This is a genomic window from Auritidibacter sp. NML100628, assembly GCF_003185985.1.
In the GTDB taxonomy this organism is placed as follows: Bacteria; Actinomycetota; Actinomycetes; order Actinomycetales; family Micrococcaceae; genus Auritidibacter; species Auritidibacter ignavus.
This window is the reverse complement of sequence record NZ_QHLP01000006.1, coordinates 57,672-139,719: the sequence shown is the minus strand read 5'-3', so window position 1 is coordinate 139,719 and position 82,048 is coordinate 57,672. Positions and strand designations below refer to the sequence as shown.

At 60.4% G+C, this 82,048-nt stretch carries 74 protein-coding genes, 2 pseudogenes and 1 riboswitch (1 of these 77 running past the window's edge); of the genes and pseudogenes, 46 read left to right on the top strand and 30 right to left on the bottom strand.

What is annotated here, in order from left to right; translation table 11 throughout:
• The first annotated feature begins 183 nt into the window (after positions 1 to 183).
• Positions 184 to 483, top strand: coding sequence for an acylphosphatase (locus DCC24_RS06275; protein WP_110099067.1), 300 nt, complete (start codon positions 184 to 186; stop codon positions 481 to 483).
• Here the strand turns inward: DCC24_RS06275 and DCC24_RS06270 are convergent.
• Positions 460 to 2,562, bottom strand: a complete 2,103-nt coding sequence (locus tag DCC24_RS06270) for an alpha/beta fold hydrolase (RefSeq protein ID WP_233492004.1) — start codon at positions 2,560 to 2,562, stop codon at positions 460 to 462. The genes DCC24_RS06275 and DCC24_RS06270 overlap by 24 nt on opposite strands.
• Before the next feature lie 291 nt (positions 2,563 to 2,853).
• On the opposite strand from DCC24_RS06270, the gene DCC24_RS06265 reads away from it, so the two are divergent.
• The 10 genes from DCC24_RS06265 (at position 2,854) to DCC24_RS06220 (ending at position 15,830) form a co-directional block, all read left to right on the top strand.
• Entirely contained in the window at positions 2,854 to 3,783 is a 930-nt protein-coding gene (locus tag DCC24_RS06265) for a cation diffusion facilitator family transporter (RefSeq protein ID WP_110099066.1), read from the top strand.
• A 496-nt stretch (positions 3,784 to 4,279) separates the two neighbouring features.
• The gene (locus tag DCC24_RS06260) at positions 4,280 to 6,112 is read left to right on the top strand and encodes an ABC transporter substrate-binding protein (protein WP_110099065.1); all 1,833 of its coding nucleotides are present in this window, start codon (positions 4,280 to 4,282) and stop codon (positions 6,110 to 6,112) included.
• A gap of 129 nt (positions 6,113 to 6,241) precedes the next feature.
• Positions 6,242 to 7,765 carry an ABC transporter permease gene (locus DCC24_RS06255; RefSeq protein WP_110099064.1) on the top strand — a complete coding sequence of 508 codons (1,524 nt, stop codon included), beginning with the start codon at positions 6,242 to 6,244 and terminating at the stop codon, positions 7,763 to 7,765.
• Entirely contained in the window at positions 7,762 to 8,868 is a 1,107-nt protein-coding gene (locus tag DCC24_RS06250) for an ABC transporter permease (protein WP_110099063.1), read from the top strand. The genes DCC24_RS06255 and DCC24_RS06250 overlap by 4 nt, the downstream gene beginning before the upstream one ends.
• Positions 8,865 to 10,781, top strand: a complete 1,917-nt coding sequence (locus tag DCC24_RS06245) for an ABC transporter ATP-binding protein (protein WP_110099062.1) — start codon at positions 8,865 to 8,867, stop codon at positions 10,779 to 10,781. The genes DCC24_RS06250 and DCC24_RS06245 overlap by 4 nt, the downstream gene beginning before the upstream one ends.
• A 537-nt stretch (positions 10,782 to 11,318) precedes the next feature.
• Positions 11,319 to 12,218, top strand: a complete 900-nt coding sequence (locus DCC24_RS06240) for an ABC transporter ATP-binding protein (protein ID WP_110099061.1) — start codon at positions 11,319 to 11,321, stop codon at positions 12,216 to 12,218.
• The gene (locus DCC24_RS06235; protein WP_110099060.1) at positions 12,218 to 12,937 is read left to right on the top strand and encodes an ABC transporter permease; all 720 of its coding nucleotides are present in this window, start codon (positions 12,218 to 12,220) and stop codon (positions 12,935 to 12,937) included. The genes DCC24_RS06240 and DCC24_RS06235 overlap by 1 nt, the downstream gene beginning before the upstream one ends.
• A 15-nt stretch (positions 12,938 to 12,952) precedes the next feature.
• The gene (locus DCC24_RS06230; RefSeq protein WP_110099059.1) at positions 12,953 to 14,014 is read left to right on the top strand and encodes a sensor histidine kinase; all 1,062 of its coding nucleotides are present in this window, start codon (positions 12,953 to 12,955) and stop codon (positions 14,012 to 14,014) included.
• Entirely contained in the window at positions 14,011 to 14,613 is a 603-nt protein-coding gene (locus tag DCC24_RS06225) for a response regulator transcription factor (protein WP_110099058.1), read from the top strand. Before DCC24_RS06230 ends, DCC24_RS06225 begins: the two co-directional genes overlap by 4 nt.
• A 113-nt stretch (positions 14,614 to 14,726) precedes the next feature.
• Positions 14,727 to 15,830, top strand: a complete 1,104-nt coding sequence (locus DCC24_RS06220; protein WP_110099057.1) for a serine hydrolase — start codon at positions 14,727 to 14,729, stop codon at positions 15,828 to 15,830.
• Positions 15,831 to 15,833: 3 nt separating this feature from the next.
• Here the strand turns inward: DCC24_RS06220 and DCC24_RS06215 are convergent, their stop codons facing one another.
• Positions 15,834 to 17,777, bottom strand: coding sequence for an aconitate hydratase (locus DCC24_RS06215; RefSeq protein ID WP_110099056.1), 1,944 nt, complete (start codon positions 17,775 to 17,777; stop codon positions 15,834 to 15,836).
• 405 nt (positions 17,778 to 18,182) lie between these two features.
• On the opposite strand from DCC24_RS06215, the gene DCC24_RS06210 reads away from it, so the two are divergent.
• From DCC24_RS06210 to DCC24_RS06195, 4 genes are all read left to right on the top strand, one after another.
• Complete coding sequence (locus DCC24_RS06210; RefSeq protein ID WP_110099055.1) at positions 18,183 to 19,424, top strand: Na/Pi cotransporter family protein; 1,242 nt, start codon at positions 18,183 to 18,185, stop codon at positions 19,422 to 19,424.
• Positions 19,425 to 19,457: 33 nt separating this feature from the next.
• Positions 19,458 to 19,754, top strand: coding sequence for a hypothetical protein (locus DCC24_RS06205; protein ID WP_110099054.1), 297 nt, complete (start codon positions 19,458 to 19,460; stop codon positions 19,752 to 19,754).
• Positions 19,754 to 20,734 carry a PstS family phosphate ABC transporter substrate-binding protein gene (locus DCC24_RS06200; RefSeq protein ID WP_110099053.1) on the top strand — a complete coding sequence of 327 codons (981 nt, stop codon included), beginning with the start codon at positions 19,754 to 19,756 and terminating at the stop codon, positions 20,732 to 20,734. Before DCC24_RS06205 ends, DCC24_RS06200 begins: the two co-directional genes overlap by 1 nt.
• A gap of 84 nt (positions 20,735 to 20,818) precedes the next feature.
• Positions 20,819 to 21,829 (top strand): dipeptidase, encoded by a 1,011-nt coding sequence (locus DCC24_RS06195; protein WP_110099052.1) that lies wholly within the window; start codon positions 20,819 to 20,821, stop codon positions 21,827 to 21,829.
• Between the two features lie 82 nt (positions 21,830 to 21,911).
• Here DCC24_RS06195 and DCC24_RS06190 read toward each other — a convergent pair whose 3' ends face one another.
• Complete coding sequence (locus tag DCC24_RS06190) at positions 21,912 to 22,709, bottom strand: hypothetical protein (protein ID WP_110099051.1); 798 nt, start codon at positions 22,707 to 22,709, stop codon at positions 21,912 to 21,914.
• A gap of 146 nt (positions 22,710 to 22,855) precedes the next feature.
• Between DCC24_RS06190 and DCC24_RS06185 the strand changes: the two genes are divergently transcribed.
• The 3 genes from DCC24_RS06185 to DCC24_RS06175 all read left to right on the top strand — a co-directional run bounded on the left by DCC24_RS06185 (position 22,856) and on the right by DCC24_RS06175 (position 24,425).
• Entirely contained in the window at positions 22,856 to 23,875 is a 1,020-nt protein-coding gene (locus DCC24_RS06185; RefSeq protein WP_110099050.1) for an IS481 family transposase, read from the top strand.
• Between the two features lie 62 nt (positions 23,876 to 23,937).
• Complete coding sequence (locus DCC24_RS06180) at positions 23,938 to 24,174, top strand: hypothetical protein (protein ID WP_110099049.1); 237 nt, start codon at positions 23,938 to 23,940, stop codon at positions 24,172 to 24,174.
• A gap of 5 nt (positions 24,175 to 24,179) precedes the next feature.
• Positions 24,180 to 24,425 (top strand): hypothetical protein, encoded by a 246-nt coding sequence (locus DCC24_RS06175; RefSeq protein WP_110099048.1) that lies wholly within the window; start codon positions 24,180 to 24,182, stop codon positions 24,423 to 24,425.
• Positions 24,426 to 24,532: 107 nt separating this feature from the next.
• Here the strand turns inward: DCC24_RS06175 and DCC24_RS12635 are convergent, their stop codons facing one another.
• Both DCC24_RS12635 and DCC24_RS12630 read right to left on the bottom strand, forming a co-directional pair.
• Positions 24,533 to 24,643, bottom strand: coding sequence for a helix-turn-helix domain-containing protein (locus DCC24_RS12635; protein WP_110099047.1), 111 nt, complete (start codon positions 24,641 to 24,643; stop codon positions 24,533 to 24,535).
• A 15-nt stretch (positions 24,644 to 24,658) separates the two neighbouring features.
• The gene (locus DCC24_RS12630; protein WP_110099046.1) at positions 24,659 to 24,826 is read right to left on the bottom strand and encodes a recombinase family protein; all 168 of its coding nucleotides are present in this window, start codon (positions 24,824 to 24,826) and stop codon (positions 24,659 to 24,661) included.
• A gap of 246 nt (positions 24,827 to 25,072) precedes the next feature.
• Between DCC24_RS12630 and DCC24_RS06160 the strand changes: the two genes are divergently transcribed.
• Together DCC24_RS06160 and DCC24_RS12300 are read left to right on the top strand one after the other, a co-directional pair.
• Positions 25,073 to 25,768 carry an N-acetylmuramoyl-L-alanine amidase gene (locus DCC24_RS06160; RefSeq protein ID WP_110099045.1) on the top strand — a complete coding sequence of 232 codons (696 nt, stop codon included), beginning with the start codon at positions 25,073 to 25,075 and terminating at the stop codon, positions 25,766 to 25,768.
• Between the two features lie 115 nt (positions 25,769 to 25,883).
• The gene (locus tag DCC24_RS12300; RefSeq protein ID WP_158278438.1) at positions 25,884 to 26,870 is read left to right on the top strand and encodes an ATP-binding cassette domain-containing protein; all 987 of its coding nucleotides are present in this window, start codon (positions 25,884 to 25,886) and stop codon (positions 26,868 to 26,870) included.
• A gap of 281 nt (positions 26,871 to 27,151) precedes the next feature.
• On the opposite strand, the pseudogene DCC24_RS12295 reads toward DCC24_RS12300, so the two are convergent.
• The 8 genes and pseudogenes from DCC24_RS12295 to DCC24_RS06115 all read right to left on the bottom strand — a co-directional run.
• Positions 27,152 to 27,508: pseudogene (locus DCC24_RS12295) on the bottom strand (trans-aconitate 2-methyltransferase); the annotation flags it as partial.
• Positions 27,502 to 28,155, bottom strand: a complete 654-nt coding sequence (locus DCC24_RS06145) for a type II CAAX prenyl endopeptidase Rce1 family protein (RefSeq protein WP_110099042.1) — start codon at positions 28,153 to 28,155, stop codon at positions 27,502 to 27,504. The pseudogene DCC24_RS12295 and the gene DCC24_RS06145, both read right to left, overlap by 7 nt.
• The gene (locus DCC24_RS06140) at positions 28,140 to 28,961 is read right to left on the bottom strand and encodes a SagB/ThcOx family dehydrogenase (RefSeq protein ID WP_110099041.1); all 822 of its coding nucleotides are present in this window, start codon (positions 28,959 to 28,961) and stop codon (positions 28,140 to 28,142) included. The genes DCC24_RS06145 and DCC24_RS06140 overlap by 16 nt, the downstream gene beginning before the upstream one ends.
• Before the next feature lie 14 nt (positions 28,962 to 28,975).
• Positions 28,976 to 30,322: a YcaO-like family protein gene (locus DCC24_RS06135; RefSeq protein WP_110099040.1), complete on the bottom strand. Its 1,347-nt coding sequence runs from the start codon at positions 30,320 to 30,322 to the stop codon at positions 28,976 to 28,978.
• Positions 30,319 to 31,317 (bottom strand): TOMM precursor leader peptide-binding protein, encoded by a 999-nt coding sequence (locus DCC24_RS06130; protein ID WP_110099039.1) that lies wholly within the window; start codon positions 31,315 to 31,317, stop codon positions 30,319 to 30,321. Before DCC24_RS06130 ends, DCC24_RS06135 begins: the two co-directional genes overlap by 4 nt.
• Before the next feature lie 3 nt (positions 31,318 to 31,320).
• Complete coding sequence (locus DCC24_RS06125; RefSeq protein WP_110099038.1) at positions 31,321 to 32,040, bottom strand: hypothetical protein; 720 nt, start codon at positions 32,038 to 32,040, stop codon at positions 31,321 to 31,323.
• A 10-nt stretch (positions 32,041 to 32,050) separates the two neighbouring features.
• Positions 32,051 to 32,839: an ABC transporter permease gene (locus tag DCC24_RS06120; protein ID WP_110099037.1), complete on the bottom strand. Its 789-nt coding sequence runs from the start codon at positions 32,837 to 32,839 to the stop codon at positions 32,051 to 32,053.
• Complete coding sequence (locus DCC24_RS06115) at positions 32,836 to 33,720, bottom strand: ABC transporter ATP-binding protein (protein WP_110099036.1); 885 nt, start codon at positions 33,718 to 33,720, stop codon at positions 32,836 to 32,838. The genes DCC24_RS06120 and DCC24_RS06115 overlap by 4 nt, the downstream gene beginning before the upstream one ends.
• A 227-nt stretch (positions 33,721 to 33,947) precedes the next feature.
• Here DCC24_RS06115 and DCC24_RS12625 point away from each other — a divergent pair, with 227 nt between their 5' ends.
• From DCC24_RS12625 to DCC24_RS06100, 3 genes are all read left to right on the top strand, one after another.
• The gene (locus DCC24_RS12625) at positions 33,948 to 34,082 is read left to right on the top strand and encodes a plantazolicin family TOMM peptide (RefSeq protein ID WP_110099035.1); all 135 of its coding nucleotides are present in this window, start codon (positions 33,948 to 33,950) and stop codon (positions 34,080 to 34,082) included.
• An 85-nt stretch (positions 34,083 to 34,167) separates the two neighbouring features.
• Complete coding sequence (locus DCC24_RS06105) at positions 34,168 to 34,824, top strand: hypothetical protein (protein ID WP_136089238.1); 657 nt, start codon at positions 34,168 to 34,170, stop codon at positions 34,822 to 34,824.
• Positions 34,817 to 35,167 carry a transcriptional regulator gene (locus DCC24_RS06100; protein WP_110099033.1) on the top strand — a complete coding sequence of 117 codons (351 nt, stop codon included), beginning with the start codon at positions 34,817 to 34,819 and terminating at the stop codon, positions 35,165 to 35,167. The genes DCC24_RS06105 and DCC24_RS06100 overlap by 8 nt, the downstream gene beginning before the upstream one ends.
• 356 nt (positions 35,168 to 35,523) lie before the next feature.
• On the opposite strand, the gene mobF is transcribed toward DCC24_RS06100, so the two are convergent.
• Complete coding sequence (gene mobF, locus DCC24_RS06095) at positions 35,524 to 38,991, bottom strand: MobF family relaxase (RefSeq protein WP_233492003.1); 3,468 nt, start codon at positions 38,989 to 38,991, stop codon at positions 35,524 to 35,526.
• 205 nt (positions 38,992 to 39,196) lie between these two features.
• On the opposite strand from mobF, the gene DCC24_RS06090 reads away from it, so the two are divergent.
• Entirely contained in the window at positions 39,197 to 40,186 is a 990-nt protein-coding gene (locus tag DCC24_RS06090) for an IS5 family transposase (protein WP_110099031.1), read from the top strand.
• Between the two features lie 274 nt (positions 40,187 to 40,460).
• Here DCC24_RS06090 and DCC24_RS12050 read toward each other — a convergent pair whose 3' ends face one another.
• Complete coding sequence (locus tag DCC24_RS12050; RefSeq protein ID WP_158524611.1) at positions 40,461 to 40,613, bottom strand: hypothetical protein; 153 nt, start codon at positions 40,611 to 40,613, stop codon at positions 40,461 to 40,463.
• A gap of 650 nt (positions 40,614 to 41,263) precedes the next feature.
• Between DCC24_RS12050 and DCC24_RS06080 the strand changes: the two genes are divergently transcribed.
• A complete protein-coding gene (locus DCC24_RS06080) occupies positions 41,264 to 41,464 on the top strand; it encodes a hypothetical protein (protein ID WP_136089237.1) in 201 nt (66 codons plus the stop codon).
• Here DCC24_RS06080 and DCC24_RS06075 read toward each other — a convergent pair.
• Positions 41,461 to 42,978 carry a recombinase family protein gene (locus DCC24_RS06075; protein WP_110099028.1) on the bottom strand — a complete coding sequence of 506 codons (1,518 nt, stop codon included), beginning with the start codon at positions 42,976 to 42,978 and terminating at the stop codon, positions 41,461 to 41,463. The genes DCC24_RS06080 and DCC24_RS06075 overlap by 4 nt on opposite strands.
• A 78-nt stretch (positions 42,979 to 43,056) precedes the next feature.
• Between DCC24_RS06075 and DCC24_RS06070 the strand changes: the two genes are divergently transcribed.
• A complete protein-coding gene (locus DCC24_RS06070; protein ID WP_158524610.1) occupies positions 43,057 to 44,154 on the top strand; it encodes an ATP-binding cassette domain-containing protein in 1,098 nt (365 codons plus the stop codon).
• Between the two features lie 44 nt (positions 44,155 to 44,198).
• Here the strand turns inward: DCC24_RS06070 and DCC24_RS06065 are convergent.
• A pseudogene (locus tag DCC24_RS06065) lies at positions 44,199 to 44,504 on the bottom strand (recombinase family protein); the annotation flags it as partial.
• A gap of 97 nt (positions 44,505 to 44,601) precedes the next feature.
• On the opposite strand from DCC24_RS06065, the gene DCC24_RS06060 reads away from it, so the two are divergent.
• The 7 genes from DCC24_RS06060 to thiC all read left to right on the top strand — a co-directional run bounded on the left by DCC24_RS06060 (position 44,602) and on the right by thiC (position 53,673).
• On the top strand, positions 44,602 to 45,960 hold the full coding sequence (locus DCC24_RS06060; RefSeq protein ID WP_110099026.1) for an IS256 family transposase: 1,359 nt from the start codon (positions 44,602 to 44,604) through the stop codon (positions 45,958 to 45,960).
• Positions 45,961 to 46,099: 139 nt separating this feature from the next.
• Positions 46,100 to 46,342, top strand: a complete 243-nt coding sequence (locus DCC24_RS06055; RefSeq protein WP_110099025.1) for a CopG family transcriptional regulator — start codon at positions 46,100 to 46,102, stop codon at positions 46,340 to 46,342.
• Positions 46,343 to 46,885: 543 nt separating this feature from the next.
• Positions 46,886 to 47,878 (top strand): D-2-hydroxyacid dehydrogenase, encoded by a 993-nt coding sequence (locus tag DCC24_RS06050; protein WP_110099024.1) that lies wholly within the window; start codon positions 46,886 to 46,888, stop codon positions 47,876 to 47,878.
• A 31-nt stretch (positions 47,879 to 47,909) separates the two neighbouring features.
• The gene (locus DCC24_RS06045) at positions 47,910 to 49,322 is read left to right on the top strand and encodes an amidase (protein WP_110099023.1); all 1,413 of its coding nucleotides are present in this window, start codon (positions 47,910 to 47,912) and stop codon (positions 49,320 to 49,322) included.
• A 368-nt stretch (positions 49,323 to 49,690) separates the two neighbouring features.
• Positions 49,691 to 50,698, top strand: coding sequence for a putative oxygenase MesX (locus tag DCC24_RS06040; protein ID WP_110099022.1), 1,008 nt, complete (start codon positions 49,691 to 49,693; stop codon positions 50,696 to 50,698).
• A complete protein-coding gene (locus DCC24_RS06035) occupies positions 50,695 to 51,723 on the top strand; it encodes a methionine synthase (protein ID WP_110099021.1) in 1,029 nt (342 codons plus the stop codon). Before DCC24_RS06040 ends, DCC24_RS06035 begins: the two co-directional genes overlap by 4 nt.
• An 89-nt stretch (positions 51,724 to 51,812) precedes the next feature.
• Positions 51,813 to 51,924: riboswitch (TPP riboswitch) on the top strand.
• Positions 51,922 to 53,673: a phosphomethylpyrimidine synthase ThiC gene (gene thiC, locus DCC24_RS06030; RefSeq protein WP_110099020.1), complete on the top strand. Its 1,752-nt coding sequence runs from the start codon at positions 51,922 to 51,924 to the stop codon at positions 53,671 to 53,673. (Overlaps the previous riboswitch by 3 nt.)
• A gap of 10 nt (positions 53,674 to 53,683) precedes the next feature.
• On the opposite strand, the gene DCC24_RS06025 is transcribed toward thiC, so the two are convergent.
• The 7 genes from DCC24_RS06025 to DCC24_RS05995 form a co-directional block, all read right to left on the bottom strand.
• Positions 53,684 to 54,937 carry a HAMP domain-containing sensor histidine kinase gene (locus DCC24_RS06025; RefSeq protein WP_110099019.1) on the bottom strand — a complete coding sequence of 418 codons (1,254 nt, stop codon included), beginning with the start codon at positions 54,935 to 54,937 and terminating at the stop codon, positions 53,684 to 53,686.
• A complete protein-coding gene (locus tag DCC24_RS06020; protein WP_110099018.1) occupies positions 54,930 to 55,634 on the bottom strand; it encodes a response regulator transcription factor in 705 nt (234 codons plus the stop codon). Before DCC24_RS06020 ends, DCC24_RS06025 begins: the two co-directional genes overlap by 8 nt.
• A gap of 42 nt (positions 55,635 to 55,676) precedes the next feature.
• Positions 55,677 to 56,876, bottom strand: a complete 1,200-nt coding sequence (locus tag DCC24_RS06015; RefSeq protein WP_233492002.1) for an ABC transporter permease — start codon at positions 56,874 to 56,876, stop codon at positions 55,677 to 55,679.
• A complete protein-coding gene (locus DCC24_RS06010) occupies positions 56,873 to 57,592 on the bottom strand; it encodes an ABC transporter ATP-binding protein (protein WP_110099017.1) in 720 nt (239 codons plus the stop codon). Before DCC24_RS06010 ends, DCC24_RS06015 begins: the two co-directional genes overlap by 4 nt.
• The gene (locus DCC24_RS06005; protein WP_110099016.1) at positions 57,589 to 58,647 is read right to left on the bottom strand and encodes an efflux RND transporter periplasmic adaptor subunit; all 1,059 of its coding nucleotides are present in this window, start codon (positions 58,645 to 58,647) and stop codon (positions 57,589 to 57,591) included. The genes DCC24_RS06010 and DCC24_RS06005 overlap by 4 nt, the downstream gene beginning before the upstream one ends.
• A complete protein-coding gene (locus DCC24_RS06000) occupies positions 58,644 to 59,180 on the bottom strand; it encodes a hypothetical protein (RefSeq protein ID WP_110099015.1) in 537 nt (178 codons plus the stop codon). The genes DCC24_RS06005 and DCC24_RS06000 overlap by 4 nt, the downstream gene beginning before the upstream one ends.
• Positions 59,181 to 59,388: 208 nt before the next feature.
• Positions 59,389 to 60,309, bottom strand: a complete 921-nt coding sequence (locus DCC24_RS05995) for a 3-hydroxyacyl-CoA dehydrogenase (RefSeq protein ID WP_110099014.1) — start codon at positions 60,307 to 60,309, stop codon at positions 59,389 to 59,391.
• A gap of 316 nt (positions 60,310 to 60,625) precedes the next feature.
• Here DCC24_RS05995 and DCC24_RS05990 point away from each other — a divergent pair, with 316 nt between their 5' ends.
• From DCC24_RS05990 to DCC24_RS05975, 4 genes are read left to right on the top strand one after another with little or no spacing between them, the layout of a single operon-like run.
• Entirely contained in the window at positions 60,626 to 62,104 is a 1,479-nt protein-coding gene (locus DCC24_RS05990; RefSeq protein ID WP_110099013.1) for a class I adenylate-forming enzyme family protein, read from the top strand.
• A gap of 43 nt (positions 62,105 to 62,147) precedes the next feature.
• Entirely contained in the window at positions 62,148 to 64,016 is a 1,869-nt protein-coding gene (locus tag DCC24_RS05985) for a DUF3556 domain-containing protein (RefSeq protein WP_110099012.1), read from the top strand.
• A complete protein-coding gene (locus DCC24_RS05980) occupies positions 64,013 to 65,497 on the top strand; it encodes an NAD(P)/FAD-dependent oxidoreductase (protein WP_110099011.1) in 1,485 nt (494 codons plus the stop codon). The genes DCC24_RS05985 and DCC24_RS05980 overlap by 4 nt, the downstream gene beginning before the upstream one ends.
• Positions 65,457 to 66,707: a CdaR family transcriptional regulator gene (locus DCC24_RS05975; RefSeq protein ID WP_110099010.1), complete on the top strand. Its 1,251-nt coding sequence runs from the start codon at positions 65,457 to 65,459 to the stop codon at positions 66,705 to 66,707. The genes DCC24_RS05980 and DCC24_RS05975 overlap by 41 nt, the downstream gene beginning before the upstream one ends.
• A 274-nt stretch (positions 66,708 to 66,981) precedes the next feature.
• Here the strand turns inward: DCC24_RS05975 and DCC24_RS05970 are convergent, their stop codons facing one another.
• A complete protein-coding gene (locus DCC24_RS05970; protein WP_110099009.1) occupies positions 66,982 to 67,668 on the bottom strand; it encodes a hypothetical protein in 687 nt (228 codons plus the stop codon).
• Positions 67,669 to 67,786: 118 nt separating this feature from the next.
• On the opposite strand from DCC24_RS05970, the gene DCC24_RS05965 reads away from it, so the two are divergent.
• The 5 genes from DCC24_RS05965 to DCC24_RS05950 all read left to right on the top strand — a co-directional run bounded on the left by DCC24_RS05965 (position 67,787) and on the right by DCC24_RS05950 (position 70,725).
• Positions 67,787 to 68,392, top strand: a complete 606-nt coding sequence (locus DCC24_RS05965) for a TetR/AcrR family transcriptional regulator (protein ID WP_110099008.1) — start codon at positions 67,787 to 67,789, stop codon at positions 68,390 to 68,392.
• Between the two features lie 355 nt (positions 68,393 to 68,747).
• Entirely contained in the window at positions 68,748 to 69,020 is a 273-nt protein-coding gene (locus DCC24_RS05960) for a GntR family transcriptional regulator (RefSeq protein ID WP_369859991.1), read from the top strand.
• Positions 69,021 to 69,052: 32 nt separating this feature from the next.
• A complete protein-coding gene (locus DCC24_RS12620; RefSeq protein ID WP_369859989.1) occupies positions 69,053 to 69,217 on the top strand; it encodes an ATP-binding cassette domain-containing protein in 165 nt (54 codons plus the stop codon).
• A gap of 33 nt (positions 69,218 to 69,250) precedes the next feature.
• Positions 69,251 to 69,952, top strand: a complete 702-nt coding sequence (locus DCC24_RS05955; protein WP_369859987.1) for an ABC transporter ATP-binding protein — start codon at positions 69,251 to 69,253, stop codon at positions 69,950 to 69,952.
• Positions 69,949 to 70,725: a hypothetical protein gene (locus DCC24_RS05950; protein WP_110099007.1), complete on the top strand. Its 777-nt coding sequence runs from the start codon at positions 69,949 to 69,951 to the stop codon at positions 70,723 to 70,725. Before DCC24_RS05955 ends, DCC24_RS05950 begins: the two co-directional genes overlap by 4 nt.
• A gap of 59 nt (positions 70,726 to 70,784) precedes the next feature.
• On the opposite strand, the gene DCC24_RS05945 is transcribed toward DCC24_RS05950, so the two are convergent.
• The 5 genes from DCC24_RS05945 to DCC24_RS05930 form a co-directional block, all read right to left on the bottom strand.
• Positions 70,785 to 71,621: a dicarboxylate/amino acid:cation symporter gene (locus DCC24_RS05945; RefSeq protein WP_255410802.1), complete on the bottom strand. Its 837-nt coding sequence runs from the start codon at positions 71,619 to 71,621 to the stop codon at positions 70,785 to 70,787.
• Positions 71,622 to 71,665: 44 nt separating this feature from the next.
• Positions 71,666 to 72,052, bottom strand: a complete 387-nt coding sequence (locus DCC24_RS12525; RefSeq protein ID WP_255410801.1) for a dicarboxylate/amino acid:cation symporter — start codon at positions 72,050 to 72,052, stop codon at positions 71,666 to 71,668.
• A gap of 266 nt (positions 72,053 to 72,318) precedes the next feature.
• A complete protein-coding gene (locus DCC24_RS05940; protein WP_110099006.1) occupies positions 72,319 to 73,533 on the bottom strand; it encodes an acyl-CoA dehydrogenase family protein in 1,215 nt (404 codons plus the stop codon).
• 37 nt (positions 73,534 to 73,570) lie between these two features.
• Positions 73,571 to 74,017, bottom strand: a complete 447-nt coding sequence (locus tag DCC24_RS05935) for a thioesterase family protein (RefSeq protein ID WP_110099005.1) — start codon at positions 74,015 to 74,017, stop codon at positions 73,571 to 73,573.
• Between the two features lie 5 nt (positions 74,018 to 74,022).
• A complete protein-coding gene (locus DCC24_RS05930) occupies positions 74,023 to 75,246 on the bottom strand; it encodes a CaiB/BaiF CoA-transferase family protein (protein ID WP_233492001.1) in 1,224 nt (407 codons plus the stop codon).
• 428 nt (positions 75,247 to 75,674) lie between these two features.
• On the opposite strand from DCC24_RS05930, the gene DCC24_RS05925 reads away from it, so the two are divergent.
• The 4 genes from DCC24_RS05925 to DCC24_RS05910 form a co-directional block, all read left to right on the top strand.
• Complete coding sequence (locus DCC24_RS05925; protein WP_110099004.1) at positions 75,675 to 77,243, top strand: class I SAM-dependent DNA methyltransferase; 1,569 nt, start codon at positions 75,675 to 75,677, stop codon at positions 77,241 to 77,243.
• Complete coding sequence (locus DCC24_RS05920; RefSeq protein WP_110099003.1) at positions 77,240 to 78,361, top strand: restriction endonuclease subunit S; 1,122 nt, start codon at positions 77,240 to 77,242, stop codon at positions 78,359 to 78,361. Before DCC24_RS05925 ends, DCC24_RS05920 begins: the two co-directional genes overlap by 4 nt.
• Entirely contained in the window at positions 78,358 to 81,495 is a 3,138-nt protein-coding gene (locus DCC24_RS05915) for a type I restriction endonuclease subunit R (RefSeq protein ID WP_110099002.1), read from the top strand. Before DCC24_RS05920 ends, DCC24_RS05915 begins: the two co-directional genes overlap by 4 nt.
• A gap of 363 nt (positions 81,496 to 81,858) precedes the next feature.
• Positions 81,859 to 82,048: the 5' end (the start) of an amidohydrolase gene (locus tag DCC24_RS05910; protein WP_110099001.1), read on the top strand. The gene runs 1,427 nt beyond the window's last position; only the first 190 of its 1,617 coding nucleotides appear in the window; the start codon lies at positions 81,859 to 81,861; the stop codon falls past the right edge of the window.

Below are 82,048 nucleotides of genomic sequence, written 5' to 3'. Positions count from 1 at the left end.
ATCCCTACGTAATTGCTTGGTGACTTCAATCCGAGCACTCATCGAGACAATGTCCTTATCCATGCGTTCACACTATGGCTTCGCGCTCACGATACGTGAGGCACGACCTGAGCTACGCGCTCAATATCAATAAGGTACGTCGGGGTCTTCACAGGTTCCGGCTTCTCTGGTTGACTCGGCGCTATGGCAGATTCATTCAGCACCGGACACTTTGTTCGGATCACCGGTACAGTCCAGGGCGTCAACTTTCGCAACTCCGCCAAACAACAGGCCGATCAACTGGGCTTGGTGGGCTGGGTGGCCAATACCGAGGACGGTGCGGTGGAACTTGTCGTCGGTGGCTCGGGTCCGGAGGTGGATTCTTTGCTGGCCTGGTGCCACACCGGGCCCGAGCGGGCCGAGGTCACCGAGGTGCAGGATCGAGAAGCCAGCAACCGGGAGCTGGCTGAGCTACCGGAGTCAGGATTCCACGTGCGGCGTTAGTCCCAGCTCTTTCGGGAGCGAGGTGCCCTCACCGAGAAGGTGCTTGGCCAGGAAGTTGAAAACCACTTCGTACCAGATCTTGGCGTGCTGGGGTTGGAGAATCCAGTGATTCTCATCCGGGAAGTAGAGGAACCGGTGGGCGGTGGTGCCATCGGCATCCATCGGCAGGCCCGATTTCTCCAGCAACTCGTACCAGAGGCGTAGTCCTTCGCCGATGGGGACCCGGTAATCCCGATCGCCGTGGATGACCAGCATCGGGGTGACAATGTTCTCCACATAGGCGTGCGGGGAGTGTGTGGCCTCCATTTCCGCATTGAGTTGCCGGCGCCAGAACGGGGACATATCCGTGGTGGGGCCGAACTGGTCCAGCGCCCAGAGGCTGGCGTGGGTGACGATGGCGTTGAACCGATCGGTGTGCCCGGCCACCCAGTTGGCCATATATCCCCCGAAGGAACCGCCCATGGCCGCGGTGCGGGACTCGTTGATATCGTCGCGCTCTACCGTGGCATCGGTGATGCTCATCAGGTCGGTGTAGGGCTTATCTCCCCAGGAGTTCCAGCCCCGCTGGATGAACTCCTGCCCGTAGCCGGTTGACAGGGCCGGATCCGGCAACAGCACCGCGTAACCTCGCGCCACAGCCAACCAGGGGTTCCACCGCCAGGTCCAGGCGTTCCAGGAGCTCAACGGGCCACCGTGAATCCACAGCAACAGCGGAGCCGGCGCATCCGGGCTGGCCTCCTGTGGCAGGGCCAGCCACCCGCGGATCCGTACACCGTCTTCGGCGGTGGTTTCGACCTCCTCGAGTCGCCCGGGGAGTTCGGGCCGTTGAGTGGGGTTGAGCAGTCTGGTGGTTTCTCCGGTACTCACATCGATCCGCACCACCTCGGGCGGGAAAGCGTAACTGGAGCGAACCCCATAGGCGAGGGTGCCCTCAGGGGCGGCCAGGGCTTCGCTGTAGGTGGCATCATCGTGGGTGATCTGCACGGTCTGGGCCTGTACGGTGTCCCCAGCATGGTCGAGATCCACACGGAAGACGGGGCCACGACCGTTCTGATCGGCTAGGGCGAGGAATCCGCTGCCGTCGGGAAGCCAGCTGGTCGCCGTCAGCCAGAGATCGGTGTCGTCGGTCAGGGCAGTTAATTCACCGGTGCTGATCTCCAAAAGATGCAAGACCGGGCGCATGGCACGCTCGGGAGTAGGACGATTGGCCACACTGACCACGGCGTGGCGTCCGTCAGGGCTGATGACGCCGGGAGTGTAGTTGTGATCGGGGTCGTCAAGAAGAATCTGCCATTCACCGGTGGCGAGATCGACATAACCGACGGTGACACGGGTGTCGGCGCGAGCCTCCAGGATGCGCAGACCGAAGAGAGCGAAAGAACCGTCCGGACTGAGGTGGATATCCTCGGCCACCAATCGGGCATCGAGCCCCTCCAGGAGGTTGGTCAGCGTCTTCCGGGCCGGTTCAGCTTGGCTCGTATCAGCATCAGAATCAGCCTCAGCACCGTCGTCGGCATCGAGGCGAAAGAGACTCGGTGTGGTGGGACCGAGATCGTGGTCCCAGTAACGGACCGGATAGGAGTCGTGCAGAATGGCCTGCACGGAGCCGTCCTTGCGGGCCTGGTGTAGCTTGCGGTGGGTGGTTTCATCGGTGGCTCCGGGAAGCAGGGGAGCGGTGACGGCGATGACATCGGCTTGCTCTGCTGAGAGTATGGTGCTAACGCCACCGGGGCGACGGTTGACCACGTGGGCTTCGCCACCGGTTGCCGGCAGGCGCCACAGCGCGGTGGTCTCGTCTGGATCCGTATCGTGGGCGTCGGGGCGGGTGGAGGTGAAGTACAGATCCCCCGAGGCCGCGAATACAGGGTTGGTTTCACCCTGAGAACTGTGGGTTATCCGCCGCGCCGGCTGTTCACCTCGAGGATCGAGCTCCCAGAGGGACTCTACGTAACCATTCTTTTTGTGGTTGAGCGTTTGAACAGTGGTCACCAGCCGGGTGCCGGCGGGATTCAGGCTCAGCCCGGCGATCCGCGGTTGAGCGACGTAATGGTCGAGGTCGGAGAACGTGGAATCAGTCATGCTGGGCTCGTTTCTCATCTCATGGTGTGCTGAGGCATCTGAGGTAGTCGGAGTTTCGACCACGCCTGTGACTCACGTTACAGGATAGTGGCGGATGATGCTGACTCGGATGAAAGTTCATGCAACCACTGCTCAAAATTTCTGCTCACATTTGCGAACGGACGGAGCGCTTTCTCGGATGGCGACAGGACGCCTCGGGGTGTGAGGCGTCGGAGGCCTGCTGGTTGCGAATGAATCTGAGTAGGGTTCGCACCTTATGTCTTCTGGTGGGCCCAGGCTTAGTATGGGGCTATGGGAATCGGGCACGCGCACGGACATGCGGGCGAAGATGTCGCCAGAGCTTCCTATCGAGGCAGGCTCGTGCTGGCCTGTGTCATTACCCTGAGCATTGTCGCAGCCCAAGCCCTCGGGGCGTGGATCACCGGATCACTGGCGCTGCTGACCGATGCGCTGCATTCGTTGATCGATAGTATTGGCCTGCTGGTGGCCGTGATCGCCGCTGGGCTGATGTTCAAAGCCGCGACCACACAACGGACCTGGGGATACCGTCGGGTCGAGATCCTGGCCGGCCTCGTGCAAGCAGCATTGCTGCTGGCTATCGGGATTTATGCCGTCATCGAGGGCATTCAGCGCCTCAGCACTCCGCACCAGGTGCTTCACCTGGAGTTGCTCGTCTTCGGCGCCATTGGGCTGATCGGAAACCTGCTCTCACTGTGGGTGCTGTCCTCGGGTCGACGGGCAAATTTCAACCTCCGGGCAGCATTCCTGGAAGTCCTGGCAGATGCTTTAGGATCCATCGGTGTCATGGTGGCAGCTGCGGTGATCTGGGTGACCGGGTGGCACCAGGCTGATGCCGTGGCGGCCCTGGTCATTGCAGCGGTGATCATCCCGCGCGCACTTCTGCTTCTTCGGGAAACTGGCCGGATCCTTCTGGAATTTGCTCCGCGCGGATTAGACCTCGAAGACGTCCGGGCTCACCTGTTAAACGTTGAACACGTCAAGGAGGTCCATGATCTCCACGCCTCCACGGTCGCTACCGGGCTACCTGTCCTGTCCGCCCATGTCGTGGTCGACGAAGCCTGTTTCAGCAACGGGTGCGCCCCTGAGAAGCTGGCAGAACTGCGGGCCTGTGTGGCTGAGCATTTCGATGTTCCGGTGGAACATTCCACCTTCCAACTCGAAACGGCCAGCCAAGCCCGCACTGAACAGCAGGGCCACTGAGTACCCGCGCTGAGATCCCACGGGCGGATGGTCTCGGTGGGCGTGATGTAGTGCGCAGGCCAGTGTGACGTACGTAACATAAGGTCATATTTCGCATTCTGAAACGTTTCCTGAAAGATTCAGGCGGCATTCAGCGACCATTCACGTCGCACTGTGCGGTACCCCCAATAACCCGCGAACCTTCAATGGGGCTGTCATTATTCTGAGACTTTCCTGGACGCCGATATCCTTGTGATTCCGGGCTTCCGTTGTGACTAACACCATAAAATACCGGGTTGAACGGGGTATTTTTGGGATCCGTGAGGCTGGCGGGCCGGTTTCGTCCGCACAGGTCAGGTGTGGATGACGCTCAGTGACTCGGATCGTCACGATTCGATTAAAGGCTCACAGGAGATTCACAGGAAGTCGCACATTTGTCGTAGCCTAGGGGTACCTGAAATCGATGTGAGATACACCACCTTATGTCGGTTGTTCGCACCTATAACTGAGGAGCAATATGAAAGTGCGCAAACTCTCCGCCGCCACGGCCATTCTGGCCTCCGGTGCACTGGTTCTATCAGCATGCGCCCCCGGTGACGACACCGAAAACGGAAATGGTAATGGTGGCACCAACGGTGATGCCGACCCCGGCATTGCTGAAGGCCAAGTGTTCACCGTTGAGCCCGAAGACGGGGGTCTGGCCGATCTCGGCGCCGACTTCGAAACCGCAAACGACGAAATCCGTGTGTCATTGGGTCCGCAACCGTTTAACAGCTATAACGGTCAAACACCCAGTAACTACAACGTCTACAACTCCACGATTGTCGATCGGCTCTTCTCCGGTTTCTCCTACGTTGGAACCGACCTCGAGATCTACCAGAACGAGGAGTTCGGGTCCTATGAAGTGATCAATGAAGATCCCTTCACGGTCGAATACACCATCAATGACGAAGTTGAATGGTCTGACGGCACCCCGGTGACAGTGGCCGATTACGTGCTCGACTGGGCTCACCAGCGCTACCTGGGTGAAGGCCAGTTCGATGGTCTGTCCCCCAACCTTGGTACCTACGTCCCCGACGGACCTCAGGCTGAGTCCTACGACTCCAAGACCTTCACCGTGGAGTATCCCGACGGTCCCTATGCTGACTGGGAACTGATGATCGGGGCTGCCCATCCCTCCCATGTTGTCGCTGAGGAGACCGGCATCTCGCAGGAAGAACTGGTCACGGCCATTCTTGAAGGTGACGAAGATCTGATCGAGGACATTGCCGAGACCTGGAATACCATCTGGGATACCGACCCCGGAACCCTGCCTGATGCCGAGCTTATTCCCTCCTCTGGTCCCTACATTTTGTCGGACTGGCAGGACGGAGAGTACGTCACCCTGGAAGCTAATGAGGACTACTGGGGCACCCCGCCGGGCGTTTCCACGTTGATCTTCCAGTTCGTCGACAACGCCGCCCACGTTCAGGCACTACAAAATAACGACCTTCACGCCATCGTGCCCACCGAGACCGTCGACACCCGTAATGAGTTGGAGAACCTCGTCGAGCAGGGCGAACACGCCATGCACATCGGCGATAAGGCCACCTGGGAGCACCTGGACATCCAATACGGCGAAGGCAGCCCCTTCGCCGAAACTCCGGAGCTAGCCGAGGCCTTCGCGCTGTGTGTCCCCCGCGATCAGATCTTGGAGAACCTGATCCATCCGGTGAACCCGGACGCTGAGTTGCTCAACGCCCGCGAGGTGCTGAACTTCCAGCCCGACTACGACGAGATTGTTGCCGAAACCTACGATGGACGCTACGACACCGCCGATGTTGAGGCAGCAGCTGAGATCATTCAAGAACACGACGCAGAGGGTACCGAGATCCTGATCGGGCACAACGCTCAAGAGCGTCGCCACGACACGGTCGAGTTAATCCAGGCTTCCTGCAATGAGGCTGGCTTCGAGATTGTCGATGGCGGAGACGTCGACATCGATATCGCCGCCGGTGAATGGGATGTCGCCCTGTTTGCCTGGTCTGGTTCCGGTCAGATTGCATCCGGTCTGAACATCTACGGCTGGGACCGTGAGAACGACGAGCCGCGCCCGCAGAACTGGAACAACTACAACAACGATGTCGTCTCCGATGCCTTCGAGGCCATCGCCACCAGCGATGACGAAGACGAAATCCAGGAGCACATCATCACACTCGAACAGGGACTGTGGGAGGACCTGCACGGAATCCCGCTGTATGTCCACCCGGGTATTACCGCTTGGGACTCCTCCATTGCCAACGTTCGTCCGACCCCGGCTCAAAGCCAGCTGGTCTGGAACATCGAGCAGTGGCAGCGGGTCTCCGAGTAATCACCGTGGAGTTCTGAGGCACCCCTGATGGGAAACCCTTCCCCAGACGGCGGGGTCCCGGCTGATGTAGCGTCGGTCGGGCCCCGCCGTCGTGTCCAGGGGTCGATACGGAAGGCGACCGTGTAGACCGTGCTGAAATACATCCTCAAGCGCCTGGGCAGTACCGTGCTCATTCTTTTTGGCGCGACCTTATTGTCCTTTGTCATCCTGATCAACACCGGTGACCCCTTAGCGGATCTGCGCGAAATTCAGAGTGACAATGTCGAATTCCTCATGCAGGAACGCATTGAGCGGATGGGCTTAGACCAGCCCTGGTACGTCCGATACTGGGATTGGCTGTCCGGAGTCCTCGGGTGTTTTGCCGGAAGTTGCGACTTCGGCACCACCATCACCGGCGCCCAGGTCACCCCCGTGATTGCGGCTGCAGCCGAGCAGTCACTGCGATTGGTCTTCGTGGCTACCGTGGCAGCGATCCTCATCGGTGTCCTGACCGGTATCGTCACCGCCATGCGCCAGTACTCGCTCCTGGACTACTTGGTGACGTTCTTTATTTTCCTGTTCTGGTCGCTCCCGATCTTCTGGGCGGCAGTGTTGGCCAAAGAATGGCTGGCCATCCGGTTCAACGACTGGATGCTGGACCCCCATTTCACCTGGCCCAATATTCTGATCTTGGCTACCATCCTTGCCATCGTCGTGCCGATGGTCCTGGGCGGTAGTCTTGCGCGTCGGCTGATCACCGGGGGCATGATGTTCGCCTTCGTCTGCGCGGTCTTGCCCTGGATGAACGCCGTGAACTTCATGACCCACCCCCGGCTGGGCCCGGTTATCATCCTCATCGGTTCCCTGGTGTTGGCAGCGGGCTTCACCGCGCTCTTTGCCGGTCTGCGACACCGGAGGGTTCTCTACTCTGGGCTTACCGTCGTTGCCTTGGGAATGATTGCCTACTACGCAACCTGGAACCTCTTGGAAGACCCGCCGGGAGGCTGGTTCTTCCTGGGTGCCATGTTTGTCCTGACTATCGCCATCTGTGTGGTTGTCGGTCGCAGTCTCGGCGGATACGCGAAAGGGCCAGCCACTGCGGTCTCGGTGCTGACCGGTGCGCTGATGTCGGGCATGATCTTACTGGACCACTTCATGTACCACTGGCCCGGTCTTCTCTCGGCTAAGCCCAGGCCGGTCAGCACCATTGGCTCGCACACCCCGACCCTGGACGAGAACTTCTGGGTCACCGCCTTAGACCAGCTGACCCAGCTTTGGTTGCCCTCGGTCCTGATGGCCTTGCTCTCGTTGGCCACCTATACCCGCTATACCCGGAGTTCCATGCTGGAAGTCCAGAAACAGGATTTCGTGCGTACCGCACGAGCCAAGGGCGTGGCTGAGCGGACGGTGATCCTCAAGCACGCCTTCCGTAACGCCATGATTCCACTGGTGACCATTGTGGCTTTCGACTTCGCGGCCTTGATCAGTGGCTCCATCGTGGTCGAGCAGGTCTTCGGCTGGTATGCGATGGGCAATGTTTTCATTACCGGTATGCAGACCAATGATCCGGCTCCGGTGATGGCCTTCATTCTGGTGACAGGCTCCGTCGCCGTGATGTTCAACCTGCTGGCGGATATTCTCTACGCCGTCCTCGACCCAAGGATCCGAGTATGAGCAACGACAAGATTTCACAACAAATGGTCGACCTCGCCGAGGTTGAGGACACCAAACTCCAACAAAAGAGCCGGCACTCTTACTCACAGGGGCAACTGATTCGACGCCGGTTTTTCCGCTACAAACCGGCTGTCATCTCACTGGTCGTGCTCGCTGCGGTGGTGATCCTGGCATTTTCCTCCATCGGGTTCGGCCCGGTGCCGGGCTGGTGGGACCAGCACTATCAGGCCACCGGCTCGATCATTGACGGCGGGCGACCGATGATGTTCCAGGACGGCAACATCTTGGGCGAGCATCCCTTCGGGCAAGAGAACGTTGGACGTGACTATTTCGCCATGGTGATGCGCGGGGCACAGCAGTCATTGATCGTGGCCTTTGTGACCGCGCTGGTCTCCAGCATCATCGGTATTGCCCTAGGGGCTATCGCCGGATTCTTCCGTGGCTGGGTTGAGTCCGTCATTATGCGACTGACCGACTTCGTGATCGTGGTGCCGACCCTGGTGTTTGCCGCGATGTTGGGAAATATCGCCGGTAGTAGCGTGGTGATGCTCGGTGTCCTGCTGGGTTGTGCCACCTGGACCGGGATGTGTCGTCTGGTTCGCGCCGAGGTGCTACGAATTAGAGAAATGGAGTACGTTTCGGCGGCCATCGCTATGGGTGCCGCCCCGTCCCGGATCATTATCAAACACATGATCCCGAACAGTATTGGCGTGATCATCGTCAACGCGACCTTCGCCTTCGTGGCGGCCATCCTGCTCGAGACCACACTGTCGTACTTGGGCATGGGTGTTCAGCGCCCCGAGGTATCACTGGGTCTGCTGATCGAGCAGTACCAAAATGCTTTCACAACCCGGCCCTGGCTGTTCTGGTTCCCGGGCTTGTTCATCATCATCATCGCCCTGGCCGGCAACTTCATTGGTGATGGCCTGCGGGATGCGTTCGATCCGCGTCAGGCCCGCACCCGGGATTCCCGGCCGTCACTGGGTGGCGTGCTGGGGCTGCGTAGCATCCAGCGGGCCTTCCGTTTGAAGAATGAGGTTGGGATGTCCGAGGGCATCAAAGATCCCTACAGCGAAACCACCGGCTCCGGGAGGAAAAAATGAGCCTCAGAATTATTCTGGCAACGCAACCTGATATTGAGGACATTGTTGAGGAAACAGCCGGTACCGGCGAAGAATTCTCCGTCGCCCCACTGGTGGTGCTGGGTATCGCCGTGGCCATCGTGCTCGGCTATGCCCTGGTGCGGTACATCCTGAACCGGGCTCGGGGAGGGTTGCCAGACGTGGACACCTCGGCGGTGGTTCAGCCCGCGGAATTCCAGACCGACACGGCGTTGCGCTTTGACAATGTCAAAGTCAGTTTTGCCACCGAGTTCGGCACGGTGGAAGCCGTCAAGGGCGTCAGTTTCGATATCAAGCCCGGAGAGGTGGTCGCCGTGGTGGGTGAATCCGGTTCGGGCAAATCGGTGACCAGCTCAACCGCTATGGGGTTGATGTCCGATAACGCCACGGTTTCCGGCAGGGTGTTCCTGGACGGTACAGAGATCACCGACCTCTCCCCGGCTAAGCTCCGGAGCCTGCGCGGGGATGAGATTTCCATGGTCTTCCAGGAGCCGATGACCGCGTTGAACCCGGTGTTGAAGGTCTCCGACCAGCTGGTCGAGGCCCTACAGGTGCACAATAAGGCCTTCGGCCGGGAGGCCCTGGCCCAGGCGGTTCGTTTGTTGCAAGAGGTGGGGATCCCCGATGCCGAGCAACGGATCCACGAATATCCGCACCAATTCTCCGGCGGCCAGCGCCAGCGCATCGTGATCGCCATAGCGATTGCGTGCAACCCCAAGGTGATCATCGCTGATGAGCCCACCACCGCACTGGACGTCACAGTTCAGGCAGACATCCTGGACCTGTTGCGCCGATTGAAGGACGAGCTGAATACCGGCATCCTGCTGATTACCCACAATGTGGGCGTGGTGGCCGATATGGCCGACCGTGTGGTGGTGATGTTCCAAGGTGAAGTGGTCGAATCTGGCCCGGCGGAGCAGATCTTGTTGGAACCCGAGCACCCCTACACCAAGCGCCTGCTCGAGGCCGTGCCCACCTTACGCGAGACAGAAATCGAGGTCAACGAACCCGCCCCGGCTGCCGACGACGACTCCGCTCTGCCCAGTGTCGACCCCGGTGCGCAACTGTCGCTACAGGCCAAGGACCTCGCATTGGCTTATAAGAAGAAGGGCCGGTCTATCCGCGTCGTGGAGGGCGTGAATTTCGCCGTGGCACGCGGAGAGATCCTGGGACTGGTCGGTGAATCCGGGTCCGGTAAGTCCACGGTGGCCAAAGCCGTCTTGGGTCTGCTGGAAGTGGAGGAAGGCGAACTGCTCGTCCGTGGTCAAAACCTGCCCGCATTGCCCCGGGCACAGCAGAAGGCGTTACGTCGTGAAATCGGGGTGGTCTTCCAAGACCCGGCGGCTTCGCTGGATCCCCGTTTCCCGATCGGAGAGATCATCACCGAGCCCATGGTGGTTCACAACCTGGGAACATCTAAGGAGCGGATAGCGCGGGCCGAGGAGCTGCTGGATGCGGTGAAACTGCCCCGAACCGTGATCAACCGGTATCCACATGAACTCTCGGGCGGTCAACGTCAGCGTATCTCGATTGCCAGGGCGATGGCGTTGAGCCCGTCCATCCTGATTGCCGACGAGCCCACATCCGCCTTGGATGTCTCGGTGCAAGCCCGTGTGCTCGACATGTTCGTAGACCTACAGGAACAATACGATTTCGCCTGCTTGTTCGTTACTCACGATCTTGCGGTGGTAGACCAGCTGGCGGATCAAATTATGGTGATGGAAAAAGGTCGAGTCGTCGAACAGGGGCGAAAAGAGGACATCCTGCGCAATCCGCAGGAAGATTACACCAAACGACTGCTGGCCGCTGCCCCGGTTCCGCATCCCGAAGAACAACGGATTCGTCGCGAGGCTCGCCATGAGTTGCTCGCCTCCCAAGGTCGCAGACGTGGCTGAGCGGTCTTTCGGCTGAGCGGTCGTTCGAACCGGCGAGGTCTCGGCTTTGCGCCGTCTCGAAGGTGAACACCGCCCTGTCTTAAGGCGTTCGGAACCCGCCGAGTTGATTGGCGCTGTCTGGTCGCGTTCGGTAGGTGCGACCTTAAGTTCCAGGCTTGTCACGGGTGTGCCACGGTGTTTCAGCGGGCTACCTCCGGCGGGTGGTACCAGGACTCCACAACGAGGAGCGGATGCTTCGACGCGACAATGAGGTACATCTCAAGCCTTGATTTCTCTGGGGTGGGTCTTCATGTAGGCATCACGATTCGCGCAATCATGACATTTGCCCTAAGTAGTTGTGCCGAGGCAACGCGATACTACAGACAGTAGTGAGCACGTCGCCCACACGCACAGGCATTTTTCTGCGTGTGGCCACCCAGTGGAGGTAGCGAAACACATGATTGCCCCAAGCCGGAAGAAACCAGACACGGCCCCGCCCCTGTTGACGGTGCGAACGAACGCCCTGGGTATCGCTGTGAGGGGAGAGAGGTGAAGACGATGAGTGGGACCGCGATCTCTTTGTGCGGTGTGGGCAAGAGCTACGGGGAGGTCATCGCCGTTGACGATGTCAGTTTAGAGATCCCGCGCGGACAGGTGGTGTGTCTGCTGGGACCAAATGGTGCCGGCAAAACCACGCTGATCGACATCGTGTTAGGTCTCACGCCTCCTGACACTGGCAGCGTCGAATTATTGGGTTTCTCACCAGCCAGTGCCGTGCAAGTCGGGGCCATCGGGGCGATGTTGCAGGCCACGTCGTTGCTCGATGACGCGACCGTCGGGGAACTGATCGCGATGGTCTCGAGGTTGCACAAGCATCCGCTCGGGGTTTCGCGGACGTTGCAGAACGCAGGGATCGCGGATCTGGCTCGCCGTCGCTCCACGAAATTGTCCGGCGGTCAACGGCGACGGGTGACCTATGCCCTGGCTATTGCAGGCAACCCGGATATTCTGGTGCTCGATGAGCCGACTGCCGCGATGGATGTTGCGTCCCGTCACGCTTTTTGGGCATCAATTCGTGACATCACGAGCGTGGGCAAGACGGTGCTGTTTGCGACTCATCATCTGGCTGAAGCCGAGAAATTTGCTGACCGGGTGATCTTTATACAAGACGGCCGGATCATTGCCGACGGCACGGTGACCGAAGTACAGGAGTTGGCGGCCGGACGAGAGATCTCGGCAACGATCCCGACCGGTGACCACGAACAGATAGCCACGTTACCGGGGGTGATCGAGGCCAGCTGGCGACACAATCGTGTCACCCTACTCAGTGCACGGTCGGACGACACTTTACGCGCACTGGTGCAACGAGTGCCCTCGGCGGAATCGATTGAGGTGGCTGGACTGTCGCTCGAGCGCGCGTTCCTCACCCTGACGGCACAGCAGAGAAAGGTGTCGTGATGCTGGGCTACCTCACCCTGGAACTTCGCCGTGCCCTACGCGCGTCAGGCACGCTACTTTTCACTCTGGTTTTCCCGGCGGTGTTCTACGCGCTCGAGAGCCTGCTATTCAGTGATTCAGGCTCTGCGGTTGAGCCTCGACAGATCATGATCGGGATGAGCGTCTGGGGCACCGTGACCGCTGGACTGCTCGTGGGCACTCGTATTGTTGATGAGCGTGCGACCGGGTGGCAACGCGTCCTTCGTCTCACGCCACTGTCTGGGCACGGCTACCTGACGACAAAAGTCATCGTCGGTGTCTTCGTGGGGCTTCCTGCCGTGATTGTCGTGCCTGTCGTGGCGGTTTTGCTCGACGGGGTCGCGCTGACGCCACGTGACTGGGCATTCGCAACGGTGGGCGTGTGGCTCGGTTCGATCCCCTTCGCCGTCTTAGGCGTGACGATCGGGCTTTTCGCCCAGAAAGAGAACGTGCAGACGATCGTCATCGTGTTGATGCTCGCCCTGGCGACGCTCGGAGGACTCTTTCTGCCACTGAACCTGCTACCGGAGGCGTGGACCTCGGTTGCTCAGCTGATGCCGAGCTACTGGCTCGCCGAACTCGGGTTGGCAGGTACAGACCCGGTGCGTGCCGTCCCCGCGATCATCATCCTCACAGCGTGGTTCGGGGTATTGGCCCTGATATCTCTGTGGCGGTATCGCCATGTCGCTGAGAGAATCTAAGGAGGATCGGAGGAGATGATGAAGACACCGTGGGCCGCAGTACTGATTGCTACCGGCTTCATGGTGCTCACCATCCCTTCCTGGGTGTCGCTGTTAAGCGAACCGGAGTATGCGCCGTATAGCACCTTCCTCATTGTTCTTGCCGTTGCCTACGGGATCACGACCATCGCCTCGGCGTTTCTGGTCAACCTCCGCAGGGCACCGGCTCTCCGAATTACGGCCGTAATTCTCGTCGGCTCCCTGGGGTTGATCCTGGTGGTGTTGCTCGGGGCGGGAAGTGCCCCCATTTTCGCGCCAGCGCTCTGTCTGATGCTTGTCCTCTTGCCCCGTGTGCCAGGGATCGTCACGGCCATGGTGAGCCTGCTTGTCCTGGGGGTGGTCAGCTTTGTTGAGGGGGTGGCCCATGAGAACGTTCCGAATTTCGTGATGTTACTCTCGGTAGCTATCGCCACGATGCTCGTCCTGCAACTCGTGAAGGTCAACGAACAACTCGTTGACGCCAAAGATGCGATAGCTGATATGGCCGTGCTTCGAGAACGCGAACGAGTCTCGCGCGACCTGCACGATGTGCTTGGTCGCTCAGCGACCACTATTGCCCTCAAGGCCCGACTGAGTGCTGAGTTGCTCTCGCGTTCCGACCACCGTCGAGCCCTGGCTGAAGTCGAGGACATCAACCGGCTGGCTTTAACCATCTCTCGGGATACTCGAGACGCCGTGCGCAATCTGCGCCAGACGACACTCGAGGCAGAACTCCTTGCATTGGAAGCGACCGCACACGCCGCGGGTATACGGCTTGATATTCACCGTACGGGAATCCCAGAACCTCACGACGAACCTGTCCTGGCCTTGATCATTCGAGAGTCTGTCACCAACGCGGTGCGACATGCGAATGCGAGCCTGATATCCATCACCGTCGAGGCCAGTGGTGTGGAAATCGCCGACGACGGTCACGGCGGGTCTGTGATCGAAGGCGAAGGAATCCGAGGTATGAAAGACCGGCTCTCCGCGTGCGGTGGAACCCTCAGCGTCGACAGTGGGCAGAGCCAGGGGACCGTGGTGACAGCGAGGTTGCCGTGATTCGTATCCTTCTTGCCGATGATCAGCTGATGTTTCGCCGAGCCCTGTCAACCTATATCGAGCTCACAACCAACTTCGAGGTCGTAGCTGAAGCATCCGATGCGGACCAGGCACTGCACTCGATTCGACACACGCAACCCGACGTTGCACTCCTGGACATCCACATGCCGGGAGACGGTCTCATGGTCGCACAAGAGGTGGCCCGATGGGGTGCGAAGACTCGAGTAATGATGTGTACAACATTCGATCGGCCCGGATACGTACTTCGGGCATGGCAGATCTGTTGCGCCGGATTCGTCACCAAGGACAAAGAACCGAGTGCGCTCATCAGCGTGATCCGAAGGGTCGCTGCCGGCGAGCGCGTGTTCGATCCACAGCTTCTCCAAGAGGCTCGGACCTGGGGAGCGAACCCGCTGACAGCCAGAGAGCGAGACGTTCTGCGTGCAAGCGCGGACGGTGTGGCGGTGCGTCAGATCGCCGCTCGTCTCTTCCTGAGCAACGGAACAATACGCAACCATTTGTCGTCGGCGATCGGAAAGACCGGAGCGAGGTCTCGAGCCCAGGCTGTCGAACGGGCCCGTGAACGCGGTTGGCTCTGAGATGGTCGCTGGCCTGTTACTCTCCAGGCCCGACCCTAGCCCGCTCATCAGTTGACTCAGCTGCTCACCAGAGGAGTTCTCCGGAAGAGGTACTGGATGGTAATGTTCATCACATGATCTCCCTCGGGCACATCGATGCTGGAGTGCAACGTGCCGACGAAAACGCCGTCACACCCCGCGTGGATGCCAAACTCTGCGCTGTGCTCAAACGCTTGACTGCACGGCGTGCGGTCCAACACGCCAGTCTCGCTTTGGCCAGTGGAGAGGGAACTCGCTCCTGGGCCGGTGCCTCCGGGCCGGCAGATGAGTCGGGTGCGCCCATGGGCCCGCAGACGCCCTTTTTTATCGCCTCGGTGACCAAAATCTTCATTGCCACACTGTTGTTGCAGGCCACTGAACGGCGGGAAGTAGAGTTGAACGCTCCCCTGACTCACTATCTCCCGGTGGAGGTGACTGAGGGTTTGCATCTCTACCGTGGCAAAGACTACAGCTCCCAGATAACTGTGGGCAATCTGGCCACCCACACCTCTGGGCTCCCCGATTATTTCGAGAAGCGCCGAGACGCCAGGAGCCTCTACGACTACCTAGCCTCCGGAGAGGATATTGGGTGGGACCTCACCCAGGTTCTGACGATGACCAAGGAGCAACAGCACCCACACTTTGCCCCGCAGGATCTCGAGGCCAAACGACAAAAGGCCCGGTACTCCGATACCGGGTTCCAGCTGCTGATTCGTGTGCTGGAGGAGGCCACCGGCCAGAGCTATGCTGACCTGCTCAGGCAACGCATTACCGGGCCGCTGGGCCTGAAGAAAACTCAGCTACCCGGTGCGGTACCCGATGCCCAGTGTGCTCAGCTGAGCAGGAGGGGCCAGTGGGTCCGACTCCCAGAGCTGATCCGCTCCAGCCACGACCTCATCAGCACCCCCGAAGAACTCATCACCTTTCAGCGTGCGCTGCTGGGAGGGGAACTCTTCAACGACCCCGCTACCAGCGGCCTGCTGACTCAGTGGAGAAACCGGCTCCGGAACATTCCCATTCTGAGTTACGGGCTAGGGACGATGTATTTCCGCGAGCTGATCGGTCACTCGGGCGCCACCGGCACCTGGCTTTTCTATTCGCCAAAACGAGACCTTTATCTCGCCGGCACGGTCGATATCACCAGTGGCCAGTCGCTACCCTTCCGATTGTTTCCAACCTTGGTGCGTGCCTGGGGGTAGGTCTCAGGCCATCTGCGCGGTCATCGGGATCCGTCCTCCAGCAATCACCATCTGCACGTGCCGGTCTGAGAGCCGGTGACGCAACCGCACCTGGCGCTCGCCGATGGTTGCGGTCAGCTCTGACCCGTTCTTTAGGGCCTCGTGGAGACCATCGAGCACGAGCACGTCGTCCTGGTTGACGGCATCATGATCGGCCGGATCGGCAAATTCGAGGGGAAGGATCCCGAAATTCGCCAAATTCTGCCAGTGAATCCGGGCGAAGGATTTAGCGATCACGACCCGCAACCCCAGGTAGCGGGGTGCCACGACAGCGTGCTCGCGGGAGGAACCCTGTCCGTAGTTCTCGCCACCGATCACCGCGTGGCCACCCTGTTGCTGTTGGGCCCGCTGCGGATACGTCGCATCAATGCGTTCAAAGCAGAAATCGGAGATCCGGGGGATATTGCTGCGATATGGGAGCACTCGGGAACCGGCGGGCATGATCTCATCGGTGGACACATCATCATCCATCACCAGCAGCACCGGTAGCTCGACAGTGTCCGGCAGGGGGTCGAAGTCTGGCAACGAGGAGATATTCGGTCCTTTGACCAGCTCCACCTCACGGGCCTGATCCTCCGGTAGCGGGGCAAGGAGCATCGCGTCAAAGGTGCTGAAGCTCTCGGGCATCTTAGGGCGCGGATAGCTGATCCCGTGGCTATCGGCTAGCGTGCGGGGATCGGTGATCCGTCCGGTCAGGGCAGCCGCAGCGGCGGTCTCCGGGGAACACAGCCACACCGAGTCTTCTTCGGTCCCCGAACGGCCCGGGAAATTGCGCGGCATGGTGCGCAGTGAATTCCGCCCACTGGCCGGGGCTTGCCCCATGCCGATGCACCCCAGACAACCGGATTGGTGGACCCGCGCTCCCGAGGCGACCAGCGAGCTCAACCATCCGCCGGCCACCAAATCGGCGAGCACCTCGCGGGAGGTGGGGTTGATATCGACCGATACCCGCGGGTGGGTTTGCCGGTCGTGGAGAATCTCGGCGACGACCGCGAAGTCGCGCAACCCGGGGTTGGCAGAGGATCCGACGACCACCTGGTAGACCTCCTCGTCGTCGACCTCGGCTACGGGCACCACATTGCCCGGCGAGGATGGGCGGGCAATGAGTGGCTCCAGACTGGACAGATCGATGTGTTCGGTCACGTCATAGGAGGCATCGTCGTCGGCGACGAGAGGCGTGAAATCTTCCTCACGGCCCACGGCCTGAAGATAAGTGCGGGCGGCATCATCGGCGGGAAACACGCTCGTGGTCGCGCCGAGTTCGGCGCCCATATTGGCAATGACGTGTCGGTCCATCGCCGTCAGACCGGCAAGCCCGGGACCGTGGTACTCGATAATGCGACCGACACCGCCTTTGACGCCGTGCCGGCGCAACATCTCCAGCACCACATCTTTGGCAGACACCCAGTCGGGGAGCTCTCCGGTCAACTCGACTCCCCACACCTCGGGCATGGTGACATACAGTGGCTGACCGGCCATGGCCATGGCGACTTCCAAACCGCCGACGCCAATGGCCAGCATGCCCAGTGCCCCTGCCGCGCACGTATGCGAGTCCGAGCCGATCAGGGTCGTTCCGGGTTTGCCAAAGTGTGCCTGGTGCACCGGATGGGAGACGCCGTTGCCGGCTTTGGAATACCACAGGCCGAAGCGTTGGGCGGCCGATTGCAGAAAAACGTGGTCATCGGGATTCTTCTCATCGGTCTGGAGAAGGTTGTGATCGACATACTGCACCGAGAGATCGGTGCGGATTCGGTCGAGTCCCAAGGCTTCGAGTTCGAGCATCACCATGGTGCCGGTGGCGTCCTGGGTGAGTGTCTGATCGACGGTCATCGCGATCTCATCACCGGGGGTGAGTGTGCCGTCCACGAGGTGGGAGGCGATGAGCTTCTCAGTGACGTTGCGAGCCATGACTATTCCTTCCGCAGGGTGCTCATACCTAGTTAGCTACTTGGTCAGCTATCTAGCCAGAGGGCGCACTTCCGTCTCGGGGCAACGATTCGATTGGCGTCGGGACGGAAGTGCGCCTGCGCCGGATTAAGCTTTCACTCTTGATCCTATCCCGGACGTGACCGGCGGCATAGTGGTGACTCAGCGGTAGCTACGAGACAGCCTGCGACGACAGAAAGGCATGCCATTCCGACACCACGTTGCGTGCCCAGTTGCGCTCACCTCAGGTGATATGTGCACCTGTTCATCACGTATTTACCCAATGGTTCAGGAAAGTATAACCTGATCATTTAGTCTCCCTGTACGGATCGCCGGTACTGGCCGGTAGAACTCACACCTCACGCGATACCTTCAGGAGCAGGAGAGATGTCACAGACCACCGTCGACCGTGGTACAGAGAGAGAAAAAGAGGCTGAGGTACAGTCTGAAGAAAGTCAGCCCAAACGCAGTCCTTTTGAGAGAATGGGGCTGACCGGCACCGCTCTGAGTGTTGCCAACTGGCTGTCAGTCATTGCAGCGATCTACGTGCTGATCACTGCGGTGAACGTCATCGGTTCCGGTTTCAAGATCGCCACCGGAGACCAGGCTGAAGACCTGTTCAGTTTCGCCTCCAACCCCATCGTGGGGCTGATGATCGGTGTGGTAGCCACCGCCCTGACACAGTCCTCGTCAACCACCACTTCGGTGACGGTAGGTATGGTGGCCGGCGGGATGCCACTGGACGTGGCCGTGCCGATCATTATGGGTGCCAACCTGGGGACCACGCTGACCAATACCTTGGTCTCGCTGGGTATGGTCCGCGATAAGGAACAGTTCCGGCGCGGTTTCGCTGCGGCCACCGTCCACGACTTCTTCAACTTGCTCGCCGTGCTGATCTTCCTGCCGTTGGAAATGATTTTCGGCCTGCTGCAGTCGGTCGCCACTGCAGTTGCTGATGCCACCGTCGGCAGTGACGTGACCATCATCAACGCGATCTTCGAAGGTATTGGGGCGGTCGTCTCCGGGGCCACCGAACCACTGGCCAACGGTATTGAATATGTCTTGGGCTTCCTGCCCGAAACCTGGCAGGGGGTCGTGATGATTCTGGTCGCCATCGGATTGATCCTGCTCGTGATCAACTTCATCGGCAAGATGCTGAACATCTTGATGGTGGGTCAAGCCAAGAAGGTCCTGCACACCGCAATCGGCCGTGGACCGGTCACCGGTATCGCATCCGGTACCGTCATCACCGTGATGGTCCAGTCCTCCTCGACCACCACCTCGCTGATGGTGCCTCTGGCCGGTTCCGGTGTCTTTACCCTGAAGCAGATCTACCCCTTCACCCTGGGCGCCAACATTGGTACCACCATTACCGCTCTGGTCTCGGCCTTCGCGTTCGAAGGAGTGGAAGCCCAGGCCGCACTGACCGCGGCCATGGTCCACCTGTCCTTCAACGTCTTTGCGACCTTGGTGATCTACGGTTTGCCCTTCCTACGCAACATTCCGCCGACGGGTGCCACCTGGTTGGCCAACGTAGCCGCCGAGCGCAAGATCTATGCCGTGATCTGGGCAGTGGGCGTTTTCCTGGTGCTGCCGCTGATCCTGATCTTTGCCACCACCGTGTTCTAACCGTTGCCGGATTCTAGGAGCTAAGGACGACTGATGAGCGATAACAACGAGCAAGACTACGATATCGAAACCCGTCTGGAACGTGTCCTGGCCGACACGGAGACTTCTATGGCCCAGTTGCGCGAGGAGCTCCATCGCATCCAGACCGAACGCCGCCAGCACCAAGAAGTGGACCGGCTGGAAGAGCACCTGGCTCATGCGACCGTGCGCTGGTCGAAGATCAAAGAGTTCCTGCAACTCATGGTGGCTGAGTTGCGCGGTGCGCGCCAGGACAACGCCGAGGCCCCCCAGTACGAGACCACGCAGCAGACCGGGGAGGAGAACAAGTAATGCGCAAAGTGCTCGCACTCGGCGCCATGGGCGCTCTGGCCCTGACTGCCTGCGGGGAAGGCGACACCGAAGAGGCCGCTAGCCCGATCGTGGCCCGCGGTTCGACGACGGTTGCTCCGATCACCGAGCTGGTGGCCAATGACGGCGGGTTCGACGTCGACATCACCGCCGAAGGGACCACCACGGGGTTCGACACCTTCTGTACCGGTGATGTCGCGATCAACAACGCTTCTGAAGCCATTCCCGGCGAGGATGCTGAAACCGATTACATCAGCCTGTGTGAAGAAAACGGTGTGGAATTTGTCGAGCTACCCATCGCCTTGGACACCCTGGCGGTGGTGCGCAACTCCGCGAACGACTTTGCCAGCGACCTGACCATGGACGAGCTGCAGGCCATTTGGGAGCCCGGCTCCGAGGTGACCACCTGGTCGGATGTGCGCCAGGAGTGGCCGGATGAAGAGATCGAGCTGGTGGGACGTCCCGCCGGTTCGGGGACCTTCGACTACTTCACCCACCACGTCAACGGTGAAGCCGGCGAGATCCGCGATGATTACCGTAAGACCGATGATCTGGATCAGCTAGCCACCTGGATCTCCCAGGATGACAATGCGCTGGGCTTCATGGGGATCGGTAATTACTTCACCGCCGCCGATGACGAGGTACGTGAGGAGCTGTCCACCGTCAGTATCGAGGGGGTGGACCCCAGCCTGGAGAACGCTCAAAACGGTAGCTACACTCCGCTGACTCGCCCGCTGTTCATCTACGTCAACGTGGACTCGTTGGACAACGATGACAACGTTGACGAGTTCGTGACCCACTACGTCGAGAATGCCTACGATCTGATGCCACGAACCTTCTTCTACCGGTTGAGCGAGGACGACTACGACAACGTGCGGGAGCGGCTGGACTCCCGCACCACCGGTTCCCTTTACGAGGGCGACCCGTTCCGCTCCGAGTCGGTCAGCGACCTGCTGGACTAGTCTTGAGACACCTCCAGATGTGCTGACCCGTTCTGAGGTAGATCGACCTGTCAGACTCGGCCACGGTCTGGTTGAATGTGCTCTATGAGCACTTCAGCACAGACCGTGGCCGATGTTCTGCAGCACGCACCTGTTTGGGACGGACATAACGACCTCGCCATCGCGTTGCGTGCACGATATGGCTACTCCGTGACCGAGGCCGGACTCGCCGAGGGCAATACGAGCCTGCACACCGACATTCCCTCCCTACGGGCCGGCGGGGTAGGTGCCCAGTTCTGGTCGGTCTTCGTCCCCTCGAGTCTGCGTGAACCCGAGGCAGTGACCGCGACTTTAGAACAAATTGACTGCATCTACCGCCTGGTGGACCAGTTCCCCGACGTTTTTGCGATCGCCGACTCCGTCGACGGGGTTCGAGCAGCCTGGCAACAAGGCAAAATCGCATCCCTGCTCGGGATGGAAGGCGGACACTCGATCAACGAATCCTTGGGCGTGCTGCGGATGATGCGCCGGTTGGGGGTCACCTATCTGACCTTGACCCACAACGACAACACCTCTTGGGCGGCCTCGGCAACCGGCGACCCGGTGGATTACGGGCTCACGGAGTTTGGTCGCGATGTGGTAGCGGAAATGAACCGGATCGGGATGCTGGTCGATCTCTCCCATGTTGCCTCACAGACCATGCGCGATGCCTTAGCGGTGAGCACCAAACCGGTGATCTTCTCCCACTCCAGTTGCCAAAGCGTGTATGACCACCCGCGCAATGTCCCCGACGATGTGCTGGGCCAGCTGGCCACCAACGGGGGTATACAGATGGTGACCTTCGTGCCCGGATTTATCACCGCCGATGAGGATCAGGCCGGCATCGACGATGTGGTCGCCCACCTAGAGCACGCCCGCGAGGTCGCAGGTATCGACCACATCGGACTGGGTGGTGACTACGACGGGATCCCCACCGGCCCGAAGGGGCTGGAACGGGTGGACGGCTACCCCCGATTGCTCCAGGCTCTGGTGGATAAAGGCTGGTCACCCTCCGACCTGGCCGCACTGACCAGTGGCAATATTCTTCGGGTTCTCGGTGACGCCCAAGGTCAGTGACCACAGCCGGTTGCTACTTCCACCATGGTCTTTGCAGGCTGCACCGTAGAGACCGTTACGTGCTGGCTTCCGCTGTCGTAGCTTACACACAGTTAACCTGTCGCCGGTTCCAGCCGATCAATCCGATGACGATACCGCCAACAGCGATCGCCAGCAGCACTGCGATGGGGGCCAGTTCAACCTGCTCCACCGGATATTCAGCCAGATGGCCAAAAATATCAAGGTTTGCGAGCGCATCGGGAAGTTCCAGGAGCTGACCGAAGGTGGACATCACTGCGCCAAAACCGACGAAGAACCATCCGACGGCAAGAGCAATTTTCGGTAGCCATCCCAGTAATCCAACGACAACGCCGATCAAGGCCAGGACCGCGGGTGCCTGCACAATACCAGCCAGGAGCAGTTCCCCGAAGTACGTGTCGCCTTCCGTGTCGAGGGAGGCCAAGGCCCCTAGTCCCATACTCACACCGACCACGACCTGGATAAGCAAGACCCCGAGGATCAGCACTCCCAGATGCGCGCCAAGCCAGGCGGTTCGACTCACCGGCGCCGACATCGCGTATTCAGCACGGCCAGAGTTTTCCTCACCGCGCACTTGGTGGAGTCCGCTAACCCCGGCAGCGCCGATGAAGACAGTCATAAACACAGCTATATAAGCCAAGTAACCTCGCAACATGTCCTCTCCGGCAAAGACTTGGGCCATCTCCGGCGGGAGGTCATCGGCAACGTCAACAACCGTCTGAGCGAAACTGCCAAACATCAACGAGGCCAGCAACAGCGCGATGACCCACCCAGTCAACGTGCCCTTGAGGGTGTGAAGAGCTAAGCCCTGCGGGGTACCCAGCAACGGTCGAGCCACCCGGGGTCCCAACCGGGTCGGCACGAGGCTTGCTCCGACGTCACGGGTTGTAGAAAGCCAGTAGCCTAACTGTAGTTCCTCGGGAGGTTGTAAACACTCGAGATAGGTGAAGACCTCCGGTAAAGATGGGGTTTACCACAACCGTCCATCCTGAAAACCGGAGGTCTTCAATGTCCCACCCTAATGCACCCTTGAGGCCTGAAGGTCGCAGACGCCTTGCCGTGCTGATTGTCGAGGATGGTTGGACGATTCGTCGCGCTGCTGAGCGATTCCAAGTCTCACCAGCCACCGCTTCGAAATGGGCGAGACGCTACCGTGCCGGGGAGTCGTTGACGGACCGGTCCTCGCGGCCGCAGACGTCGCCCAACCGGTTATCTCCACGGCGGGAGCGGCGTATCATTGCGTTGCGATTTACTCGGCAGTGGGGCCCGCACCGGATTGGCTACCACCTGGGGATCGCTCGTTCCACTGTGGGTCCGGTGCTGGCCCGCTACAAGATGCCACCACTGGCGTGGTTAGACCAGGCCACCGGGTTGCCGGTGCGGAAACCGGCACCGGTGCGTTATGAGAAGGCCACACCCGGTGAGCTGGTGCATGTGGATATCAAAAAACTGGGCCGCATCCCTGACGGCGGTGGCCACCGCAAACTCGGGGCAGCTGGCCGCAAAAACAACGGCTACGGCAACAAAGGCCGCGGCTATGCCTACCTGCATCACGCGGTGGATGACCACTCCCGGCTGGCATACTCCGAGATCCTAACCGATGAACGCCAAGACACCGCAGCAGCCTTCTGGCAACGTGCCAACGCATTCTTCAGCGAGGCTGGGATCACCGTGCAAGCAGTCATGACCGATAACGGTGCCTGCTACCGGTCACGCCTATTCCGCGACATGCTGGGTGACAAGATCAAACATCGCTTCACCAAGCCCTACCGGCCTCAGACCAATGGCAAGGTCGAACGCTTCAACCGCACTCTGGCCCAGGAGTGGGCTTATGCCGATACCTATTACAGTGACGAAGCCCGCGCCGCGACCTACGCGGACTGGTTGCATTACTATAATCACCACCGCCCCCACACTGGTATCGGAGGCTCAACGCCCTCAGATCGCGTTCACAACCTCACGGGGAACTACACCTTAGTCAGAGTCAGCGAATGTCTCATGCATTGCGGGGAGAGTAGATTCCTTTAGCCCGGAGCTTGCGGCCACGCTCCTGGCTGGTTTTCGCTCACTGTAAATGGTATCTTTACAGTATGGAGGTTTTGCGGAGCGCGCTGAAGCACGGCTACAGCACAGCCGACGTACTCCACGCCTACGACAACGCGCTACGCCTCGTGGAATACGAATACCACGGCGATGAACGCCTCTTAGTGATTGGTCCCGACCAGGCAGGAAACCTCATGGAAGTCGTGGCGGTCCCCGCACAGACGCCACTGCGGATCATTCACGCCGATGCTTTACGCCCCAAATTCTATGACTATCTGAGGTGAGAACCATGAGCACCCACATACACACCAATAACGCCACTGGGCTTGAGGATCTTGACCCAGCATTCACCCCTGCCCAAGACGCCACCCACTTCCGCAACATCCGTGCCGCCCGAGCCAACCTCGCACAAGCCGAAGCCGACCTCCGGGAAGCAGTACAGCAAGCACGCAAAGCCGGAGACTCCTGGACCGTCATCGGCGCCGCCCTCGAAACAACCCGCCAAGCCGCCTACCAACGCTTCGGACGCGACTAGCATCGACCCAATTACGGCATGCGGTAAAACTACGGCAATTACCCGGTATTTTTACGGTAATCGCCATTCCAACTGCCCGATTATTTGCCGGCAGCACGGTGGCGCTTTCAAGCGTTGTAAATCGTTTGTCGCGAGACCTGAAATTGCCGTGCGATTTCCGTCTTTTCATGACCAAGCTGCAGCACCACGTGGATTTGCTCCACGTCCTCTTCAGTCAGCTTCGGCTGCCGTACTTACTTACCTTTCGCTTTGGCAATAGCAATCCCTTCAGCTTGACGCTCCCGGATCTTAACGCGTTCAAAATCAGCGATAACAGCTAGAAGTCCCACCTTTCCGGCGTTGTTCCAGTTTGAAGTGTTATAAGGCGAGTTAGCCCGCTTTGAATATCCAAAGTCATCGATTTTAAAATGCTGCTAAGTAGTGACGCACGCTCCTAGAGCCGCAAAACGAAAGGAGTAAAAAGCCGCCAATCGAAAATAACAATCACACCTGAAGATTCAACGGGTCCTTAAATGTTGAAGGTTCCGTAGCATTGACCATGATGGAATTTATAAAACGTTCGACCATCAGGAAAATAAATATGGCCTATACAAAACCCCAATAAGACCCCTACGTGAAAACTGTTTCGACTCAATGGAGGCCGAAGAATGGCTATATACGAAGAAGCTGAATACAGAAACATCTTTGAGGTCCGCACCGAAGTTACCCCGACGGATATGAGTCCTGTGCGAGTCAATCTTCATGTAACCGCTTCCGAGAATCCCTCTGCGTGGGGTTTTCAGATCCCCGAAGGCGGTCCGCTAATTCATTTTCATGTCGCGAAGGATGGGACAGTGGAGCAGTATGTTGATACTCAGTATCGTGCTGGCTCAGACCTTGAAGGAAATCCTGACACTATCTCCATCGAATCACAAGGCGGCGTTGAGGCGCCGAACGAAGAGCCTTGGACAGAACAGCAGGTAACATCGATCACTGCTTTACTTGATTGGATTTTGGCTAATCACGATTCTATCCCGCTGAAACTGGCGGAAGATTCAATACCTGGCGAAAGCTCACATGGCATTTCTTGGCATCGGCTAGGCATTCCTCATGCAGATGGAATTGGTGTTGAGGGCTGGCTGCAGGAAGGTGGTTTACGGTACTCCGAGGACGTAGGAAAGGTGTGTCCAGGGACTGTGAAAATAGAACAGATTCCAGGCATCTATGAGTCGCTGAACTCCGGCGGGGTCCCAGATCCTGACCCCGCCGGAGTTCAGAAGGCGTCTTCAAAACCGATGCCGAGGACCTTTACCCGTCAGGACATAGTTCCCTTGTATGATGATGCGTGTCCGAGCCTGCTTTGATTGGTCTTTACTAGTCCTCATGGACTACTGTGGTGTGCATGACACTTTGATCCTTTTTCCTCCTCGTGTCTGAGGCGTGCGCCCGACGAGGTTCGAAACGTTCAAGGATCTTTTTGTGTCGTATTCACGCACCGTATATTCCCATCTGCTAGTTGAGGGCTTGTCGAAGTCTTTTGCGGATCGCAGAGTCTTCACTGACATTTCGTTTGTTGTCCCGCAAGATGATTGTGTCGGGGTGATCGGCGAAAACGGTGCCGGCAAATCTACCTTGCTTCGCATTATTGCCGGCCATTTATCTGCTGATGCTGGGCAGGTCGAAATTTTCCACCATGACACCGTACAACCAGCTGTCGGATTGTTGTCTCAGCAACCGTCTTTTGCGGCGTCTGGAACAATGGAAGACGTCTTGGAAACCGCCGTCGCTCCCCTACGGGCTGCGGTTTGCGAAGTCGACGACGCCGCCCAAGCTCTTGCTGACCGTCCTCACCAAGAGGCTGCCATGGTGCGGTACACCGAAGCGTTGGACCGTGCGGAACGTTTCGCCGCTTGGGACGTGGACGCGCATGTGAACCGGATGGTCGCAGGATTAGGCCTGGCGGATGTCGAGCTTTTGGCCCCTGTGGGTCAGCTGTCCGGGGGGCAAACTGCACGCCTCGCGTTGGCGAGTTTGTTATTGAGTGCCCCGGACGTGTTGTTGCTAGATGAGGCCAACTCTCAAAGAGGGGGTATCGCTTGTGTGTTGACCGTTCAAGAGTACCAACGGAGCGTTGGAGATGGCGGGCGTCCTCGAATCTTGTGCTCGCACAGCCTCGTGGGAACTATTAGCTTCGGGCGAACCTGTGAGAGTTTCACGCTGGTCGCGCGTGGCGGTGGGTTTCGCCTAGCCAGTGTGCAGGCGTTGACCTTAAGCGCGACATGCTCTATACGTTACGGCTCGGGCCAGATCCAAGCGTGGAGCGGCCTGAGCGGCAACCCGCTCCGGCTTTGCTGCCTCGACACGGCTCGCAGCGCCTTCTGGAATCCTCCGCTGTTGAGCAATGCTATCTGTTCGATGCTCCCGAAGGGAAAGCCTGCGAAACCATTCGCTTCGACGTGGGCGTGAAATCTACGATTTAAGCAAGCAGAGGTCGTCAACAATAGCCTACTAAGTTCCCCCGGCGCGTATGCTGCGTGATACTGGTCAGTTAAGTAAGTTCGCTCGGCATTGTTCCGTGCAGCATCTAAGGCGTTGCGCCGATCGGCTCGGTTGAGATCGACGATGTAGAGCATGGATTCGGGTGGCATTGTGTTCATGATCGCTATCAAACCTCGTGTTGGCTGAGACCAAAGGCCGAGGCAGAGATGGATTAACGTAATCTCTGGCGGGTCGATCAGGTTCACTGTCAGCCCCTCTGCGTCAATGCAGTGAAGCGTCGCCTCGGCATTCAGGTGTCTGGCGGCGGCAATGGCCTGAGGGACGGGATCTATTCCCGTTGTACGGAGGTTGGGATCGAGCCGCCGCGCATAGGCGAGGCCTTCCCCAGTGCCGCACCCAACGTCGAGGAAAGCCTTCGGAGCGCGCCCATACAAGTGCTTAAAAAGCGAGTACACCGTCGCCACCGCTAGTGTACGTAGGTGGCTAGTCTCTCTTTCATCGAATGCAGTGCTGACCGCGCGCTTATCAGAGTCGGTGAACCAGGATTGGGCGCGATTGGCGGCGTCACGGCGGCGGTCCGTGGCGTTCTTTGCATCATCTACCATTTGACCTCACTCGCGACTGGGCGCACGTAGCTATCTCGTGGTTTGGGGTGGACCAGGGCGATAACGAGGTTGTGCGCCAGATGGAAACCGATGGCCGCGCCAACGCCCAGAAAGATAGTAAGGCATACAGCTAGCGCGCCGAATCCAACAGAGTACGGGACTGAACGTGCGCCGTGAAGTCCGAGATGAAGAGCCGCAAAACCTGCAATGCTGACAACAATCGCGATCCAGTACGGCGCGTCGAGCCCATTGTGGACGAGGTGGACGACCGTGACCCGCCAGATGATCTCTTCCGCAACGGCACAGAGAGCAAGGAGGGCCAGGGAGATAGTTCTAGGTGTGGGCCGCCTGATCGTCGGGGTCTTCCCGTAGGCGCGCCAGAGCGCGAGAGGAGCAACGGCGCCGGCCATTAGGCCGAATAGCAATCCGAACGTCAGGATCTGCCCGACGGGGAAGATGCTGAGCTCGAGAAGCGCAAACAGACACAATGCGGCGCCGATGGTGGTGAAGAGATCGTAGGCGTGCTCCGGGCTAATGCGTTTTCGGATTCGCGCCGACCGTCCGACAACGTAGGCGATTGTCGGAGACGCGAGATGTAAGCCAATTCCCGCCGCAGTAGTGAGCGTCGCAGCTACTGGTGGTTCCACGTGCCCATTACGTAAGTGTAGAGCGGGGCATCGTCAACGCCATTCTGTAGTCCTATAACGTCGGACAGCTCATCGTCCACGAAGCCGCCATAGGGGCGACCTGCAAGTCCGAGGGCCGCTGCCGTGAGCGCCATATTCTGGACGACATGTCCAGCTTCGATGAGGATGAAACGTGAGGAGCGTGGCCCGTACTTGAACCGCGAGCGCCAGAAACTGGCCGAGATGATGAATGTTACGGCCGCTCCCGCGACGGCCTCCTCTTGGAGTAGTGTGCGGCCGAGAAATTCCTCGTCGAAGTCCCCGATTCGTGTGAGTCCGTTACGACGCGCGTCGAAATACCATACCCCGTGTTCAAGTCCTTCGACGCGACTACACAGAATATAAAGGTCAAGGGGGTAGAGCGCCCCTCCCGAGGGAACGGATCGCCGGATACCTTCGACGCGCCGTAGCTCTCCGTAGCTGTTCGCGAGGACGGTAGCGATCTGGTCAAGGGTTACGGAATCCCCGGAGAAGCGTTCGGCGCTGATCCGTCGCGAGATGGCCTCGCTCAACGGCATCTCACAGGAGAGGGGAGGAGGTAGCTCCAGCAATGGGAGGTCGTCGAATTTCTTACCGGCCCGTGTCGCGATCTCCTGGAGGATCGGCGATCGTAGCAGGCGGGAGACGCCTGGTGCATCCCACGCCATTGAAGGCCTGTAGATCTTTGTGACTTCGAACCAGTTCTCGGTCGGGTCGTCGTATCGGAGGACCTCGTTACCGTAGACAACATCAACTAGATTGGTTGCATGGCGTTCAAGTTCGGGCATGTGAACCTCTTTGGTCAAGGGAACGGGTGAGGAGCTGGGTTGAGCTCGTCGATGGTGAGGGGGTGATGAACGAGCCCAAGCTCGTAAGGAAGTTCTAGGAGCCTGGAACCGCCCAGGAAGCGGGCGTTGTAGGCAACGTCTATGGGGCGCATTCCAGGTATTACGGTCCTGACTACGGCAGCACCTGCTTCCCGGATGTCCGGGCTCGTCACATCGAAAGTGAGCACTCGGTGTCCGAGTTCCGTCAGCCGATCGACAAGCGCGTTCCAAAGCCTCTGGGGTCCGTCCTCGGGAAAGCGTTGGTGGTTGTCTACATCGGTGCTTTCAGTACTCGAGGTTAGGAAGTCGGCCTCAGCGATGAGCGGAGTACCTGCGTAAAGTCGGATGTGGTCCTCGAACGACTTCACACTCTCGAAGTAGTTGGTGTCGAGGATGGCTCGCCCTTCTCGTTGTTCCGTCTTCATCCAGGTTCGGGTGTACATCGCTTCAGTGACTGCCTTTTCAGCAGCGCGTTCAATGTTTGCTGCCGAAGCAGCACCGAGCGCGAAGGGTGCGAGGCTGGAGTGGCGGCTGCGGATGACTGCCAGGATCGTGGGGATGCCGGTGTAGACAGTCATGTCGACCAAGTAGGGGTCAAGATAGGTCGGTGACACGTATCGCTTGATATAGGAATGCAGCCGATCGCTCGACTCGATTCGAAGCAATGGTAGAGAAATGCGGTTGTACCAGGTAAGCATGAACGCGTCGCGTTCGACGACCTCAAACAGCCCCGACAGAGCGGCCTCGACGGGTGTGATGCCGCAGGCAAGGCCGTTACTCGTTGCGTATCCGATGGCTTCTTCGCCGCGCCAAGGTCCTGCCATGTGAATGAGCTGTGCTGGTGTCCATACACCCTCGCCCGAGACGGCGTCGGTGCCCTTACGCCACCAGAGTGATACATCGTCATCCCACCGGGAGTACGGGAAGTTGGCGTTGGAGTACTGGCAACTCGCGAACAGTTGCCAGTCGTCGGCGTCGATTACGTCTTTGTTGTCTGCGCGTAGCGACGCGGATGTTCCTTTGATCACCTTGTCAGAATCGACGGGAGGGTAGGAAGCGCTGTACCGTTCTACGGTCTCTCCGATGGCTGCAAGTTCTGCGGAGACCGGGTCGGGCGAGCCGCCGCCGTTGTAGGCGTTGGAGGGAACTCCAAACACGACGCCGCTATCGGTACCGTGCGCGCCGATAGAGTGGCCCCAGATGTCGTCGACGTCGCGAAGCTTTCGATACTGACGGCGAACGATTCCGACGATGGGGTCTGCAAGCGGGCTGAGGACTTCCCAGCTTCGGGTGGTGGTGCTCCAGGTGTCGATGGTGGTCATGGCTGCACCTCATCTTGATGGAACCACACCTGCGGGAAGCCAGTATCTGCGACGGGCGAGCAATCGCGGCACCGGGGGACTCTGTACACACGCCGCGTGTCCATCGACACCCCACGATCGTTCACAGTGACGGTGGTGAGTCCGCCCGGCATGCAGCTCGGGGCATAGTCGCGAAGCGTGATGTACTCGAAGGCGAAGTTGGTCACTATGCCCGCCTGGATGATGTCAATTGGCGTCACGACGGTGTGCGAGACTACGGGCTCCAACGGTTGGATCGTCGGGAGCAAGGGACGCATCACGTCGTCGGAGAAGTTGGCCGAGCGACGGGTGTTGAAACATGTCAGGCAAGCCGACTGGTGAGGAACGACGAAGGGGCCGACCCAGGCAGTGTCGCCGTCGTACGGGACTACGGGGAGCCAAGGAGTCCCCGCTTCCAGGGCAAAGCTGTTCGAGGTCGTTAGCAGACCGTCCAAGTGCGTGGAGCCAATCACAAGTCGCAGTGCCGACGGTTGACCCGGTTCGTCCCCCTCGATAGTGCGGACAGAAAGCCCTTGTTTCCGCAGGAGATCGGTGATTAGTTCGGCGAGCTTATTAGTCGGACTGGCGCAGACCTGGACCCAATCGGACTGAATCCGACTATCGATTTCACTCTGGTCGATCTGCTCGCCTGTCCGCAGCGACGCTAGGACTCCCTGCACGTTCATTGGCTCGGTAGAGGTGACGAGCATCTTGGCCTGGACGAGCATTTCAAGGACAGGGAGTAGGTCTTCGGCGGGCGATCCAGTTTGCTGACTAAGGTCGGCAAGGGTGACCTGATCAACGTTGCGTAGCGCGTGCACGAGCGATGCGACGAAAGGCAGTACATTGTCGCCGTCAATTTTGATGACGGACGGCCCGTAGACGGCGACGACAGCGTCTTCCAGTTCTCCGAGAGACACGGTCGGATTAAGCCGAAAGTAGCGCGTCGGTTGGTCCCGCTTTGTCTGTGTAATCATTCTTTAGCTCTCCTTTGGTCGCGTCGGCTCCGGTACGAGCCGGGGAAATCTGGGGTCGTGGCCGAGGATGTCAGCCAGGACGGGTGTTGTCGGTGGCAGTCTGGGGTCGGACACGGCGGCCTGGTACCACACGAGCCAGGCCCCGACTTCGGCCGGTATCCCGTTGGCCAGAAGACTCCTCGAAACAGATTCGGGTGTCTCGCATTCAAGGGATATCTTTGTGTCGAAGGAGTCAGAGAACTCCGCGCAAAGTCGTTCCATCGGCACTCGTTCTGGGCCTGTGATGTCGAACGCCCTTCCCTCGCGCTCCCGTATGGTCGCCGGATCGAGGCGCTGAACGGCTTCCACCAGATCCTCGGTGTGAACCCATGCGGTACCGACTGGGTGGAAGGCGGTGAGCAGCACCTCGGTCGCGGTAGCCCAACCCCAGTACATTTCGAGGGAACGGTCGAGTGGAGCCGTGCGGAAAACTACCGCAGAGCGCAAGTGCTCAAGGAGGCGGTTCTCCAGCTTGCCGACTCGGTCGGTTAGTTCGTGTCGCCGCACGGACAGGATGACAGTGGCTGCATCTGATGCCGCGCGTTCTTCGATTTGATCGAAGCTGGGCGCGTCGACACCCACGATGTCGATGACTTGCGTTGTGACGTGGGCAATCTGGCCAGTTTGCTCTCCGAAGGCCTCGACGAGAGGAGGCCGGGTGCCGATGTAGTTGATCGCCGACATCTTTGATCTCCTAGGCAGACAAGCGATACTCGCGGTCGGTATCGCGTTTGACCAGCAGGACGGTTGTCAGGAAGGTAAGCGCTGTCCACGCCACCCAGCCGACGAGGCCCGCGACTGGAAGCCCGTCGGCAAAGCCTGCCGCCCAGGTCACGATCTCCAGCGCGGAACGCGACGGTAGCGTAAGGGAGATGGCGTTGAGCCAGTCCGGAAAAATCATGGGAGGAAGGAACAACCCTCCCCCGAAAGCCAGGAGAAGCATGAGGACCTGAGCTAGAGCGACTGCGGCCTTTGAACCACTGGAGTATCCGATGATCATTCCGATGAGCATGAAGGGCACTGAGGTCAATATGAGCGAGAAGACAGCACCGATGGCAGGTATTGCCGATAACCGTGCTTCAGTGGTGAATGCTGCCAGTAAGGCCAGTGGAAGAACGGAACCTAGGGCAAGGATCCCTGATGAGATTAGGTACGAGACAATCCGCGCGGTTTCCGTGGTAGGAAGCGATCGGGTATAGGAGCCCCAGGGGCGCTCTCGGGCCTGGGCGACTTCGACGGCGAAGTGGAACAGGGAGTTCGCGAGGATGCCGAATATCGCCAGTGCAAGTACAGCTTGGGTTGCGCTGTCTGGATTCGTCGCGACCTCCCGCTGAGGAATCACAAAAAAGAGAAGTCCCATACATGGCGCGGCGAGGGTCATGAGAATGCTGACGGGAATCCTGACGGCCTCCGTCAGCTGAAACCTTGCCTGAACGAGCGCGAGTGCCAGCGTGGGCTTCAGCGGCCGAATGGTGTCTGTCATTTTGTCTCCGTCAGGTTACGAATGATGTTCTCCAGCGAATCTCGAGTGACCTCGACTTTGTCAAGGGTGCCAAAGTGGCGACGCAGTTCTCCCAATGTCAGATCAACGTTGGTGGTCTTGATCTCGAAAGCCCTTTCTTGGGCGTTCTGGGCGACTCCGCTCTCTAGCCACGAAAGATCTTCGGGCATACTCGCTTGTACAGTTATCGTGACCGTCTGGCTGCTGTCGCGTATGTCATTGACTGATCCGTCGGAAATGATCTGACCCTGGTGTAGAACGACGATGCGCTCGGAGAGCTGCTCGATATCTTCCATGTAATGCGAGGTCGTAACTACGCTGGTGCCCCTGTAAGTCTTGGCCCGGATGATCTGCCACAGACGTTCGCGAGCTTCGGAATCTAAGCCGGTCGTTGGTTCGTCAAGGAGAACGAGGCGGGGATTTCCTGCGAACGCGAGGCAGGCGCCGACAAGGCGCTTCTGGCCGCCGGAGAGGCCGCCGACCTGCTTGCGGGCAAGTGTCCCGAGGTCGAAGTCGCGGATGAGATCTGCCGTAGGGACCGGGTCGTGGTAGTGGGCTCTCACGTATCTGATGACTTCATCGACGCGTGCGGTATCTGGCAGGCTCAGGGCCTGCGGCGCGACGCCCAACTCTGTCCGGAAGCGTGCCTTGGTCGGGGGGCCTCCGAAGAGCGCGACCCTGCCGCTGGTGGGGCGACGGAGACCCTGGATGATGCTGAGAAGTGTTGTCTTGCCCGCGCCGTTACGCCCGACGAGACCGATGGACTCACCGGTGCCAACCCGCATCGAGACCTCATCTAGGACCGTCCTAGTTCCGTATGTCTTCGAAACCAACGCACAGTCAACGAGAGTCGAAGTAGTCATGCCTCGAACCTATAGGGCCACCGTGCGATACCGCAAGCCCCGTAAGGCAAGGCACCCTGTGGTGCAAAGCGACGGGCCGGTCTGGTAGCTCGAGTGGAGGTCCGTTCACTAGCTACGAGCCCTGCGATGCAAGGTGGCTGGCTTGACAGGCTGGGCTGGGTCGGAGAGACTCTCGATGAGAGGGTCGCCCGACCTCTCATCCGCCTGATCAGAGAGTGAGGTTCGCTATGGAACTCGGCAAGGTTCCCGCTGCGGCGTCCATGACAGTCACGTTCTTCGGAGAGGGCCAGCACCTCTTCGAGCCCATGGCGGCGCGCTGCACCACCACCACGATCATCTCCAGCTCTTCGTCCTGCTGGTAGATTTGATCGCAAAAGACGGGACCTTGGGAGTCTCCAACCGGAGACTCCCAAGGTCCCGTCGGTGGTGCGATGGGAGGCGAGCTCGGTGATCGAAGAACAGCCAACAGAGGCCTCATCAGTGCTGCGTCGCGCTGCCGAAGTCGAGAGGCGTGCCCGCGAGGCGGTCTCAATCAACGAACCACTACTTTTCCTGGTGTGGGGTGCTGTCTACCTTCTTGGATACGGGGCGTTGTATTTCAATGTGCGCTGGGCTGATGGCAGTCCACCTGTTGTTGGGGCTGTTCTCTTCGGGGCAATGGGCGCCTTCGGGTTTATCTTCACTTTTACTGAAATTCGGAAGCGGTTTCGTGGGCTGCGAGGTGAAACCTACGAGACGGTAGGTAGGATGATCCGACTCTGGGGAGTTCTCGTTGTCGCCTGGATTGTGCTCTTGACCCTGGCGATCACTCAATACAGGGGCAGAGAGAATGCAATGGCCGAGATCGGTGCGGTATCAGGCGCGACAGCGACGTTGCTTGTCGGGGTGATGTATCTGCTGATCGCTAGTAACTTCCCGGTTTGGCAGACTGGGCTGGGTCTCGCTCTCGTGTCGGTAGGCGCCGCAGGGCTCGTTATCCCTCCGGAGCACTCGCCTCTTTTCGTTGCTGTTGGGGCGGGGGGCAGTTTCTTTTTGGCGGCAGCCAACAGTGCCGCTCGGCGGCGCCTCGATCGCATAGATCTAGGAACTCGTGGTCATGCCTGAACTAGCGGTGAACGAAGTCCTTCATGCTCCAGTGCGACTCAATATCATGGCCGCTCTAGCGAGCATCGGGCCGGGAGATAGGATCTCGTACAGTCGCCTCCAAGAGGTCCTTGAAGTGACGTCCGGAAACCTCACGTCGCATCTACGGAAGCTCGAAGAGGCCGGATACATTCATCAGGAGAAGCGCTTTGTGAAACGCTCCCCTGTCACGGAGGTCAGACTATCTAAGCGGGGCCTTCGTGAGTTCGATAGTTACATTGAGCAGCTGCGGGGTTTCCTGGATGGCGTCGATGAGTGCAGGACACAAACATCGGGGCATCCTCATGATGCAAGGACACGTTAGTGCGGAAGTTGACATGTTCGCCTTAGGGCTGCCGGTGGGTGAACTCCGCAAGGTAAGGCATGTGCCGTGAAGTTTCTTAAGGGGAACTAGATTTGGCTTTCGTTGCTGCGTCGACTGTGTGCTGACGCTGCTGGCCACCGCTACGGCGATTTCGGTGATGCGGCGCGTATGCCACTAAGCCGGTCACGTTTCGCAGGGCCGCTGCGATATCTATAAGTGACTATTGTGCGGGGCGTAGTGTTTGGCCAATCGGCACACTTGGGGAAATTGCCTGTTTCATAGAGACCGTGCGCCGTTCCGCCCCAGCGGAGTGTTCTTCTTGTGGGGTCCTACTTGTCGGGCCGTCGCTGGACATCTCATAGGCCGTGCCCTGGCCTTTCGTGATCTGGACCGCTGGTGAGACGGGACTCGTGGATGAACGAGTCACGGAGCTGCTTCTCCCTCTCTGTCGCTTGTTGCCGGGGGTGCTCCTGCTCGGCCTGTTTTGCCTCGATCCGACGCGCGGCCTCGTTGACCGGAAGGGTGCGTAGTTCATCGGCCTCAGCACGGATCGCCGTGGCTCGGGCACGAGCGTCTTCAGCTTTGCGGTGGGGGTTGAGCATGAGGGCACCTGCTCGGTCATGGCGGACACGCTCAGCCCCATACTCACTGACCAACAGCGCCAGGTGCTCCTGTTCATGGGTCTTCTGCATAGCCTCACGTTCACCTCGGGCCGCTTCGAGGTTCTGCACGGTCTCGGTCACGCGGGGGTCGGTCTCAGCGCGTGCCGTGGCGACGGTGCGCGCCCATTCCGGGAGATGATCAGCGCTGCTCGGGGGGATGCCCCATTCGCGGCTGACCCGACCACGCAGTACTTGAGCCTGTTCAGTTGCGGCCTTCTGCTCGGCACGGGCCTTGCGCCTGCCGAACCTGCCCACAGTCGAGAGCCGGGCGCGCGCAGCGGCCTCGGCCTCAACAGCGGCGAGGTAGGCGGCACCATCGTGTCTAGCCTGGATGGTGAACGGCTGAATGACCTCGGCGCGTATCCGCTGGGCAGCTTCCTCGGCCTTGCGGAGCACAGCGGCGCTCTGTTCGTCCTCTGTCCGGTGTGCAGCACGTTGGGTATCAAGGCGTGCGGCGATCTGCTCCCACCGTTGTGCCTGCCGTTCTGCGCGTTTGGCCGCGTGGTCGAGCCGGGCGAGTTCCTGGGTGACCCTTTGTATGGGGCCGTCTTTGACGAGTCCGCGCACCGCTTCTTGTGCGGTACGGGTGGCGTGGTCGAGGCCCCCGTCGGCGGGGTCGCGTTCCATCGCTTCGATGAACTGAGCCCGCGCATCTGCGAGGTCTTCGGCGACGATGTGGAGGTGGTTGGTCTGGCGGCCTCTGGTCATGCTCACGTAGACCCCTGCCGCGCTGGTGGCCTCCGAGAGTATCGTGTGGGAACCGTTCACGGTGGTGCCTTGGACGCCGTAGGCGGTCGCGGCATAGGACAGGTGCGCGTGCTCACCTACATACTCAGGCGGCAGGGAGACAGTCCGGGGGGTCTTACGCCCGCTTCCGGCTTCGCGGGCGTAGACGGTGCCGTCGTCCGCGACGTGCTGGACGATCCACTGCTGCCGGTTCGCCACCCCCAAGCCGGTGTCGTTGCGGCGGGTCTGGATGAGGTCACCGGCTCCGATGGGCAGCCCGTCACTGCCGGTGGCGGTGACCGTGTCCTCAACCTCACCGCGTTCGACTTTGCCGGTGCGGATGCGCTCGTTCAGCTCCGCTGCTTCATCATTGGTTGCTACGGTGATTGCCTCGCCGTCCTGAGCATGACTGGTGATGTGCTCCCGGGCGGTCTCGTCGTCGGCGTACAGGGTTACCAGTCCCATTGCGGTGAGCCGGTCGAACACGTCGCCGGGGTCGTCACGGTCTCGCATAGCCAGGGTCAGTGCCGCGTACTCAGCATCCGAGAACCTATGCAGCTCGGTCATGTCGTAGGTGCGGCCTGTGATCTGTGCGGCCATCTCCAGCACCCCGCCCCTGCCTACGGCCGGGAGTTGTGCACGGTCACCGACGAACGCGACTGACGCCCCCGCTTCGGCGGTGATGGTGAGTAGGGCGTGGGCGGTGTCTTGGTCGAGCATCCCGGCCTCGTCCACAATCACCCGCTCACCGCGCGACAGCACCGCGTCCTGGGGCGGCCCGGTGTAGGTACCGCCGGTCTCAGGGTCAGTCTCACCAGGGGTCAGGCGCGTCCATACGCCATCAGAGTTCCACCGCCACCCATGGGCATGCACCAGAGCGGCAACACTGGTAGCAGACACCCCAAGTTCCTCCTGGGCGACCTGCGCGGCCCGCAACGTGGGCGAAACCACCCGCGAGGCTCTATCTTGTTCGGCGGCGACTTGGATTGCGGCACCGAGCATCGTGGTCTTGCCCGCCCCGGCTGCGCCTTCGACGACCACCAACGGATCAGACGAGGCCACCGCAGCCGCCGCGACGCGCTGCCCCTCATCCAACCCGGCAGCTTGGGCGGCTTCGGCCACGTCCGGGTGCTCCGGCTCCCGCTCCGGGGTTGCGGTGGTGAGTTGGTCGCGTAGTGCGGTCTCAGCAGTCACCACGCTCAGACTGGTCAGATGGGCCACATGTCCCGGTGCCGGTGCCTCCGGTGGCAGCACAGAGAAGCAATCCGAGTCCGCCAGGTCGGTGGTCAGGGCGATGAACTCCCTCAACTCTGCTGGTGTTGCGTGGATGCCGTGTTCGGTGGTGATCCTAGTGACCTGCTCCTGAACGGTATGCCGCGTCCACGCGGAAGCACTCGCGGCGCAACGGTCCAGTGCACGGCTGGCGACCTGCTGCACCGACAGCTCGTCCAACCGCACCGGGGGTTGCACCGCCTGACGTTCGAGACCCTCGGGGTGGTATCCGCCCTCGCGGAGTTCCTGTACCCACCACTGCTCGTCCTTGAGGTCCGCCGGTTTCTTCCCCGGGCGCTGGTGACTCCAGGCGATGGTCTGCAACCGCGCCGACATCACCGGACCGAGTTCTTCCCCGGGATGTGCGGCCTCCCATTCGGCTTCGAGCCGGTCAAGGTTGCGCTTGATCTGCGCTGACCGCTTCGACATGACCGTGTTGAAGGGCTGCAACTCCGTCACCTCACCCGACACGGGGTCCAGGGTCAGCCCGTGCTCCGCGAGGGTTTCGGCGAGCTGCGGGTGTGCGGCGATCACCGCCGTGCCCATCGCGCGGATCGCGCCCTGCTGCTTGAACAACGCCGCCGTGTCGAGCGCCCGCCACTTCCCAGCCGCCCAGACTCTCGTGCCGATCTGCATATGGATATGCCGATGCGGATCACCAGCACGAGAAGTCTTATGCCCAATACCCACCACCTGCATCCGCTCAACAGGTATGACCTCCCGCGCATCCCTCGGCCCCACCCGGGTCACCGAGTGCCGGGCAAGCCAGCGACGAATCTCCGCCAGCGCGTCCTGCTGCGCAGCATCCAGGGCTTCAGATACTTCGGGGTGCAGGGCAGCGGCGACCGACAGGCTCTTCGGGGCGTTGATCGTCATCTCCGCGAACAACGGCGACCCCCGCTGACCCTCACCCGGACCACGCGGTCTACCCATCTGCTCACCGGTGATCGGCTCTCTCCAGTCCACCCACCCCTCATACTCAACCGCCGACAGGAGACGACTGGCGGCGACCTCCCCATTGGTGTCGAGCACCGCGTACTCGGCCACGGCATCGTCCGCCCCGAGGTAGTACTCATCCGCCCCGGAACGGTCAGCCTCAACATACCGGCGCGCGGCAGCACCGTTGCCGCGAAACAGGATCACCCCACCCTTCACCCCGGTCACCGCCTCCCCGACAAGTGGGCCTCTTGTCAGGGAGGTGCACACCACGGCCCCGCCGTGGCATACGTGCATCAATGAATCAATGAGCCTGGGCGGGATCGGCGGAAACTCAAGGAACTTGGGTGGGGCGTCTTAGGGATGCGCTGATTTATTGGGTAGCGCGGCCTGCCTGACGGCTCGCCCTGGGGTGGTGTTGGGATCATGGGGTATGGCCAGCGATCAGCTCTCTTTCACGGATATCGAGTACGGCAGGCGGCGGCGGGTCTCCAAGCGTGAGCAGTTCTTGGAGACGATGGATGCCACGATCCCGTGGAAGACCTGGGTGGGGCTGATCGAGCCGCACTACTACGCCGATACCCCGGGCAAGCGGGGCCGGAAGGCCAAGCCGATCGAGACGATGCTGCGCATGTACCTCCTCCAGGGGTGGTTCTCCCTCTCCGATGAGGGCGTGGAGGACGCGATCTATGACTCCTATGCGATGCGCAAGTTCATGGGCCTGGACTTCGCTGTTGAGGATGTCCCGGATGCGACCACGCTGTTGCACTTCCGCCACCTCCTCGAAGAACACGATCTGGGGGCGGCGTTGCTGGCGGCGCAGAACGAGATCTTCGAGACCGAGGGCTGGATCATGCGCGGAGGCTCGATCATCGATGCCACCCTCATCGCCGCACCGTCATCGACGAAGAACGCCACCGGCAAGCGGGATCCGCAGATGCACCAGGTCAAAAAGGGCAACCAGTGGTACTTCGGGATGAAAGCCCACATCGCCACCTGCGCCGCCACCGGCTATGTCCACACCATCACCGCCACCGCGGCGAACGTCCATGACCTGGATCAGGCCGCGAACCTGGTCCGGGATGATGACGAGGTCGTCTATGTCGATGCCGGCTACCAAGGAGCCGCCAAACGCCCTGAGATCGCCGGCGATGAGCGGCTATCGAAGATCTCCTGGCGCATCGCCGCCAAGAAGGGCGTGCTCAAGACCATGGCCGGCCCGGACCGGGCCGAGCAGTCCCGTCAGGCCGCGATCCGGGCCAAGGTCGAACACCCCTTCTTGATCATCAAACGTGACTTCGGCTTCACCAAGACCCGCTACCGCGGCATCGCGAAGAACCTCAACCACCTGGCAGTGCTCTTCGCCTCAGCCAACTGGTTGATGAGAGCCCGCGCCGTCGCCCTGACTCCAGCGGCGGCATAGCGCCAGCCTGCCCGAAAACGCCCCCACAGCCCCGAAAGCAGGGGCCAGGGGCCAACATCGGAGGACGCTACGCGCCCCTCAGAGCCAGATCAGACCTCCGCGGGCCAGCAATGGCCCATAGATCAGCGCATCCTTAGGGCATCGTGGACGGTTCTGTTCCAGGCGATGATGGTGACCTAGTCGCAGGTGGTTTGGGCGGGATGCCCGAGGCGGTCGCGGGTGTTGAGGACCTGCTGGATGTGGGTGAGCTGCTCCTCAACGCTGTAGGTGATGGTCAGTACAGTGCGTTCCGGGTTGTCAGGGCAGCGTGGTCGATGCGGGCGGGGACTTCTGGAGCGATGGCACTGATTTCAGCGAAGGGCTCCCCGTGTTTGAACACCCCGAGACCGCGTAGCCAGATACTTCCGCCAGCACGCCCGTATGCCACCTTCGGAGTGCAGACAGCAGGTTGCCAAGAGGTTACGTTGGTCCTGCCCGAGGTGTCAGCGGCAGATCCTCACGCCGCAGGGCAGGGACGGAGCACGTCGGGAGTGAAGGTGCTGGTGGGACGGTCCCGCCACCGTGGCAGGACCGTCCAGGAACCCTGAACTGAGGTCGAGTTGAGCCGGTTCACGGGGGTGGAAAATGTGCACCCCCGTCGTGACCTGGGACGATGTGATTTCTGACCTCTGAGGATGCCTTCCGCCATGGTCGGCCCGGCTGGCTGCTGCTGACTGTGCTGGGGTCGTGGTGGTGGAAAATGTCCCTCACCATCGACGGGGCCGGAAAATGTCTGTACCCGTCAGCAGCCTCCGTGGTCCCGGCGAATCGCCGGGACCGTTCCCGCCAGGGACGATGCCTACCAGGGGTCGCGGTACCGCCGACTCGACGGGAGCACCTGACTGACCGTGTGGCCAGCTGTCTGGCTCTGCGCTGATGCTGTTATCAACGGGAACGCAATATATGCAGCTCCGTCCATCCCCGTGGAGGGGTGGATGCCACCAGTGTAACTCACCTGGGCACAACATCTAGGGTCGGTGGCGCATTTCGGTCCCTCATGTTGTGTCTGCCCAGGTGTGCTGGGTGCACCTGGAAGGTATGAGCACCACCAGTCGCACGGAGTCTCCGGCCACCCTCACCCCAGTCGGGGAGCAGGGCGTCAGTGCTGAGGAACAAGCCGTGATCGAGACGGTCGCTGCGCAGACAGCCGCTCGGTTGGGACCGTTGATTGATGAGCACCTGCGCCTGGTCCGCCACGTCCTCGACAACCACCAGCAGCAGCGGCAGCGTCGGGGCTAGTAGCGGAGGTTGATGATCACTCGGGTGGGGTCGAAGAAGTTCCAGCCCTTGGTTGCCGAGGTCACCCGCACATCCAACACGGCCTTGATGATCCGGCGCTTCTCCCGGACCGGCAGCGACTGCCAGGAAGCGCGCACGTCCTCACCGGAGAGCAGCTGGCGCAGCCCCGGGTCGGTCACTGGTGGGATCATTGCCTTCCTCGCGGCGTCGATCTGTGGGCGCAGCGTCTGTTCGATGCGAGTCAGCACCTCTAGGGGCAGCTCGCCTGCGGCGTAGCGGTCTGAGGCGTCATCCAGCCGGGCTTGCAACTCGGCTAGTTCCTGCTGGGCGGCTTCCATCCGCTGTGTCCAACTGGCCTCACCGTCAGCGGTATCACCAGTAAGCCGAGCGAGGGTCTCCGGGGTGGTGAGAAGGTTCAGCAGGGTTTCTTCGACCAGCGCATCAGCCGGTGCTTGGACGATGACGACCTTGTAGCAGCCGGGATACTTGCACGTATACCGGCGGCTCGGGGCAGGGGTCCCCGGGTCGCCGTAGCGTTGGACGCTGCGCTTCAACGTCCTCCCGCAGTAATGACACTTCGCGATATGCGACAGCAACGATTTCGGTTGATTCTGGCCGAAGTGCACCCGCCGTCCGGGGTCGTTGAGGATGCTCTGTATCCGTTGGAAGTCCTCCCAACTGATCAACGGCTCCCAGGCCGCGTCCCCGATCACTTCGCCTCGGTAGACCCGCTTGCCCGCGATTGTCGGGTTCTTCAGCAACTGGCGCACTGTCGATGGAACCCACCCGGCGGTGTTCTCCTTCCGTGGCCCTTGCGGCAACGGCTCCCCGGCCTTCTCCAAGCCCATGGCGATCGAGTTCAACGACGCACCAGCCAACACCTGCTCGGCGATATCGCGGACAATCTGGCCCGTGTGCGGGTCAGGCTCCTGGCGAATCAGCTCCCGGGTCTTCTCGTCATACACCCGCCGGTAGCCATAAGGCAGGCGCCCGTGGGGCTTGCCCTTCTGCGCCCGCAACCGCGAGGTCCGCAGCTGGCGTTCCCGCATCGTGTTCGCATCCGCTTCAGCGCGCAGGAACTCAAAGCCCATCATGAACGCATCATCAGAACGGTCCAGGTCATAGACCCGCCCATGAGTCATGTACAGCACCCCGTACTGCTGAAACGCCGCCCGAAGCTGGACGTAGATCGCCAGATCGCGACCCGCCCGAGAGGGCTCCCAGGAGACCAGCGCCCCGTACTTGCCCGAGCGGATCAGCTCTAAGGCTTCCTCCCAGCCCTCACGCTCCCGTGTGCGCCACTGCGAAGCCGACCGATCGGCGTCCTTGATGACGTGCGCGACGCTCCATCCCTGCTGCGCGCACCAGGTGCGGCAGTCCTCGATCTGATCCCCGATCGAACGCTCCCGCTTGGTCCGATCCTTCGAAGCCCGCCCGTAGACGATCGCCTCCACCGGACCCCGGCTGATGCCATCGTGTCGCTCCGCTGCTGTGGTGGTTGTCCTGGTCTCCATGACAGATAGGTGCTCCCATGCTCCCTACCCCCTCTCCGAGAGCTCGACGAACCCACCAACCATCTGGATGATGACGGAGTGGATTTCCTCAGCGGTTTGGTGTCCAACTGGCGAGGACCTGTGCTGATTGCCAGCCACGACCGGGCCTTTCTGGATCACACGGTACGGTCGCTGATCGATTTAGATCCTGCCCCACAACCGCATCAACTTAACGAGGCCGAGGATCAGCTCACGACCAGGGGGATCACCCGATTTACGGGCACATACTCTGACTACATCCAGCATCGACGTGACGCTCGACGGCGCTGGCAAAACCAATACGACCAAGAACAAGCCCAGCTAAAACGGCTCCGAGCGGCAGTGGACCAAAATCAAGTCGTCGGCCACGAGGATTGGAAACCCCGCACCGAAATTCGGATGGCCCAGAAATACTATGCCGATCGCAACGCCAAAGTCGTGGCCCGTCGAGTCAATGACGCCCGATCCAGGTTACGAGAGTTAGAACAGCGTCAGATCGTGAAACCTCCACGCGACCTGTCCTTCCAGGGTCTCGGCGCCGCTTACACCACCGGGCCACACTATGCCCCTGACGAGGAGCTTATCCGGGCAACGCAGGTGGCAAGTACACACCGGCTGGCCCCGACCTCGCTGGCGATTACCGCGAATGACCGGTTGCTGATTACCGGCCCTAACGGGGTCGGGAAATCCACGCTGCTTGCCATCATGGCTGGTCAGCTAGCACCGGATCACGGCACCATCATGCGAAAACCCGGTCTGGCCGTCGGCCTGCTCACGCAGGAAAGCGACTTCTCAGCATTTGCTGGTCAGACCGTCCAAGCGGTCTACGAACAATCCGTTGGATCAACCGTCGCAGGAGCAACCCCTTTAGCAACGTTTGGGCTGTTGCATCCCCGCGACCACACCCGCTCGATCGACAGTCTCAGCATCGGACAACACCGCCGTCTGGCCCTGGCCATCATTCTGGCCGACCCACCCGAGGTGCTCATGCTTGATGAGCCAACGAACCACTTCTCGCTGCCGCTGGTCACCGAGCTCGAAGCATCCATAGAACACTACCCCGGAGCAGTCATTGTCGTGTCGCACGATCGATGGCTCCGCAATCACTGGAACGGCAGAACACAACACCTCACCAACCCGGATGCGTCGGAGAGCTAGTGTTTCGAGAAGCTCACGGCACAGAATTTTCAAAGACGGTCGCTTCATGCTCCGATGCCGAGAACCTTTTTCCCGTCGAGACGGAGTTCCCCTGTCGGGGAGACGTGGCGGTAGAGGGTTTGGCGGGTGACACCGAGTTCTTTGCACAACTCACCGATCTTGGTACCTGGCTGACCCATGGACGCCATGGCGAGCAGGACTTTGGCTGGGGTCATTTTGTAGGGTCGTCCATCTTTGCGGCCACGTCCCCGCGCTGACGCCAGTCCGGCCTTGGTGCGTTCGGAAATCAGTTCGCGTTCAAACTCAGCCAGAGCAGCAAAGATTCCAAAGACCAGCTTGCCGGAAGCGGACGGTAGCGTACGACACTACTGATCATCCAGGTTTCAGAACCCGTCAGGGGGGTGTCAGATGGGTTGTGTATGGGGGCCTGTCTGAAAGGATCTGTAGATGAGTGAAATTCATGAGCGTTGTGAGCGGCTGTCTGGTGCTGATGTTGTTGCTGAGTTGAAGGCCAGCGGAGCTCTGGATGGGTTGTTCGCTCGGATCGATGCCGGTGAGATTGAGTTGACTGGTGATGGCGGGATGATCCCGGTGTTGATTCGTGAGGCTTTGGAACGTGGCCTGCAGGCGGAGATGACTTCGCATTTGGGCTACGAGGCCGGGGACCGGGCGGGTAAGGCGGTCACAGGCAAGCCGGTGAACGCCCGGAATGGTTCGTATACCAAGACCGTGGCCAGTCAGGTCGGAGATATCGATATCAGTGTGCCCAGGGATCGGGCGGATTCGTTCGATCCGGTCCTGGTGCCGAAGGACTCCAGGAAGCTGGGCGGGCTTGATGAGATGATCGTCAGCTTGTATGCCGGTGGGATGACGATCCGGGATATCCAGCATCACCTGGCGTCGACGATCGGCACTGAGCTGTCTCATGAGACGATCGCGAACATCACTGATGCGGTGCTGGATGCGGTCATGGAGTGGCAGAACCGGGCCTTGGAGGAGTTCTATCCGGTCATCTACCTTGATGCGATCCGGGTGAAAGTCCGCGACAACGGTCAGGTGCGGCCGAAGGCTGCCCACATCGCTGTCGGTGTCGATATGGACGGTGTCAAGCATGTGCTGGGCATCTGGGTCCAAAACACTGAAGGCGCCTCGTTCTGGGCGCACGTGTGCGCCGAGCTTGCCAATCGTGGGGTCAAGGACGTGCTCATCGTCTGCTGTGACGGGCTGACCGGCCTGCCAGAAGCGATCGAGGCGACCTGGCCGGACTCGATGGTCCAGACCTGCGTGGTGCACCTGATCAGGGCAGCGAACCGATTCGTCGCCTACCGGGACCGTAAAGCCGTGTCCAAGGCGCTCAAAGCGATCTACACCGCCGCCAACGAAGACACTGCCCAGACAGCGTTAGACGAGTTCGCAGCCTCTGAACTGGGGCAGAAATACCCCTCAGCGGTCGCGACCTGGACCAACGCCTGGGACCGGTTCACTCCGTTCCTAGCGTTCCCGCCAGCCCTTAGACGGGTGATCTACACGACGAATGCGATCGAGTCGCTGAACTATCAGCTGCGCAAGATCACGAAGAACCGGTCCCAGTTCCCCACCGATGAGGCCGTCGTGAAACTGTTCTGGCTAGCGATCTGCAACATCGAGGACAAACGAGCCCGTGAACGCGCCAAAGAACGCGGCAAACCCGCCCACCAGCGCAAAGCCGCCGGACGGCTCATCGAGGGCCAGCAGACCACGAACTGGAAACAAGCCCTGGCCCAGCTCGCTGTGGCCTTCCCCGACCGCATGGAACCCTACCTGTGAAAACCGTCCCATACACACTCAAGTTGACAAGCCCCATGGTGTCGCTAGCCCCGTCAAACACCGGCGACCCGACCAGATGCCGGCCCATTGGCTGCTACATCGCAGCCAACCACCTTGCCCGTCGCTACCGGGAGGACCGATGACCAAGAAAAACATGACCCCAGACGAAGAACACGCCTACTACGCCAACCCAGACAACCAGACACCCCAAGGGCCACCAGTTCGCCGTCGCGCCAAGCTCAGCGAACCAGTACCCGTATGCCTTCCAGAAGACACCCTCACCGAGGTCCGCAACCGCGCCGCCGACGACCGATCCGTCTCCAACTGGATCCGCCGAGCCATCGAGCACGAACTCACACGCCAAGCCAGCGAGATCCAGTGAGCGAGGCTCGTAACCTCACTCGATCATACCCCGGTGAGAGGAGATAACGGTGAAGAGGATGAGCATGCAACCTGTACATCCCGTTACATTGACGACTGGGGGCACACGATCATGCCTAAGAACCGGACCGGCCTACCTTTCATCCTGCCGGATTCCAGGTGTACTTATAAGCTAACGGGGCGATGTACGGCCTCTGGCACTTTCCGAGATAGCGTTTGTACTCAAAGTCGGACCCCGCAACGTGCCGGCGGCGCGGCGAGACTGAAAAACGATAGCGACGTCGTCGATTGGCCAAGACCGGAGTGACGAGTAATCTACCGGTCGGAGTGACCACGTATCGATAGCCACGTATTGATCGTGCGCGGTCGACATCGGTGGGAAGGGCCCCCGCCGTGGCATGTCGGTCAGGCTAGGAAATAAGCCGCAGAATGCACATTCACGACTCAGGATCATAGCTATCGTAGCGTCGCACCGTTGCCTCTAATACTGGCTCTCAATAAGCCTTGTTGACAGCCTCCACACGGGGTTTCTAATGTGTAATTTATGTCACAGTCACGTGCGGTGTTGACGATTCTCGTCCCCTCCGACCGGGAACATCCCAGCCCGGTCCCTGCCGGTCTGGAAAGGATCGAAGACCGAGCCGAGGTTCGGTTGTCCACTGCCGAGCAACTGCCCGAAAAACTCCCCGGAGCCCACGGACTGTTGTTGTGGGATTTCTTCTCCGATGCGCTCCAAAATGCCTGGCATACCACCGAGCACCTGCAATGGATCCATGTCGCCGCGGCCGGTGTGGACACGCTCCTCTTTGACGAACTACGTGACTCCGAAGTGACCGTCACCAACGCCCAAGGCATCTTTGACCGGCCTATTGCCGAATGGGTGCTCGGCGCGATTCTCGCTGAGGCCAAGGACTTTGCCGACAATTACCGGCTGAAAACCACCAAGTCGTGGAAGCATCGGGAAACCACACGGGTCGCAGGCGCCAAGGCCCTGGTGATCGGCACCGGCGCGATCGGACGAGAGATCGCCCGAATGTTGCGCGCCGCCGGACTGAACGTCACCGGTGCGGGTCGACGCGCTCGCGACCACGATGAGGACTTCGGCGAGGTGGTGCTTTCAGAAGATCTCATCGGCCACGTCGGAGAGTTCGACGTGATGATCAATGCGGCACCACTGACCCCGGCCACCACCGGGCTCATCGACGCCGAGGTGCTCGCCGCGGTCAAACCAGGGGCTCATGTGATCAATATCGGTCGCGGGCCCAGTGTGGATGAACCGGCACTCATCACAGCACTGCGTGACGGTCCCTTAGGTTTTGCCTCACTGGATGTGTTCACTGAAGAACCCCTCCCACAGACCTCAGAACTGTGGGAGTTGGACAACGTGATGATCTCATCGCATATGTCCGGGGATGTCACAGGCTGGCGCGAGGCACTGGCCGAACAGTTCCTCGACAACGCCGAACGCTGGTTGGCCGATCAGCCGTTACACAATGTCGTGGATAAGACCGCCGGCTACGTGCCGGGTGTGGGCTAGCAACCGGTGGGGCGATGTGACAGGAGCAGGCATGACCGATCTCGCCGAACTCAGCGCCAGCGAGTTAGTGCAAGGGTACGCCCAAAAAGACTTCACCCCGGTTCAGGTCACCGAAGCCGTACTGGATCGGATCGACCAGTACAACGGGGATCTGAATGCCTTCGTGCTTGTTAACCGGCCTGTGGCCCTGTCGATGGCCGCAGACTCTACCCGACGGTGGAAAAACGGGGAGCCCCTGGGCCCCGGTGATGGTGTGCCCACCTCAATCAAAGATCTGCTCCTGACCAAGGGTTGGCCCACGTTGCGCGGTAGCCGGCTCATCTCCGAAGACGGGCCCTGGCCCGATGATGCGCCCGCCGTGGCACGGTTGCGCGAAGCCGGTGCGGTCTTTATCGGAAAGGTCACCACCCCCGAGTTTGCTTGGAAGGCCCTCACCGACTGCCTTCGCCACGGAGTCACCACCAACCCGTGGGATATTTCGCGACACGCCGGAGGATCCTCCGGTGGGGGAGCAGCAGCGGTCGCCGCCGGGATGGGGCCCTGGTCGGTGGGCACCGACGGTGGTGGCTCGCTACGTATTCCGGCGTCCTTTACCGGCACAGTCACCCTGAAACCGACCTACGGCACGGTGCCCCTCTACCCCTCCTCACCCTTTGGAACCTTAGCCCACGGTGGGCCAATGACCCGCACAGTCACAGATGCCGCGGTGATGATGGACATCATCTCCGGTTTCGACTCCCGCGACTGGTCGGCCCTGCCGACCCCCATCGGATCATTCACCGAAGGACTCGACGACGGGGTTCGCGGCGTGCGGATCGCCTATTCTCCCACCCTCGGTTTCGGGCGCAACGACCCTGAGGTGCAACGCCTGGTCGAGGACGCGGTGCACGTGTTTGAAGACCACGGAGCCCACATCGAGCAGGTGGATCCCCCGATCAGTGATCCGATTGAGCCGTTTCAGCTGTTGTGGTTTACCGGAGCCGCCAAAGTGCTTCAAGCCTACGGCCCCAACGCCCTGGAGGCTATCGATCCTGGGCTGCGTGAAGGAATCGAGAAATATCACCACGCCTCTGCACTGGACTACCTCAGCGCCCAAGCCGTGCGGATGGATCTGGGCATGACCATGGGTGCTTTTCACGAGACCTACGACCTGTTGGTGACACCGACCATGCCGATCACCGCCTTCGACTGCACCCGTCAGATGCCGGTCGACTGGGATGGCGAATTCTGGACCTCGTGGACCCCCTATACCTACCCCTTTAATATGACCCAGCAACCGGCAGCCTCTGTTCCCTGCGGTGTGTCATCGGCTGATGGGCTCCCGGTGGGGTTGCAGATCATCGCGGCCCGCACCCAGGACCGGCTGGTGCTGCGCGCTGCCCGAGCCTACGAACAGGCCGCAGGTGAGCAATTCGTACGGCCGATCCGGCCTCACGCGGCCTAAAACCCGCGTCGAAGCGCGTTATGCAACGACATGTTACTGCCCAAACGGCGAGAACTGGCAGGGGCTGACATGATCGAAGAGACCGTTGAGCGTTTGTGTAGGCTGGTGCCCAGCAGCGCGCATGCGAAGCCTCGCGCCTGGCGATGAACTGACCGGGCACCGCTGCGAACACTCTTGTACACAGCCGTGTGCTCCTAGTGTGTGTTCACAGATGCGAGGGCGCTCTAGGGGCAGTGACCTATGAAAGGACAGGAGCCCGGGCTTCGCGTCCAGCGCTTGGCCTCGGGCGAGTGCATTATGCGTCTGATCTCTTCTTCACACCTACTGATTCACCGCGAGGCTCCGGGTGCTGTGGTGGTGTTGCCACGATGACAGCGATAACTTTCACCCTGAATCACACTCGCTTTGACGAGAACTACCAGCCACTGGACGGTACCCGGCTGACCACCAACTTCGCCAATCTGGCCCGTGGTGAAAACCGTGAGCAGAACCTGCGCACTGCCCTGCGTATGATCGATGATCGGTTCAATGAGTTGATCACCCAGGGTAATGCCAGTGGCAACCGCTACCGAGTCCAGCTCGAGATTGTCTCGGTGGCCATCGATCTGCCGTCCCAGGACGCTGAGGAATCCTCTTTCCCGGTGATCGAAATGCTACAGACCACCGTGATCGACACCCAGACGCGGCAACGCATCCCTGGGGTGGTGGGGAATAACTTCTCCTCTTACGTGCGTGACTACGACTTCAGCATCCTGGCCCGCCAGTACGCCGAACGCGACGAGCCGTTACCGGAGGACTTCGGGGTACTCCACGGCAATATTTTCAAGGGCTTCGTACAGTCCGAGGCCTATCAGCAACAGTTCAGCAAGCTACCGGTGATCTGCATTAGCGCCTCGACCAAGAAGACCTATCACCGCACCGAGAACCAACACCCGGTGCTAGGAGTGGAGTACCGGCAGAATGAGTTCTCGCGCACCGATGAGTACTTCGCCAAGATGGGGATGGCAGTCCGCTACTTCATGCCACCGAAGAGTGTTGCCCCGCTGGCGTTCTACCACTTCGGTGATCTGGAAGCCGACTACACCGATCTGGAACTAGCCTCCACGATCGCAACCATGGAGACCTTCCAGCGGATCTATCGACCCGAGATCTACAACGCTCACACCCCGGCTGGCGAGGTGTATCAGCCCAGCCTGGAACACACTGACTTCTCGCCAACCCAGGTGGCCTATGACCGGGAGGAACGCTCCCGGCTCGGTGTGGAACAGGGCCACTTTGCCCTGGAGAAGCTCATCACCCCGCACCGGGAGACCTTGGAACAGTGGTCGTCGCAGTACGCCGACCACCACCCGCACGCACAGGGAGCCACACGATGACGAAACTTCTACCCACCACCTCCGCCGGAAGTCTGCCCAAACCCTCCTGGCTGGCCGAGCCAGAAAAACTCTGGTCGCCCTGGCAACTGGCAGACGAGGCACTGGCCGAAGGCAAACGCGACGCGCTCTTGCTGGCCCTGGCCGAGCAACGCGGTGCTGGCATCGATATCGTCAGCGACGGCGAACAGACCCGCCAGCACTTCGTGACCACCTTCATTGAGAACCTCAACGGTGTGGATTTTGAAAACCGCAAGGTGGTCCACATTCGGGAGCGCTATGACGCCTCGGTGCCGGTCGTTGTCGATGAGGTCACACGCAAAGGACCGGTGTTCGTCCAGGACGCCCGGGAGCTACGGGCCCACACCGAAGCAACGATCAAATGGGCGCTGCCCGGCCCGATGACCATGGTCGATACGTTGTATGACGACTACTACGGTAGCCGGGAGAAGCTGGCCTGGAAATTTGCCGAGATCCTGAATGAAGAAGCCAAAGAACTCGCCGAAGCCGGAGTGGATATTATCCAGTTCGATGAGCCGGCCTTCAACGTGTTCTTTGACGACGTCAAGGCCTGGGGCGTGCAGGCGCTGGAGCGGGCTGCCCAAGGGCTGAGCTGTCAGACCGCCGTGCATGTCTGTTATGGCTACGGGATTGAGGCCAATACCGAGTGGAAGAAGACGCTCGGCGAGGAATGGCGTCAGTATGAGGAGATCTTCCCCCAGATCCAGCAGTCCAGCATTGATATTGTCTCGCTGGAAGCTCACAACTCGCACGTGCCGATCGAGCTCATTGAGCTGGTGCGCGGCAAGAAGCTGATGGTGGGGGCGATCGATGTGGCCAGCCATACCGTGGAGACCCCCGAAGAGGTCGCTGACACGTTGCGCCAGGCCCTGAAGCACGTGGATGCCGAAAACCTCTGGGCCTCCACCAACTGCGGGATGGCCCCGTTGCCACGGGATGTGGCCCGAGCCAAGCTCCGTGCCTTGAGTGCTGGGGCCGCGATCCTGCGAGAAGAACTGAGCTCCTAACCCCATACCGGCAACGCTGTGCACGCGGTGGTCCGGGGCGTAACAACCTCGGCCACCGCGTGTGCTGGGCCTGAACTTCGGTAGGATGTGGGTGACCTCACGGGCGCTCTGAGCACAGAGCTGAGATCGGACCGAGGCTGTCCGAGCACCGTTTGAACCTGTCCGGGTCATGCCGGCGAAGGAAGAAGGAGTTCTTGCATGACGCATACCTCACCCCTGAACTATTCCACCCACAGCGCTGACTACCTCGTTGACGAAGAGCACGGGATTAAGGTCCCGGTCACCCGCATCCGCCAGGATGATTCTCCCAACGGTGAGCGTAATGAACCGTTCACGGTCTATCGCACCACCGGGCCCGGCTCGGATCCGGTCCGAGGCCTGCCGGGATTGCGCGAGGAGTGGATTGCTGCTCGCGACGATGTGGAGACCTACCAGGCCCGCGGCCGGAAGCTGGAAGATGACGGCGCCAAGGCGCTACGTCGTGGGGCGGCCAGCCAAGAGTGGCAGGGCTCCCAACGGGCCCCGCTCCGGGCCAAGCCCGGGCGTCGGGTGACCCAGATGCACTACGCCCGCAACGGGCAGATCACCCCGGAAATGCGGTTCGTGGCCCTGCGTGAGGGCGTGGATGTCGAGCTGGTGCGTTCCGAGGTGGCCGCCGGTCGGGCGATTATCCCTAATAACGTCAATCACCCCGAATCCGAGCCGATGATTATCGGTAAGGCCTTCAGCGTGAAGGTCAACGCCAATATTGGAAATTCCGCGGTGACCTCCTCGATCGCTGAAGAGGTCTCCAAAATGCAGTGGGCCACCCAGTGGGGTGCTGATACCGTGATGGATTTGTCCACCGGCGATGACATTCACACCACCCGCGAGTGGATTATCCGCAACTCGCCGGTGCCGATCGGTACCGTGCCGATTTATCAGGCGCTGGAGAAAGTCAACGGCGACCACCAGGCGCTGACCTGGGAGATCTTTCGCGACACGGTGATCGAACAGTGCGAACAAGGTGTGGACTATATGACGATCCACGCCGGTGTGTTGTTGCGCTACGTGCCGTTGACCGCCGAGCGGGTGACCGGGATTGTCTCCCGCGGTGGCTCGATTATGGCCGGCTGGTGCCTGGGCCACCATCAGGAGAGCTTTTTGTACGAGAACTTTGATGAGCTGTGCGAGATCTTCGCCCAGTACGATGTGGCCTTCTCCCTGGGAGACGGGTTACGCCCGGGCTCGTTGGCCGATGCCAACGATGATGCGCAGTTCGCCGAGTTGGAGACCCTGGCCGAGCTGACCCAGCGGGCCTGGGAATACGACGTGCAGGTCATGGTCGAAGGCCCCGGCCACATTCCGTTGCATTTGGTGCGCGAGAATGTCGAGAAACAACAGGAACTCTGCCACGGTGCCCCGTTCTACACGCTCGGGCCGCTGGTGACCGATATTGCCCCGGGCTATGACCACATCACCAGCGCCATCGGCGCCACTGAGATTGCCCGATACGGGACCGCGATGCTGTGCTACGTGACCCCGAAGGAACACCTGGGGCTACCGAACCGCGATGACGTGAAAACCGGGGTGATCACCTATAAGATCGCCGCCCACGCCGCGGATGTGGCCAAGGGCCACCCGGGGGCTCGGGACCGGGATGATGCGCTGTCGAAGGCACGATTCGAGTTCCGGTGGCGGGACCAGTTCGGGCTGTCGTTGGATCCGCAGACCGCCGAGGAATTCCACGACGAGACTCTGCCGGCCGAACCGGCTAAGACCGCGCATTTCTGCTCGATGTGCGGGCCGAAATTCTGCTCGATGCGGATCTCGCAAGATATTCGGGATGAGTTCGGCAATGTCGATGAACAAGCCCGGATCGTGCAACAGGGCATGGCGGCCAAGGCGCGGGAGTTTCGGGAGGCCGGGGGCACCGTCTACCTTCCGGACCCGGCGTTCCCGGCCCGCTAGGAGGATCCCGTTACGTAGTCTGCCCGGTGGTGGCGCGTGGAAGCGTGACGGTCACGATCAGTCCACCACCCGGGCGGGCCGTGAGCTCCAGCTCGCCGTGGGAGCGTTCCACGATGGCGGCCACAATCGCCAGACCGAGCCCACGGCTGGTGCCACCGGCGCGGCCCCGGGCAGTGTGGAAGGGCTCGGTCAAATGGGCAAGGACCTCAGGGTCAATCATCTCACCGGCACCCTCCACCCGCAGCTGCACATCACCGGTCTCATCTGTGTCGACCGGGGGCTTAGCGGGGGCTAGGGTTGCGGTGCGCACCGTGAGCACGCCGTTATCCCGATTATGCCGGATCGCGTTTTCCACCAGATTCTGCATCAATTGCACGAGCAATCGCTCGTCGGCGTCGGCCACCGCCGGACCCAACTCGGTGGTGACCTGTAGCCCGCGCTCGTCGGCGGCGACGGTGTACTGGTCGAGCACCGTCTCGGCGACCTCGGCAAGATCCACCGGGCCGGTCTGAATTCCGCCGGCTTCGGCCTCGGCCAAGTCCAGCAGGGATTCCACGGTGCTACTACTGCGCGCATTGAGTTCGGCCAATCGCTCGAGTACTTGGCGATCCACGACCCCGGGGGTTGCCCGGGCCACATCCAGGATGGTTTTGGAGGCAGCCAGCGGGGTGCGTAGCTCGTGGGAGGCATTGGCGGCAAACCGTCGTTGGGCGGTGTTATAGCGCTGAATATTCTCCAGCATCGCATCGAAGGTCTGGGCCAGATCGACGATCTCATCGCGGGGCCCTCTCAGTCCGATCCGGTGGTCCAACCGGCCGCTGGCAGCGATCTGGGCGGCCTCGTTGATCTGGGCCAGCGGACGCAACATCCGCCCGGCCAGCCACCAGGCGACCAGCGAACTGAGCACAGCCAAGATCAGCAGCACAATAACCGAGACGGTGATCAGCAACGTGATGAGATCTTCGCGGCTGTGGACCTCGACAGAGAAACTGCCGCCGGGGCCCTCGGCACCATCAGCCACCGCTGATCCCTCGGTCCCAGCCGGTGGGTGGGTGCTATCGGGGACGATGAGCACCGAACCATCCTCGCCGGTAGCACCGACGCGTCCGAAGGAATAGTCCGGCCCCAGCCCCAGGTAGGTCACCAGCACCGTCAACAGCACCGCCCCGCAGATGATGACCAGCACCGCGTAGGAAAAGGCCAGGCGGGTCCGGGCGCTGAACCGGTGGGTCGGGCGCAACCGTTGGGGCGGCTGCTCAGTCATGATCGGCCCGCGGGCTGGTCGTCGGGGCAGGCTCGGGGTCGGCGTCCACCGTGTAGCCCACCCCGGAGATGGTACGGATCACCCAGGGCTCGCCGAGCTTGCGGCGCAGGGAGCTGATGGTGACCTTCACCGACTGGGTGAACGGGTTGGCGTTTTCATCCCAGGCTTCGGCCAACAGCTGTTCGGCGCTGATCACCCGGCCAGGCTCGCACATCAGGGTTTCTAGCACCGCAAATTCCTTGGGGCTGAGCCGAATGTTGCGCCCCGACCGGGTGACCTCGTGTCGGAAAGGGTCCAGCCTCACCCCGCCGGCACGGTATTGGGCCGGGCGCGGGGTGAAACGACGACGCCCCAAGGCCCGGACTCGGGCCACCAGCTCGTCGAATTCAAAGGGCTTGGTCAGATAGTCGTCGGCGCCTAAGGACAGTCCGTCGACTTTCTCCTCGACTCTGCCGGCTGCGGTGACCATCAGGATCGCCGGCCGATCCACCTCGGCATCCAGGCGCTGGCAGACCTCGTCGCCGTGTATGCCTGGGATATCCCGATCCAACAGCATCACGTCGTAGTCAATAGTGGCCACCGCGTGTAACGCCTGGTGGCCATCGGTGGCGATATCGGCCGAGATGGACGACAGCGCCAGCCCGTCTCGGATCGCTTCGGCCAGATACTGCTGGTCTTCAACGATCAATACCCGCATGAACGGCTCCCGGTAGTTGGTGTGGTGGTGTGGTGGCGGGGATCATGTGCTCAGTGCCGCGGTCGGGGAGGTGTTCGCTGCGCGCATGGCCGGCAAGACCCCGGCGATCGCCCCGACCAGGATGGTCACGGTGATCCCCAATAGTGGAATCAGCAGCGGGAGCGTGGGCGTCCACCCGTTGACCAGGGAGACGACCAGGGTACACAGCCCGCCTAACACGATGCCGGCGACGCCACCGTAGCTCGCCAGTAGCACCGATTCAACCATAAACTGGCGCCGAATGTGGACGCGAGTAGCACCTAGTGCCCGGCGCAAGCCGATCTCGCGACGGCGCTCCATGACGGTGATGACCATGATATTGGCCACCCCGATCCCGCCGACCAACAGCGCGATCGAGCCCACGCCCACCAGCAGTCCGGTAAAGGCGGTATCGATGGCATTTTGGGCCGCCAGTGTGTCGGAGGGGCGACTGACGCTGACCTCATTGGGCCGTTGCGGGTTGATGGTCGAGGGGATCAGATCCCGCACGGCAGTCACCGCCTCGTCGGTAGAGCGTTCAAACAGTGTGGTCGGTGAGCCGGAGAACTCTAGCTGCTGGTGGGCCTGCTCGGCGCCGACGAGCACCGAGGTGTTCAACTCCGCAGCCAGGGGTGAGGGGTTGAGGATGCCCAGCACCGTGTAGGTGATTCCGTTGAGACTCACCGTTGCACCCGGGGTGGCGATGCCGAGGCGTTGGGCGGCGGTGGCCCCCAGCACGGTGGTGGGGTACTGGCCGGTGGCCCGATTGAACCAGGTGCCGTTACGCAACGAGGTGGAGGTGACCTCCAAGAGTTCCTCATCGGCGGCGGCCACGGTGAGCCCATTGGTTTGGCCCGGATCGATGTGGGAGTTGCGGTAGGCGTGCACACCGGTCAGTTCGGCCAACCAACTGACCTGTTCGACCCCGTCGACCCGACGGAGCCGAGCCGCGGAATCGGCCGGCAGCACGGTCTGTTCTCCGGAGAAAGACTCGCCCGGGGTCACGGTGAGCATATTGGTGCCCAGGGCGGCCAGGCGTTCTTGCACTTTGGCCTGGCTCGACAGCGAGATCCCGATGACCGCGATCATCGCAGCGATCCCAATGGCGATCCCCAGGGCCGACAGGGTGGCCCGAGCCGGATGGGCACGCACCCCGTTCCAGCCCAGACGCAACAGGTCGGTCAGGCGCAGCCGGGAGGCATGGATGGTGGTCGGTGCGCTCACGTCATCTCACTTTCAGCTGTGATCGGTGCGTGCGTGCCGGTATCGGATTCCACCGCGCCATCGCGGATCGCGATCTGGCGGGGGAACCGGGCGGCAACGTCGCGGTCGTGGGTAATCACCAGCACCGTGGTGCCGGATTCGTTGAGTTGTTCCAGGATGTCCATCACCTGCGCGCCGGAGCGGGAGTCTAAGGCTCCGGTCGGCTCATCGGCCAGCAATAAAGGTGGGTTGCCGACCACTGCCCGGGCGATGGCCACGCGTTGACGTTGCCCGCCGGAGAGTTGTTTCGGGGTGTGAGCCGCTCGGTCAGTCAAGCCCACCCGGGCCAGGGCGTGATGGGCGCGTTCGCGCCGCTCGTCCAGCGGTAGCCCCCGGTACAGCAAACCGGTGGCAACATTATCGACAGCGGTCTGGGACTCATCGAGGTGGTACTGCTGGAAGACGAACCCGATCAGCGTGGCCCGCAAGGCGGACAGCTCGGCGTCACTGGCGGCCGAGGCGCGGTGCCCGGCGAGGATCACCTCGCCACTGGTGGCTCGATCGAGGGTGCCGATCAGATTCAGCAACGTGGTTTTGCCCGAACCACTCGGCCCAATGATCGCCACGCGCTCGCCGGGGTGCACGTCAAAACTCACCCCGTCTAACGCCACGGTGGGCGGGGACCCGTAGGTACGGCAGACCTGTTGCAGGGACAATAGGGTCTCGGCGGTACTCACTCGGCCACCGCCACCTTATCGCCGGCCGCAAGCTCACCGGAGGTGACCTCCACCATCTCATCGGCGAACTTTCCGACCTTGATCGGCACGCGCTGCACGGTGTCCCCGTCGACGACGTCAACGGCGTAGCCGCCACCGGATTGGGCCAGCAACGCGCGCACTGGGACGGTCAGCACGTCCTCGGCCACCGTGCGGGTCGCCACGACCGTGACGGGAACATTGGCATAGGAGGCGGCCACGGACGGGTCTTTTAACGCCACCCGGACCGGAATCGTCACGCTGGTCTTGCCGGAATCGTCCTCTTTTTCCACGGCGGGATCGACCTGTTCGACGACTCCCTCGGCTTCGTCACCGTTGGGTAGCCGCACGGTGACCTCTTGGCCGGTGGTCAGTAAGTCTTGCTGGGCGGTTTGCACCTCTGCGGTGGCAAATAGCCTGGTGTCGGTGACTTCCAGGACCCCGTCACTGGCGGGGCTACCGGCTTCGGACAGGCGTTTATTGACCCGCACATCGCTGGGCAGAAAGACCACGCGACCACGCTCGATCTGCTGAGTCTGGGGCAGGCCGAGATCCTTTTGCCACCGTCCAATCGCCGTAGCGGTGGCTGCATCGAAGCGTTGATCCGGTGTACTGGAGAAGTAGTCGAGATCCGCCAGGTTCTGCTCGAGTTGTTCCACATCGCGACCGTTGGGCATACCCAACTCAAAGGTGCGCCAGGCCGGCAACTTGCCGCGCATAGCTACCACCGGGCGGTCGTCGAGACGCATCAGCTCCTCGCCTGGTTGCACGGTGCTACCCGGTGAGGCCACCGAGGTCAGCGTGCCGGAGAGCTCGGTGCCCACCGTCTGGGCGGGACCATATCCCAGGGTGCCTTTGACCTCAACGCGTTCGTGTAGGTCGGTTTGTTCAGCATTGGCGGTCTCGACCTCAGCGGCTGTGGGAGCCGGATCCTCGTCGTGGACCGCATTGGCGACCACGAAGCCACCGGCTCCGGCTGCCAAGACACCGGCGACGAGCACAGAGCCGATGACCGCCCGAGATTTCAGGGTACTCACTGGCCCACCTCTGCTCCGGGGATCAGGCCGGCTTCATTCGAGCACTGTTCGACATCGGCTGGATCGGCATCCGGCACGCCACTGACGACCGGCCCCTGGCCCGAGCTGAAGTCCGGATCCGGTACATCGTAGCCAGCTTCGCGCATACACCGGGAGAACTCCAGCATCATGGCTTCCAGATCCGAGTTATCGGCGACATTGGCGTCCTGCGGTGGCGGACCGATCTTTTCCTCGCAACTCTGCAAAGCCGCGTCGAAAGCGGCCGGGTCTTCACTGCCACCAAAGGAGCCGTCGGGGTTGACCGGAATCGCACCACCGTCGCCGAGCTCAATCCCCTCATCGTTCATGCACTGGGTGAAATCGTGTTGCCACTGTTCCACGCTCGAGGCGCTACCGGCATTGAGCTCCGTCTCCGCGCTCGCCCCGGAGTCGTTGTTCTGATCTTTGCCGTCACCGCAGGCACTCAACACAAGAGTTGCCGCACACACAGCGGCCGATACCTGGAGCACACCGGGCTTGATGAGTTGACGCATCTGATAACCTCCGTCGTTGGCGTCGGGGCCGACCGGCTGATTGTCCTCGCCGTCGGCGTCCTGAACAACAGGACATGTTCCAGTCTCGGAGACCGAAGGTTGTCAGAAGGTAAAGAGATGTTCTCGCGGTGTCACCAGTCCGTACACACACACATCGCCCGCCGGCACACCGGGTGCCGACGGGCGATGAGCTACAGCAGAGTAGCGATTAGCTCTCGGACGACCAATCGCGGGTAGCCAACTCAGACAGGCCGGTGGGTTCACCGTTGTCGTCGTAGAGGTAGAAACCCTTACCGTTCTCGACGCCGAGGTAGTCGTTGTCCAAGGCCCACTTCAGACGGCGTGCCATCTCTTGAGCGTCCTCGTCATCGGTCTTATTGGACTCGATGGCGTACGCGACACCGAAGCCGACCAGGTCGTACAGGCGGAACGGAGTGAAGCGGTCGCCTTCGGTGATGATCCGGGCCACCTTCTCGACGGTTGCCACGTCGGTGATGCCACGGGTCCACAGCATGGAGCCGTTCTGCAACCAGGGCACGAACAGTGTGTTGATCACGTAGCCCGGGTGCTCCTTGTTGAGCTCGATCGGCACCATGCCGAACTCCTCAGCGGCCTCCACAGCGGTCTTGAAGACCTCGGGATCGGTCTGGCCGGTGGGCATGATCTCGACAATGTTCTGCTTGTGAATGTCATTGGCGAAATGCATCGCCAGGTACTTCTCGGGGCGACCGGTCAGCTCGGCGAAGTCCGAGGGGCGGAAGGTCGAGGTGTTGGTGGCCACGATGGTCTTCTCGGGCAACAGCTCAGCGAGCTTGCCGTACAAGTCGTTCTTGATCTCGGTTTTCTCCGGAACGGCCTCAATGATCAGATCGGCGTCCTTGACGGCTTCTGCCAGATCAGCGGTCTGGGTAATGCGCTGGCGACCCTCGGTGATCTTCTCTTCGGGCTGATCGGTGAAGTACTGGCGGTACTTCTTCGCGATGTTCTCGAACCGGCCCTCAGCGGCCTTGAGTGCGTCGTCGTTAATGTCGTAGCTCACCACGTTCTTGCCGTTGTAAGCGGCGAACATAGCGATCTGTGCGCCCAGATTTCCGGCGCCCAACACGGTCAAATTCTGAACATCAGACATTGTGTCTCCCATCTGCAGTTATGGAGCGGTTACATCGTATGGTCAACTCCGTTCCGTACAGTTGCGATGCTACGCCCCGCCCCGCGGGATGTGTAGGGGCTACTGGCGCCAGCACACCAGGCAACCGATCGCCCAGAGTGAACCGCGGGTTAAGGCGGTCGGGACAGTTTCAGCCAGCAGTCATAGTGCAGACTGCACAAGCGCCGCTGCGAAGTTTGTGGTCACAGGCTATGTGATCTAGCTCACAACCGGTTTAGAGTGAAGGCACACAGACACCATCGACGACGAGAGTCATCAGTAGCAGGAGGTTTCCCCGATGTCTACCTACTTCCCGTGGCTAGCCCCGTCCGAGCGAGCAGATCAGACCTGTTTGACCGATGCGAACCACTCACTGTCGTATCGAGAATTATCGGAGAGTTCTCGGGCGTTTGCCTCCCAGCTGGCCGACCACGGTATCGGCCACGGCGATGTGGTGGCCATCATGTTGCCCAATCGCATCGAACTGGTGGTCGCGATTTTTGCTGCCTGGCGTCTGGGCGCTGCCGCCACGCCGATCAACCCAGTGTTTACCGACCGGGAGGCCACGCATCAGCTCACCGACTCTGGGGCGAAGGTGATCGTCACCGCAGAACCGGATCGCTTCGCTGAGCGACTGGCCACCATCGATGTCAACGACGTGCTGGCTGAGGACAAGACGACCGAGAACCCCGCCGCCGACCACGAGCCCGAACCGGAATCGGCTGCCCAAGATATTGCGTTGCTGATCTACACCAGTGGCTCCACCGGTCGGCCCAAGGGCGTGATGCTCGATCACGCGAATCTGCACGCAATGACCGAACAAATGATGGGGGCCTTTAATTTCACCGGCGACGAGCACTGTCTGCTGGTGCTGCCACTGTTCCACTCCAATGCGTTGCTGGTCAGTATCCTCACCCCGCTACGGGCCGGGACCCGGACCACCATTCTGGAGCGCTTCCACCCGGTGGACTTTTTGGAAGCGATTGCAACATACCGCCCCACTTATTTCTCGTGCGTGCCCACCATCCTGGCCCATCTCACCGCCCTACCAGCCGAGGCCATGCCGGACACCAGCTCGCTACGCTTTGCCGTCTGCGGTGCGGCTCCGGCCTCGGCGGAACTGCTCCAGCGGGCCGAGGAGATGTTCGATATCGCCATTGTCGAAGGGTACGGGCTCACCGAAGGCACCTGTGCATCGGCCTCGAATCCCATTGAGGGGGTGCGTAAGCCCGGCACCGTCGGTACCGCGCTACCCGGCCAACAGATCCGGATTGTCGACCCCGAAGGCAACGAGGTGCCCACCGGTGAAACCGGCGAAATCATCATTAGTGGTCCCGCCGTGATGCGGGGCTATCTCGGCAAACCCGAGGCCACCGCCAAGACCGTGGTCGATGGCTGGTTGCACACCGGTGATGTTGGCAAGCTCGACGAGGATGGGTATCTCACCATTGTCGACCGCATCAAAGACATGATTATCCGTGGCGGGGAGAACATCTACCCCAAGGAGATCGAATCCGTGCTCTACGGCGTCGAGGGTGTGCTGGAAGCTGCGGTCATCAGCAAACCCGACCCCTCCCTGGGCGAAGTCCCCGTCGCTCGCGTTTCGCTGTACTCCGGCAGCACCCTCACACCCGAGGACTTGCTGGCCGAATGTCGCAAGCACCTGACCAAGATCAAGGTGCCCGTTGAACTGACGATCATTGACGAGATTCCCAAGAACCCCGTCGGCAAGATCGATAAGCCCCGTCTGCGCCAGGAGCTATCGGCAGCCTCCTAGCGCCCCCTCTGAGTTTTTTCGACCCACGTTTCAAGGAGGAATCATGGGTTTCCGCACTCCGGACCTGCCCCCGGCAGGTCCCGTACCACTGGATCAGATGCCTTTCCGAGACCGCATGAAGACCCTCACTCAGCATTGGGGCGAGTACGGTTTCGGCGTCCCGAAGTACATCCTGTTGTTTTATATCGTGAAAATGGCCCTCTACATCGCCCTCGGTGTGGTTGTCGTGGGGCTTACCACCCCGGCGCTGGGCGGTTTTGGCGCGTTCACCGAGTGGTGGACCGAACCTATTGTCTACCTGAAACTGATGATCTGGACGATCCTGTTCGAGATTACCGGCCTGTCCTCGTCCTCAGGGCCATTGGCGTTCAAGATCCGCCCACCGATCGGTGGCATCCTCTACTACCTACGCCCCGGCACGCTGCGCGTACCGCCGTGGCCGGATAAGGTACCCGGTACCTCCGGGGACCACCGCACGCTGTGGGACGTGGGGGTGTATATCGCGCTCTTAGCCAACCTAGTGTTCCTGCTGATGCACCCGGGTACCCGCACCGAGCTGGTCCCCGACGCCCAAGCCGGGCTGTTGCCAGCCTGGGCGATGCTGACCTATTTAGGCCTGCTGGGTTTGATGGGGTTGCGCGATAAGGTCGTGTTCCTCACCTCACGAGCCGAACAGTACCCGCCGATCTTGTTGGCTTTTGCGGTCCTGGCCAGCTTCACCGATATGATCATCGCCGCCAAGGTCGTGATCGTCGTGGTCTGGGTCGGGGCAGCGATTTCGAAGTTCGGACGTCACTTCACCCCGACGGTGGCAGCGATGATGGCTAATACGCCCTGGATCCCCACGCGGGCGGCCAAACGGGCGCTGTACCGGGACTTCCCGCGAGATATGCGGCCCTCACGGTTCACCACCATCATGGCTCACGGACTCGGGACCTTGGTGGAGGGTGTGGCACCGCTGGTCTTGTTGTTCTCCACCAACCGCACCCTGACCTTGATTGCGCTGGTGGCCATCATCGCCTTCCACGTGTTCATCATCTCGACCCTGCCGCTGGCGGTCCCGCTGGAGTGGAATATCTTCTTTATCTTTGCCGCCTACTTCCTGTTCTGGAATTACCCGGCTGAAGCCGGCTACGGGGTTTTCGACTTTAGCTCGCCGTGGGTCGCTGCCGCGGTGATTGGCGGTATGGTGATCTGGCCGATTATCGGTAATATTCGCCCGGACTGGATCTCCTTCTTGGTCTCCTACCGTCAGTACGCCGGCAACTGGGCCTGCACCGTGTGGGCCTTCCGCGACGAGGAAGCCGAAAAAAAACTGGAGACCCACATCACGAAGTCCAATCAGATGCACTCCACCCAGCTCAAGGCAGCCTTCGGTGAAGAGCTGGCTGGGATATTCACCGAGAAAGGCAATGCCTTCCGCGCCATGCACAGTATGGGACGGGCTTGTTACTCGATGCTGTACCGGCACACCAACAATATCGACACCTACCGGTTACGAGAAGGCGAGACGATTTGTTCGCCGCTGATCGGCTGGCAGTTCGGTGACGGTCACCTCCACGATGAGCGCCTGATCAACGCCGTGCAGAAACGGTGCAACTACGAACCGGGCGACCTGGTGGTGGTCTTCACCGAATCGGAGCCCATCCACCGTAACCGGACCGAGTACCGGGTGATTGATGCGGCCTTGGGCGTGGTGGAGCGTGGCTGGTACTACACCCGGGACTCCTCCGAGACCCAGCCGTGGCTACCCGATGGCCCGATCCCGCACACCGTGACCTGGACCCGTCCGGGCTATCAGGCACCCGGTGATGCGATCTATGGCCGTCACGACAGTGACGCGGAGATCACGGGTGACCCGCAGGTCAAGGTTGTACCCGTCACAGTTGATCGTGAGAAAATAACGGAATGACGACAGCGATGGTGGTCGGCAGCGGGCCCAATGGGCTCGCTGCCGCCGTGACACTGGCCCGTGCAGGACTAGGGGTCACCGTGCTGGAAGCCGCCGAACAACCCGGCGGTGGAGCCCGCTCAGCGGAACTCACGGTGCCTGGAGTTCTCCACGATGAATGCTCCGGCTTCCACCCCCTTGCGGTGGACACCGCCTTTTCTGCCACCGCCCACCTGGATCGCTACGGCTTGCAGTGGCGGCGCCCTGAGGTGCAATATGCCCAACCATTGGACGGCGGCGCCGGGGCAGCAGCCTTGCAGGACGTGGCTACCACAGCCCAACACCTCGGGGAGGACGGGGCGATGTGGCAGCGGGTCTTTGGGCCACTGTCCGAAAACTTCCCGGAGATCACCGAGGACTTTTTGCAACCGATGTTGCACCTGCCACATCACGTGTGCAAGCTGGCCCACTTCGGAGCCTTTGCCGGCATGCCGGCTACCCTGCTCGGAAAACTGTGGCACACACCTCAGGCACGCGCCCTCTTCGCAGGGGTGGCCGCCCACGCCTTCCGCCCCTTCGGCTCTCTGGCGTCTTCGGCTATCGGGATTGCGTTGGGCACCGCCGCCCACACCTACGGGTGGCCGGTGGCAGCCGGAGGATCTCAGGCCATCTCGGCGGCGATGATCGCGGCACTGGAGGATCTCGGCGGGCGGGTAGAAACCGGGCTGCGCGTACGGTCCTTGTTGGATCTACCGCCAGCCGATGTGGTCATGCTCGATATCAGTCCGGCCGCCGCGCTGGAAATCGGCGGGGCGCAGATCCCATACCCAGTCCGGTGCGGGTTGCGGTCCTTCCGGCACGGGCCCGGAGCATTCGTGGTGAACTTTGCCGTGGAAGGTGGCATCCCCTGGCGGTACGAGCCAGCCCGGTCTGCCGGCACGGTACACGTGGGCGGGACCTATCACGAGGTCGCTACTGCAGAGCGAGAAATCCACCGAGGAAGGATGCCCGACCGGCCCTTCGTGCTCTTGGGCCAGCAGTATTTGGCGGATCCGGATCGCTCTGCCGGCACGGTTCATCCGGTGGATGCCTACGCACACGTACCGGCCGGATTCCGCGGAGATGCCACGGTCGCGATCGAGGAACAGATCGAACGGTTTGCCCCCGGGTTCCGCGACCGGATCGTGGGCCGATACGTCCGGTCAGCCCAGGACCTAGAATCCCACAACGCCAACTATGTGGGTGGGGACATCGTCACCGGCGCCAATTCAGCCTGGCAGTTGCTGATGCGGCCCCGGCCGAGTATCAACCCCTATTCGCTCGGTGCACCGGGACTCTACCTCTGTTCGGCGGCCACCCCGCCCGGAGCCGGTGCCCACGGGATGTGTGGCTATAACGCGGCCCAGTCAGCCCTGGCTGAACTCCGGCGGGCCGGCAGAATTGAGGAAAGGAGCCCGGTGCGTGGAGACCGAGATCTCGCTGGTCGGCCAGAGAATGTCTGAGCGACTCGAGGAAATCAGTTCGGAGACGACCAAAACCATCGCCCGGAACGTGGACTATCTCGACGAGCCCGAGTTACTCACGTCCTTGGCGGCCAGTGTGGAAGGCAATGCCACCACGATTGCCTCCATGCTGTGTAACGCCATCCCGCTCGAGCGAGTCCAGGCTCATCCGGCTACCATCGAATATGCTCATCGCCTCGCCCAACGGGGGATCCCCTCGGATTCGCTGCGCAGGGCCTACCACGTGGGAACGGCAGCGTTTCGTGCCTTTGTTTTTGAAGAAGTGTTGGCTTTGGATAGCCCGCCCGAAGCCAAGCTGGAAATCCAGCACTATATCGATGGGTTCTTTCACAGCTATATTGACTGGATCACCCAGGAAGTGCTGGCTGTCCACGCGGAGGAAACACGGCACCGGTTAGAAGATAGCGCTTCAGCCACCTCGAGCCTGGTCCGCCAGGTGCTGGACCAGCAGCCCGTGGCTCCCAGTACCTTTGAGGCACGCGCCCACTATCGGCTGGATCTGATTCACCGAGCGGCAATGGTTTGGGTGGATGACGCCAACCCGGGGGTGGATTCCACGCCGGCCCTGCTGACGCTGACCTCGCAGGTTGCTCGTGCCTTCGGACGTGGCACCCCGCACCTGTTTACTGCTGTTGACCGGGGATTAGCGTGGGTCTGGTTCGGGGTGGGACGAGCCCAACGACCCGACCCCGCCCAGCTTGACGCCGCGCTGGCAGAATTGCCGGGTAGCAAGATTGCCTTTGGTAGTACCGAAGCCGGTGTCGTCGGTTTTCGCTGTTCCCATGTGCAAGCCGAGGCCGCGATGCGCGTGGCGTTAGCCTCGGGGAAGACCACACCACGGGCTATGTTCTACGGCGACCCAGGTGTAGCCATTACCTCGGTGCTGGTCCATGATCTGCCAGCAACCCAGGCTTGGGTCGCCGACCAACTGCGCGGGTTGTGTGAGGCCAGCGAGAACGCGGAGCGATTGCGAGAGACGCTGAGCTGCTTTCTGGCAAATGAGAGTAGCCATACCCGCACCGCAAACGCGATGAACTTACACCGCAATACCGTCCGCTACCGGGTGGAGAAGGCCATCGAGCTGCGCGGGAAACCTTTGGCCAGTACTCCCACCGATTTAGCGATGGCCCTGCAGGTCTGTGAGATCCTCGGGCTGGCCACGCGACAGTTCAGTGAACAGTCCGGATGAATCGCTGGAGGTGAAGGGCCGAGTGCGGTGAGATTAGCAGTATCAGCGACTGCACCGCCGGCTGGATCAAGGCCTCTTCTGCAACACGCATGAAGGACCCATCGACGCGGAACTGAAGATTGTCGTGTCAGCTACTTCATGACTCAACGCGTGAGCTGACTGTGTATTGGTACATACTGCGCGGCGACTTGGAATGTGGTGGTGCAGTTGAGCAAACCGTGGGTATGGCACGAATTGAGCACCCGCGCGTCGGAGTATGGCCACCACAGAAAACCTAGTTGGACGGGGCATGACGGAACTGCTGCCTGTCCCCGCGGTCGCGCACAATCACGCCTCGATCGCTCAACTGCTCGCGCAAGGATTCAGCCTCTCCGGCTTTCCCGTCCGCAAGTGCACGACGACGGGCCCTCAGCAACGCGTGGACAGGCTCATCCAGATCCGCGCTACGGTCCACCCACTCCACAAATTCCGACTCCCGCGGGTCACCGATGCCCCGCCAGGGATATCCGAACGCACTGAATGCTGCCCCCAGCTTGGTGGCCAGTCCGCTATCCGAACCAGTGCGGGAAAGCTCCCGTGAAGTAGTATCCGTCAGCACCAGCTCCTCCTTGTCCATGAAGACCTGTGAGATCTCCTGCCGGGAGAATGTGGAAGAGCCGGTCTTGGTGTCAACCCGGACTTCGTCGCCATCGATGACAACTCGGCCCACCTCCTCATTCCAGATGCCGAAGATGATCCAGCCCCCGACTGCTCCGAGCACAGTCATCAGTGGAAGCGACCAAACCAGCGGAACTTGGTCAATCAGCCGTAACGGTGTCGGAGCCGAGTCCACGCGCTCCAGAAGCCAGGAGACCACCGGGCCGATCATAAACGTTGCGACCGCTCCGACTACTGCGCCTACCGTGGCGAACACTGGCATCAGTTTCGAGTTCACAGTGACCGTGATGCTCGATTCGGACATGACTGTTACTCCTCAGGTAGCGCGGGTGGATTGCTCCGGCAATGCGGGAGCAACTACCATGGTATCCTAAAACCGAGCGTTCGCTCTAATAATTTGTTGGCAACGAGGCGAAGGTGGCATGGCACGCAGGACCGACCCTGAAAAACACGCCGCTAGGCGGCAACACATTCTCAACAGTGCTGCGGTGCTGTTTGCCGAGCAGGGTTATGAACGAACTACCACCGCACAGTTGTGCTCCCAGGCAGGGATCGGCCTCGGCACTCTGTACCACTACTTCTCGGGGAAAAAGCGGATTTTCCTGGAAGTGCTCACTCAGGACGAACAGGATACCCGTGCACTGCTGGATAGGCTGATGAGCGCCCCCGATCCTCTGGAGGCTCTGCTAACATTCGTTGCCCATCTGGCAGAACCTGCCACCGAGCACCCGATCGTGCCCAAGCTTGTGCTGGAAGCGATGCTCCAAGCACATCGGGATTCTCAAGTGCTTGAAGTTCTCAACAATCAAGAGGTTTCTGAGGCAGAAGGTATCAAAGCGCTCCTCCAGCGTGCTGCGGAGGCTGGCCATGTTGACGCGGAGCTAGACCTGGATGAGGCGGCTGCCTGGATTGGTAGCCTCATCGGGGCTCTATACCTGCAAGCTGCCACCCATCCCGATTTCGATCCGGCTACGCATCAGCCCCATCTGATCCGGTCTGTGCGAACTTTTCTGCGCCCACTCGAATAGTTCGAACTTTCCCTCTTCGCGACGAATAAGTCTGCTTGCTGCAAGCGGCAAGGATATTGCTGGGGCCGGTGACAACGTCTTCCCCGGGGTGGAGAACTCATCTCAATCATCCCCAGTGTAGTGCTTGGGTGGAGTCGATCGTGGAAGGGGTTGACGCTTTCGCCCCCCTATGGTTAATTAGTGGAGTGATGAACCGCTGAGGTAGTAGAGGTGGTAACCGGGGCTGTTTCAGCGATGGAAGAAAGTGGTGAGCTGATGGTGGACGGACGACCGCTGTTCGTGCAGATCGCTGAAGAGATTGAGGGGTCTGTGATGGACGGTTCGCTCGCAGAGGGCGAGCGTGCTCCTTCCACCAATGAGCTTGCAACCTTCCACCAATGAGCTTGCAACCTTCCACCGAATCAATCCGGCTACCGCAGCCAAGGGCATCAACCTGCTAGTGGGCCGCGGGATTCTTATCAAGCGGCGCGGAGTGGGCATGTTCGTCGCCGAGGGTGCTGCCGAGCGACTGCGTGAAGAGCGCCGTCAGAGCTTCGCCGACCACTACCTCACACCGATGCTTGCCGAGGCCCGCCACATCGGGCTCTCGGTGGAGAACGTCATCGAGTTGCTGCGCGAACGGGCGTGAGCAGACCACCGACAACGAGTGAGAGGAACACGATGAGCAACGTCATCGAAACGCGCGGCCTGACCCGACGCTACGGCAGCACGGTGGCTCTGCATCCCACCGATCTGACCTTCGAGAAGGACACGATTCACGGGCTGCTGGGTCGCAACGGCGCCGGCAAGACCACCCTGATGTCCATCATCACCGCCCAGGAGTGACCCTCTGAGGGCGAGGTGAGAGTCTTCGGGCAGGTGCCGCACGAGAACGAGCAGGTGCTGCCGAAGATCTGCTTCGTCCGCGAGGACCAGAAATACCCCGACGACGCACGGGCCCATCATGCCTTCAACGCCGCCTCCCAGGCATTCGCCAACTGGGACTGGGAGCTGTGCCACCGGCTCTGTGAGGACTTTGCAGTGCCGAAGAAGACCAAGGTGAAGAAGATGTCGCGGGGGCAGCGTTCGGCGGTGGCCGTGATCATCGGCATCGCCTCCCGCGCGGAGGTCACCTTCTTCGACGAGCCCTATATGGGCCTGGACGCAGTGGCCCGCAAAGTCTTCTACGACCGGCTGCTGGAGGACTATGCCGAGCACCCACGGACCATTGTGCTCTCCAGCCACCTGATCGATGAGATCGCCCACCTGATCGAGAACGTGGTGCTGATCGACAAAGGCCGGATCGTATTGGACGAGCCCGCCGAGTCGCTGCGCGAACGTGCGGTGACCCTGGTGGGCCGTGCCGATGCGGTTCAGGAGATCGCTGCTGGGCGCGAAGTGCTGGCGCACGAGTCGCTGGGACGCATGGTGCGCACCACTGTGATGGGCGCACTGACCGATGACGAACGACAGCGGTTGCGCGAGCTGGACCTGGACGTGGTGCCGGTCTCGCTGCAGCAGCTGGTCGTCCACCTGACCACACAGACCACCGACCAGACTGCTGAGGAGGCTGCCCGATGAGCGCTGCAACTGTTGCCCCCACCGAGACCGCCACCGTCCCCCGAGCCAACAGCTTCGCCCGGGTGCCTGCCGCCTTCCGGCTGCAGTTCGCCGTTCCCACCATGCTGATCGGCGTGCCGGTCATGGTGTTCCTGATCGCCTGGGCCATCGCCCTGGGCCTAGGGGCCACCATTCATGTCATGGCGGATGAGACGATCGAGGATCCGATCTACACCGGGGCCGGCCAGGCCACCCTGTGGTCCCTGGGGTTCATGGCAGCCCATGCGGCCTCTCACACCTTCCCGTTCTCGCTGGCACTGAGCTTCAGCCGGCGTACCTTCGTCATAGGAGCTATTCTCTCCTTCGCGGCGGTCTCGGCAGGCTTCGGGCTGGCGGCCTCGCTGATGGCCTGGCTGGAACGGGCCACTGACGGGCTGGGTTTCAACACCTACGTGTTCGATCTGCCGTTTCTGACCCAGGGTGAGGGCAACAGCATCCCGCTGCTCGGCGTGGTGGCTGCCCTGCTCTGCCTGGTGGTCATGCTCTTCGGCTTCGGCGTGGTGCTGCTCTACCTGCGGCTGGGCTTGGCCCGGCTGTGGACGCTGATCCTCTCGGTGATCGTGGTGATCGCGGGTGCGGCAATACTGGTGACCCTCAACGAAGGATGGTCGCGAGTCTGGGAGTGGCTGGTCCAACAGAACGCGCTGAGCATCTCTGGCTGGCTGCTGCTGGTGGCAGCGGTGCAGTCGGTGGTCACCTACCTGATGATACGCAAAGCTACCTCCCGTGGCTGAGCACAGATAACTCCGCGCTGGGTTGAAGTAGCGAGAAAATCCCCCGGCACCTCGAGTGTTCAGGCTTCTTGCCTGGCGCGGGCTTTCTTCCGATCCCGGCGTTTTTCGCTCGCATCGACCCCGACAGTTCCAGCCAAGTCGCCGGTAATGTTATTCATCGTCCGAGCCATGTCGAGGATAGCGTCAATACCGGCAACGAGTGCTACTGGTGCCATGGACAGCCCTGCCGTATTAACGGCCATGGTCAACATGATGATCCCTGCTCCTGGAACACCGGCGGTGCCAATGGAAGCCAGGACACCGACCAAGATCACCGAGATGATTTCCGCAACAGACAGCGTGGTGCCCATAGCATCCGCAACAAAGACAACGGAAGCACCCACATAGATCGCGGTGCCGTCCATATTGATGGTGGCACCCAAGGGTAGTGTGAGCGAATAGGTGCTCTGTGGGATGCCGAGTTTTTCAGCAGCACGGCTAGAGACCGGAAGTGTACCTGAGCTAGAACGGGTGACAAATCCGGTCAGCATGGGTTCTTTGGCGGCCTTGAAGAATTCGAGGGGCGAACGTCGCATCGCAAGAATGAAGACGGCATACACCACGAGCATGACCACGACCGCGCCATAAATCACCAGGATGAGCTGTCCCAGTGGCACCAACGCTGAGACACCGATGTCACCGATCGCCACGGCTATCAGTGCAAAGACGCCAATGGGGGAATACTCCAGCACACCCCGAATAATCAGGAACAAGATCTCTTGCCCGGTCACGCAGATCTTGCGAATCGTCAAGGCCCCGTCGCGGATGCTCTCGTTATGACTATCGATCAAATAGGCCAGGGCAAAACCGACGATCAGCACGACAAACATAATGGCCAAGATGTCGCCCTCGGCCAGTGCCTGGAAGATGTTCTCCGGAAAAATATTGACAAATACGTCCGCTACGGGGGTGGGGCTTCCTCACCTTCTTGAGTAGCGTTCTCCGGGGCTGACAGGCCGCTCCCCGGGTTCACGAGCAGAGCTAGTCCCAGTCCAATGGAAATAGCAAAGCAGGTCGACAGCAGATAGTAGATGAAGATTTTTCCGCCAATACGACCGAGCTTTTGCGGGGTCACCGACGTAATTCCCACGATGAGCGTGGCCACGATGAGGGGAATGACCAGCATGTTGAGCAGGCGCAGGAAGATTTCGCCGAACGGCTCTAGGACCGTTGCGTCTTCGCCCCAGATCAGGCCGACGATGAGTCCAGCAAGAAGGGCTATGGCCAGTTTCCAGATCAGTGGGAAATCTAGATACCGTCTCCACCACGAATTCTTTGTGGACATCATCGACTCCTTGAGAATTTAGCCCAGGGCGTGCCACCTTACGGCGCACTGTCTCAAGGCGTCTTCCCTTAAGATCACTCGTCCCCGGCGTGTAACCGTCAACACCCCTCGATCGCAGTGGGTATCGCGAGGAGGGTCTGTATATATGCGCTTACAGGGATCGTACACAGCCGAACGGGTTGCGTGGCTCACAAGGCTAAACATGAACCAATGCTGGTCGATATCCCTTCGTATATCTCGAGCTGGGTGTCGCGCTGGGAAAGGCAGAGCTAGCCGCGGGCTTTGCGAGTGAAGGCCGAGATGCCGGTGATATCCCGGCCGACGATCAGAGCCTGGATGGAGTCGGTGCCTTCGTAGGTGGAGACGACTTCCATATCGGTTAGGTGCCGGGCGACGTGGTGTTCCAGCAGTAACCCGTTGCCACCTATCATGTCGCGGGCTTGACGGCAGATGGCCAACGCGGTGCGCGCTGTGGTCATTTTGACCAGGGAGGCCATGGCCTGGGTGAGCTGGTCTTGTTCTTGCAGTTCGGCCATCCGGGTGGTGAGTAGCTGAATTTGGGTGAGATCGGCGAGCATGGTGGCCAGTTTTTCTTGCACCAGCTGGAAAGAGGCAATCGGGGAGCCGAATTGTTCGCGCTGCAGGGCGTATTGGGCAGCGAGCTCGAAACCGGCCATGGCGTGGCCGACGGCTTCCCAGCTGGCCCCGCCCCGGGTGGCATTGAGCACCCGGGTGACGCCGGCGAAAGATTCGCAGTGCGCCAGCCGGTTCTCCTCGGGGACGACGACATTGTCGATGATGATATCGGCCTGCACGATGGCGCGTTTAGCCATCTTGCCTTCGATCGGGGTGGGCCGATATCCGGGTGGAAAGGTGCCATCGGGCTGTTTTTCGACAACGAAGGCTTTGACCTTACCGTCGGCGACGTCCCGGGCGTAGACCACGGTGCGATCGGCAGCGTGACCGTTGCCGATCCAGCGTTTATGGCCGTTGAGCACCCAGGTCTCGCCCTCGCGCCGGGCCGAGGTTTCGAGCGAGACCGAGTCGGAGCCGTGGGCGGGCTCAGTTAGGGCAAAGGCCCCGGTTTTGGTGATCCGAGCCATCTCGGGTAGCCAGCGTTGGCGTTGTTCTTCTGAGCCCAGCAGGTAGATCGAGCCCATGGCGAGGTTGGAGTGCACGCCGAGGAAGGTGTTGATTGACCCGTCGATGCGCCCGAATTCTCGGGCGACGATCCCGGCGCCGAGGCGGGAGAGCCCGGGGCAGCCGTAGTCGGGGATGTAGGTGCCGATCACCCCGAGTCCGGCCAACGGCTCCAGCACCGCGGTGGGTAGCTCGGCTCGCTCCCAGTGCTCGTTGATCACCGGCAGGATGTGTTCGTCCCCGAAGGCACGGATGCGGTCGCGTAAGTCACGAAGCTCCGGGCTGAGGCTTGCATCGAGCTGAAAGTAGTCGGCGTGGTGGATGACATCGTGCGGTGTTGCCATGGTGGGTCCTTGGTGGCTGGATGCTCTGAGAACAGAGCTAGCTGGTTTGGGCTACCAAAAGGTCGCGCAACGGTTCAGGGATCGGGGTGGGGCGGTTGGTTTCGGCGGAGAGCACCACCAGTACGGCTTCGGCATAGACACAGGGGTGGGGTTGGCTGAGTTCGTGGCCGAGGGTGAAGGAGGTGTTGCCGACTTTCGTGACCCACACGCGGGCGTCGACGGCGTGACGGTAATCGGGGTCTTCGGGGAGATAATGCACCGGGGCGACGTAGTCGATGGTGGTCGCCCGCACCAGCCGGTAGGTGCCGGCGACATTGCCGTCGGAGGAGTCACCGGTCCAGGACTGATTGGCCAGCACCCGGGCCTCTTCGATCAGGGTGAGTAGCGTGGCGTTATTGACGTGGTGGTTGAGGTCTTGATCGGCCCAGCGCAGTTGCAACCGGGTGTGAAAAGCGTTGGAGGGGGCGCGAGATTCTGCGGGCACGAGCGTTAGCTTTCTGTGTGGTGGTGCGGGTTTTTGGGTTCGGTGGTGCGGATAAACTCCAACGCCCAGTCGTGGGAATCGCCCAACTCGGGTGGTAGGTGTCGGTAGGAGATCGGGGAGCGGGAGAAACTCATCGGGTTGGCAATGACCGGCACGGTGCGCTCGGGGTTGTTCTCGTCTGTCATGGTCACGACGGGGTTGAGGCCAAGGTCCTCGGCCAGTTGCACGCCACCATCAATGCCCAGGATAGGCCCGCAGGGCAGGCCCACGTTGCCGAAGACAGCCGTCCAGTTTTCGGCGGTATCGGCGGCCAAGGCCTCTTCGAGCAAGACGCGGAGTTCTTCCCGGTTGGCGTTGCGTTGAGACATGGTCGCAAAGCGGGGGTCGCTTGCCAGGTCGGGAGTACCCAGGGCGGTGACCAGACGCGAGAATTGGGCGTCGTTGCCACAACAGATGATCAGCGGGCCGTCGCTGGCGTGGAAGGGCCCATAGGGAAACAGGCTGGGGTGGTCATTGCCCATCCGGGTGGGGACGTTGCCGGCCGCGGCGTAGCCGCCGGACTGATTGGCCAATCCCGATAAGGCGGAGGAGAACAGGTTCAATGCCGCATGTTGGCCGAGTCCGGAGCGGTCTTTTTCACGCAGGCCGGCCAGGATCGCCACCGCGGCGTGTAAGCCGGTCATGATATCGAAGATGGCCACACCGGAGCGTTGCGGGTCACCGTCGGGCTCACCGGTCAGTGACATCATCCCGGACATCGCCTGGACCAGCAGGTCGTAGCCCGGCATCTTGGCCCCGCCGGCGGTGCCGAAACCGGTAATGGAGGCGTGCACCAGGTGGGGCCACCGCTTCGCGACAGAATCGGGATCGAGTCCGAATTTCTGCAGGCCACCGGCCTTGAAGTTCTCGATGAACACATCGGACCGATCCAGCAGATCGTAGGCGGTCTGTAAGTCTGTTGCCTCGGTCAAATCCAGCACCATGGAGCGCTTATTGCGGTTGACTGAGAGGTAATAGGTGGAGATACCCTCCCGCATCGGGGGTTTCCAGGTGCGGGTCTCATCCCCGGAGGGCGCTTCGACCTTGATGACGGTAGCACCCAAGTCGGCTAACAACATGGTGCAATAGGGGCCGGCTAGGACCCGAGAGAAGTCGGCGACCACCACCCCAGCCAATGGTCCTTCGGTGGGGGTACTGGAATCATGCGTTGCGGAGTGCTCAGACATCATCGGCGGTGTCCTCTACCTCGGGTCGTCGAAACAACAAATGTGGCTCAGTTCATATCTATAGCACGGAGGACTCCAACGGCGACCTATTTGACGACGACGAAATCAATGGTGATTGATAAGCGACGCGGAATAATTGGTGATGGTTCGGACTTGATGACGGTCATGCGGTCATGCAGCGCAAGATGCAGGACCGTTAATGTGAGGTCGCGAGATTAGAGGGGTGGCTGTCCTGGTTCACCGAGTCGTGCTGGAAACGGGGCCTAGCAACGGTCATGTAGGTACTTGTGTCGAGATACCGGCTCAAGCATCATGAGGCCGAGCCTGATGCTGAGGCGGGCGTCCTGTTACACCCGACATATTTAGTTGGGCTGAGATAAATTTGAATCAAGAAGTGGAAGCTGACCTGTGGGAACTAAAAGAGGGAGTTCATGGCGACGACAAAGGCGCGATCAAAGCCTAAGAAAAGCTTGGAGCAGACTCTCTGGGAGGCAGCAGACAAGCTGCGCGGCAATCAGGAGCCCAGCGAGTACAAGCATGTCGTCCTTGGCCTGGTGTTCCTGAAGTACGTATCGGACCGGTTTGAAGAGCGGCGCGAACAGCTGAAAGTTGAGCTTTCAGAGGAAGGTATTAAGCCGGAGCGAGCCGAGTCATTTCTTGAGGACCGCGACGAATACACCAGCAAGAACGTGTTCTGGGTGCCAGAGAAGGCTCGGTGGGACTCGATACAATCGGACGCAAAACAAGTAGACGTGGGGCAACAGATCGACCAGGCGATGGATCTCATCGAAAAAGAGAACCCTTCTCTTCGTGGCGTGCTACCCCGTAATTACGGACGTGAAAGCTTAGACAAGCGGCGTCTCGGCGAGCTCGTGGATCTCATCGGCTCAATCGGATTCACTGAAGCAGACGACCACGGCGCGGATGACGTCCTCGGGCGAGTGTACGAATACTTCCTCGGGCAGTTTGCAGGTAAAGAAACCGGTAAGGACGCCGGGGCGTTCTACACCCCGCGTTCCGTAGTCAAGACACTGGTAGAGATGCTGGAGCCATATAAGGGTCGTGTTTATGACCCCGCTGCCGGCTCAGGCGGCATGTTTGTCCAGTCCGCAGAGTTTGTGAAGGCACATGGTGGTAAACGTACTGACATCTCCGTGTACGGGCAGGAATTCACCGATACGACCTGGAAGCTCGCGAAGATGAATCTCGCGCTGCGGGGTATCGAGGCGGACATGGGGTCGCACTCTGCAGACTCATTCACCGAGGATCTTCACCAGGATCTCCGCGCGGATTACGTGATCGCGAATCCACCATTCAATGTTTCCGACTGGTGGGATGAGAAGCTGAAAGACGACCCACGGTGGAAGTTCGGAACCCCTCCCAAAGGTAATGCGAACTTCGCGTGGGTCCAACACTTCATCTATCACCTGGCACCCGGTGGTACGGCAGGGTTTGTTCTTGCCAACGGATCATTGTCCTCGAAGAACAGCGGTGAAGGCGAGATTCGTCAGAAACTGGTTGAAGAAAATCTGGTGGACTGTATCGTCGCGATGCCCGATAAGTTGTTCTTCAACACTGGTATTCCGGTCGCACTGTGGTTCGTCTCGAAGGGGCGCGCGGGCAATGGACACCGTGAGCGACGTGATGAGGTGCTGTTCATTGATGCGCGCAAGCTGGGACGAATGGAGTCCCGCCGACTTCGCGTGCTTGACAACGACGATATTGAAAAAATTGCAAGCACCTACCATGCCTGGCGCAACCATGACGGTGGCTACGAAGATGTGCCAGGTTTCGCGAAGTCCGCAACGATCTCAGACATCGAGAAACAGTACTTCGTGCTTACGCCAGGCCGGTACGTCGGTGTGCCCGAGGCGGAAGTTGACGATGAGCCGATCGACGGAAAGATCGAACGCCTCACGAAAGAGCTGTTTGATGAGTTTGAGCGTGGGCGCGAGCTTGAGGATGAAGTTCGGGCTCAAATGAAGGCTTTGCGCTCATGACCAACACAACCTTTCGTCCTCTCGGTGAGCTTGTGGTGAACCTTAGCCGGATGCGAGTACCAGTCAAAGCTGCGGATCGACGCCTTGGTTCGTACCCCTACTATGGGGCCAGCGGGGTCGTGGACTACGTTGACGACTACCTCTTCGATGGACTCCATCTACTGGTAGCCGAAGATGGGGAAAATCTTCGCAGCCGAAAGACACCGATCGCCTTCTTGGCTAACGGTAGATTCTGGGTCAACAATCACGCTCACGTGCTCCAGGGCAATGACGAGAACGACACTCGATACCTGTCCTATGCGCTGGAGGCTGCGGACGTTTCGGCCTATGTGACCGGATCTGCACAACCCAAGTTGAGCCAAAGATCTTTGAACGCGATTGAGATCCCAGCGCCTTCATTAGATGAGCAGCGCGCGATTGCCGCGACGCTCGGCGCGCTCGATGACAAGATCGAGTCGAACCGGCGAGCGATTGGCCAGATTGGCGATCTAGTAGATGCGTACTCAGAGCGGTTCGGTAAAGCCCTTCCAACTGTGTCTCTGGGCACCCTCACGACAGTTTTTAAGAAGACAGTCAAACCAACAGCCTTAAATGGAAGGCTAGTGGACCACTTTAGTCTCCCTGCGTTCGATGCGGGTGCTAGCCCGGAGAGGGTATCTGCCTCGACCATCATGAGCAACAAACTCGTGGTGCCACCTGGAGCTATTCTCTTATCGAGGCTAAATCCGCGTTTCAATCGCACATGGTGGACTTCAGTAAATCCAGCAGTTCCCGGCTTGGCCTCAACGGAGTTCCTCGTTTTCACCACAACATCCGCAACTGATTTAGCAGCGGTATGGTTAGCTCTTCGAGATCCTTCTTTCCGCGATGAATTGCCAAGGCGAGTTACGGGAACCTCTGGGAGCCACCAGAGAGTCAGGCCCGATGATGTTTTAGGAATCTCGGTTCCGGACTTCCGGGGCGTAGATCCGGAGCTTAAAAAGGCAACCCTCGCGATGTTGAGGACTGCGAACCAGTTAAGGACGCAGTTGGGCAAACTCGTAGCCCTTCGCGACGCCCTCCTCCCCGAACTTCTCTCCGGCCGTATCCGTGTTCCTGTGGAAGGTGCTGATGTATGACCAGTTTTAACGAGAACACCGTCGAGCAAGCCGCTCTAGAGTATTTTGCCGATCTGGGATATCGGCGAGTTCATGGTGTTGATATCGCCCCCGACGGGCCTAACGCGGAACGTGACTCTTATGAAGACGTGACCTTATGGGGAAGGTTGCGTGAGGCGCTAGAACGGATCAACCCTGGCACCGATGCCGCGCTTATCGATGAGGCGGTCAAGACTGTTCAGCGAGCTGAGTCCCAGAGCCTGATCGATGAGAATGCACGCCTGCATCAGCTCATCATCGACGGCGTGGCCGTCGAGCATCGTAGCGACGACGGTCAGCTTCGCACCACCCGACTCGGGCTCGTAGATTTCGAGCAACCTGAGAATAATGACTGGGTCGTGATCAACCAGTTCACGATCGTTGAGAACGGTAAGACGCGTCGGCCCGATGTTCTCGTGATGGTCAACGGTATGCCTCTGGCGTTGCTGGAGCTGAAGAACCCGGCCAAAGAACAGGCGACCTTGAAATCCGCGTGGAACCAGATACAGACTTACCGCAACGACATTCCCTCCGTGTTCGTCCCCAATGCCGTTACCGTGATCTCAGACGGCACCTCAGCTGCGATGAGTAGCTACTCGGGAGCATTTGAGCACTATGCCCCCTGGAAGACCATTGGGGGACGTGATGTCGTGACTGACCGTCCCTCTCTGGAAGTTCTCATTAGAGGAGTCTTCGAACCAAACCGATTCCTGGATTTGTTGAGGAACTTCATCGTCTTTAGCGATGAGACCGTCACCGACAAAGCAACCGGACAGCCCACTCGGGCGCTGGTGAAACGTGTGGCGAAATACCATCAGTATTGGGCAGTCAACACCGCTGTAGAGTCCACGGTACAAGCCTCGAGCCCCGATGGCGACCGTCGCGGTGGCGTCGTATGGCATACCCAAGGTTCGGGCAAGAGCTTCGAGATGCTGTTTTATGCGGCCAAGATTATGCGCGACCCACGCATGGCAAACCCCACTCTAGTGTTCATTACCGACCGGAACGATCTAGACGACCAGCTCTACGGCGAAACCTTTGCGCCGGCGAGAATTTTGCCGGAGACACCCGTGCAAGCGACAACGCGCTCCGACCTTCGGGATAAGCTCAAACGTGCCTCCGGTGGGATCATTTTTACCACTTTGCAAAAATTCGCACCCGGTGAAGACGGGGATAATAACTCCGTGCTGACTGATCGGCGGAATGTCGTGGTGGTTGCTGACGAGGCCCACCGCAGCCAGTACGGGTTCGGTCAGACGCTCGACCGCAATGGCCGTCTCAAAGCGGGGCTGGCCAAACATATGCGTGATGCTCTACCCGGTGCGACATATCTAGGGTTTACCGGGACACCCATCGAGTCAAATGACAAGTCCACGCGGGCGGTGTTTGGCGACTATATTGACGTGTACGATCTCACCAGGGCTGTCGAAGATAGTGCTACCGTCCGGATTTTCTACGAATCACGGCTGGCGAAGGTGACGCTATCGGAATCGGACCTTGACGCGCTTGATGAGCTTGCCGACGAGATTACGGAGGGTGTTGACGAAGATGAGGCAGAAGCCGCGAAATCGCGTTGGTCACGCTTGGAAGCAATTGTCGGCTCTGAGTCGAGACTAGACCTGATAGCTCACGATATCGTTGAGCACTGGGAGAAACGACGGGAAGCCTTATTCGGCAAGGGCATGATCGTCACGATGAGCCGTCGTATCGCGGTGAGACTTTACGAGAAAATCGTTGCGCTACGTCCTGACTGGCACTCGGACGATCCTGCTCAAGGCAAGATTAAGGTCGTCATGACCGGATCGGCTTCTGATCCTGCTGAGTTCCAGCCCCATATCCATTCCAACGAGGTCCGTAAGGAGCTCAAGCTCCGGGCGAAGAATGCCGACGACCCGTTAGAGCTGGTCATTGTTCGTGACATGTGGCTGACCGGATTCGATGCGCCCGCCATGCACACCATGTACGTGGATAAGACCATGCGGGGCGCAGGGCTGATGCAAGCCATTGCTCGGGTGAATCGAACTTTCCGCGACAAGCCGGGTGGCCTCATCGTGGACTATATTGGTCTGTTCTCCAACCTGCAACAAGCCCTCAAAGAGTATTCACCATCGGATCAAGACCAGACAGGGGTTCCACTTGAGGCGATGGTGCGGGTGATGTTGGAGAAATACGATATTATTCGTGGAATTCTTCACGGTGTTGAATATAACTCCTCCCCCTCGCTATCGGCCTCCCAACGACTCAACGAGTATGCGAAAGTCCTGGACTTTGTCATGGCCGATGATGATCGAACCTCGCGATTCAACGATCAAGTACTCGCATTGGCAAAGGTCTTCGCCCTTGTTGGCGCGCACGAAGAAGCCACCAAAATCCAGGATGATGTCAGATTGTTCACCGACGTGAGGGCCGCGATCCTGAAAATCCAGAACCCCGATTCGGGTCTGGGCGGTTCCGGGTCGGTGGAAATAGACACAGCATTAGGACAGTTGCTCAATGAGGCTATTGCTTCTGACCAAGTCCTTGATGTTTATCAACTGGCTGGTGTAGAGACCCCTGAGATTTCCCTGCTGAGTGACGAGTTCTTGGACTCCCTCGCTGATCAGGACAGGCCCAATTTGCAGATTGGTCTGTTGCGACGGATTATCAACGACCAGCTTCGCACGATTAGACGGCGGAATGTCGTGCAAGGTCGGAAGTACTCCGAAATGCTCGATGCGGCCGTGAACCGGTATACAAACCAGTCACTTACCGCTGCGGATATTATTGCTGAGCTCGTCAAACTCGCTAAGGAAATGCGAGATTCAGATCAGAGGACAGAAAACCTCGGTCTGAGTGTCGCCGAAGTAGCCTTTTATGATGCTATTGCTCAGAACGATGCTGCCGTCCTACAAATGGGCGATGACACGTTGAAGCAAATCGCCATCGACCTCGTGCAGGCCGTTCGAAACAGTGTGGTCATCGACTGGGAGCATAAGGAGAGCGTGCGTGCCGCAATGCGGTCCAAAGTCCGACGTTTGCTGGCGAAGTACGATTACCCGCCAGATGCCGAAGCCAAGGCGATCGAACTTGTCCTAGAGCAGGCACAAGTACTTGCTAGCCAAGAAAACGTTGCTTAAAGGCGCTGTAAGACATCGGGTAACTTTCAAGGGTGCACGAGAGCCCCCGACACGACAGTGCACTTTTACAGATGACTGGCCACTACTGCCTTGCGTGGACAGCTTCGTCGAGAACCGAGAGCCTTAGTACCCCGCGCATTGTGAGTTTTAAACATCAACAGCGTGATTCAAAACCGCCACCCGTCTTGGTCATTCTCAGTGCCGTCTTCACCACCCTGGGTTCTGGCTCACCTTGGGATAGCGGGAACCGGACGATTTGCTCTTGGTTGGAGTTTGATTTACCCGCCCGTGGTGTGCTTGTGCGAGGAGGAATACGAGCTAACATCTATGTGACATAGATCACTTCATGGGGAGGGCTCGTTCGTGTCGCAGACGCTGTTCATTCATCACCGCATCTACACCTTGGCCGGCGTGACGCCGATTGACGGGGCGATCCTTGCTGCAGATGGGAAGATCCAATTTGTCGGTGCGCTGGACGACGCGCGAGGTCTTGCATCGGAGAGCTGTGTAGAGGTTCGGCTTCCTGGAGAAGTCGTTCTTCCCGGATTTCATG

Bases quoted from the DNA above. Each gene is read 5' to 3' on its own strand.
- DCC24_RS12625 (WP_110099035.1), top strand. From the start codon at position 33,948: ATGGAACTCGGCAAGGTTCCCGCTGCGGCGTCCATGACAGTCACGTTC.
- DCC24_RS06130 (WP_110099039.1), bottom strand. From the start codon at position 31,317: ATGATTACACAGACAAAGCGGGACCAACCGACGCGCTACTTTCGGCTT.
- DCC24_RS06210 (WP_110099055.1), top strand. From the start codon at position 18,183: ATGTCACAGACCACCGTCGACCGTGGTACAGAGAGAGAAAAAGAGGCT.
- DCC24_RS05950 (WP_110099007.1), top strand. From the start codon at position 69,949: ATGAGCGCTGCAACTGTTGCCCCCACCGAGACCGCCACCGTCCCCCGA.
- DCC24_RS05920 (WP_110099003.1), top strand. From the start codon at position 77,240: ATGACCAACACAACCTTTCGTCCTCTCGGTGAGCTTGTGGTGAACCTT.
- DCC24_RS05980 (WP_110099011.1), top strand. From the start codon at position 64,013: ATGACGACAGCGATGGTGGTCGGCAGCGGGCCCAATGGGCTCGCTGCC.
- DCC24_RS05940 (WP_110099006.1), bottom strand. From the start codon at position 73,533: ATGGCAACACCGCACGATGTCATCCACCACGCCGACTACTTTCAGCTC.
- DCC24_RS12525 (WP_255410801.1), bottom strand. From the start codon at position 72,052: ATGATGTCCACAAAGAATTCGTGGTGGAGACGGTATCTAGATTTCCCA.
- DCC24_RS06160 (WP_110099045.1), top strand. From the start codon at position 25,073: ATGGCTATATACGAAGAAGCTGAATACAGAAACATCTTTGAGGTCCGC.
- DCC24_RS06230 (WP_110099059.1), top strand. From the start codon at position 12,953: ATGATGAAGACACCGTGGGCCGCAGTACTGATTGCTACCGGCTTCATG.
- DCC24_RS06115 (WP_110099036.1), bottom strand. From the start codon at position 33,720: ATGACTACTTCGACTCTCGTTGACTGTGCGTTGGTTTCGAAGACATAC.
- DCC24_RS06000 (WP_110099015.1), bottom strand. From the start codon at position 59,180: ATGCGTCAACTCATCAAGCCCGGTGTGCTCCAGGTATCGGCCGCTGTG.
- DCC24_RS06025 (WP_110099019.1), bottom strand. From the start codon at position 54,937: ATGACTGAGCAGCCGCCCCAACGGTTGCGCCCGACCCACCGGTTCAGC.
- DCC24_RS06075 (WP_110099028.1), bottom strand. From the start codon at position 42,978: ATGGAGACCAGGACAACCACCACAGCAGCGGAGCGACACGATGGCATC.
- DCC24_RS06240 (WP_110099061.1), top strand. From the start codon at position 11,319: ATGAGTGGGACCGCGATCTCTTTGTGCGGTGTGGGCAAGAGCTACGGG.
- DCC24_RS06250 (WP_110099063.1), top strand. From the start codon at position 7,762: ATGAGCAACGACAAGATTTCACAACAAATGGTCGACCTCGCCGAGGTT.
- DCC24_RS06215 (WP_110099056.1), bottom strand. From the start codon at position 17,777: ATGGCTCGCAACGTCACTGAGAAGCTCATCGCCTCCCACCTCGTGGAC.
- DCC24_RS06185 (WP_110099050.1), top strand. From the start codon at position 22,856: ATGTCCCACCCTAATGCACCCTTGAGGCCTGAAGGTCGCAGACGCCTT.
- DCC24_RS06080 (WP_136089237.1), top strand. From the start codon at position 41,264: ATGAGCACCACCAGTCGCACGGAGTCTCCGGCCACCCTCACCCCAGTC.
- DCC24_RS06125 (WP_110099038.1), bottom strand. From the start codon at position 32,040: ATGTCGGCGATCAACTACATCGGCACCCGGCCTCCTCTCGTCGAGGCC.
- DCC24_RS06175 (WP_110099048.1), top strand. From the start codon at position 24,180: ATGAGCACCCACATACACACCAATAACGCCACTGGGCTTGAGGATCTT.
- DCC24_RS12620 (WP_369859989.1), top strand. From the start codon at position 69,053: ATGAGCAACGTCATCGAAACGCGCGGCCTGACCCGACGCTACGGCAGC.
- DCC24_RS06055 (WP_110099025.1), top strand. From the start codon at position 46,100: ATGACCAAGAAAAACATGACCCCAGACGAAGAACACGCCTACTACGCC.
- DCC24_RS06235 (WP_110099060.1), top strand. From the start codon at position 12,218: ATGCTGGGCTACCTCACCCTGGAACTTCGCCGTGCCCTACGCGCGTCA.
- DCC24_RS05915 (WP_110099002.1), top strand. From the start codon at position 78,358: ATGACCAGTTTTAACGAGAACACCGTCGAGCAAGCCGCTCTAGAGTAT.
- DCC24_RS06060 (WP_110099026.1), top strand. From the start codon at position 44,602: ATGAGTGAAATTCATGAGCGTTGTGAGCGGCTGTCTGGTGCTGATGTT.
- DCC24_RS06050 (WP_110099024.1), top strand. From the start codon at position 46,886: ATGTCACAGTCACGTGCGGTGTTGACGATTCTCGTCCCCTCCGACCGG.
- DCC24_RS06200 (WP_110099053.1), top strand. From the start codon at position 19,754: ATGCGCAAAGTGCTCGCACTCGGCGCCATGGGCGCTCTGGCCCTGACT.
- DCC24_RS06195 (WP_110099052.1), top strand. From the start codon at position 20,819: ATGAGCACTTCAGCACAGACCGTGGCCGATGTTCTGCAGCACGCACCT.
- DCC24_RS06045 (WP_110099023.1), top strand. From the start codon at position 47,910: ATGACCGATCTCGCCGAACTCAGCGCCAGCGAGTTAGTGCAAGGGTAC.
- DCC24_RS06100 (WP_110099033.1), top strand. From the start codon at position 34,817: ATGCCTGAACTAGCGGTGAACGAAGTCCTTCATGCTCCAGTGCGACTC.
- DCC24_RS06205 (WP_110099054.1), top strand. From the start codon at position 19,458: ATGAGCGATAACAACGAGCAAGACTACGATATCGAAACCCGTCTGGAA.
- DCC24_RS05990 (WP_110099013.1), top strand. From the start codon at position 60,626: ATGTCTACCTACTTCCCGTGGCTAGCCCCGTCCGAGCGAGCAGATCAG.
- DCC24_RS05925 (WP_110099004.1), top strand. From the start codon at position 75,675: ATGGCGACGACAAAGGCGCGATCAAAGCCTAAGAAAAGCTTGGAGCAG.
- DCC24_RS06135 (WP_110099040.1), bottom strand. From the start codon at position 30,322: ATGACCACCATCGACACCTGGAGCACCACCACCCGAAGCTGGGAAGTC.
- DCC24_RS06040 (WP_110099022.1), top strand. From the start codon at position 49,691: ATGACAGCGATAACTTTCACCCTGAATCACACTCGCTTTGACGAGAAC.
- DCC24_RS06265 (WP_110099066.1), top strand. From the start codon at position 2,854: ATGGGAATCGGGCACGCGCACGGACATGCGGGCGAAGATGTCGCCAGA.
- DCC24_RS06220 (WP_110099057.1), top strand. From the start codon at position 14,727: ATGATCTCCCTCGGGCACATCGATGCTGGAGTGCAACGTGCCGACGAA.
- DCC24_RS06260 (WP_110099065.1), top strand. From the start codon at position 4,280: ATGAAAGTGCGCAAACTCTCCGCCGCCACGGCCATTCTGGCCTCCGGT.
- DCC24_RS06120 (WP_110099037.1), bottom strand. From the start codon at position 32,839: ATGACAGACACCATTCGGCCGCTGAAGCCCACGCTGGCACTCGCGCTC.
- DCC24_RS06140 (WP_110099041.1), bottom strand. From the start codon at position 28,961: ATGCCCGAACTTGAACGCCATGCAACCAATCTAGTTGATGTTGTCTAC.
- DCC24_RS06270 (WP_233492004.1), bottom strand. From the start codon at position 2,562: ATGACTGATTCCACGTTCTCCGACCTCGACCATTACGTCGCTCAACCG.
- DCC24_RS05985 (WP_110099012.1), top strand. From the start codon at position 62,148: ATGGGTTTCCGCACTCCGGACCTGCCCCCGGCAGGTCCCGTACCACTG.
- DCC24_RS06020 (WP_110099018.1), bottom strand. From the start codon at position 55,634: ATGCGGGTATTGATCGTTGAAGACCAGCAGTATCTGGCCGAAGCGATC.
- DCC24_RS06275 (WP_110099067.1), top strand. From the start codon at position 184: ATGGCAGATTCATTCAGCACCGGACACTTTGTTCGGATCACCGGTACA.
- DCC24_RS05970 (WP_110099009.1), bottom strand. From the start codon at position 67,668: ATGTCCGAATCGAGCATCACGGTCACTGTGAACTCGAAACTGATGCCA.
- DCC24_RS05995 (WP_110099014.1), bottom strand. From the start codon at position 60,309: ATGTCTGATGTTCAGAATTTGACCGTGTTGGGCGCCGGAAATCTGGGC.
- DCC24_RS05930 (WP_233492001.1), bottom strand. From the start codon at position 75,246: ATGATGTCTGAGCACTCCGCAACGCATGATTCCAGTACCCCCACCGAA.
- DCC24_RS06245 (WP_110099062.1), top strand. From the start codon at position 8,865: ATGAGCCTCAGAATTATTCTGGCAACGCAACCTGATATTGAGGACATT.
- DCC24_RS05960 (WP_369859991.1), top strand. From the start codon at position 68,748: ATGAGCTTGCAACCTTCCACCAATGAGCTTGCAACCTTCCACCGAATC.
- DCC24_RS06035 (WP_110099021.1), top strand. From the start codon at position 50,695: ATGACGAAACTTCTACCCACCACCTCCGCCGGAAGTCTGCCCAAACCC.
- DCC24_RS05965 (WP_110099008.1), top strand. From the start codon at position 67,787: ATGGCACGCAGGACCGACCCTGAAAAACACGCCGCTAGGCGGCAACAC.
- thiC (WP_110099020.1), top strand. From the start codon at position 51,922: ATGACGCATACCTCACCCCTGAACTATTCCACCCACAGCGCTGACTAC.
- DCC24_RS06180 (WP_110099049.1), top strand. From the start codon at position 23,938: ATGGAGGTTTTGCGGAGCGCGCTGAAGCACGGCTACAGCACAGCCGAC.
- DCC24_RS06090 (WP_110099031.1), top strand. From the start codon at position 39,197: ATGGCCAGCGATCAGCTCTCTTTCACGGATATCGAGTACGGCAGGCGG.